The organism is Flavobacterium sp. LC2016-13, from assembly GCF_009707955.1.
Taxonomy (GTDB): domain Bacteria; phylum Bacteroidota; class Bacteroidia; order Flavobacteriales; family Flavobacteriaceae; genus Flavobacterium.
On record NZ_WMDQ01000002.1, the window covers coordinates 519,042 to 634,384 of the forward strand.

General features: G+C 31.6%; 119 protein-coding genes and 1 tRNA gene (2 of these 120 cut by a window edge). 78 read left to right on the plus strand and 42 right to left on the minus strand.

Translation table 11 applies throughout. The annotated features are described in order from the left end of the window. Nucleotides 1–293 carry the 3' portion of a hypothetical protein gene (locus tag GKZ86_RS06100; RefSeq protein WP_154782213.1) on the plus strand. It extends 211 nt beyond the left edge of the window, so the window shows 293 of its 504 coding nt (coding positions 212–504); its start codon lies beyond the left edge, outside the window; the stop codon is at nt 291–293. A gap of 225 nt (nt 294–518) precedes the next feature. Beyond that, nucleotides 519–1,514 (plus strand): GTP pyrophosphokinase family protein, encoded by a 996-nt coding sequence (locus tag GKZ86_RS06105; protein ID WP_154782214.1) that lies wholly within the window; start codon nt 519–521, stop codon nt 1,512–1,514. A 367-nt stretch (nt 1,515–1,881) separates the two neighbouring features. Here the strand turns inward: GKZ86_RS06105 and GKZ86_RS06110 are convergent, their stop codons facing one another. Further along, nucleotides 1,882–3,303, minus strand: coding sequence for a toll/interleukin-1 receptor domain-containing protein (locus tag GKZ86_RS06110; RefSeq protein WP_154782215.1), 1,422 nt, complete (start codon nt 3,301–3,303; stop codon nt 1,882–1,884). 409 nt (nt 3,304–3,712) lie between these two features. Between GKZ86_RS06110 and GKZ86_RS06115 the strand changes: the two genes are divergently transcribed. Next, nucleotides 3,713–4,960: an ATP/GTP-binding protein gene (locus GKZ86_RS06115; protein ID WP_154782216.1), complete on the plus strand. Its 1,248-nt coding sequence runs from the start codon at nt 3,713–3,715 to the stop codon at nt 4,958–4,960. A 3-nt stretch (nt 4,961–4,963) separates the two neighbouring features. Beyond that, complete coding sequence (locus GKZ86_RS06120; protein WP_154782217.1) at nt 4,964–6,064, plus strand: RloB family protein; 1,101 nt, start codon at nt 4,964–4,966, stop codon at nt 6,062–6,064. A gap of 134 nt (nt 6,065–6,198) precedes the next feature. On the opposite strand, the gene GKZ86_RS06125 is transcribed toward GKZ86_RS06120, so the two are convergent. After that, entirely contained in the window at nt 6,199–6,606 is a 408-nt protein-coding gene (locus GKZ86_RS06125) for a helix-turn-helix transcriptional regulator (protein ID WP_154782218.1), read from the minus strand. A 301-nt stretch (nt 6,607–6,907) separates the two neighbouring features. Between GKZ86_RS06125 and GKZ86_RS06130 the strand changes: the two genes are divergently transcribed. Then, nucleotides 6,908–7,654 (plus strand): ThiF family adenylyltransferase, encoded by a 747-nt coding sequence (locus GKZ86_RS06130; protein WP_154782219.1) that lies wholly within the window; start codon nt 6,908–6,910, stop codon nt 7,652–7,654. Nucleotides 7,655–7,698: 44 nt separating this feature from the next. Here GKZ86_RS06130 and GKZ86_RS06135 read toward each other — a convergent pair whose 3' ends face one another. Continuing rightward, the gene (locus tag GKZ86_RS06135; RefSeq protein ID WP_154782220.1) at nt 7,699–8,463 is read right to left on the minus strand and encodes a response regulator transcription factor; all 765 of its coding nucleotides are present in this window, start codon (nt 8,461–8,463) and stop codon (nt 7,699–7,701) included. Between the two features lie 353 nt (nt 8,464–8,816). Between GKZ86_RS06135 and GKZ86_RS06140 the strand changes: the two genes are divergently transcribed. The 10 genes from GKZ86_RS06140 (at nt 8,817) to GKZ86_RS06185 (ending at nt 16,583) form a co-directional block, all read left to right on the plus strand. Beyond that, nucleotides 8,817–9,491 (plus strand): hypothetical protein, encoded by a 675-nt coding sequence (locus GKZ86_RS06140; protein ID WP_154782221.1) that lies wholly within the window; start codon nt 8,817–8,819, stop codon nt 9,489–9,491. Between the two features lie 103 nt (nt 9,492–9,594). After that, entirely contained in the window at nt 9,595–9,855 is a 261-nt protein-coding gene (locus GKZ86_RS06145; protein ID WP_154782222.1) for a hypothetical protein, read from the plus strand. 103 nt (nt 9,856–9,958) lie between these two features. Then, nucleotides 9,959–11,101 (plus strand): hypothetical protein, encoded by a 1,143-nt coding sequence (locus GKZ86_RS06150; RefSeq protein WP_154782223.1) that lies wholly within the window; start codon nt 9,959–9,961, stop codon nt 11,099–11,101. Between the two features lie 135 nt (nt 11,102–11,236). Further along, a complete protein-coding gene (locus GKZ86_RS06155; RefSeq protein ID WP_154782224.1) occupies nt 11,237–11,797 on the plus strand; it encodes a hypothetical protein in 561 nt (186 codons plus the stop codon). Nucleotides 11,798–11,915: 118 nt separating this feature from the next. Beyond that, on the plus strand, nt 11,916–12,704 hold the full coding sequence (locus GKZ86_RS06160) for an SDR family oxidoreductase (protein ID WP_154782225.1): 789 nt from the start codon (nt 11,916–11,918) through the stop codon (nt 12,702–12,704). A 228-nt stretch (nt 12,705–12,932) separates the two neighbouring features. Next, a complete protein-coding gene (locus GKZ86_RS06165) occupies nt 12,933–13,739 on the plus strand; it encodes a phytanoyl-CoA dioxygenase family protein (RefSeq protein WP_154782226.1) in 807 nt (268 codons plus the stop codon). Nucleotides 13,740–13,890: 151 nt separating this feature from the next. Continuing rightward, the gene (locus GKZ86_RS06170) at nt 13,891–14,580 is read left to right on the plus strand and encodes a CDP-alcohol phosphatidyltransferase family protein (protein ID WP_228526542.1); all 690 of its coding nucleotides are present in this window, start codon (nt 13,891–13,893) and stop codon (nt 14,578–14,580) included. Between the two features lies 1 nt (nt 14,581). Then, nucleotides 14,582–15,013 (plus strand): GtrA family protein, encoded by a 432-nt coding sequence (locus tag GKZ86_RS06175; protein ID WP_154782227.1) that lies wholly within the window; start codon nt 14,582–14,584, stop codon nt 15,011–15,013. A gap of 231 nt (nt 15,014–15,244) precedes the next feature. Next, nucleotides 15,245–15,820 (plus strand): DUF4833 domain-containing protein, encoded by a 576-nt coding sequence (locus tag GKZ86_RS06180; protein WP_154782228.1) that lies wholly within the window; start codon nt 15,245–15,247, stop codon nt 15,818–15,820. 208 nt (nt 15,821–16,028) lie between these two features. After that, the gene (locus GKZ86_RS06185) at nt 16,029–16,583 is read left to right on the plus strand and encodes a transposase (RefSeq protein WP_194632455.1); all 555 of its coding nucleotides are present in this window, start codon (nt 16,029–16,031) and stop codon (nt 16,581–16,583) included. Nucleotides 16,584–16,680: 97 nt separating this feature from the next. On the opposite strand, the gene GKZ86_RS06190 is transcribed toward GKZ86_RS06185, so the two are convergent. After that, nucleotides 16,681–17,322: a GNAT family N-acetyltransferase gene (locus tag GKZ86_RS06190; protein WP_154782229.1), complete on the minus strand. Its 642-nt coding sequence runs from the start codon at nt 17,320–17,322 to the stop codon at nt 16,681–16,683. 210 nt (nt 17,323–17,532) lie between these two features. On the opposite strand from GKZ86_RS06190, the gene GKZ86_RS06195 reads away from it, so the two are divergent. After that, nucleotides 17,533–17,916, plus strand: a complete 384-nt coding sequence (locus GKZ86_RS06195) for a response regulator (RefSeq protein WP_194632456.1) — start codon at nt 17,533–17,535, stop codon at nt 17,914–17,916. Nucleotides 17,917–18,084: 168 nt separating this feature from the next. Here GKZ86_RS06195 and GKZ86_RS06200 read toward each other — a convergent pair whose 3' ends face one another. Beyond that, entirely contained in the window at nt 18,085–18,489 is a 405-nt protein-coding gene (locus tag GKZ86_RS06200) for a helix-turn-helix transcriptional regulator (protein WP_154782231.1), read from the minus strand. Between the two features lie 336 nt (nt 18,490–18,825). Between GKZ86_RS06200 and GKZ86_RS06205 the strand changes: the two genes are divergently transcribed. From GKZ86_RS06205 to GKZ86_RS06220, 4 genes are all read left to right on the plus strand, one after another. Beyond that, entirely contained in the window at nt 18,826–19,278 is a 453-nt protein-coding gene (locus GKZ86_RS06205) for a hypothetical protein (protein ID WP_154782232.1), read from the plus strand. 58 nt (nt 19,279–19,336) lie between these two features. Then, nucleotides 19,337–19,906, plus strand: coding sequence for a Crp/Fnr family transcriptional regulator (locus tag GKZ86_RS06210; RefSeq protein ID WP_194632457.1), 570 nt, complete (start codon nt 19,337–19,339; stop codon nt 19,904–19,906). 78 nt (nt 19,907–19,984) lie between these two features. Beyond that, nucleotides 19,985–20,863 carry an NAD(P)H-binding protein gene (locus GKZ86_RS06215; protein WP_154782233.1) on the plus strand — a complete coding sequence of 293 codons (879 nt, stop codon included), beginning with the start codon at nt 19,985–19,987 and terminating at the stop codon, nt 20,861–20,863. Nucleotides 20,864–21,286: 423 nt separating this feature from the next. Beyond that, nucleotides 21,287–22,801, plus strand: a complete 1,515-nt coding sequence (locus GKZ86_RS06220) for a DUF1254 domain-containing protein (RefSeq protein ID WP_194632458.1) — start codon at nt 21,287–21,289, stop codon at nt 22,799–22,801. A 405-nt stretch (nt 22,802–23,206) separates the two neighbouring features. Here GKZ86_RS06220 and GKZ86_RS06225 read toward each other — a convergent pair whose 3' ends face one another. Beyond that, a complete protein-coding gene (locus tag GKZ86_RS06225; RefSeq protein WP_154782235.1) occupies nt 23,207–23,836 on the minus strand; it encodes a nitroreductase family protein in 630 nt (209 codons plus the stop codon). A 267-nt stretch (nt 23,837–24,103) separates the two neighbouring features. On the opposite strand from GKZ86_RS06225, the gene GKZ86_RS06230 reads away from it, so the two are divergent. The 4 genes from GKZ86_RS06230 (at nt 24,104) to GKZ86_RS06245 (ending at nt 27,952) form a co-directional block, all read left to right on the plus strand. Further along, a complete protein-coding gene (locus tag GKZ86_RS06230) occupies nt 24,104–25,156 on the plus strand; it encodes a DUF1852 domain-containing protein (RefSeq protein WP_154782236.1) in 1,053 nt (350 codons plus the stop codon). Nucleotides 25,157–25,186: 30 nt separating this feature from the next. Next, nucleotides 25,187–26,218: a methionine synthase gene (locus GKZ86_RS06235; RefSeq protein ID WP_154782237.1), complete on the plus strand. Its 1,032-nt coding sequence runs from the start codon at nt 25,187–25,189 to the stop codon at nt 26,216–26,218. Between the two features lie 58 nt (nt 26,219–26,276). Beyond that, nucleotides 26,277–27,269: a bile acid:sodium symporter family protein gene (locus tag GKZ86_RS06240; protein ID WP_154782238.1), complete on the plus strand. Its 993-nt coding sequence runs from the start codon at nt 26,277–26,279 to the stop codon at nt 27,267–27,269. 230 nt (nt 27,270–27,499) lie between these two features. Continuing rightward, complete coding sequence (locus GKZ86_RS06245) at nt 27,500–27,952, plus strand: Lrp/AsnC family transcriptional regulator (RefSeq protein ID WP_095929232.1); 453 nt, start codon at nt 27,500–27,502, stop codon at nt 27,950–27,952. Nucleotides 27,953–28,493: 541 nt separating this feature from the next. Here GKZ86_RS06245 and GKZ86_RS06250 read toward each other — a convergent pair. The 5 genes from GKZ86_RS06250 to GKZ86_RS06270 all read right to left on the minus strand — a co-directional run bounded on the left by GKZ86_RS06250 (nt 28,494) and on the right by GKZ86_RS06270 (nt 32,210). Beyond that, the gene (locus tag GKZ86_RS06250; RefSeq protein ID WP_154782239.1) at nt 28,494–28,985 is read right to left on the minus strand and encodes a hypothetical protein; all 492 of its coding nucleotides are present in this window, start codon (nt 28,983–28,985) and stop codon (nt 28,494–28,496) included. A 66-nt stretch (nt 28,986–29,051) separates the two neighbouring features. Further along, complete coding sequence (locus GKZ86_RS06255) at nt 29,052–29,945, minus strand: NmrA family NAD(P)-binding protein (RefSeq protein WP_194632459.1); 894 nt, start codon at nt 29,943–29,945, stop codon at nt 29,052–29,054. Nucleotides 29,946–29,972: 27 nt separating this feature from the next. Then, nucleotides 29,973–30,917, minus strand: a complete 945-nt coding sequence (locus GKZ86_RS06260) for an NAD(P)-dependent alcohol dehydrogenase (protein ID WP_154782241.1) — start codon at nt 30,915–30,917, stop codon at nt 29,973–29,975. Nucleotides 30,918–31,098: 181 nt separating this feature from the next. Continuing rightward, nucleotides 31,099–31,821 (minus strand): AraC family transcriptional regulator, encoded by a 723-nt coding sequence (locus tag GKZ86_RS06265; RefSeq protein ID WP_154782242.1) that lies wholly within the window; start codon nt 31,819–31,821, stop codon nt 31,099–31,101. A gap of 26 nt (nt 31,822–31,847) precedes the next feature. Continuing rightward, nucleotides 31,848–32,210 (minus strand): helix-turn-helix domain-containing protein, encoded by a 363-nt coding sequence (locus tag GKZ86_RS06270; RefSeq protein ID WP_154782243.1) that lies wholly within the window; start codon nt 32,208–32,210, stop codon nt 31,848–31,850. A gap of 104 nt (nt 32,211–32,314) precedes the next feature. Here GKZ86_RS06270 and GKZ86_RS06275 point away from each other — a divergent pair, with 104 nt between their 5' ends. Beyond that, nucleotides 32,315–32,659, plus strand: coding sequence for an EthD domain-containing protein (locus GKZ86_RS06275; protein ID WP_154782244.1), 345 nt, complete (start codon nt 32,315–32,317; stop codon nt 32,657–32,659). Between the two features lie 594 nt (nt 32,660–33,253). Here GKZ86_RS06275 and GKZ86_RS06280 read toward each other — a convergent pair. The 3 genes from GKZ86_RS06280 to GKZ86_RS06290 all read right to left on the minus strand — a co-directional run bounded on the left by GKZ86_RS06280 (nt 33,254) and on the right by GKZ86_RS06290 (nt 35,561). Further along, nucleotides 33,254–34,765, minus strand: a complete 1,512-nt coding sequence (locus tag GKZ86_RS06280; RefSeq protein WP_154782245.1) for a hypothetical protein — start codon at nt 34,763–34,765, stop codon at nt 33,254–33,256. A 359-nt stretch (nt 34,766–35,124) separates the two neighbouring features. Continuing rightward, nucleotides 35,125–35,289, minus strand: coding sequence for a hypothetical protein (locus GKZ86_RS06285; protein ID WP_154782246.1), 165 nt, complete (start codon nt 35,287–35,289; stop codon nt 35,125–35,127). 198 nt (nt 35,290–35,487) lie between these two features. Then, nucleotides 35,488–35,561 (minus strand) — tRNA-Arg (locus tag GKZ86_RS06290). Nucleotides 35,562–35,673: 112 nt separating this feature from the next. On the opposite strand from GKZ86_RS06290, the gene GKZ86_RS06295 reads away from it, so the two are divergent. Further along, nucleotides 35,674–36,186 carry an adenine phosphoribosyltransferase gene (locus GKZ86_RS06295; RefSeq protein WP_154782247.1) on the plus strand — a complete coding sequence of 171 codons (513 nt, stop codon included), beginning with the start codon at nt 35,674–35,676 and terminating at the stop codon, nt 36,184–36,186. Between the two features lie 30 nt (nt 36,187–36,216). Next, entirely contained in the window at nt 36,217–36,993 is a 777-nt protein-coding gene (locus GKZ86_RS06300; RefSeq protein WP_154782248.1) for a hypothetical protein, read from the plus strand. A 27-nt stretch (nt 36,994–37,020) separates the two neighbouring features. Here the strand turns inward: GKZ86_RS06300 and GKZ86_RS06305 are convergent, their stop codons facing one another. From GKZ86_RS06305 to GKZ86_RS06330, 6 genes are all read right to left on the minus strand, one after another. Further along, nucleotides 37,021–37,665: a response regulator transcription factor gene (locus tag GKZ86_RS06305; RefSeq protein ID WP_154782249.1), complete on the minus strand. Its 645-nt coding sequence runs from the start codon at nt 37,663–37,665 to the stop codon at nt 37,021–37,023. Then, the gene (locus GKZ86_RS06310; RefSeq protein WP_154782250.1) at nt 37,655–38,440 is read right to left on the minus strand and encodes a sensor histidine kinase; all 786 of its coding nucleotides are present in this window, start codon (nt 38,438–38,440) and stop codon (nt 37,655–37,657) included. Before GKZ86_RS06310 ends, GKZ86_RS06305 begins: the two co-directional genes overlap by 11 nt. Nucleotides 38,441–39,066: 626 nt before the next feature. Continuing rightward, complete coding sequence (locus GKZ86_RS06315; RefSeq protein ID WP_154782251.1) at nt 39,067–39,510, minus strand: hypothetical protein; 444 nt, start codon at nt 39,508–39,510, stop codon at nt 39,067–39,069. A 505-nt stretch (nt 39,511–40,015) separates the two neighbouring features. Then, nucleotides 40,016–42,436, minus strand: coding sequence for a phenylalanine--tRNA ligase subunit beta (gene pheT, locus GKZ86_RS06320; RefSeq protein ID WP_154782252.1), 2,421 nt, complete (start codon nt 42,434–42,436; stop codon nt 40,016–40,018). Nucleotides 42,437–42,869: 433 nt separating this feature from the next. Further along, complete coding sequence (locus GKZ86_RS06325; RefSeq protein WP_154782253.1) at nt 42,870–44,126, minus strand: mechanosensitive ion channel family protein; 1,257 nt, start codon at nt 44,124–44,126, stop codon at nt 42,870–42,872. Next, nucleotides 44,119–44,406 carry a DUF3817 domain-containing protein gene (locus GKZ86_RS06330; RefSeq protein WP_154782254.1) on the minus strand — a complete coding sequence of 96 codons (288 nt, stop codon included), beginning with the start codon at nt 44,404–44,406 and terminating at the stop codon, nt 44,119–44,121. Before GKZ86_RS06330 ends, GKZ86_RS06325 begins: the two co-directional genes overlap by 8 nt. A 104-nt stretch (nt 44,407–44,510) precedes the next feature. Between GKZ86_RS06330 and GKZ86_RS06335 the strand changes: the two genes are divergently transcribed. From GKZ86_RS06335 to GKZ86_RS06355, 5 genes are all read left to right on the plus strand, one after another. Further along, on the plus strand, nt 44,511–45,041 hold the full coding sequence (locus GKZ86_RS06335) for a DUF6155 family protein (RefSeq protein ID WP_154782255.1): 531 nt from the start codon (nt 44,511–44,513) through the stop codon (nt 45,039–45,041). 111 nt (nt 45,042–45,152) lie between these two features. Beyond that, a complete protein-coding gene (locus GKZ86_RS06340; protein WP_154782256.1) occupies nt 45,153–46,694 on the plus strand; it encodes a DEAD/DEAH box helicase in 1,542 nt (513 codons plus the stop codon). Nucleotides 46,695–46,895: 201 nt separating this feature from the next. Then, nucleotides 46,896–48,230: a DEAD/DEAH box helicase gene (locus GKZ86_RS06345; protein WP_154782257.1), complete on the plus strand. Its 1,335-nt coding sequence runs from the start codon at nt 46,896–46,898 to the stop codon at nt 48,228–48,230. Between the two features lie 82 nt (nt 48,231–48,312). Continuing rightward, nucleotides 48,313–48,837, plus strand: coding sequence for a GNAT family N-acetyltransferase (locus GKZ86_RS06350; RefSeq protein WP_154782258.1), 525 nt, complete (start codon nt 48,313–48,315; stop codon nt 48,835–48,837). Nucleotides 48,838–48,952: 115 nt separating this feature from the next. Then, nucleotides 48,953–50,221, plus strand: a complete 1,269-nt coding sequence (locus GKZ86_RS06355) for an NAD(P)/FAD-dependent oxidoreductase (protein ID WP_154782259.1) — start codon at nt 48,953–48,955, stop codon at nt 50,219–50,221. A gap of 108 nt (nt 50,222–50,329) precedes the next feature. Here GKZ86_RS06355 and GKZ86_RS06360 read toward each other — a convergent pair whose 3' ends face one another. After that, nucleotides 50,330–51,559 carry a multidrug effflux MFS transporter gene (locus tag GKZ86_RS06360; protein ID WP_154782260.1) on the minus strand — a complete coding sequence of 410 codons (1,230 nt, stop codon included), beginning with the start codon at nt 51,557–51,559 and terminating at the stop codon, nt 50,330–50,332. Between the two features lie 145 nt (nt 51,560–51,704). On the opposite strand from GKZ86_RS06360, the gene GKZ86_RS06365 reads away from it, so the two are divergent. From GKZ86_RS06365 to GKZ86_RS06380, 4 genes are all read left to right on the plus strand, one after another. After that, nucleotides 51,705–52,124: a hypothetical protein gene (locus GKZ86_RS06365; protein WP_154782261.1), complete on the plus strand. Its 420-nt coding sequence runs from the start codon at nt 51,705–51,707 to the stop codon at nt 52,122–52,124. Between the two features lie 87 nt (nt 52,125–52,211). Further along, nucleotides 52,212–52,595: a hypothetical protein gene (locus tag GKZ86_RS06370; protein ID WP_154782262.1), complete on the plus strand. Its 384-nt coding sequence runs from the start codon at nt 52,212–52,214 to the stop codon at nt 52,593–52,595. Between the two features lie 320 nt (nt 52,596–52,915). Next, on the plus strand, nt 52,916–54,832 hold the full coding sequence (locus tag GKZ86_RS06375; protein ID WP_154782263.1) for a DUF294 nucleotidyltransferase-like domain-containing protein: 1,917 nt from the start codon (nt 52,916–52,918) through the stop codon (nt 54,830–54,832). A 1-nt stretch (nt 54,833) separates the two neighbouring features. After that, the gene (locus GKZ86_RS06380; RefSeq protein WP_154782264.1) at nt 54,834–55,430 is read left to right on the plus strand and encodes a PolC-type DNA polymerase III; all 597 of its coding nucleotides are present in this window, start codon (nt 54,834–54,836) and stop codon (nt 55,428–55,430) included. A gap of 102 nt (nt 55,431–55,532) precedes the next feature. On the opposite strand, the gene acs is transcribed toward GKZ86_RS06380, so the two are convergent. The 7 genes from acs to GKZ86_RS06415 form a co-directional block, all read right to left on the minus strand. Beyond that, entirely contained in the window at nt 55,533–57,440 is a 1,908-nt protein-coding gene (gene acs / locus GKZ86_RS06385) for an acetate--CoA ligase (RefSeq protein ID WP_154782265.1), read from the minus strand. A 495-nt stretch (nt 57,441–57,935) separates the two neighbouring features. Next, nucleotides 57,936–59,405 carry a ketol-acid reductoisomerase gene (gene ilvC / locus GKZ86_RS06390; protein ID WP_154782266.1) on the minus strand — a complete coding sequence of 490 codons (1,470 nt, stop codon included), beginning with the start codon at nt 59,403–59,405 and terminating at the stop codon, nt 57,936–57,938. 81 nt (nt 59,406–59,486) lie between these two features. Further along, nucleotides 59,487–60,008 (minus strand): acetolactate synthase small subunit, encoded by a 522-nt coding sequence (ilvN, locus tag GKZ86_RS06395; protein ID WP_154782267.1) that lies wholly within the window; start codon nt 60,006–60,008, stop codon nt 59,487–59,489. Between the two features lie 81 nt (nt 60,009–60,089). Further along, nucleotides 60,090–61,778, minus strand: a complete 1,689-nt coding sequence (gene ilvB, locus GKZ86_RS06400; RefSeq protein ID WP_154782268.1) for a biosynthetic-type acetolactate synthase large subunit — start codon at nt 61,776–61,778, stop codon at nt 60,090–60,092. 85 nt (nt 61,779–61,863) lie between these two features. Next, complete coding sequence (ilvD, locus tag GKZ86_RS06405; RefSeq protein WP_154782269.1) at nt 61,864–63,537, minus strand: dihydroxy-acid dehydratase; 1,674 nt, start codon at nt 63,535–63,537, stop codon at nt 61,864–61,866. Between the two features lie 267 nt (nt 63,538–63,804). Continuing rightward, nucleotides 63,805–64,923 carry a 3-isopropylmalate dehydrogenase gene (gene leuB, locus GKZ86_RS06410; RefSeq protein ID WP_154782270.1) on the minus strand — a complete coding sequence of 373 codons (1,119 nt, stop codon included), beginning with the start codon at nt 64,921–64,923 and terminating at the stop codon, nt 63,805–63,807. A gap of 81 nt (nt 64,924–65,004) precedes the next feature. Then, nucleotides 65,005–66,180, minus strand: a complete 1,176-nt coding sequence (locus tag GKZ86_RS06415) for a 2-isopropylmalate synthase (protein ID WP_154782271.1) — start codon at nt 66,178–66,180, stop codon at nt 65,005–65,007. 155 nt (nt 66,181–66,335) lie between these two features. Between GKZ86_RS06415 and GKZ86_RS06420 the strand changes: the two genes are divergently transcribed. Next, complete coding sequence (locus tag GKZ86_RS06420; protein ID WP_154782272.1) at nt 66,336–67,880, plus strand: hypothetical protein; 1,545 nt, start codon at nt 66,336–66,338, stop codon at nt 67,878–67,880. 191 nt (nt 67,881–68,071) lie between these two features. Here GKZ86_RS06420 and GKZ86_RS06425 read toward each other — a convergent pair whose 3' ends face one another. From GKZ86_RS06425 to GKZ86_RS06435, 3 genes are all read right to left on the minus strand, one after another. Beyond that, entirely contained in the window at nt 68,072–68,263 is a 192-nt protein-coding gene (locus tag GKZ86_RS06425) for a hypothetical protein (protein ID WP_154782273.1), read from the minus strand. 358 nt (nt 68,264–68,621) lie between these two features. Next, nucleotides 68,622–70,277, minus strand: coding sequence for a M1 family metallopeptidase (locus GKZ86_RS06430; RefSeq protein WP_154782274.1), 1,656 nt, complete (start codon nt 70,275–70,277; stop codon nt 68,622–68,624). 160 nt (nt 70,278–70,437) lie between these two features. Further along, the gene (locus tag GKZ86_RS06435; RefSeq protein WP_154782449.1) at nt 70,438–72,093 is read right to left on the minus strand and encodes a M1 family metallopeptidase; all 1,656 of its coding nucleotides are present in this window, start codon (nt 72,091–72,093) and stop codon (nt 70,438–70,440) included. Between the two features lie 114 nt (nt 72,094–72,207). On the opposite strand from GKZ86_RS06435, the gene GKZ86_RS06440 reads away from it, so the two are divergent. Next, nucleotides 72,208–72,906 carry a carbohydrate-binding family 9-like protein gene (locus GKZ86_RS06440; protein WP_154782275.1) on the plus strand — a complete coding sequence of 233 codons (699 nt, stop codon included), beginning with the start codon at nt 72,208–72,210 and terminating at the stop codon, nt 72,904–72,906. Nucleotides 72,907–72,926: 20 nt separating this feature from the next. Here GKZ86_RS06440 and GKZ86_RS06445 read toward each other — a convergent pair whose 3' ends face one another. Continuing rightward, the gene (locus tag GKZ86_RS06445) at nt 72,927–73,358 is read right to left on the minus strand and encodes a hypothetical protein (RefSeq protein ID WP_154782276.1); all 432 of its coding nucleotides are present in this window, start codon (nt 73,356–73,358) and stop codon (nt 72,927–72,929) included. A 127-nt stretch (nt 73,359–73,485) separates the two neighbouring features. On the opposite strand from GKZ86_RS06445, the gene GKZ86_RS06450 reads away from it, so the two are divergent. From GKZ86_RS06450 to GKZ86_RS06465, 4 genes are all read left to right on the plus strand, one after another. Continuing rightward, the gene (locus GKZ86_RS06450; protein ID WP_154782277.1) at nt 73,486–73,893 is read left to right on the plus strand and encodes a glyoxalase; all 408 of its coding nucleotides are present in this window, start codon (nt 73,486–73,488) and stop codon (nt 73,891–73,893) included. A 54-nt stretch (nt 73,894–73,947) separates the two neighbouring features. Beyond that, on the plus strand, nt 73,948–74,511 hold the full coding sequence (locus GKZ86_RS06455; RefSeq protein ID WP_228526543.1) for an RDD family protein: 564 nt from the start codon (nt 73,948–73,950) through the stop codon (nt 74,509–74,511). Further along, entirely contained in the window at nt 74,511–75,086 is a 576-nt protein-coding gene (locus GKZ86_RS06460) for a Crp/Fnr family transcriptional regulator (RefSeq protein WP_154782279.1), read from the plus strand. Before GKZ86_RS06455 ends, GKZ86_RS06460 begins: the two co-directional genes overlap by 1 nt. Before the next feature lie 77 nt (nt 75,087–75,163). Then, complete coding sequence (locus GKZ86_RS06465) at nt 75,164–76,135, plus strand: zinc-binding alcohol dehydrogenase family protein (RefSeq protein ID WP_154782280.1); 972 nt, start codon at nt 75,164–75,166, stop codon at nt 76,133–76,135. A gap of 43 nt (nt 76,136–76,178) precedes the next feature. Here GKZ86_RS06465 and GKZ86_RS06470 read toward each other — a convergent pair whose 3' ends face one another. The 5 genes from GKZ86_RS06470 to GKZ86_RS06490 all read right to left on the minus strand — a co-directional run bounded on the left by GKZ86_RS06470 (nt 76,179) and on the right by GKZ86_RS06490 (nt 82,027). Beyond that, entirely contained in the window at nt 76,179–76,970 is a 792-nt protein-coding gene (locus GKZ86_RS06470) for an AraC family transcriptional regulator (RefSeq protein WP_154782281.1), read from the minus strand. A 17-nt stretch (nt 76,971–76,987) separates the two neighbouring features. Then, nucleotides 76,988–78,118, minus strand: a complete 1,131-nt coding sequence (locus tag GKZ86_RS06475; RefSeq protein WP_154782282.1) for an MBL fold metallo-hydrolase — start codon at nt 78,116–78,118, stop codon at nt 76,988–76,990. Between the two features lie 6 nt (nt 78,119–78,124). Further along, nucleotides 78,125–78,772 carry an NAD-dependent epimerase/dehydratase family protein gene (locus GKZ86_RS06480; protein WP_154782283.1) on the minus strand — a complete coding sequence of 216 codons (648 nt, stop codon included), beginning with the start codon at nt 78,770–78,772 and terminating at the stop codon, nt 78,125–78,127. An 11-nt stretch (nt 78,773–78,783) separates the two neighbouring features. Further along, nucleotides 78,784–79,827, minus strand: coding sequence for an aldehyde reductase (locus GKZ86_RS06485; RefSeq protein WP_154782284.1), 1,044 nt, complete (start codon nt 79,825–79,827; stop codon nt 78,784–78,786). A gap of 223 nt (nt 79,828–80,050) precedes the next feature. After that, nucleotides 80,051–82,027, minus strand: coding sequence for a thiamine pyrophosphate-dependent enzyme (locus tag GKZ86_RS06490; protein WP_154782285.1), 1,977 nt, complete (start codon nt 82,025–82,027; stop codon nt 80,051–80,053). A 370-nt stretch (nt 82,028–82,397) separates the two neighbouring features. Here GKZ86_RS06490 and GKZ86_RS06495 point away from each other — a divergent pair, with 370 nt between their 5' ends. The 9 genes from GKZ86_RS06495 to GKZ86_RS06535 all read left to right on the plus strand — a co-directional run bounded on the left by GKZ86_RS06495 (nt 82,398) and on the right by GKZ86_RS06535 (nt 88,716). Next, a complete protein-coding gene (locus tag GKZ86_RS06495; RefSeq protein ID WP_154782286.1) occupies nt 82,398–83,348 on the plus strand; it encodes an isopenicillin N synthase family oxygenase in 951 nt (316 codons plus the stop codon). A 114-nt stretch (nt 83,349–83,462) separates the two neighbouring features. Continuing rightward, nucleotides 83,463–83,795, plus strand: coding sequence for a translation initiation factor (locus GKZ86_RS06500; protein WP_154782287.1), 333 nt, complete (start codon nt 83,463–83,465; stop codon nt 83,793–83,795). 122 nt (nt 83,796–83,917) lie between these two features. Then, nucleotides 83,918–84,790, plus strand: coding sequence for a nucleoside phosphorylase (locus GKZ86_RS06505; RefSeq protein WP_154782288.1), 873 nt, complete (start codon nt 83,918–83,920; stop codon nt 84,788–84,790). Beyond that, nucleotides 84,790–85,230, plus strand: a complete 441-nt coding sequence (locus GKZ86_RS06510) for a DinB family protein (RefSeq protein ID WP_154782289.1) — start codon at nt 84,790–84,792, stop codon at nt 85,228–85,230. Before GKZ86_RS06505 ends, GKZ86_RS06510 begins: the two co-directional genes overlap by 1 nt. 3 nt (nt 85,231–85,233) lie before the next feature. Continuing rightward, nucleotides 85,234–85,626, plus strand: coding sequence for a VOC family protein (locus GKZ86_RS06515; protein WP_154782290.1), 393 nt, complete (start codon nt 85,234–85,236; stop codon nt 85,624–85,626). Beyond that, nucleotides 85,626–86,099, plus strand: coding sequence for a DUF4265 domain-containing protein (locus GKZ86_RS06520; protein ID WP_154782291.1), 474 nt, complete (start codon nt 85,626–85,628; stop codon nt 86,097–86,099). The genes GKZ86_RS06515 and GKZ86_RS06520 overlap by 1 nt, the downstream gene beginning before the upstream one ends. A gap of 271 nt (nt 86,100–86,370) precedes the next feature. Next, nucleotides 86,371–87,222 (plus strand): substrate-binding domain-containing protein, encoded by an 852-nt coding sequence (locus GKZ86_RS06525; protein WP_154782292.1) that lies wholly within the window; start codon nt 86,371–86,373, stop codon nt 87,220–87,222. 19 nt (nt 87,223–87,241) lie between these two features. Next, on the plus strand, nt 87,242–88,174 hold the full coding sequence (locus GKZ86_RS06530) for a transglutaminase (protein WP_154782293.1): 933 nt from the start codon (nt 87,242–87,244) through the stop codon (nt 88,172–88,174). A gap of 176 nt (nt 88,175–88,350) precedes the next feature. Then, nucleotides 88,351–88,716 (plus strand): hypothetical protein, encoded by a 366-nt coding sequence (locus GKZ86_RS06535; protein ID WP_154782294.1) that lies wholly within the window; start codon nt 88,351–88,353, stop codon nt 88,714–88,716. 109 nt (nt 88,717–88,825) lie between these two features. Here the strand turns inward: GKZ86_RS06535 and GKZ86_RS06540 are convergent, their stop codons facing one another. Beyond that, nucleotides 88,826–89,530: a LytTR family DNA-binding domain-containing protein gene (locus tag GKZ86_RS06540; RefSeq protein WP_154782295.1), complete on the minus strand. Its 705-nt coding sequence runs from the start codon at nt 89,528–89,530 to the stop codon at nt 88,826–88,828. Nucleotides 89,531–89,533: 3 nt separating this feature from the next. Then, nucleotides 89,534–90,622 carry a sensor histidine kinase gene (locus tag GKZ86_RS06545; RefSeq protein WP_154782296.1) on the minus strand — a complete coding sequence of 363 codons (1,089 nt, stop codon included), beginning with the start codon at nt 90,620–90,622 and terminating at the stop codon, nt 89,534–89,536. Nucleotides 90,623–90,831: 209 nt separating this feature from the next. Between GKZ86_RS06545 and GKZ86_RS06550 the strand changes: the two genes are divergently transcribed. The 12 genes from GKZ86_RS06550 (at nt 90,832) to GKZ86_RS06605 (ending at nt 101,190) form a co-directional block, all read left to right on the plus strand. Next, complete coding sequence (locus GKZ86_RS06550) at nt 90,832–93,177, plus strand: TonB-dependent receptor domain-containing protein (RefSeq protein ID WP_154782297.1); 2,346 nt, start codon at nt 90,832–90,834, stop codon at nt 93,175–93,177. Nucleotides 93,178–93,338: 161 nt separating this feature from the next. Then, nucleotides 93,339–93,767, plus strand: a complete 429-nt coding sequence (locus tag GKZ86_RS06555; protein WP_154782298.1) for a GNAT family N-acetyltransferase — start codon at nt 93,339–93,341, stop codon at nt 93,765–93,767. An 84-nt stretch (nt 93,768–93,851) separates the two neighbouring features. Then, a complete protein-coding gene (locus tag GKZ86_RS06560; protein ID WP_154782299.1) occupies nt 93,852–94,265 on the plus strand; it encodes a DUF1761 domain-containing protein in 414 nt (137 codons plus the stop codon). An 11-nt stretch (nt 94,266–94,276) separates the two neighbouring features. Continuing rightward, entirely contained in the window at nt 94,277–94,858 is a 582-nt protein-coding gene (locus GKZ86_RS06565; RefSeq protein ID WP_154782300.1) for a YdeI family protein, read from the plus strand. A gap of 97 nt (nt 94,859–94,955) precedes the next feature. Continuing rightward, the gene (locus GKZ86_RS06570) at nt 94,956–96,107 is read left to right on the plus strand and encodes a Gfo/Idh/MocA family protein (protein WP_154782301.1); all 1,152 of its coding nucleotides are present in this window, start codon (nt 94,956–94,958) and stop codon (nt 96,105–96,107) included. Between the two features lie 133 nt (nt 96,108–96,240). Beyond that, the gene (locus GKZ86_RS06575) at nt 96,241–98,019 is read left to right on the plus strand and encodes a S41 family peptidase (RefSeq protein ID WP_154782302.1); all 1,779 of its coding nucleotides are present in this window, start codon (nt 96,241–96,243) and stop codon (nt 98,017–98,019) included. A 102-nt stretch (nt 98,020–98,121) separates the two neighbouring features. Further along, a complete protein-coding gene (locus tag GKZ86_RS06580; protein WP_154782303.1) occupies nt 98,122–98,445 on the plus strand; it encodes a helix-turn-helix transcriptional regulator in 324 nt (107 codons plus the stop codon). A 6-nt stretch (nt 98,446–98,451) separates the two neighbouring features. Then, a complete protein-coding gene (locus tag GKZ86_RS06585) occupies nt 98,452–98,919 on the plus strand; it encodes an SRPBCC domain-containing protein (RefSeq protein ID WP_154782304.1) in 468 nt (155 codons plus the stop codon). A gap of 6 nt (nt 98,920–98,925) precedes the next feature. Next, nucleotides 98,926–99,303 (plus strand): DoxX family protein, encoded by a 378-nt coding sequence (locus GKZ86_RS06590; RefSeq protein WP_154782305.1) that lies wholly within the window; start codon nt 98,926–98,928, stop codon nt 99,301–99,303. 16 nt (nt 99,304–99,319) lie between these two features. After that, nucleotides 99,320–99,898: a YdeI family protein gene (locus GKZ86_RS06595; RefSeq protein WP_154782306.1), complete on the plus strand. Its 579-nt coding sequence runs from the start codon at nt 99,320–99,322 to the stop codon at nt 99,896–99,898. A gap of 32 nt (nt 99,899–99,930) precedes the next feature. After that, nucleotides 99,931–100,596: a DNA alkylation repair protein gene (locus GKZ86_RS06600; protein WP_154782307.1), complete on the plus strand. Its 666-nt coding sequence runs from the start codon at nt 99,931–99,933 to the stop codon at nt 100,594–100,596. Nucleotides 100,597–100,623: 27 nt separating this feature from the next. After that, entirely contained in the window at nt 100,624–101,190 is a 567-nt protein-coding gene (locus GKZ86_RS06605) for a DUF4256 domain-containing protein (RefSeq protein ID WP_154782308.1), read from the plus strand. A 43-nt stretch (nt 101,191–101,233) separates the two neighbouring features. Here GKZ86_RS06605 and GKZ86_RS06610 read toward each other — a convergent pair whose 3' ends face one another. Next, nucleotides 101,234–101,668 (minus strand): PepSY-like domain-containing protein, encoded by a 435-nt coding sequence (locus tag GKZ86_RS06610; RefSeq protein WP_154782309.1) that lies wholly within the window; start codon nt 101,666–101,668, stop codon nt 101,234–101,236. A gap of 160 nt (nt 101,669–101,828) precedes the next feature. Here GKZ86_RS06610 and GKZ86_RS06615 point away from each other — a divergent pair, with 160 nt between their 5' ends. The 12 genes from GKZ86_RS06615 to GKZ86_RS06670 all read left to right on the plus strand — a co-directional run bounded on the left by GKZ86_RS06615 (nt 101,829) and on the right by GKZ86_RS06670 (nt 111,138). After that, nucleotides 101,829–102,305 (plus strand): GNAT family N-acetyltransferase, encoded by a 477-nt coding sequence (locus tag GKZ86_RS06615; protein ID WP_154782310.1) that lies wholly within the window; start codon nt 101,829–101,831, stop codon nt 102,303–102,305. 31 nt (nt 102,306–102,336) lie between these two features. Further along, nucleotides 102,337–103,716, plus strand: a complete 1,380-nt coding sequence (locus GKZ86_RS06620) for a hypothetical protein (protein WP_154782311.1) — start codon at nt 102,337–102,339, stop codon at nt 103,714–103,716. A gap of 41 nt (nt 103,717–103,757) precedes the next feature. Next, nucleotides 103,758–104,276: a hypothetical protein gene (locus GKZ86_RS06625; protein ID WP_154782312.1), complete on the plus strand. Its 519-nt coding sequence runs from the start codon at nt 103,758–103,760 to the stop codon at nt 104,274–104,276. Between the two features lie 78 nt (nt 104,277–104,354). Then, nucleotides 104,355–104,921 (plus strand): Crp/Fnr family transcriptional regulator, encoded by a 567-nt coding sequence (locus GKZ86_RS06630; RefSeq protein ID WP_154782313.1) that lies wholly within the window; start codon nt 104,355–104,357, stop codon nt 104,919–104,921. 79 nt (nt 104,922–105,000) lie between these two features. Further along, nucleotides 105,001–105,738 (plus strand): SDR family NAD(P)-dependent oxidoreductase, encoded by a 738-nt coding sequence (locus GKZ86_RS06635; protein WP_154782314.1) that lies wholly within the window; start codon nt 105,001–105,003, stop codon nt 105,736–105,738. A 182-nt stretch (nt 105,739–105,920) separates the two neighbouring features. After that, on the plus strand, nt 105,921–106,280 hold the full coding sequence (locus tag GKZ86_RS06640; protein ID WP_154782315.1) for a VOC family protein: 360 nt from the start codon (nt 105,921–105,923) through the stop codon (nt 106,278–106,280). Between the two features lie 15 nt (nt 106,281–106,295). After that, a complete protein-coding gene (locus GKZ86_RS06645) occupies nt 106,296–107,237 on the plus strand; it encodes a GyrI-like domain-containing protein (protein WP_154782316.1) in 942 nt (313 codons plus the stop codon). Between the two features lie 276 nt (nt 107,238–107,513). After that, nucleotides 107,514–107,954, plus strand: coding sequence for a MarR family winged helix-turn-helix transcriptional regulator (locus tag GKZ86_RS06650; protein ID WP_154782317.1), 441 nt, complete (start codon nt 107,514–107,516; stop codon nt 107,952–107,954). 2 nt (nt 107,955–107,956) lie between these two features. Further along, a complete protein-coding gene (locus GKZ86_RS06655; RefSeq protein WP_154782318.1) occupies nt 107,957–109,288 on the plus strand; it encodes a S41 family peptidase in 1,332 nt (443 codons plus the stop codon). Nucleotides 109,289–109,319: 31 nt separating this feature from the next. After that, nucleotides 109,320–109,745, plus strand: coding sequence for a VOC family protein (locus tag GKZ86_RS06660; RefSeq protein ID WP_154782319.1), 426 nt, complete (start codon nt 109,320–109,322; stop codon nt 109,743–109,745). A 24-nt stretch (nt 109,746–109,769) separates the two neighbouring features. Next, nucleotides 109,770–110,222 (plus strand): GNAT family N-acetyltransferase, encoded by a 453-nt coding sequence (locus GKZ86_RS06665; RefSeq protein WP_154782320.1) that lies wholly within the window; start codon nt 109,770–109,772, stop codon nt 110,220–110,222. Between the two features lie 43 nt (nt 110,223–110,265). Beyond that, a complete protein-coding gene (locus GKZ86_RS06670) occupies nt 110,266–111,138 on the plus strand; it encodes an SAM-dependent methyltransferase (RefSeq protein ID WP_154782321.1) in 873 nt (290 codons plus the stop codon). Nucleotides 111,139–111,193: 55 nt separating this feature from the next. On the opposite strand, the gene GKZ86_RS06675 is transcribed toward GKZ86_RS06670, so the two are convergent. Further along, nucleotides 111,194–111,592 (minus strand): VOC family protein, encoded by a 399-nt coding sequence (locus GKZ86_RS06675; protein WP_154782322.1) that lies wholly within the window; start codon nt 111,590–111,592, stop codon nt 111,194–111,196. Nucleotides 111,593–111,725: 133 nt separating this feature from the next. On the opposite strand from GKZ86_RS06675, the gene GKZ86_RS06680 reads away from it, so the two are divergent. Then, nucleotides 111,726–112,175 (plus strand): hypothetical protein, encoded by a 450-nt coding sequence (locus GKZ86_RS06680; protein ID WP_154782323.1) that lies wholly within the window; start codon nt 111,726–111,728, stop codon nt 112,173–112,175. 55 nt (nt 112,176–112,230) lie between these two features. Next, nucleotides 112,231–113,340 carry a serine hydrolase gene (locus tag GKZ86_RS06685; RefSeq protein ID WP_154782324.1) on the plus strand — a complete coding sequence of 370 codons (1,110 nt, stop codon included), beginning with the start codon at nt 112,231–112,233 and terminating at the stop codon, nt 113,338–113,340. A 50-nt stretch (nt 113,341–113,390) separates the two neighbouring features. On the opposite strand, the gene GKZ86_RS06690 is transcribed toward GKZ86_RS06685, so the two are convergent. Continuing rightward, nucleotides 113,391–114,590, minus strand: coding sequence for a PQQ-binding-like beta-propeller repeat protein (locus GKZ86_RS06690; RefSeq protein WP_154782325.1), 1,200 nt, complete (start codon nt 114,588–114,590; stop codon nt 113,391–113,393). A gap of 291 nt (nt 114,591–114,881) precedes the next feature. On the opposite strand from GKZ86_RS06690, the gene GKZ86_RS06695 reads away from it, so the two are divergent. Further along, a protein-coding gene (locus GKZ86_RS06695; RefSeq protein WP_154782326.1) for a GNAT family N-acetyltransferase crosses the window boundary here: on the plus strand, nt 114,882–115,343 show its 5' portion. 60 nt of this gene lie beyond the right edge of the window; only the first 462 of its 522 coding nucleotides appear in the window; its start codon is at nt 114,882–114,884; the stop codon falls past the right edge of the window.

Below are 115,343 nucleotides of genomic sequence, written 5' to 3' on the forward strand. Positions count from 1 at the left end.
TTTATAAGTCACCAAAACATAAAAGTTTATGTGAATTAGTTGATTGGACATTTTACCGAAAAAATGCTTTTGTTTTTGGTCAAGAATCAAACTGTAAAGAACCGCCGTCAAGAAAGGTTACTCAACATCCAAAAGATTATTTTAAAATTGCAATTTATAATGTTGAAAAAGAAACTATGATTGATATTTTGAGATATGACAAAATGATTGTAGAATCATTTAAAATCCTAAATATTTTAGAAAGCCAAGAGTTAATAGAAATCAAACTATCTAGAAGATTTAATGCAAATTAGCTTACCCTTAATTCTCCGAAGTGTTCAACTGAAAAGCTGCTCAAATATATGATTCTATATTCTTATTTTTCTTATAATAAAATACTCTAGATTAAAAATCCTGAATTTAAAATAAAAAAACTATTTTAGTCATTTGTATTTAAAAACAAATTCCGCTAGTTCTTTAATTTACATTTTTAAACGAAAACCAACTTCAAAAATCAGAAAAAATTATCAATATATTCTATGGCAAAATTAGACCTTAACAGTTTGGAAATTGAATATAAATCATTAAAACCTAAATTTGATAGATTAAAAGATTCAATTATAATACAGGTTGAAGAACTATTGGAATTAGAGAATATACCTTTAGGTTTTCCAATTCAAAATAGAACCAAATCCTGGGATTCAATTGTAAATAAGGTTGAAAGTAAAAGATTTAATATAAAAAGTTCAATTACGGAGTTGCAAGACATTGTCGGGCTGAGAATAATTTTACTTTTTAATAAAGACGTAGAAAATGTATGTAAACTAATCGAAGATAATCTAACCAAAATAAAAAGATACAATACTTCAGAAAAATTATTAGATAATCAATTTGGTTATGCTTCAGAACATTTTGTTGTTAAAATTCCAGAAACTTGGATTAACGTACCTACATTTAAAGATTTAGGAGGGTTTGTAGCAGAAATTCAAGTAAGAACATTATCACAACATACTTGGGCAGAAGCACCTAAACAACTCCAATATAAGCAAGAAGAAAATATTCCTAGAGAGTTATTTCGATCAATTGGAAGGGTTTCCGCATTACTTGAAACCGTCGATTTAGAATTGGATAGATTATTAGATCAGCGTGAAAAATATAAAAATCTTTTATCTTTTAACTTATCAACTGCGATAAATCAAACCTTAAATGTTGATATCTTAGAATCAATACTTAATGAAAAACTTCCGCCAGACAATAAAGCTTATTTCGAAAATTATTCAGAATTAATTGAAGATTTACGAGTATTTAATATTAATACAAGCGAGGAGTTGGAAAAACTCATAAATGATTATCTAATGATTGCGTTAGAATCAGATGAAGAGTTTGTAAATAGTGATTCATATAATGATGAAGATAGGGAAGATATGGAAAGAGCTACGAGAGGAGTTTTTCTTTCCCATGTAGGCTTGATAAGGGAAATGCTAGATAAAAGAGATCCTGAAAAATGGTCAGAGCTTAATATGTCAAGAAGATAAAGAATTTAGCATTAAAAGATTATATATAAAAATGGTTTATAAATTACTCAATATATTCTCAACTGAAAGATAGACTACTAATAATTAGTTTCTTAGTTATCAGTTCAGCTGAAAAACTGCGCAAATGTCTCTGACTTTGCGTAGTTTTTTTACACTTATAAATTATTAAAGTTTATAAAAGTCTCCCGACTTTTTATAGTTATTCTTAATATTGTTTTGATTTCTTTTTTGAAAATTACAGCTAAGAAATTTAGTTTTAAAGCCAGAGACTTTATGACTTATACGTTTTAAATTACATATTTTGCAAATTGGCGCAAAGTCAGAGACATTTGCGCAACGCTTGTGAGATATACTTTGCGGAGCAGGGTTAGTTAACCGTGCCTATTTCCTCGATGTTTATACGGTCAAAAATTGGAATTATTTTATCAAATGTCTTACTATGTCGAAGTGGCTGTGAATCTGTTGTTTTTTTTAATTCTATAAGTTTTAGTTTTAATTCTTCCTCGTTTTCTACACCGAACAACATTTTAACTTTGTTAAAATGCTTCCTTGATAAAAATTTATCAAAGAAGGGAAAACTTTTCCATCGATCTTTATAATGATAAGTAATTGGAAACCATTCCCCCATACAAATAACAGCAATGTAATGACAAATTAAATCTGCATCAATTAAATTTTCTTTGGTATATTTTTCAGGAATTCTCTTAATCATTAAGTCTGCCATTGGACTAACGAAATTACCAGAATAGGTTTCATTATAATATTGTTCAATTGACATTATATAATTGTAGAATACCTCAATACCTAATGCTTGAAGTTTACTTTCATAGCGATTTTCTACAAAATAAGTAGATTTCATTATACCATCAATAAAGTCATATCTTTCATTTTTTAATCCAACAGCAATTAAGTAAAGGAATAGTTCATGTATTATAAACTTAAAATTATCCGAAGAATATCTGTGATTTGATTCTTCGTGGTGTAAATATAGAGGCAATTTTTCTAAAAAACTTATTATAATATCAAGATCAAAATCAAGATCAGTTTTTAATAACTTATTGATGAATTCTATAAAATCATTTCGCAAAGGTGTGTATGAGTTAATGTTATCTAATATTTCTTTTCCGAAAACTAGAAATTCATTACTTGTTGGTTCTAACCTGTAGTTTTGTAGATCACTATAAAATTCATCTAGAAAGTCTTTAATTATTCCATTTAATCGCTTTGGATCTTTGTCTATTTGCACTGAAAAAGTTCGTATAATGGATGAAGTTCTTATTGTAGTTTCAATATTTTCAAACAAGTAGCTTGGTGCTTTGCCCAACTTAGGTCTTGTATAAGAAGGTCTTTTAAAAATGTTCCTCAATAGTTGCTCGTAATTGCTTTCGTAATGATCAAGCGATGAAAGGTCAATATAAACAGTTCCTTTTAAAAAAACGGGTACATGTTCGCTATTGTTCGAATCTCTTTCAGCAATTATGGGTATAAATTTTTCCTGTGAAGTGTTGTTATAAATTTGAGGACTAATAATTTGCGTCTCTGTACCAACTCCGCCCGATCTTCCATTTGCTCTTTCTGCATATTTTTTGTCAAGTATCAATAGCACTTTCTCAATTTCTGGAGATCCAACCATGGATTCCATAAATTTATATTTGTCGTTTCCTGGTTTTAAATCCCATTTATCTAAAACTACCTCTATACCATCAGAAACTAGACGTTCTGCTAGATTGAGAACCCATTGTTCGTGATCGGAACTTGACCAACTGTATGAAATGAAAATTTTCGGCATTTGTTAATTAAGTTTTTATTTGTTAATTTTTATGAAAATTTAAAATTAATAAATTTATCAACGCTTCAATAACTTTAATTATGTTTGTTAAAATAAAATTTCATGCTACAAAAATCCCGATCGCTCGGATATGCGTAACGATAGCGCGGAAATTCTTTCCGTTCTCTTTCCTAATATTAATAAAAACTGGATTTTCTTTTTTAAATCTTTTAAGATATATTTTGCAGGTACGGATTACAAATCCGGCGATCGGGTAATAAATTAAGTGCAGATAATAATAATCAGTCAAATTGAATATATGTCTAGGGTAATTTTTGTTGTAAATAAACTTAAAACACTATTTAAACTTTGAAAAAAAAATACAAATAATATTCCCTAAATTTACGCCAAAATAAAAAAGTTTGCAGTTATGATACTTCAATTGAAAGTTAAAAACTACCGATCATATAAAGAAGAAACAGTTTTCTCTATGGAAGCAAATGATTCTTCTTCTAAGTTATTTAATGTATGGGAAATAGAAAATGAAAAAGAAAGCTTTAAGTTACTTAAGACAGCAATAATATACGGTGCTAATGCTTCGGGTAAGTCAAACATTATTAGGGTATTATTTGAATTAACATATTTAATTTTAAATAAACCTGTAATTGACCAAAAAATTAGGATATATGAGCCGTTTTTATTTGATAAAAATTCTAGTAATAAGCCAACAGAAATCGAATTAAGGTTCAAAGGTCCTAATAATTTAAAATATGAATATAGAGTAATTATTTATAATAATATAATATTAGAGGAAGATCTATATTTCTTTCCTGAGGGAGAAAAAATAAATCTTTTTTCTAGGAAACCATTTGATCCAGAAACTCATTTTCAAAAAGGAACATTAGGAGATTTATACAATAATAAGGAATATAATCTTTTTGAAAACCAATTGTTGTTATCAAAATTCGGTGATGATGAACCACATGAATTGTTGACCCAAGTATTTTTGTATTTTAGAACCTATAGTGTTATAAATGCAACCAATAAAATGCATAGACAACTTACAGAAACAGAATTGATTGACTATCTGTATAATAATGAAATTATTAAAGAAAAATTATCAAAGTTAATTAAAGGAGCGGATACAAAAGTCAATAATATTTTAATTGTAAAAGATCAGGAAAGAAACTTAGGAAATTCAAGAAAGGTTAATTACTCGGTTTTTGGAAATCATGATGTTTATGATAATGATAGAATTATAGAAGAATATAATTTACCTATAAAAGAAGAATCTGTAGGTACTCAATCTTTATATTTTATTGGTGCCGAAGTTCTTAAAGTTTTAGATAAGGGAGGTGTAATAATTGTTGATGAATTAGATACTAGTTTACATCCTTATTTAACGAAAATGATTGTTATGTTATTTCAATCAAATACGACTAATCCAAAAAATGCTCAATTGATCTTTACTACTCATGATGTCTCCCTTTTGGATAAAGATTTAATTCGTCAGGACCAAATTTGGATAGCAGAAAAAAATGAGAAAGGTAGTACTGATTTATATTCATTACAGGACTTTGAAGAGCTAAAAGAAGATGTACCGTTAGAAAGATGGTATTTAGCGGGAAAATTTGGTGGTTTACCTCAAATAAAGTCAATTGAATCCTTATTTGAATAAATTATGTCACAACATTTTAGAAAAACGATACTAATTATTTGTGAAGGGGCTAGGACAGAACCCGACTATTTTAAAGAATTCAGAGATATTATTATTAGTAAAGATGCAGACATCTATATAAAATTAGATCCAATTCCTAAAGATGACAAAGAAAAGGCGGAAATAGAAAAAAAAACAAAGCTTAGAGAAGGTGGAAGAACTCGGGTTCTAAAACATACAGCTATTCAATTTCCAGATTTAATGGTCGAAGATAGATACTTGTCACAACCAACTTATTATGTCAGAAAGGCTCAATTGGGACTAGTAGATTCAGTATATGATGAAGTATGGGCAGTATATGATAAAGATGGACATGCTTCACATCAAGAAGCAGTTGAATTAGCGCAAAATAGAATTAATAATAAAAATGTAAATATAGCATTTAACAGCATATCATTTGAATATTGGATTTTATTACATTTTGAAAGTAATCCAACTGTTTTTCAAAAATCAATGTGTCGTACAAATCTTCCTGATGATAAAAAAGAATATCATTTTTGTGGACAAAATACTCATGCTTTAGATTGTCAAGGTAGAAATTGTGTCTGTGGGAGAATAGTTGATCAGGGTTACTTATTGTACGAAATGCCTAAAAAAGAATTTCTCTTTTCGCAATATTTTCCGAATGTAAATCAAGCAATTGAAAGAGCTGTGAAATTAAAAAACAGTTACAGAGGAAATCATTTACCAGTCTATAATTTAAACCCATACACAACAACTCATAGAATAGTTTTTAAATTATTACAATTACCTGATGTTGATTATACTTGGTTTGAATTTGAGGAAATTCAAAGAGTTGGTAGTTTTTCATTTTCATTTCAAATTCAAAACTCTATTTTGGAAATTGAAGTAATAAATAGTGCAAATGAAAGACAATTTTTAAATATTGAAGATATATGTTTTATTAATAGTAGTGGTAATATTCAAGCATTTGGTCAGCGAAGCTTAATTGATGATAATTTTTCATTTCAGATAGATTTAAATAGCATACAAGGTTTTAATGCAACTTTTATTGCTATTAAAAAAATTGAAAATCAATATTTGATTACAGAATTACCTTATTAGCGTATTTTGATTTTTTTCTCATATTTGAAAAAATCCCCCATTCACCTAAGAGTTTTTATGCAAAAATGTGCGGATGTTTCGTGACTTCGCACTGATAATCTCGATCAGATAAAAAAAATAATTCTCATAAACAATTATTTATTAATCAATTTCTCAAGCCTAACCATCATTTCATCTTTCTCTTTCAACATTCTTTCATAAAGAGCAATTTTTTCTTCATGAAGTGAAATCAATTTTTCAATTGGATGAATATTAATTGTTCCGTAATTAAAAGAATTACTGAAAGCGTGTTCTCCAAAAGTATTAGAAATAATATTCACTGCTTGTTCCTCATCAAAATTCTGAAAAGCTTCCACAGGAATTTTTAATGCATGTGAGATTTGATCCAATATATCATTTTCAATTACATCTTTTTGCTCCAGCATAGAAATTTTCTTTTGGTTCCAGTCATTTCCCAGATCAAAAGCTAATGCTTCTTGTTTTATGCCAAGCATTTCTCTGAAGCGTTTTACGTTTCTTCCCTGATGTATTTTCTGTTCCATAATGAATATCAATTTTACTGAAGGCTCAAAGATAAAGCCATTTGGCTTAAAAATCCTGAGTTTCAAAGATAAAAAAATATCCCATAAAACATCAATTTTGTCAGATATTATATCCGCATTCCGAATAAATTATCCTTTTGAAAAAATAGAATTTCGCTTGCGAATTTTAAAAAATTTCTGTTTTGATATTGTTATAATTAATTCAATTTATCAACCGGAATAAAATCAATTTTCAAATATCATATTATTACTTTTGTGCTATCTTTCAAAGATAAATTATAATTATTTGTAAAATTTAGACATGAATCAACGACATATAAGAAACAGACTTTATATTAGTCCTGAAGAACAAGAATTAATAAAAAATACTCCCGTATTATTAGGCGGCGCGGGTATAGGCAGTGTTATTGCCGAATGTTTATTAAGACTGGGTTTCGAAACCATGACCATAATAGATGGCGATGTTGTTGAATTATCAAATTTAAACAGACAAAATTATACCGAAAAAGATATTTCAAAACCTAAGGTAGAAGCTCTTAAAGAAAGATTACTTGCGATTAATAGTGAAGCGAAAATTACAATTCATAATTGTTTTTTAACACCCGAAAATGCCGAAGATTATATAAAAGATCATAAAATTGCCATAAACGCTTTAGATTTTACTTCAGACGTTCCGCTTTTGTTTGACTCTATTTGCCAGAAAAAAAAGATACCGGTTTTGCATCCGTATAATTTAGGATGGGGAGCATTGGTATTGGTCATTTCAGATGATGAAGGATTGGATGTTTTAAGAAAACCGGACCAAAAATTTAGCGAAATTAATGTCGTCGATTATGTTTTAGAATATATGAGATATTGGGAAAATCCGCAGGACTGGCTCGAAAAAATTCTGGGTGAATATATAAATGAAAACAAAAATATTTCGCCTCCGCAACTTTCTATTGCTTCCTGGTTAGTGGCCGGACTATGCAGTAATATTGCGTTTGATATTTGCACCAATAAGCGTATAAAAGTATTTCCGGAGTTTTATTTAACGACAATCAGATAAAAAAAACATGAAATCTAAAATGGTAATCTAAACAGATTACTTTTTTAGATTAATTTATTGCTGGTTACAAAAGCAATTGCTTCTGAAATATTCGTTACTTCTAATTTTTCAAAAAGTTTTCTTCTGTGAAATTTTACCGTATCGGGCGAAATAAATAGCGCTTTGGCAATTTCATTTATAGTAAAACCCCTGGTAGAAAATTGTAAAATTTCTTTGTCTCTTTTAGATAAAGTAATTTTTTTAGAATCTTCCCAATGATTCAGTTCAAGATTATACTTTAGAACTGTGTTTTCTCCGTTTCTGTGTATTTTGATATTACCCGCCTTACGTTCAGATGATAATGAAATAATGCATATTGCTTTCCATATTTTTCCACTTGAGGTCAAAAAAACAGGAGTAAGTTTTTGATTGATTAAAATTAATTTTCCTTCCTGATTTCTTAAATGAAAATCATAAGATATGGTATAAAGAGTGCGATCTTCTAAGGCTGTTTTTTCATAAAAATCAAATCCAACCATATTAATTTTTAATAATAATTCTAAATCGGCTTCAGGAACATGTTTAAAATAAAATGAATAGCCCATTTCAAGGACTTCTTCTGCCGTGTTGCCGCATAAAAATAATGGGTTGTCAGAAACAAACTCAAATCCTTGTACTAAATAATCTATAACATAAAGACTTGTGTATGTTGCTCTTGCAAATGCCTTAATAGGTTCTAAATAATCAAATATTTTAGACCTTTCTTCATCTGTCATACCATAAATGGTATTTCTGGAATCAAAAAAGGAGTTTAAATCCTGTTCTTTCATTTGGATAATTTTGATCAAATTTAATTTTTTTTCTTGTTATGTGTGACAATAATCACACAGATCTTTGAAAAAAAATATTTTATTATAACTTATTGATTATTAGTTTTTAGACGCTTTGTGGGTTACATTAACTATAGCGTTTTCTTTTAAAATAAATAAAGTCAATATTTACTAAAAGCTGGTTGGTCAATTCTTCTTTATCACATCATTTTATCTCTTCATAATTATATTTTAAAGACAATATTATGCTGCAATATAATTTTTTGCAGATGGCTTAATACTACTATTTAGTGTAGTAATAGTGCAGTTTTCTACAATTAGTTTTGATGGTAACCAAAAGCAAATGGACTCTCATGACTATTAACCAGAATTACCTTCAAAGATTAGAATTAGATCAATTAACAGAATTAGCAAAGTTTGTAGTAGAAGAAAACTTTAATCATCATTGCGAGAATGTAAGTACCGAAAAAATTGACACAGATACAGAAGAAGTTTATAATGAAGAATTGAATTATTTTAAAGATTCGGAAATTTTTGTTGCCAAAGATTTCTCAGGAAATATTCAAGGATCGATCAGAGTAATTAAATGGGATTATGAGACGAAGCTTCCGCTTCAGAAAATTTTTGATATTAATCCTTTAAATGTTTTAAATCTTTCAGAAAATTTATCCTCTGTTTGGCACATTGGACGATTTGCGACGAAAAGAAACATAAAAGATAAAACACTATTTAGAAGACTAATGGTGTGTGCAATTGCTCCTTTATGCGAGCAAAAAAAAGGAATTGCTTTTGCAGAGTGTGATAGCAAACTGTTAAGAATTATGAATTTGCTTGGTATACAAGCCGAAGTTATAGGAAATTCTATTAATTATCTGGGTTCTGAAACGATACCGATAGCAATGAGTTATGATGGTTTGAAAAAGTTTTATGCTGATAATAAATTTTTGATAACATCTGATAATATTGATAAAATGCCTAATAAAACATTTCAAAATAAGGAGTTTAAATACTCTGTACTAACAGCTTAAAATATTATGATGTATGATAATTAATGAATTCTCTGCAAATACGGTATAGATTAATAATCTTTGATAAGTGCGAAGTAAAAGTTGAATTTTAAGAATAAATAAAATGATTTTAACAGAAGAACAAAAAAAAGGCCAGGATGTGTTTTTTAAGATAATTACAGAAGCCTGGGAAAACGATGATTTTAAGGAATCATTAATTACTAATCCCGAAGAAACATTAGAAAAATTTTTTGGGAGAAGTTTGCCAAACGTAAAAAAAATTAAAGTAACAGATCAGTCTGATCCGGAATATTTATACATCAATATTCCGATACAGCTAAAGCATACTGATCAGGAATTAAACGAAAAAAAAAAAGCAAATTAAACAGGGCAAATTCATGTAACTCTGTTATTACAGACTATGAAAGTTTGTATAATTCTTTGCGAAACATATATAAATAGGGCCAACGTCAAATTTCGTAATAATAATGAATAATACACTTACACTCGAACGAATTGATCAAGTTGTATCAATTGATTTATCTTATGAACTTAAAGCTTATTTGTTTAACAAATTCTCGTTAAATGATGACTATGAGGTATCTAGTATTGTCGAAGATGAGGGAATTCAATTTTGGAAAGAAACGTTATTTAATTTTTCCGGCAGAAAAGACATTTTTGGTCTATTAAAAGAATGTTACTCACCATTGAATTTTTTGATTGAAAAAGAAAGTGATAAAATAGAACGCTATATCGATGTTGTTTTAAAAGGAAAAACGAATGATATAAAATTAAAGCATTATCAAAAATTAGAAGATTCAAAAAATATCAGATTTGAAGTTCATGAAAGCATCGCAGGCAAAATCCCGGTTTTAATCATACCTCACAAAGAAGATTTTGCAAAAATAGTACAATGTTTAGTTTATAAAAATAATCCGGTAACCATTCCTTCATCAATGGGAGCCGTATTATTGAATGGTCTTAACAATTCGAAACGATTAAATACGATCAAAAAAAACTGGTTGCAAAATAATCCATCAGGAGATTGGAACACAGAATTTTTAGATAATGTAATGCCCAATAAATCTTTATATAAAGATAAAATGATCATTTTAAGCACAAAACCTTACAGCAATGTAAGGGCAAGCCAATTAGGATTAACAGAGGATTTATGGAATTCATATTCAGTTTCTATTCGAAAAGAACATGAATTTACGCATTTGTATACGCTTAAAAAATACGGACAAGCCACCGATAATTTGCACGATGATTTAATAGCCGATTACATTGGTATTATTAAAACTACATGGAATTATAATAAAATGTGGATGTTAACCTTTATGGGTTTAGAAAATTATCCTCATTACAGAGAAGGTGGCAGATTAGAAAATTATCTAAAAGATGGTAAATTATCTTCGGATGATTTTAGACAATTGATTAAAATTGTAAAAAATGCAATCGAAAACATCGCTATTTTTGATAAATACATCGGAAAACTTAGATCGACCAGAGATCAAATGTGCAGAATTGATGCACTTTGCGAAATAGGATTAATCGATTTGGCATCTGCAAATGGTGCCGATTTATTGATTGAGATTTATTATGAAAATTTTCATCGCGAATTATTTTAAATCTATTCTTTTTAAGATTTAAAAAAAAACGTTTTCCGAAGAGTTCTCTTGGAAATCGGTATTATATCCGCATTTTGAATAGATTATCCTTTTGAAAGAACGCAATTTCGCTGGAGAATTTTAAATCTTCGTAGTATGAAAAAGAATAAAATATCCTTCGACACTGGCTTTTGGGCAAGCTTTGTGACAGGAAATCCATTTAAGGCAATTAATGCCTTTTTTGACTTTGCACATCTTGATTACTATAAACAGAGTTTAACTGAAGCGGTAATTTATAGTTATAAAAGAAAAGTCTGTAAACAAGACAATCCTTCTGATGTTTTTATTTTGTATACTGCTTTCAGCTCTTTTCTTAAAGTTTGTTATTGTCTGAAATATAAAAGCAAAAAATGGAAAGTGAAAGCGTCTTTGCGCTGTGAAACGGTTTTTCATCTTTCTTCGCTAACGAAAGAAGAATACGATAATCCTTTTATTGTATTTCAAAAAGCATTTGATGAAAAAAAGCTTGAAGAATTTGAATTATTTCTATGCCAAATCCTGGAGCTTTCATTGTCTCCCCATGCCGGAGATCCTGAATCTGACCTCACGACGCCTTATATTCATTTAACCAAAATGCTCGATGCAGTAGAACTAATGCGAGAAAGGGGCGTTGAGAAAATCAATAAAACGAATCAGATTGATTTTGTAACACAATAAAATATCCCGAGTGCAATAAATTCTATAGGATAGGGAAGGGCAGAAGGCAACCATTATGAAAGTTGCACACCCAACGGTTTACAATTAATCTTTATATTTGATCATTAAATTAATAATAATGAGCCAAAAACCAAAACCGTATGCCTTAATAACTGGCGCCAGCAAAGGCATTGGAAAATCTATTGCTTATGAATTGGCTAAACAGGGTTATTCGCTATTGCTTGTTGCAAGAAATGAAGAAGAATTAAAAGCACTATCTGATGATCTTCAAAGTAAATACGGCATCAATACTGCTATTTTATCGATTGATCTTTCGATAAATGCTGCATCGCAAAAAGTAATCAATTGGATAAAAATGAATAACTATCCGGTTGGGGTTCTGGTTAACAATGCTGGTTATGGTGTTTGGGGCAACTTTAGTGAATCTTCTCTAACCGATCAGCTTGGCATGATGCAGCTTAACATGAATGTAGTTGTAGAACTTTCGCATTTATTAGTACCCATACTTTCACAAGAAAAACAAGCCTACATTTTAAATATATCGAGTACTGCTGCATATCAAGCTGTACCTACGCTGGCTGTTTATTCGGCTACAAAGGCTTTTGTTTTATCGTTTACCCGTGCTTTGCGTTTCGAACTTGCCCAAACTTCAATTTCAGTAACTTGTTTTAGTCCGGGTCCGGTAGATACTGGTTTTGCTGCAAGAGCTGGTTTAGACGCTTTTAGCAAAATGGCTGAAAAGTTTAATATGCAGCCTGATGAAGTTGCCAAAATTGCAGTAAAAGCCATGTTCAACAAAAAATCAGAGGTTATTCCGGGTTTTACAAATATCATTTCGGTTTATGCCAACCGTATATTACCAAAGGCATTTATAGAAAAAACGGCAGCTGGGATTTATAAAATTTAATTTTTTCAAAAAAAATAAAAAAATATTCTTTGCAAAAGAAAAATTTATATTATGTTTGTATTAAATTCTACTAATTCTATAGAGTATGTTAAATAAAAGAAAAAATATGGTTAATTTATCTGAAAACCGAATGCACGCCAATACACTAATGTGTTGTTGCTGTTGTTGTTATTCTGTTTTAGATAAAATTACAAACTATATTATTTCATTTATTAAATCTATATTATCATGGTATCTTCTTATAAAACCTTTACCCTTACTGAGCAATTAACTAATGAGCAAATAAACTTTTTTAACGAACATGGCTTCATCCATTTCAAAAAATTTATAAATCCGGAAACGGTTTCATCAATTATTGATGCCTCGAAACAAGTGGAGCAAAATTGGATTGAAAACGATCTTCAAAAAGTAAACGGTGTTCCAATAAAATATGGAAAAGATTTAGATGGCGCTGCTATTGTACAACGTTTTGCTTTTATCAATCAACATCATCAAACCTTAAGCGGTCTTTTACTTGATCCTAGATTTAATGGTTTATTGCCATTGGCAGGCGATGGCGCAAGATTAGGAACTGAGGAAAAAGATGGAATGGTTTTCAATCATTATATCAATGGGCCAGAAAGTAAGTTTACTAAAATGGGCTGGCATACAGATGGTTTGAGAGATATTTTTTATGGTGCAAAATTAAACCCAATGCTAAATGTAGGTATTCACTTAAGCACTTTAAAACCTGAAAACGGCGGGCTTAAAATCATTCCGGGTACTCACAAGCAAAGTATTTATCAAATGCTTTTCCGTAAAAAGTATTTTTTGGATAATAAACCCGATTCACAGGAAGTTTCTATCACTCCGGAAGCTGGAGATTTAACTATTCACGATGGTCGTTTATGGCACAGAGTTGCAGAATCATCTATTCGTGGCGAAGAGAGTAGAAGAAGGGTTATTTATATTCCAATTATAGCAGGAAAATATGCTCCTAAAAATGAAAACAGTCCAACGGTTTTCTATCAACGTTTTGCGGGCATTGTAAAATAATTATGCTGATTATTATCGCATTTAGTTATCTGGTTAGATCAGGTAAACTAAAGAGTACCACAGATTTTTTTAAAAATACCCAAAGAAAAATAAAACTAAAAATTGCAAAACTAGAATTGGCTATAGTATCAGGCTTACAAATATTGGGCTAATGATGGGAAAAGAAACACAGGTTGAAGATTATAGTTCAATTGTAGAAAGAACATTTTCAGACCGTAAGCGAACTAATATTTTAAAAAGAGCAGAAGAGTTAACGATTGTATTTTTGCTTTCAAAAGTGCCTAAATTTATTTCGCCAAATGTACTCACTTTAATTGGTGTACTTGGTTCTGGATTGGTTTTTTTAGCTTTTGTTTTAGGTACATATTTAACAAATTGGTATTTGCTTTTGGGTATTATCGGTTTGGCTATAAATTGGTTAGGCGATTCTTTAGATGGAAGATTGGCTTATTATAGAAATATTCCGCGTCGTTGGTATGGTTTTGCACTCGATATTATTGCCGACTGGATTGGTATTGTACTTATAGGCTTTGGCTACTACATTTATGCTAAAAATGGCACACAAATAGTAGCCTTTGCTTTTGTCGCATTGTATGGCTGGTCTATTATCATTAGCCAGTTACGCTACAAAATTACAAATGAATACAGTATAGATTCAGGCTTTGTTGGTCCAACAGAACTGCGATTTATTATTGCATTAATTTTAATTATAGAAGTTTTGTTTCATGGATCAATTGCATATTTGGCTGGTTTAATCACTATTGTTTTATTTATAATCAATACCATTGATAGCTTCAAACTTTTGGAGTTGGGTGATTTAAGAGATAAAAACCAAGATTAATATGTTCAGGAAAAAATCTATTTTGACTTTTCTACAAGCACAAGTTGCGGCATTTTTAGGCGGCATTACTGATTATGGCTTAATGATCCTATTAACAGAAGTATTTAAGTTGCATTTTACCTTTTCTATTCTAATCTCCGGAACCGTTGGAGCAGTTATCAATTTCAGCATCAATAGATTTTGGGTCTTTAAAAATCAATCCGGTTATAGCAGTCCCATCAATAAACAGCTTTTTAAATTTGCGTTGGTCGTATTGGGAAGCATTTCCTTAAAATCATTTGGTACGCTTATTTTGCAAAAAGTATTTCAAATCGATTATAAAATCGGAAGATTAATCACAGATAGTTTTGTTTCTTATGGATTTAATTATCCGCTGATTAAATATTGGGTTTTTAAGACTAGCAAAAAACAAAATGTAACCGAATCAAATTAATCCGTTAGGTGAAATTACTTCGTCTGTTCGCTTCACTCGGGTCAAAAAAACAATAAACACATAGAAACATAGGTTTTAGATGTGTAAAAAGAATATAAAAAAAGAAACTAGTTTCTTTACACATAGCTATGTTTGTTTTAAACAAGTGAAACGCCTTTTTTAAGCATCACTTATCTATGTTTCTATGTGTTAAAATAATTATGCCCAACGGGTTATATAAATATGTTGTTTATGAACAAACTATCATTTAAAAATTTTACAAAATCACTAATCGTTATAACGATCTTAGTACATATAATTTCTGGAAAGGTGTCGGCACAATCCAAAAATCCATCACCATTACATTTTCCAACGCCCAAAAACATCGATAATATGGTATTTTACATTCAGCGGGATCCAAATATAAACACTGCTATTTATGCTGTAAATTATCAGGAAAACGGAAAAATAAACATAAGCAATCCAATAAAAGCGTATTGGATTCGATATGCTGAGAAAGGAGAAAAAAAAGATTTTAGTTATATACAACGCAAATTTGCATACGGAATAGAAAGTAAAACGGTAAATAATGAGGAGTTTGAGCTTCAATTTGTATCATATAAAAATTTATCCTTAACCTTGAAGAAGATTGATTCAGATCAAAAATATCATGTTTTTGTAAGTGTAAATCAGAAAAAAATTCAGGTAGAAAAAATATTCGTTCGTATTGAAGGAGGTTCTTTTTGGTTACCAAATGTAAAGTATGTCGAAGTTACCGGAATTGATGCTTCCTCAAATAAAACTATTACGGAAAGAATGTTGTTATAATAAAAATTAGAAAGTTCCAGGTGTGTCGATTCTTTTCTAAATATTAAAATAAAAGTTATTCGTAATTTTACAATTTTCCATTTGACACAATGATTTCCGCAACGATAGCGCAGATTTGCAATCTGTGGCCGCAAAGTAATTTCTTCAAAACATAAATAAAAAGATTAAAATTTTCCGTTATACTTTTTATTTTTGTAAGAAAAAAGACGTGTCAATAAAGTACAAAGCAACAACAACTGAGGAAGCATATTTTATAACTATAACTGCTGTAGGATGGATAGATATATTTACAAGACTAAATCAGAAAAATATTTTAATAAATGCTTTAAAATATTGTCAGGAAAACAAAGGTTTGGAAATTTATGCTTACTGTATTATGAGCAGTCATATTCATTTGATTTGCAAAGGAACGAATGGTTTTGTATTATCTGATATTATTAGAGATTTTAAAAAATTTACATCAAAAAAAATAATACAGACTATAATAAATGAACCTGAAAGTAGAAGAGAATGGATCCTTGAATATTTTCAAAAATCATGTGAGCATTTAAAAAAGGATCAGAATTATAAAGTTTGGCAAAATGGTTACCATGCAGAACATATTTATAGCAATAAGTTTATTAAGCAAAAAATAGATTACATCCATAATAATCCTGTAAAAGATAAAACTGTTAATTCGGCTGAAGATTATTATTTTAGTTCGGCAAGGAATTATTCCAACTTAGAAAATGATTTAGATGTTGTTTTGTTATACTTATTTTAAAATACTCAACTGTTGTCTTTACTTAGCTTTGCGGGCACAGATTACAAATCTGCGCTAACGGGCGGGATAGCTATAAATCAATTTTTAACTTCCAAGATTAAAGAGGAATAACAATGGAAGTATAAAGGCTATAAATTTTCCACCCTAGTGATTCATACAAAGATTTTCCTTCTTCTGTGGCAACTAAAAAGTTTTTGGAAATGCCTTTTGATAATGCAATTTTTTCAAGTTCTTTCATTAAAACTGTTGCAAGACCTTTTCTTTTATGATTATCATCAGTCAAAATTCTGTCATATACCGCCAAGTCGTCAACAAGAATGAGGCGCCCTGTGGATGCTACTTCGCCTTTTTGAGTAACTACCTTAATCAGAGAAGTTGAATTATAATGCGTTATTTCTAATTTATAATCGTTGTGTAAACCTATATTAGGAATAGCCATCGGATGAAAACAAGACATCATATAACCTTGAGGTTGAACTATCCATTTCTCTGATATATGATGTTTTAATTCGCTTGGGTGAGAACAAACTTTTAAAAAGACCCAAGGTTCATCTATATCTTTTGTAAGCTGAATAAAATCGTTATTAAGTTCAGTAAAAACATAGCGAGTTTTTTGTTTTTCAAGCCCCACATCAACCTTTAAGCCAGATCTAAATTTAACAGGCAATGGCAATTCTCTTGATATACTCCAAGCTTTAAGCCAGTTTTCAATGATATGTGAAGAAATAGATTTTTCCATGGTTAAATATTATATACAAATATAAAAAAACACAGGCCTGCATTTATATTTTTAAAAAGCAGGTGGCAAGTTATTACAAAGTTTTTCAGCGTTATTACAAATTAGCATTGCAACTATTTGATATAGTTTTATTTTGTTATAAAATTGCTCTCAGTTTAAAGACAAAAACTGTCTTATTGTAGAACTTTTTTCCTTAAAATGTATTGCACTATGAAATACAAAAATATATTATTAGTCAATGATGATATTGATGATGCAGAGACTTTTGTATCAGTCTTGAATGCAATTAATAATAAAATTATATCTACAGTTGAAGACAGTGCACTTGAAGCTCTAAAAAAGCTGCAGGATTCAAAATTATTACCAGATATTATTTTCCTGGATTATAATATGGCATATCTTGATGGAACTGGATTTCTTAAATTACTTCGCGATATAAAAGGTTTAAAAAAAATTCCAGTTATACTTTATTCCCGAAATTCAGAAGTTATGCTGCAGGATGCCATAGGGAAATTCAAAAGAGTAAAGTTTTTGAAGAAGCGTACGAACTTTAGAAAGCTTTTTGAATCACTTCAAAAGATAATTATGGTTTAAAAGTCTTTAAATAAAAGATTAGTTACTTGAAATTATAACTCCGCTCTCCGAAGTGTTCTTATGAAAAGCTGTTCGAATGTCTCCTGACTTCGCACTCATAATACTTTCTAAAACAAAAAAGAGACTTTTAAAGTCTCTTTTTTATTGAATAATATATCTTATAAATAATTACTTATTGATTAATTTTTCAAGCCTCACCATCATTTCTTCTTTCTCTTTCAACATACGCTCGTATAAAGCAATTTTTTCTTCGTGCAATTTAATGAATTGATCAATTTGATTTATTGTAGAATTGTAAAATACAGATGCAGGTTGCTGGCAATTATCAAATGTATTAGAAATAATATTTATGGCTTGTTCTTCATCAAAATTCTGAAAAGCTTCAACAGGAATTTTCAATACAGCTGAAATTTGTTTAAGCACGTTGTCTTCAATTACATCTTTCTGCTCGAGCATAGAAATTTTCTTTTGGTTCCAGTCTTCTCCCAGATCATAAGCTAATGCTTCCTGCTTTATGTTAAGCATTTCTCTGAAACGTTTTATGTTTCTTCCCTGATGTATTTTCTGTTCCATAATGAATATCAATTTTTCTAAAGGCTCAAAGATAAAGCCATTTGGATAAAAAATCCTGAGTTTCAAAGATAAAAAAATATCCCGTAAAAGATTCTTTTTGTCAGATATTGTACCAATTCTATTTCTACTTTACCCCAATCTTTTCTGATATAATGCCGATATAATAATAAATGCCTTAAGTTTTCGTGGCAAAAAAGATATTCGTTCCAAAAAATAAAAGTTATGTTTGTGAGACAAAGCTAGCCAGATTTGGGTGCATAGGTCTTTGTGTCAGATCTATCCACAAATTATGTGTCATTTTGCATCAACAAGGAGAATCCAACAACTTATATTAAAATGATAAAAAATTGGTTTAAAAACTTTTTTAAGACAAATAAAGTTGATTCTAATATCATAAAACAAGCCATTTTTGATTATCGAATTCAGGGAAAAAAATTAATGGTTGAACTTGGAAAAAAATTTGAGCTTGATATAAATAATTTGGAAGAATATGAAAAATTAATATCAAGAAGTAATGAAAATATTCCAAGAAAAGGAAAGCTATCTGAACGTTGGAATTATTATTTTCACGGTGGCGAATGTGCTTTTTATAATAAAAAACACAACCAAAAAGTTGAAGTTGTTTTAAGTAATCCGCCAGAGTTTGGTCATATAAATGCTTGGTTTCTTTTTTCTTTTATGCAATCAACTGAAATATATAAAAACGAAATAAAAAATATAAACTGGCAAGAGTTACGAACAGTGATTAACGAATTGTATAAAAGTGGCCAAATTAAAGAAATTGAATAAAAAAAATCTTTAGTAGAACGTTACCTGCCATTTTAACGAAACCCTAAAAAAAATTAAAGTGTATATACAATTAGAAAAATATTTTAAATCAAGAACTGAAATTGATGATAAGACACTTTCTTATATTTTCTCATATTTCAAATTTAAAAAGACCAAACGAAACGAATTTCTGTTGAAAGAAGGCGAAATTTGCAAACATTACTATTTTGTAAATAAAGGTTGTATACGTCTTTTTAACGTTAATAAGGAAGGTGAAGAAGGAACAAGATATTTTCATTTTGAAGATGCTTTCGGAACTGCGTTACCAAGTTTAATTAATCAAAAACCTTCATTTGAATTTATGCAGACTATTGAATCTTCGGAATTAATGGTTATAAACCGCGACGACTACTTTCATTTGGTTGAAACAGTTCCGCAGTTTGCTTTTGTTTATAGACAAATTTTAGAATTAGCTTTTATTAAATCCCAAGAACGTATTTATTGTTTTCAAGGTTTAGAAGCTATAGAAAAAGTTCGTTGGGTTTTGACAAATCAAAGCAAATGGTTGACAAGATTATCAAACAAAATGGTTGCATCTTATTTAGGGCTTACACCTCAAACATTAAGCAGATTAAAATCAAAGATCTAAAAATGTGAACATAGGACAATGTTCGCAGAAAATGCTTATATCATCTTTGCACTTCATTAAACAATAAAAAGTTCAATTATGATTTTAGTAACAACGCCAACAGGCAACACAGGTTCAATGATTTTGCAACAATTAGTTGAGCAAGGACAACAGGTTAGAATTTTTGTTAGAGACCCTGAAAAAATACCAGCCGACATTTTAGAAAAAGTAGAAGTTGCCACAGGCTCTTTACTTAATGAATATGAATTTACAAAAGCATTACAAGGTTGCGACACGCTTTATTTTTGTGTTCCTCAAACCAACACACAAGAAGATGTAAACGCTTATTATGAAGGCTTTGCAAAAGTGGCTTCAAACGCAATTAAAAATGCAGGTACAAAAAGAGTCGTTTATTTATCAAGCGGTGGCAAAGAAAGTAATTTGCAAGCAGGTATTATAACAGCACTCCACATAGGAGAAGACATAATTAACCAATCAGGTGCATCAGTAAGAGCATTGCGTTGCCCGGTATTTTTTGAAAGCCTTTTATATCAAATTGCATCACTAAAAAAAATGGGAATGTTCTTTTTGCCCATTGACGGAAATTATAAAATCCCACAAGTTGCAGTAAAAGACATTGCAACAAAAGCAGTAGAATTTCTAATTGATAAAACTTGGACAGGCGTTGAAGGATTTGCTGTTCACGGTCCAGCAAACATAAGCTATAACGACATTGCACTACAAATGAGTGAATTAACAGGAAAGCATATTCGTTTTGAACAAGTTTCAAAGAAGGACTATGTAAAATCACTTTTAGACCATCATTCAACCACAGAAGCATTTGCAAACTCTTTGACAGATATGTTGACTGTAATTGGTAACGGCTTGTATGACACAGAACCGAGAACAGAAGCAACTACAACACCAACAACGATTAAAGAGTGGATGAGTGAAAATTTAGTTTCTAAAATGAATTAAACCCAAACAATGACACAGAAAGCAGTAAAATTGTATTGCTAACTTGGCTTTGTGTTTATCCAATTTTAAATATTTGTGTCTTGTACTGAAAAAAGTTTACATATTTAAAATAATATACTAAACAGTAAGGGAAAAGGCATAAAAAAAAATCCCATTTCGTTAGAAATGGGATTTTAATTTTGTAACCTCGACGGGACAAATTTCTATAAATTTTATGGAAGATTTGAAGAGATTAGCCTATTTTATCTCTTGATTAAAAAAAATAAATTGGTTTCAAATTATAATATGCAACATCGCATTATGGATTTTTGAGCAGTTATATTGTAAATTAGTTGTACGTGATTAGTAAATAGCAAAAAGCTTGTTTTTAAATAATTTAAGTAACTTTTTTTTACAAAATTTTTAATGCAAAAAAATCAATCAATGAAAAATGAAACCATAATCCTGAAGAAAATTTTTAGAATAATTGTTTTTACTTTTGCTGTTTCTATTGGATTATCAGCTTGTAAAAAGAATGATAATGAACCAAGTCAAATAAAGCCAGAAAATGCTGAACAGACTGACGGAAAAAGTTTATTAGAACAGGTAGCTTCTAAGAAAGATCCGGTAATTGAAATTCCCGGAACAAATGAAGTTCAGGATCAAGGAGATTATTTAGCAGCAAAAACTGCAGGAATACTGGCTTATCAATGGGGTTATGCACTTCTTAGAATGGAAGAAAGCATGCGATCTTATATTGATGTTCCAAAACCTAATTCTTCAACTAGTTATCGTGCTCCGTTAAATCAAATAGGGTGGGCAAGAGCCTTACCTACTGATGTAGATGCAGATATGCCGACAGCCAATAATGATACTTTTTATTTAAGTGCCGTTGTAGACCTTCAGCAGCCAATGGTTTTAAAAACTCCAGACACAAAAGACCGTTATTATGTTGTAGATGTGTTTGATATGTACCAAAATCTAATTAATTATATTGGCAGAAGAGAAACAGGAACTAAACCGGGCATATTTTTGATCGTTCCTCCAAACTGGAAAGGAACTTTACCAAAAGGCATTTCTAAAGTTATCTCACCAACCACTCAAAAAGTTTGGTTATGGGGGCGTTTAAATATAAAACAAGGTGATGACATTAATCAATTGCATGCATTGCAGGATCAGTTTAAACTAATTTCTCTATCCGAATATAATGGAGGTGCACCGTCAAAGTTAGCATCAAGTTTACCTCCGCTTCCGCAAGTAGCTGACAAAGACAGTTTAGGATTTTATAAAAAACTGGCTTTTGTAATGGCAAATAATCCAATTCCTGAAGTAGATAAATCTTTAGTCGGCCAGTTTGAAAAAATTGGATTAACTCCAGGAAAATTTGATGATTCAAAATTAAATAAAATGCAGCGAAAAGGTTTATATGATGCAACACTTGAGGCACCTTTGACTATCATAGCATCTGTAAAATCGGCAGCTTCAGTAGTAAATGGCTGGCAATGGGTAACTAAACTAGATAATTTTGGATATGATTATGCGTTGCGTTCAATGATTGCAGGACCTTATTTAGGCGGACAGGGCGAAAAAGAAGCATTATATCCTATTCGATACACAGATAGTGAAAATAATGCACTAGAAGGTAAAAATACATACAAGATATCTTTTGATAAAGAACCTCCTGTTAATGCTTTCTGGTCGCTTACGATGTATGATGCAAATAATAAATTGCTTGTTAAGAACGAATTAAACAGATTTAAAATAAGTAACGATACAAAAGGATTTGTGAAAAAAGCGGACGGTACATTTGAAATTACAATTTCTAATGCAAAACCTGCCAACACTAACAACTGGCTTCCAGCACCAAAAGGCGGTTTTTATTTGATATTAAGGCTTTACCAACCTAGTGATGAGATTTTAAGTGGTAAATACAAGATACCGCAAGTAATTAAACAATAGAAAGATTGAAATTTAATTGTAATTATAATAATTATTCGTGAATATAATTATAAGGAAAAGGATAACCTTTCATTAAATACCCAGCCCAGCTGTTCGAAGTCTCCTGACTTCGGAAACGTTTGTTATTTCTACGTTGTAAATCTATTTGCTATTTATTAAAAATCTCTTCAAAGAAGTATAAGTTTAAAGAAAAACTCAAAAAAAAATCCCATTTTTAACGAAATGGGATTTTTTTGTGACCTCGACTGGACAAATTTCTATAAATTTTATGGAAGTTTTGAAGAGATTGGCGTATTTTCAAGTTAACTTACAAGATAATTATTTTAAATTTTTATTAGTAAACGGTTTGTATGTCCTGTCAAGGTTAAATGTTAAAAATGTTAAAACAGATGCATTCTTATAACATTAATAAACTTTAGTTATCATTTCATTTATAGGTAAACGAACTTTTTTCGTAGCTGCCATATAGTCTTTTTCCGAATCCCGATATCCTAAAGCGAGGATAACTGTAGAATGTAGCCCTTTATCTTTCAAACCCAAAACCTCATCGATAATAGAAGCATTAAATCCTTCAATGGGAGTGGCATCCACTTTCAATTCTGCCGCAGCAATAAGTGCAGTTCCTAGTGCAATATAAGCCTGTTTGGCCGCCCAAAAGGCTTTTTGTTCTGCGTTAATAGTGCTAAAATAGGAATGCAGTCCATTTCTAAATCCTGATAAGGCACCAGCATCAAGACCTCTTTGCTTTTCTGTCATTGCCATGTAATCGTCAATGTAAGTCGAAGACATGTCAGTGAATGCGGCAAAAACCAACAAATGAGAGCAAGAGCTAATCTGTCCATTATACGAATCAGCACCTAATTTTTTTTGAATTTCTGGGTTGCTTACAACAAAAACACGGTAAGATTGCAGACCACAAGAAGATGCTGAAAGATTTATAGCCTCTAAGATCTGATCGATCTTTTCTTCTGTTACTTTAATATTATTGTAAGCTTTTGTGGCGTAGCGCCATTTTAAATTTTCTATCAAATTCATTACTATGTCAATCTTAAATTTTGGCAAATATAAATGATATTGTTTTCTTTTTCGAGTTTTGGAAGTACTCTGGGAAACTCCAAATCAATCGTCTTAGTCCACTAAAGAATAATTATCTGTTTTCCTTTATTATTATATTCGTTTAAAGATTAATAATCTTTAAAAACATTAATATAAAGAATAATTATCTGATTTTAAGTTAAAATAAAAATATTAAATCTTTTATTTTCAAATTTGCAGGGTAAAAAAACTAAATAGTATCATCAGATGAGAGCGAACATACAAGAAGATAGGGGAATAAACGAAAAGCAGGATATTGAAAACATTCAGAATACAATCCAGAATGATTTTGTATTCACACTAAAGAGCACTTGTTTAGATGAAAACTATCACCCTTCAAATGAAACGCGTTTGACAACCAATTTTGCAAACTTGGCTAGAGGAGCTAATCGCCAGCAAAACTTACGTAATGCCTTAAATATGATTAACAATCGATTCAATGCATTGGCTCATCTGGATAATCCAAAAGCTGATCGTTATCTTGTAGAGCTTGAAATCATCACAGTAACGATGCGTATTGATGATAAGAATGGTATTAACAATCTGCCGTTGATTGAAGTTTTAAAAACGAATATTTTTGACCACAAGACTAACCAGCGTATCGAAGGTATTGCCGGAAATAATTTTTCTTCTTATGTTCGTGATTATGATTTTAGTATTTTATTGATCAAGCACAATAAAAATAAATCTGGTTTTTGTATTCCTGAAAATTTTGGTGATTTGCATGGAAAACTTTATAAGTGTTTTGTGAGTTCAGCCACTTATAAAGAGCACTTTAAAATGTCACCGATCATTTGTCTAAGTGTATCGAGCAACAAAACTTATACTCGCACTGAGTATCAGCATCCGGTTCTGGGTTTTGAGTATCTGCAGGATCAGTATTCTATTACTGATGAATATTTCTCTAAAATGGGCTTAAAGGTTCGTTTTTTCATGCCTCAGAATAGTGTGGCACCGATGGCTTTTTATCATTCCGGAGATCTGCTTGCGGATTATACTGATCTTGGACTAATCAGCTCAATCAGCACGATGGAGACTTTCCAGAAGATTTATCGCCCTGAAATTTACAATGCAAACTCAGTGGCTGGGAAAATCTATCAACCTAGTCTTAAACACGAAGATTATTCACTGACTCGCGTGGATTATGATCGTGAAGAGCGCAGCCAATTGGCTGTTGAACAGGGTAAATATGCAGAAGAGCATTTCATTAAGCCTTACAAAAGTCTCCTGGAACAATGGTCTGCTAATTTTACCCTTTAATTGATTACAACGCATTAAAATTATACTATTATGAAGAAATTATTATTACCTACCTCTATTGTTGGAAGTTTACCCAAACCTGCCTGGCTTGCACCACCCGAAAAACTTTGGTCACCATGGAAATTAGATGGCGATCAGCTAATTGAAGGGAAACAAGATGCTTTACGCATTTCTCTACAGGAACAACAATTGGCAGATCTGGATATCATTTGTGACGGCGAGCAGACACGTCAGCATTTTGTAACGACTTTTATCGAACATTTAAGCGGTGTAGATTTTGAAAATCGTAAAACAGTAAAAATCCGTAACCGTTATGACGCGAGTGTTCCAGTGGTTGTAGGTGAGGTTGCACGTCAAAAAGCAGTTTTTGTTGAAGATGCTAAATTTTTACGTAAACAGACTAATAAGCCTATAAAATGGGCATTGCCAGGCCCGTTGACAATGGTAGATACTTTGTACGACGACCATTATAAAAGCCGGGAAAAATTGGCGTGGGAATTTGCGAAAGCACTTAATGAAGAAGCAAGAGAACTTCAGGACGCAGGGGTAGATATTATCCAGTTTGATGAACCTGCATTTAATGTGTTCTTTGATGAAGTAAACGATTGGGGAATGGCAGCATTAGAAAGAGCCATTGAAGGTTTACACTGTCAAACGGCGGTTCATATTTGCTATGGTTATGGAATACAGGCAAATACTGATTGGAAAAAGACATTAGGTTCAGAGTGGCGACAATACGAAGAAATTTTTCCGAAAATTCAAAAATCTAAAATTGATGTGGTGTCTTTAGAATGTCACAACTCCAATGTGCCTTTAAATTTAATGGAACTTGTTCGCGGTAAAAAAGTAATGGTTGGTGCCATTGATGTGGCTACCAACACTATCGAAACACCAGAAGAAGTAGCTGCTACCCTGCGTAAAGCTCTTGAGTTTGTAGATGCCGAAAATCTTTACCCTTCTACAAATTGCGGTATGGCCCCGTTATCTCGAAACGTAGCTAGAGGCAAGTTAAATGCTTTAAGCGCAGGAGCAGAAATTATACGCAAAGAACTTGGGATTTAGTCTCAATATATTAATAATGGAGTCCGTGCCTTCACGGAGGAATAATATTTAAAACACATTGAAGAAATTATTAGAAGTATTAAAAAAAGCAGGTTTCGACGGTTTCCTGTTAATGATAGCCACCATGATTCTGATGGCTTATGTTTTGCCAAAACCAGGCATGGTCAAAGAACCTGTTTCGCTGGAGGAAATTGCCAATGCTGGTGTTTCCTTGATTTTCTTGTTTTATGGCATGCGACTGAGTGCTGAGAAACTAAAAGCCGGACTTTCCAACTGGAAAATGCACATTGTCGTCCAGTTGACAACCTTTTTATTTTTTCCGCTCATTGTTTTGGCATTTCGCCCGTTGTTTGTCAATAACGGCTTCGAGCTGCTTTGGCTGGGTGTATTTTTTCTGGCAGCTTTACCGTCTACAGTATCCTCTTCGGTGGTCATGGTTTCCATCGCTAAAGGAAATATTCCTGCAGCCATTTTCAATGCGAGTATTTCCAGTTTGATCGGAGTAGTGGTTACGCCGCTCTGGGTTGGGCTGTTTATAGCTTCTGCAACAGGCGATTTTGATGTCACTCAAATCGTCATAAAGTTGATTCTTCAAGTCTTGCTGCCTGTCATCATTGGCATAAGCCTCAATTCCCGTTTCGGCGACATTGCCGAAAAATACAAGAAACAGCTCAAATATTTCGATCAGGCAGTTATTCTAACGATTATTTACACATCGTTTTGCAAGTCATTTTCCGAACATCTTTTTGAAGGCTTCACCGCCCTTGAACTTGCTCGACTCGCTGCAGGGATGATGGCGTTGTTTTTTACCGTATTCTTTTGTGTCGGACTACTCAGCCGCCTTCTTGGTTTTTCAGATGAAGACCGTATTACTGTCTTATTTTGCGGGTCTAAAAAGTCATTGGTGCACGGCACTGTCATGTCAAAAGTCCTCTTTCAGCACAGTACCATCACCGGCATCGTATTGCTTCCCCTCATGCTTTACCATGCCTTGCAATTGATTGCCGCCAGTATCATCGCTCAGGGTATGGCTCGACGAAAAGAAGTATAATTTTTATTTATGGCGTGACCCTTTATCTTCTTTCGATAAAGGGGTCCCCAAGGATAACGCTCCCTCCTATAAAATAATGCCTTTTAGATTTTTATACTGTGAAGATAAACGCTGCAGTATGTTATATTTTAAAATTGTATGAAATAAGATTTTTGTATTGTTTTTGGTTATATTTGAAGAATTTTATTCTGTTTTAGAAATAAATTAAACCTGTTTAAAGTAAAAATTCTATGGAACAAATAGACGATATAGATCTTCAGTTATTAAATATACTGCATGATAATTCTAAATACACTGTAAAAGAGCTTGCTAAGATGGTGAATCTTTCGGCATCGCCTGTTTTTGAGCGGATTAAAAGATTAGAGAACAGCGGTTACATTAAGAAATATATAGCCTTGTTGGATGCAGAAAAGCTAAACAGAGGGTTTATTGTTTTCTGTAATATCAAACTTAAACAGCACGATCGTAATATCGGGAATCAGTTTGTTAGTGATATTATGAAAATAGAAGAAGTTGTGGAATGTTACAATATCTCTGGTGATTACGATTTTTTAATGAAAGTATCTGCCAAAGACATGAAGCATTATCAGGATTTTGTGTTTAATAAATTAGGATCAGTTGAAAGTATAGGGAGTACCCAAAGTACCTTTGTTATGTCGGAGATAAAAAATTTGTACGGATAGTTCCACGATGGTTTATTTATTTGAAATTCGCCTTAGCTTTTGTGACAGAAAATGTATTAAGTCCATTTTGGAATTATTTTATATTTAACATCGAAAAACTGCAATAAACCAAAAGAGAAAAAAATCTATATCCTTAACGGGACTTCGAATCATCGTTAAGCATCGATTAAATCTTTAATGAAGCGACTTTTAGATTGTTTATTTTAAACAGTCTAAGGATTTCTTGTAAAAAAAATCGAACCATGAAATGTTAGATTGTAAAGGCTTGAAAAATCTACATATTAGTGCATAAAAAAAGAGACAACTATTATATAGTTGTCTCTTTTTGTGATCGACTGGACAAATTTCTATAAATTTTATGGAAAATTTGAAGAGATTGGCTTACTAAATGTAGGATCTGTCTTTCATTGGCGTTATGAATTTGGTTTGGCTGTACTGTTGAGGATTGAAGGAAAATGTATCGTCAAAAAACAAATCGTTAATCTCTTTTTATTAAAACCGCCATAACTTTTTGTGGCAGAAAAGGTATAATAGCCAAAAGTTATTCAGTTTTTAATTTTACGCGCCTATGTACGGAAATCTCAGTGTCATTTTGATTAGTGTTGAATCCAATTTGAGAGTTTGGAGCGTATTGATGAATTATATTTATTAAGTTTTCAAACAATATAAAATTATCTGGCAAGGTACGGATGCCAGCACCAATCAATACTAAATCGTATTCCTTTTTACTTAATTTATCCTTTACAGTTTTTTCTGCAGTCATACCCAAATCTACTAAACACCACTCTGCATTATACCCTGCAGTGATAAGTTTTTGTTTTTGTGTTTCCAGAGCTGTACTTAATTCCTGCTCTGTTAGGTTAGTAATTTTTGTAAAATCTAATTTTTTTGGGTCAATACCCACGAGGAGCACTTCTTTTGATTTAGAATTCCTAAAGATCTCGCTGACCTTTTGTGGTTTTGATATTGAGCAGGATGTTAGTATTAAACTGCCAATCGCTGCAAATCCCAGGGACTTTAATATAATATTCATTTGTTTTTTTTTAATTTTTTTTTAAAATGTGTTGTTACTAATAGTTTCATATATTTTTTCAGCGATTTAATACTTGTAAGCGGCTGCATAAACTTCGACTGCAAACTCTTCAGCTGTTGTTGGGGTAGTGGAGTATTCATTTCTTCTCTGGTAATTGAAGATTCCTTCTTTTATACCAATTGCCATTCCTAACAAATTGGCCACAAAATCTTCACTAAATCCATTGCCTAAAAAGATTTGTTTAGCCTGCTCAAAAGGAATTTGAACATATTGTAAATCTGGGTTTCCAACAGCTTTGCCAATAATTTGAGTAAACTCCCTCATCGTATAGTTTCGTGGTCCCATAACTGCATGAACGCTTTTACCTTGAAAATCAAGATCTGCTAAATGTCCTGCTGCAATTTTTGCTACATCTTTTGTGGCCACCATCGGGATTGAATAATCTCCATCCGCGGCAGTTCCATTTATTCCTTTGCTTTTTACCAGAGCAATTGTTCTTAAGAAGTTTTCCATGAAATAAGCAGATCTAATATGTATAATATTTACATCAGTTAATTGATTTAATCGGACTTCCTGTTCTCCTGTTCCTCCCATCATTCCGTTTCCTTCATGCATATGAGAACCCAGACTACTCATGTTTACAATATGTTTTATCCCAGACTTTTTAATAGCTTTAATGAAATTTCCTGTTACCTGCCTTTGATAGTTTCTTGTGTTTTCGGCCATGACATTATCCGGCAGAATAAGAAAAGCACTATCTGCGTCTTTAAAAGCATCAGTTAAAATCTCAACATCATTTACATCACCGGAAATGATTTCTGCACCCATCTTGCGGAATTTTTCCAATCTCTCAATATTACGAGCAATAACAGTTACATGATGACCGGCCCTTAAAAGATTTTCTGAAATTTTGCTTCCAACAGTCCCTGTTGCTCCAAGTATTACTATTCTTCGTTTCATTTTTTTCATTTTTAGTTATTAATATCTTTATTGTATTTCTACTACAATTTTTCCTGTATATCCACCTTTTTCTGCATATTGATACGCCTCTTTATATTGTTCGAAAGGAAATACTTTGTTCACCTCGATATCCAAGTCTTTGCTGACTGCATTTAGTAGAACATTAGTGTAAGCTGTATTAGGATTTGAAAGAACAACGATATGCTTTTTACCAGTAAACAGGTTTTTGAAAAGTGAGGTAGGAATTTCAATTGGCTGTGGAGTCGGGTTAAGAAAAATGGATTTAGGTTTCATAATCTGTTTAGCATTTTTGTAACCCATCTTGCCTGATAAGTCGATGACGATGTCATAGGCAGTTTTCTGTAAAAGAACATTCTCCTTTGTATAGTCTATGACCTTATCGGCACCCCATTTTTTAGTATACGCTATTCCTTTTGTACTTGTGACTGCTGTAATTTTTGCATTGTACTGCTTTAATAATTGAAGTAAGAACATTCCGAAACCGCCTGTAGCACCATTAACTAAAATCATTGTTTGAGAATTAATCTTTCCCATTTTCTCAATAGCGGTGACTGCGGCTGTTCCGGCCACAGGAATAGAAGCCGCTTGTGTAAAACTGATTTTCTCAGGTTTTTTCCAGACAAGTGAAGACGGCACTGCGATATACTCTGACGAAGCACCTTCTTTCATCATATTTTTTACGACTCCAAAAACTTCATCTCCAATTTTGAAACCGTTTACAGAAGATCCAATATCGTCTATTATACCCGCAAAGTCAGTTCCCGTATTTTTTGGGAATTTTGATCCTGACATTAATTTCATTTCACCTTTTCTAATTTTCCAATCCATTGGATTGATGGAAAATGCTTTTACTCGCACCAGTACCTGGTTTGATTGTAATGCAGGTTTTACTTGTTCTAAAGTCTGAAGAACATCTGTGTTTCCAAATTTGTTGTAGGCTATTGTTTTCATATATTAAATTTTTAATTGTTTAAATTTGATATGGCAAAGTTGCAGATAAGCTGCCACGGAAACTTGTATCAAATCACTATTGTTATCTCGAGGGAGTAAGAATTAAAATCAGCGAAATAAAAAAGGGTATCAGCTTTAATGCTGATACCCTTCGATAATTAGGTTTATAATATCGGTATACTTAGTATATCTGTATTAAATCACTGCTGAATTTTAAGGCTTTAGGAGGCATCCCAAACATTTCATACATATACTTGTTTAATTGGGGAAGATCATAGAAACCTGTGTCGTATGCAATGTCTGTGAGACTTTTTTCTTTATCAGTCAGGGTAAGATAGACTGCTTGACGCATCCTTGTCCATAATAAGTATTTTGACAAGCTGCTGCCGGTTTGCTGCTTAAAAAGTGAAGCCAGACGAGATGGAGAAAGAAAAACAATATCCGCAAAGGTCTGCGGTGTTATATCTGACCTAAAGTAATTATCTTTAATATATTCAAGTATTTTACTAACCCTTTGATCATAATCTGTTACTGTTTGTTTTGAAAGCAGAGAATCAAGAACTGCATTAATGTTAAGAGTGTTTTTTGACGTATCAAAGAAAGAATTTATTTCCTGCGGAAAATCAAAAATTATAGATTCTTCATCTCTTTTAAAGCTTCCCGATAACTGTAAACCAATGGAGGAATAGGGCTCTATGTTTAAAATATTTAATGTTCCTTTTTCTGCAACACAGAAATGCCTGACATGAGGCTTAATGAGAAAGCCGTGAATATGCTCATAAAGCTTACCATCGATAGTTGAATTAAATGGGTTGTCATTTGATAAAACGATTTGGTATGCAGAATGGTGATGTATTTCGACAGTTAAATTGCGCGCCTGCAGGCCCAAAACAAATTGATTCATATCTTTATTTTTTTTGCTTTGACTAATTAATGATTCGGTAACACTTTTCCGCTTAGGGCTGACTCCAAAACTTCTCTATTGTTTTCACCCCATATCTCCAAGGTCATTATCAAAGGTAGCAGACTATTTCCAAGAGCTGTTAACTGATATTCAACTTTGGGAATTTTAGTTTCGTAAGAACATTTAGTTATGAATCCATCTTGCACCAACTCATCCAATTGCTTAGTCATCACCCGTCTGTCTGCCGCTATTTTCTTCTGCAAAACCCCAGGTCTTATTATACCCTCAGATATATAATAGATTAGCATTAATTTCCACTTTCCACTCAAAAGTTCTTTAAATAGATGTAGTCCGCATTCTGTTCTAACAGGAATTTTTTTTTGGTACATAAAATTGGTTGAAAAATTATAAAATACTACCGCACAAATTTGTGCGTAATTGATTTGAAGTAACTAATATAATAGTTTTGTGTCAAATTATAAATAAAGAAATAATGATCAAATTTACGTTTTTGGTACAAAAGCTACCAAACATGAGTCGTGAAGAATTTATTGATTATCACAAAAATCAACACGCTCCTTTATTCTGTTCGATCCCTGAGACAGAACTTTATGTTAGAAAGTATGTAGTTAACCATCCTATGGCAGCTGAAGGTTTTCCTGAACCTTTATACGATGCTGTGGTAGAAATCTCGTTTGATTCGTTTGAGGATTTCAACAGCTTCTTCAATTCAGAAAATTATTTAACAAAGGTTCATCCAGATGAACCCAACTTTTTTGATACGGTAAACTATATTGCATTGGCAACAAATGAAACAATCATTAAAGCTGGTGCATAATTAATTCTAGCTCGTGAATACTTGCATAAATATACTAAAAGCTTAAATATTAAATAGTATACTAAAACAGTAAAGAAAAGAATATAAAAAAAATCCCATTTCGTTAGAAATGGGATTTTTTGTGACCTCGACGATACAAATTACAAATCATTTTATGCAAGATTTAAAGAAATTAGTTTATTTTTCGCTCGATTTGTAAGATAATTATTTTTGTATTTTATTCAAATGCTGTTTGTATGTATTGCAGAGGTTAAATCTTGAAAAATGTTAAAGAATGTGATTTCACTAATTTGTTATTGGATCAATTTCAAGTATTAAATCCGAATATTAACTCAATGTTTAAATGAAGATTTAATTCAGTTATTTACAAAATTAAATATTAGTTTTGAGATTATTCAGGTCAAAATTTGATGATTATGTTTGCTAATTTGGATGAAAATAAAAAATATGTGTCTACTTGTTTATTATTCTTCCACTGAAGCTAAAAATTGATTTATTTCCTAATCTTCGCAGGCGGAGATCCGGCAAAAGTATTTAAAATATAAAGTGGCCGGAATTTCTTCAGACCACTCTTACCCAAATGGGAGCTTTTTTTTAGTCTTTAAAAAATAAAATTTTATAACTTTCTTTGTTATCTGTTTCTACTAACCAAATACCCTCATCACAAATTATACTTTCATAATATAATTTTTTACCATCTTTAGATACACTTTTTACATAACTCATTACATTAGGATTTACAATCATAGCTACAAAAGTCATCTGTGAGAAAACTTTATTTTTAAATTCACCGCTAACGTAGCTATTATTTATAAAAGCTTTATTTTTTAAATTACTTGTATTATTATTATACTCAATAAAATTAATTTTTGAAATAGATCCAGTCAATTTATCAACCTTTGTAGAATATGAAAATTCAGTAAAATCATTAACAGAAACTGAAAAAATTAAATCTTTTTTATACTCCAATAAATTAATCTGTAGTCTAGAACTTGTATGTGTTTTTTCAAAAAAATCTTTACTAACAATAGCATTAATAGATTCCCATAATTTAGTACCATTTTTATCAAACTTAAAAACATAAAAACCTTTTGGAGTAGTTACTCCACCTATTATTTTAGTTGCTTTTTCACTAAAAGCTCCATAAACAAAAATATCACCTGTCTTTTTATCTTCATAATAATTATTCACAGATAATGTTCCTAAACCTTTTGCAGCTGCTGTGAAAGGATTACCTGGCTTTTCGTAAGCTGACACAAAACCCTTTGGTCCTCCAGAATTATCTGATGTAATGAAAAATTTATTATTAAGTTTTAATGTCAGAGGTATTTCATTTATTTTTTTGCCTACAAAATCATAAGTTGTTTTGTATAATATTGTAGTTTGAAAATCTGCAGAAACAGATTTTGTAATGATATCAAAATTTTCATTACCGTTTAATTTACAAATAAAAGATGTTTTATAATCTTGTTCTGCAAATGCATCACCCTTTAATAGAGATAAATTTGGTTTTTCTAACTTAAATCTTTTCCTTGCATTGCTAGTAATCTCAATGCTTTCTAAATAAATATCATCTTTTTCAAAATTAATTGTACCTTTTTGTTTTTGATTTGTAAAACCAAAATCATGAGAATCATTGAAAGAAGCATCAAAAAACATTTCTGACGATCTATCTTCAACAGCGCATAATACGCTATTATAATCATATCGCCCAAAATAATTGGTATTTAGATCTTCGAGCGTATCATAATTAACAGGGAAAACATTCTTATCCTGAAAATATTTATAATTAGCCTTCTTAATTTTTGTAGCATCGTTTGCTTTATAAGTATTCTCTGTGACTGAAAATGTAGGACTCATTAATTTTTCATTTTCAAAAAGAACAGATTTTTTTCCATTGACATCAAAGCTTAAAGCATTTGTAGTTATATAAGAATATGACATTGAAATTGGCGAACCTTTATAAACTACAATTTTTTTAGAATTTGGTAGGTATTGAAAAGTAATTGGTTCATTTCTATCTTCATATTTTTCTTCAACAATTACCGCTTGCGCAGATATATAAATTGTAGAAAACATAGCAATACTTAAAAGTATTTTTTTCATAAATTTTGTTTTTTATTTTAATTTACCTCAAAAATAAAATAAAAATTAACAAAAAAAATCTTCAAAATAAAATAATTATTTATCACCATAAAATTCGTAATTTACTACATCATATAAACATAAATCAATGTTATCATGGTACATTTTTTATTATTGTATTAGTATTCGCGTTCTTTATTCTGATGTCTTCCTTTTTTAGAGTAAAACAACAATCGTCTGTAAAGAAATAAATCAAGTTTTAAAGTCCTTTGAGTAACAATTAATAATAACAGATATGTAGAGGAAGATTTAAATAATAATGAAATCCTTCACCAATTTCTAAAATGTTGATATAGCTACAATGATAAATAATTATCTTCTTATTCGTTTAAAAACTTCTTGACTACTCCGTTTGGCATGAATTTTAGAAAGCTTAAAATTTCTGCAGCTTCTTGCAATGTAACATCCATTCCTTCATCGCTGAGCATTTTCTGTGCCTTGCGGGGTCTAATTTTTCGTTTAACCTTTTCTTCTTCAAATTCCATAAACTAAAATTATTGTTAATATAAAGACAAGGAATTTCTGCAAGTATAATTTTTACAGGCTTTTGAAGCGGTTTGAATCAAGTAGGGTTAACTTGACAGGACAATCAAATCATTGTTTTTTAGACGTATTAACTGGTTAAATATGAAGAAAAAAGCAAAAAAAAAGCTAAAACTTTCGTTTTAACTTTTTTTTAAAAGTGACCTCGACTGGATTCAAACCAGTAACCTCTTGAGCCGTAATCAAGTGCGCTATTCAGTTGCGCCACGAGGCCATTTTGCTACATTCAGCTAATTTTCGTAGCTTTGTTGAATGCTGTTTGCGGGTGCAAATATAGATATAAATGTGAGATATACAAGCATAAAATAACAGAAAAATAAAAAAAAATGAACATTAAAAATTATATACGTGATATTCAGGACTTTCCTAAAGAAGGAATTTTGTTTAAAGATATCACACCACTGCTAAATGACCCAATTGCAAGAGAAGAATGCCTGAAAATTTTGCTTGATTCTTTACAAGGACAAAAAATTGATAAGGTTATTGGAGCCGAAAGTCGCGGTTTTTTCTTCGGAATGTTATTGGCAGATCGATTAAATGCCGGATTTGTTCCTGTACGTAAACCAAAAAAACTTCCATTTACAATTATTTCGGCTTCTTATGAATTAGAATATGGTACAGATTCGTTAGAAATACATACTGACGCCATTAAAAAAGGAGATAAAGTTTTAATTCACGATGATGTTTTAGCAACCGGAGGAACCGCAAAGGCACTTGAGGAATTGGTAAATGAACTTGGTGGCGAAATTGTTCAGTTTAATTTTTTAATGGAACTTTCTTTTATAAATGGAAGAGATAAAATAAAGAACAACCCTATATTTGCTGCGATAACCTATTAATTAAACTCCAATTTAAACCCAAATCTACAAATGAAACAATTTTATTGTTTGGCGCTCTTTGTATTACTACTGTCTTGTAAAGAAAACAAAGAAACAACCGCTGAAAATCTAGACAAAACTGTTCAAAAAGACAGTACAAATGTAAAAGCAGCAACCAATATTGCTTCAAATGAAAATTTAGTTAGCGATCTTAGGCCAGACGAAAAATTAAAAACCCTGGAAATCTATGCTGATCAGGTTGAGTTTGTAAATTTTGATGGCAATGGTGATTATGCTTTATTCACCGTTCAGAAAAATAAAAAATTAGTTTCATTTTACACGAATCTCGAAGATGCAGGCATATTTAAAAGAGGTGATATACTTGATGTAAAATGGAAAATGGATACGATTTACGAAGCCGGAGAAGGAGAGAAGCAGGACTTTGGAGAATGGCTTATTACGGCTAAAAAAGTAAAAGACGGACCAGTAAGTTTATTTCGAAAAAAATATAAGAATCCGATAAAATATTATTCTGATAAAGAAAACACGTATACAGCCGATTTTCAGGATTATTTATCAACTGAAGTAGAATATTATTTGGCGAATTCTAAAAACGAAGCGGTGAAAGCTGCAATAAAAAATCCGGAGACAAATTTTACGTATGCAATTGAAGAAAAAGATAAAGGAGGAAAATCGTATTTTGTTTTAGCAATCTCAACTGATGTTCAACATAATTCGAGCATTCTTGAATCATTATATTTAGATAATGAAACCAGAAATTTATATGAATATGATTTACCAAATGATAAATTAATCAAATTTGAATAAAAAAGAAACACAAAATTGTCTTAGAATTTAAACTAAGACAATTTTGTGTTTTATAGCATAAAGTACCAATCCAATTCTGGTTTTTATTTCGAGTTTATCAAATAAAGATTCGCGATAACCATCTATCGTTTTGGGGCTTAAACACATTTCTGAAGCAATTTCCTTGTATGTTTTTTCAGTGCAGGCATGTTTTATAAAAACGATTTCTTTTTCTTTTAAATTGATTTTTTTAGAATCGTCATTGGCTTTTTTAACCAACATTCCAGACACTAATTCAGTAAAATAAAAACCTTTTTCAATTACAGATTCAATAGCATCTCTAAATATTTCCGGCGAAGTATCTTTCAATAAATAACCTTTGGCGCCGCTGGTAATCATTTTTATGATCACTTCTTCATCATCATTTACAGATAACGCAATAACTTTGAGTTCCGGCATATTTTCTTTAATCCATTTCATGGTGCTAATGCCATCCAAAACAGGCATATTAACATCTAATAAAATTAAATCAACTTCGGTATCAATATTTTCTTGTAAGTACGAAATAAATACTTTGCCATTCTCGAAGCGATTAATGACTTCAAAATCTTTAAAACTATTGATCAAAAGCTCCAGCGATTGCGAGAACAGCGAGTGATCATCTACAATAATAATTTTGTTTTTAGGTTTCATCAGGTTTGGTTAAAGGGTATTCTAAGGTTACAGTTGTTCCGGATGCATCTGATTGCATAATTAATGTAGCTCCAATTAATTTAGCTCTTAATTTCATATTGTTTAATCCGAGGCCTGAATTTATCTTCTGCGGATCATAACCAATTCCAAAATCTTTAAATTTTAAACAAAAAAGTTTTTTGGTTGTTTTAATATTCACTTCAAACATATCACTATGCGAATGTTTAAGGCTATTGTGTAAAGTTTCCTGAAAAATGCGATAAATAAACAAATCGTGTTCCTGATTAATTTCAGGCATTTCTCCGGAAAGGGTATACTTATATTCGATTTTTTTAAGCTTTTTTATGCGCTCTAAATCTTGTTTTATGGCTTGTATAAAATTGCTTTGCAGTAAGTTGTCTTTATTTACAATTCGGGATAAAATTCTGATTTCATCAAGAGATTTAGCTAAAATTTCTTTTAAATCAATTAATTCATTTCCCTGAACGGCTTTTCCGCTATTAATGTACATGTTGAGCTGCATAATTCCAACAGATACAATTTGCCCAATATTGTCATGCAGTTCCTTGCTGATTTCAGAAAGCGTCTGATCTTTAATTTCAATTCTGGTTTTAATCAATTCGGATTGAAAGTAAAGTTCGGCTTCCATTTTTTCTACAAGATAATTATTTTTTTTCTTCAAAAAATAAAAGAATATCACGAGTACAGTTACCAGTAAAGTCAAGAAAACAATACCTAACGAAATGACTAATAATTGTATTTCTTTTCGCTCCATATAAATCCAATAATAAAGCAACTGTGCATTAAAAAATTTAAAAGAAACAATACCAGGCTTAATACTGATTCATCTTGTTTGATTAAAAACCATTTTAGGGCAAGCATAAAAGGCAAAAAAGGAACGTGAAATAATAATATGCCTAATATGTACCAGAAAAAAACAGATTTTTTAAAATTCAATATTTTGTCTGAATTGAAAATCTCGACCAAATATAAGCAAGATAATATCATAACCGCAAGTACACCTACGGCAAAACTGTAAATGAATGATTTATTAATGTTTTCTTTGAAATAAATAACATTTAGAAAAAAAGAAAATACAAACAAAACTAAAAAGAGAATGGCTGATATTTTGTTACTCTGTTTGATTAAAACACTCCTGATTATTAATATATAAGCCGAAAAACTAACGAGCATATAGCAGTTATAAACATAATAGTTTAATAAACCGGTCCAGTACGTAAAGTAATAGCCAATAATTTCAGTCAGTATCGAAAACCAAATTAAAATAACTAAAAATTTAGCTTTTTTACCAGGAAGTTTGTGTGACGAAATCAAACCAATAATTCCTGATAATAAAGCTAAATAGATAATATAAGATCTTAAAAATTCAAACATAATTTTTTAATAGATTAAACTTGGTGGTCTGCCAATATTTCCATAATTCATAGGATCAAGACTTTGTATATCGACAGTTTCTTCTTCTTGCTCTTCAACCAAAGCAAAACTTTGAACTTTAGGCGTTTTTGATTTTACTTTTTTTCCGGTTGGAACCAAAAATAAAGTGGTTAATCCTGCTTTTTCTCCGTGTTTTTCATCATCCGGATAAACTCCAAAATAAAAACGAATACCATCAACAGCATATCCATCTTCAGCTCCTTTTGTTTTTGCGTAATGAATGTATTTTTCTAATTCTTCTATAGAATACCAAATGGCATTTGCATCTTCTTTTTCAACAGACTTTGCTTTTAGATTATTAGTCTGTTTTTTATTGTTGTAATTCAGATTTAGCTGTTTAGCAAATTCTTTTGTAATTAACTGATTTGGTTTTGCGGGAGGGTTTTTCATGATTGTAGTTTGATTATGGTTAAAAGTTTAGTTAACAAATATTTTTTTAAATATTTTGGGCAAAATTATTTTAAAGCTTTGATTGATACAAGGGTGAAATCACCCTTTTTTTTAGGGTAAATTTATTTGAAAAAATGGGTTAAAATACTATTTTATACTATTTTATAAAAAATCATTTTTGCATTGTTCATTTTATAAATTTAAACGAATAAATAAATATGAAAAACCTTTGTAATGTTTGATCGAATGAATTTTCAAGAAAAAAATGAACATCAAGTCAATGTTTTATCTAACAAACGCAAAGTTCGCGAAGGCTTGCGTAAAGAAAGTAAATTTTTACAAACTTAAAGTCGCCAAAATTTAAAAAATCTTACGAAACCCTTCGCGAACTTTCCGGCACAATTAGATTCAAAATAGGGGAGTCTGAAACTTAAAAACTATAAAAAAACAAAACCCGACAGATTCTAAAAATCTGTCGGGTTTGATGTTTTATAAAAATAAGGTTTTATCTTAAACTTGCTCCAAGTTCAGTCTCAAAAGTTTGTTGCAATTTCGACATGATTTTATCAATTTGAGCATCTGTAAGCGTTTTTGAATTATCCTGAATCGTAAAACTTAACGCATAAGATTTTTTGCCTTTCGGAAGTTTTTCACCTTCGTAAACATCAAATAAATTAACGTCTTTCAACAGCACTTTCTCTGTTTGTTTGGCCAGGTTATAAATACTTTCGTAAGATGTATTATGATCAATCAATAAAGCTAAATCTCTACGAACTTCCGGATATTTAGGAATTTCAGAATATTTGATTTTCCCTGTAATAATTTTTAAAACCAAATCCCAGTTGAAATCAGCAAAATAAACATCTTGTTTAATACCGAAATGTTTCAATATTGGTTTTTTAACAACTCCCATTTCAACTAATGTATCGTTGTTATAACAAATTGAAGTTCCTTCAGAAAAAATATCGGATTGCACAGGCGCATTCGAAATCTTTTCAATTCCTAAACGATTTAAAATTGCCGTAACATATCCTTTTAATAAAAAGAAATCAGTTGATTTTTGAGAATTTGTCCAGCTTTCTTTATTTCTGTTTCCGGAAATAGATAAAGTCAAATGTTTATGTTCTTCATAACCATTTAAATATTTATGGTACGATTTTCCAAATTCAAACAATTTCAAATCTGAATTTCTTCGGTTGATATTATAAGAAATCGCTTCTAGTGCAGAAAACAACAAAGACTGACGCATTGTCGATAAATCACTGCTTAAAGGATTTAACATCGTAACATTATGTTCTTCTTTTAAAACAGCCGATAGTTTTGTATAAGCAGCTGTTGTTAGAGAATTTGCCATCATTTCATGAAAACCTTGCGAGTTCAATTGTGATGCAATTACATTTTGCACTTTATAATCTTCTGTTCTTGGCGAATTAGAAACGGTTGCATTAAATTTTTGAGAAAAATCGATGTTATTATAACCGTAAACTCTCAGGATTTCTTCGATTACATCAATTTCACGTTGTACATCAACACGATATGCCGGAATTGTTAATCCTAAACCAGAATCAGAAACACTATTTACTTTAATGTCTAAAGAAACTAAGATTTTCTTGATGGTATCTTTTGGAATTTCCTGACCAATAATTTTCGAAACATGATCGAAATTCAATAAAACAGAAAAATCTTCGACTTTTTTAGGATATACTTCTACAACATCAGAAGTGATTTTTCCTCCGGCAACTTCCTGAATTAAAAGAGCTGCACGTTTTAAAGCATATTCTGTTATTGTTGGGTCAATTCCTCTTTCAAATCTAAAAGAAGCATCAGTATTTAAATTATGTCTTTTAGCTGTTTTACGAACGCTAACAGCGTCAAAATAAGCACTTTCTAAGAATATAGTTGTTGTTCCGTCAGTAACACCTGATTTTTTTCCACCAAAAACTCCTGCAATACAAAGCGGTCCTTTTTCGTCGCAAATCATCAAATCTTCAGCATGCAATGTTCTTTCAACATCATCTAAAGTGGTGAATTTTGTTCCTTCCGGAAGTGTTTTTACAATTATTTTTCCATTAATTTTTGATGCATCAAAAGCGTGTAAAGGCTGACCTAATTCATGTAAAACATAATTAGTAACGTCAACAATATTATTTTTTGGAGTTAATCCGATTGCTTTCAAACGATCTTGTAACCAGCTTGGAGATTCTGCAACAGAAATACCTGAAATCGTTAAACCACAATATCTTGGCGCTAAATGAGAATCTTCAACACTTACATCAATTTTTAATGTACGCATCTCAACTCTAAAATTACTTACCGATGGTGTAATCAATTCTATATTTACACCACGTTGCAACATTCCCGCTCTTAAATCGCGCGCCGTACCAAAATGGCTCATAGCATCAGCACGATTAGGCGTTAAACCTATTTCGAAAACTTCATCGCTTGTTATTTGAAACACTTCAGAAACAGGTGTTCCCGGAACTAATTCTTCATCAAGAATCATGATTCCGTCGTGGCTCGTACCTAATCCTAATTCATCTTCCGCACAAATCATTCCGTGACTATCCTGTCCGCGAATTTTTCCTTTTTTAATGGTAAATTCAGCACCGTCTTTATCATATAAAATAGTTCCGATAGTAGCTACCGGTACTTTTTGTCCTGCCGCAACATTTGCAGCCCCGCAAACAATTTGTATAGGAGCGTCTCCACCAATATTTACGGTTGTAACTTTTAATCTGTCAGCATCAGGATGTTTTTCGCAAGTAAGTACGTGTCCTACAACAACTCCTGCTAAACCGCCTTTTACCGATTCGTATTTCTCGACAACTTCAACTTCCAGACCTAAATCTGTTAGTAATTCTGAAGTTTCTTCCGAAGTCCAGTCCGTTTTAATGAATTGTTTTAACCAGTTGTAAGATATTTTCATGTTAACTTTTTTGTTCTTGAATAAGATTACAAATATAAGGATTGCGTGTGGTAGTAAGAAAGAAATTATTTGGTTTTTTTTGATAAGGAACAAAGGTGCAAAGGTACATAGAGACAAAGGTTCAGAAGAACAAAGGTTTAGTAGGTTGTATTGCTTAAAATATTTGATTTTTCTATCTGTGCGATGTAGTAAACCCGACAGTCCCGAAGCCTCGGGATAAAACCTGTCGGGTTTGTTGTTGTAGACAAAGTTTGTGTCATTTCGACCGGAGGGAGAAATCACATCCAGAGAGCAACGAACCGGAATTTCGTTATATGATTTCTCCCTCCGGTCGAAATGACACAAAATGCGTCTTTAAAATAACGCTTTAAGTTCCCCAAAAAAAAACCTCAGAACCTCAGAACCTTTGCAACTTTGAACCTCAGAAAAAGAACTAATCTAAACGCCCAATCTGCGAAGGCAATTCAAATATTTCAAGATCAAAGTAAATAACCGAAGCCATAACATGATCAAAAATATCAGACATTATATATTCGTAATTTGCCCAGCGTTTGTCGCTCGAAAAAGCATAAATTTCTAACGGAACTCCATGTGCGGTCGATTGTAACTGACGGCACATAATGTGCATGTCTTTGTTTAAGCCAGGATGCGTTACTAAATATTGCATAATATATTTTCTAAACAAACCTAAATTAGTCATGTTTCGGCCATTTAGCGCAAGACTTTTATCGACACCGTGCACATTATTGTATTTTTCAATTTCAGCTTGTCTTGTTTCGATATAAGAACTTATAAGCTGAACTTTTTTCATTTGGTTCAAATCTTCATTATGAAGAAAACGAATGCTGCTGCTTTTTATTAAAATATGCCTTTTAATACGTCTTCCGTCAGATTTCTGCATACCGCGCCAGTTCTGAAAAGAGTCTGAACTCAAAGCATACGTTGGAATCGTCGTTATGGTATTATCAAAATTTCGCACTTTTACCGTCGTTAAATTAATTTCGATAACATCTCCATCTGCACCAAATTTTTCCATCGTAATCCAGTCGCCAATACGAACCATGTCGTTTATCGCAACCTGAACACTCGAAACAAATCCTAAAATAGTATCTCTGAAAATCAAGATAATAATAGCAGAAAGAGTTCCTAAAATGGTTAAAAGTTCTCCTTTTTTAATTCCGAATAAAGTAGAAATTATAAGAGCAACTCCAAAAATCCATAATACAATCATAATAACCTGAACGAAACTGTCGATAGGTTTGTCGCTGTATTCCGGTTTTTGTTTTAAGTAATCACGAATCGAATTAAAAATTGTTCTAACGATCCATAAAGTGATTAATACAATATAAATCCCAACGATTTTTCCAAAAAGAGATTCCCAATATTCGTATTTATCCAAAATAATGGGAACGGCTTTATAAATAAAAAAAAACGGAATTAAATACGCCGTGTATTTTGTTGTTTTATTGTGAATTAAATAATCGTCAAATTTCGTTTTGGTACGCTGTGCAAAAATGGCCGTCAGCGTAACTAAAACAAATTTGGCAACATAATATATAGCAAAAGCCAGCGCCACCATAATGGCGATATTAAAGACAAGGCTTATATAAGACGCAAAGTTGCGGCTCATGCCCCAATGCCTAAAAAGAGGATATAAGAAATTGAATATTTTATCCAAAAGGCTATGCATTATTTTCTAAATATTTTTTCTCAATATAGAAAGTTCCGAATGGAATAAGCGAAGCAATTAATATAATTCCGAAAGTTTTTAAATCCCAGTTTTGAGATTTTCTCAGTAAAATTGCCAATACAATATAACCTATAAATAAAACGCCATGTGTCATTCCTAAAGGGCGCAATAAAGTATGATAAAGTTCAGGATTGTTGGTTTTAATAATCAACATATTAGCAAATAATACCAAATATGAAATTCCTTCTAAAATGGCAGTAACCTTAAAAATCTTGAGCATATAGCTGTTCTTTTGAGTTTATATAAGCAAAATTAAGTATTAGGATTGGTTTTTGAGTTATGTATCAGGAAAGTAATTTACTTTTGTAGTCTTAAACTTTGATAATGAGCAAACGCGATTTAAAAAAATATTTAGCCGAATTAAATAAAGAACAACTCGAAGAGCAGCTTATTGAGTTGTATGAGAAATTTAGTCCCGTAAAAGTGTATTATGATTTCGTTTTTAATCCAAAAGAAGACAAACTTTTACAGGAATCGAAGGTTAAAATTTCACAGGAATATTTCCCTGTCAAAAAGCCAAATGCAAAATGGCGTCCAAAAGCAAAAATGCGTCGTTCTGTAGCTCAAAAAATCATAAAACATTTTATCATGCTGGGTGTTGATTCTTTTATTATTGCAGATTTAATGCTTTATAACATCGAAATAGCACAAACATTCTCATCGAATAATTTTATTAAGCAGGAATTGTTTTACAAAAGTATTCTGAATTCTTTTGAGCAAGCAGTAAATTTTGTCATTTCGAACGGAATTTTGAATGAATTTAAATCAAGAATAGTAGAAATTCAACAGCAAACTATTCAACAAAAATGGAAAAACAAGTACGATTTTGAAGTTATTTTAGATAAAATCGACTAAAAAAAGCACTTCTCATAAAAAATCTTATTTAAAAAAAAGATTTATTTTACGTTAAAATAGGACGAATAACTGTTTTTTAGGTGTATTTTTGCAAAAATCCAAAAATTAACAATGTCTCAAAACACTTTAGAAATAGAAAGAGAAGAGAAAAAAGAACTTTATGCATATCAAAAAGGCGATATCGATGCCATTTTTGAACGTTTAGACAATGCTCCTCCGCAACATCATTTATTATATCAATTGCCTACAGGTGGAGGAAAAACAGTAATTTTTTCTGAAATCGTTCGCCGTTATTTAGCTAATAATGATAAAAAAGTGGTGGTTTTAACGCATCGTATAGAACTTTGTAAACAAACCTCAAAAATGCTAAAAGGGTTTGGTGTTTCTAACAAAATTATCAATAGTAAAGTAAAGGAATTGCCGGATCAGAATGATTATTCTTGTTTTGTGGCAATGGTTGAAACTTTAAAAAACCGTATCAATGATGAAAAATTACATCTTGATAATATCGGTTTGGTTATTATTGATGAGGCACATTACAATTCATTTAGAAAATTATTAAACTCATTCAAAAATGCTTTTATTCTTGGAGTAACAGCAACGCCTTTGAGTTCGAATATAAAATTACCAATGCACCAGAGTTATGATGAACTTATTGTGGGAGACACTATTAGTTCGTTGATTGACAAAGGTTTCCTTGCACGTGCAACTACTTATAGTTATGATGTTGGATTAACATCATTAAAAGTAGGTATCAACGGAGATTATACCGTAAAATCATCTGATGATTTGTATACGAATACCGTTATGCAGGAAAAACTTTTGCATGCCTATACTGAGCGTTCTTTAGGTAAAAAAACCTTGATTTTTAATAACGGTATTCACACTTCATTATATGTATATGAAACTTTTAGAGAAGCAGGTTACGACATCAGACACCTTGATAATACAAGCAGTTCAGAAGAACGTAAAGATATTTTGGCATGGTTTAAGAAAACTCCGGATGCGATTTTAACTTCTGTTGGAATCTTAACAACAGGTTTTGATGAACCAACGGTAGAGACTATTATATTAAACAGAGCGACAAAATCGCTGACATTATATTACCAAATGATTGGTCGTGGATCTCGTAAATTACCTGGTAAAGACGAGTTTACGGTTATCGATTTAGGAAACAATGCAGCACGTTTTGGTTTATGGAGCGAGCCAGTAAACTGGCAGCATATCTTTAAATCTCCTGAATTTTATTTGGAGAATCTTCGTGATGATACTGAAATCGAATTGTATTTTAAATACAGTATGCCTCCGGAATTACGTGCAAAATTTAGTAAAACTCCTGATGTTACTTTTGATGTTGATGAAGAGCATAAATTAATCATCAAACAAAATTTACGTTCTAAAGTAGTATTAGACAAATCGTTAGAACAACATGCAGGTATGTGTGTTGATAATACTGAAACATTGCAGGAAGCAAAATCTTTAGGTAAAGAACTTGAGGACGATATCGAATGCAGAATTAAGCGTTATGCAAAATGTTTGAGCCAATGCAGTAAAAACTACCGAGAATGGCTGGTTGATGATTATAAATTGAAATTGGTTTTATTGATCGGTAAAAAATACCGTGAAAAAATCATGAACGAACCTGACGAATAGAGAAATTTTGTTTCAGGTTTAAGGTTTCAAGTTTTTTTTGGAATCTAAACAAAATTATATTCTTATAAAGGAGAAATAGCATTTTAGAGTAATTTATTCTATTGCGATTTCTCCTTTGCAAATTACTAGAAACTCATTTTTAAGTTCTCAAAGCAACCTGAAAATTGAAACAAATAAAAACAAAATAAACAAAAATAAAAGATGTCTAAACAATTCTCAGCATTAGGAATTTCAGCACCAATTTTAAAAGCTTTAAGCGAATTGAACATTGTTGAACCAACAGAAATTCAACAAAAAACAATTCCTTTACTTTTATCTGAAACTCATGATGTTGTTGGTTTAGCCAAAACGGGAACGGGAAAAACAGCCGCTTTCGGATTGCCTTTGTTACAATTAATAGATGTAGCATCTCCAATTGTTCAGGCAGTAATTTTGGTACCAACGAGAGAACTTGGACAACAAATATTTAGAAATTTAGAAGATTTCGGAAAACATATTCCGAATATATCTATAGCTTCAACTTGTGGTGGAATCCCAATAAAGCCACAAATTGAGCGTTTATCGCAACCAACTCATATTGTTGTAGCAACACCGGGACGTTTAATCGATTTGATTCAGCGTAAAGCAATTGATTTAAAACAAACACAATATTTAGTTTTGGATGAAGCCGATGAAATGGTTTCGATCCTAAAAGAAAGTCTTGACGAAATCGTTGCCGAACTTCCTAAAAAACACAGAACTTTATTGTTTTCGGCTACTTTACCCGGAACAATTAAACAATTGATTCAGAATTACTTAAATAAAAATGTAGTTCAGGTTAGTGCCAGCATGGAAACTGTTGGTAACCAGGGAATTGATCACGAATATATTGTTGTTGACCCAATTGAAAAATTAGATGTTTTAATGCATTTTTTGAATTCAAAAGATGGAGAACGTGGTATTATTTTCTGTAAAACAAAAGCTGCAGTCAATAAACTGGCTAAAAACCTGGCTATAAATCGTTTCTCTTCGGGAGCACTTCACGGAAGTTTATCTCAGGGAATTCGTGACAGAATCATGGAGCAATTTCGCGAGGGACATATTAATATTTTGGTAGCTACAGATTTAGCAGCAAGAGGAATTGACGTTAAGGAAATCTCTTATGTTGTAAATTATCATTTGCCTGACACGTACGAAAACTACGTTCACCGAAGCGGAAGAACGGCTAGGGCAGGAGCTAAAGGGCTTTCACTAACGGTTTTACAGCAAGAAGAATTAGTGGAGATTCCGGAATTTGAAAAAGAATTGGGATTGAAATTTACTGAATTCAAAAAACCTTCGGCAGTAAGTTTAGAAGAAAATAATACGCTTTTATGGGCGAAACAAATCTTCAAAACAAAGCCAAATCACGATATTTCAACTGATTTGAAAACAAAGGTAAAAACGGTTTTTCATCATCTTACCAAAGATGAATTAATTGAAAAATTATTAGCCAATTATGTTTTGCAAAACAAGGTTGAAATAACTGAAAAGCCTGTTAAAAAATTCAAAAAGTAATATTTTAGAATGCTGTTTTTCCTGATTTGTGTTGTATTTTTATAAGTTATTTTAAACTTTCAAAATACAACATACATTATCTATGGAAACTATTGAAATTCGAAAAATAGCTTTAAACGAGATTGATCAATTGCAAAAAATTGGCCGACAAACTTTTTATGATACTTTTTCAGAATCAAATTCTGAGGAAAATATGAAAAGCTATTTGGATGAGAAATTCTCTAATGAAAAACTGACTGCAGAACTTACCAATAAAGACTCTGAATTTTATTTCGCTATTCTGCAAAATGAAATAATTGGTTACTTAAAAATCAATTTTGGAGATTCACAAACAGAATTAAAAGACAATAAAGCGCTTGAAATTGAGCGTATCTACGTTTTAAAAGAATTTCACGGAAAGCATGTTGGGCAATTACTTTACGAAAAAGCAATTGAGATCGCCAAAAGCAAAAATTCTCAATATGTTTGGTTAGGAGTTTGGGAAGAAAACTACAGAGCTGCTCGTTTTTATAAAAAAAATGGTTTTGTCGAATTTGACAAACATATTTTTAAACTGGGAAATGACGAGCAAACGGATCTTATGATGAAACTTAAACTGACAAATTAATTTTAAAAATAAAACTTAAAAAGGGGTTTTGTATGTGGAATTATAATGTTAAATTTATAAAGCTGCGAGAAGCAGAATAGTTTTACTCATAAAACCTATTTAATAAATAATATATATGAAAATAGTCATTATTGGAGGTGGTTTTGCAGGTATAAATCTTGCAAAAGAACTTGTCAACCAGCCAGAAATACAAGTAACACTTGTAGACAAAAACAATTATAATTTTTTTCCACCACTAATATATCAGGTTGCTACCGCTTTTTTAGAGCCTTCCAGTATCAGTTATCCTTTCAGAAAATTTTTTGCAGGTAAAAAGAACCTTCAGTTTCGTTTGGGCGAATTACTATCTGTAGTTCCTGCAGAGAATAAAATAATCCTTAACAACGGCGAATTAAATTACGATTATTTGGTTTTTGCCACCGGCGCAGAAACAAGTTATTTTGGTATGGAAAACGTAATGAAAAACGCCATTCCGATGAAAACCTTAAATGATGCCATCGAAATGCGTAATGCGTTACTTAAAAACCTTGAAAAAGCCGCCATTACTAAAGATATTCGTAAACGTCGTAAATTATTAACTATTGTTGTTGCCGGTGGAGGCCCAACAGGAGTAGAAGTTTCAGGAATGTTTGCTGAAATGCGAAAAAATATTTTATTGAGAGAATATCCGGAACTGGAAACATCTGCGAGTAATGTTTATTTAGTTGATGGAGGAGATGCGCTACTTTCACCAATGAGTGAAGCTTCTCAAAAAGACACGCTTGAGGCGCTTACAAAATTAGGTGTTGTAGTCAAACTACATACACGAGTTACTGATTATGTTGATGATACTGTATTTTTTGAAAATGGAGAAACAATCAAAACCAAAAACTTAATTTGGGCGGCGGGAGTTTCAGCTAAAATTTTTGAAGGAATTCCAAAAGAAAGCTACGGTCGCGGTCGACGTATGGCAACAGATCAGCATAATAAAGTAAATGGTCTTGAAAATATTTATGCCATTGGAGATACAGCAATTTTAGCCGGAGATAAAAATTTCCCTGACGGACATCCGCAAGTGGCTCAGGTTGCTATTCAGCAAGGATTAAATTTAGCCAAAAACTTTAAAGCAATCGTAAAGAATAAACCTCTTAAAGCATTCGCTTACAATGATAAAGGTTCTATGGCAATTATAGGAAAAAACAAAGCTGTTGTAGATTTACCAAGTCCAAAATGGCATTTCAAAGGATTTTTTGCCTGGGTAATCTGGTTGTTTATTCACTTGATTTCATTAATAACTTATAGAAACAGATTAAATACTTTTTGGAATTGGATGGTGGCTTATTTCGCAAGAGATCAATCTCTTAGAATGATTATCAGACCGGATAAAAAACAGGAAATAAATTAAATTTAAAAAATAAGAATAAAAAAAAATCCAGAACTTAGATTCTGGATTTTTTTTTGACTCATTTTGTATCATTTCGAAGAAGAAGAAGAAATGACACAATTATAATAATTAATGCCCAACAATTACATCATCATCCGCAGACACTTCAACTTTTTCTTTGATAAAACGTTTCCCTATATTTAAAACTATAAAAGCAATAATAGTAGTTACAGTCATGATAAGAACCATTGGCGCTACAGAATCTTTTACAAAAACGCCGACAGCAAATGATGCTAAAGCTCCCAAGCCTAATTGAATAGCACCCATTAAAGCAGAAGCAATTCCTGCATTTCTGGCAAATGGAGCCATTGTAAGTCCCGCAGTATTTGGATTTGAGATTCCTAAACAGCCTAAAAACAAAAATAACATTGCAATTGTTGTATATAATCCTAATAGGTTATTTACAGAAAGTATCAGGAAAACAATACTTATGACAGATTGTAAAATCAATGCAGCAAAAATCATTTGTTCGCTCGAAAATCTTTTCAATAAAACAGAATTTAATTGGCTTGAACCAATAAAACTCACAGACATAAAGGCAAAAATCCAACCGTAGATTTTGGCATCAACGTGATAAATATCCATAAATATTATAGGAGAGGCCGCTACGTATGTAAATAATCCCGAAAAAGCTATAGAACCGGTAAACGCATAAGTATAAAATTGTGGTTCTTTCAACACTTTTATAAAGCCTGAGATAATTGGCTTTGGTTTTAATGAAACTGAAGTATCAGGTTTGTAACTATTTGGTAAACCGAATTGTGCGGCAATTAAAATAGCGATTCCCATACACATCAATATAAAAAATACCATATGCCAGCCAAAATCTTCTGTAACATAACCACCAATAGTTGGCGCTAACATTGGCGAAAGCCCAAGAACAAGCATTAATAATGAAAATACTTTTGGAATATCTTTTACAGGAAACAAATCGCGAACCATTGCTACCGAAGCTACGGTCGCAGCACAGCTACCAATTGCCTGAATAAAACGCAAGAATATAAAAGTATCAATATCAGCTACATAAACGCATCCTAAAGAAGCCAATATGTAAACCAGTAAACCAATGAATAATGGTTTTTTACGTCCGAAACGGTCTAACAATGGACCGTAAAGTAATTGTCCGGCAGAAATTCCAATAAAATAACTTGATAAACTCATCGAAACTTTAGCCACAGTGGTATGCAAATCATTTGCAATGCCTGAAAAACCAGGTAAATACATGTCGATTGAAAAAGGACCAAGTGCTGTTAAAGAACCTAAAATAAGAATGAGTTGAATATATTTTTTTGTTGTCATTTTCTTAAAACTTTGCTTTTTATTTCGTGCAAAGATAAATATTTAGTACCTTGATATATATAATAATCGCATTTATGCAAAAAATGGATATTATGTAAGTTTTAAAAATTGTTTTGAAACTATAACTATAAAAAAATTACAAATTATGAAAAAATTCACCTTACTATTAGCTCTTATTTTTACAACAATGTCATTCGCTCAATCCATAACAACAAAAATTGAGGAAGCAAGTCCGGAACAATATGCATTACTTCAAAAAGTAAATCAGTATTATCCGGATATTACATTAAACAAATCTGTAACGAATTTTTATGCTGATGGGAAAATTATTGACACGAGACAAGAATTCAATTTAACAACTTCAAAATTTTCCAGCTATAAAATTGGAATTGATCCGGATAATAAAAAATTATTATTTGAGTACGTTTCTGATGAAACCGGAAAAGTATATGGTGATGTTCAAATTTTTAGAGGAAATGCGTTAAGAACAACTTTCACAGAAAAAAACAATGAGATTAATGTTTCTTTAAACGGAAAATCTGTTTACCTTAAAAAAATCAAATAAATTAATTTTTTAATTATTAAAAGCATTCGTTACGACGGATGCTTTTTTATTTATATTTGAAAATCAATTTTAAAAGTTTTCATCACAATGAGAAAAATCATTCTGTTTATTTTATTTATTTCTTTTTCGGCGTATTCTCAAGCAAATCGATTTACCGGAACCTGGAGCAATGAAAATTGCAAGGATTGCAGCAAAAAATATATTTTGAAAATTACTATGGCACAATCTAACAATAAAATTTACGGAACTGCCGAAGTTATAAGTGACAACGCTGAACTTAATAGCGGTATTATGGAAGTTACCGGGAATGTATATGTGCTTGGTGAAAAAGCCCAAATTACAATGAAATCTCCAAAAGGATCATCTGCAGGCGCGACGCTTTATGTAAATGAAGATGTGATTCAGTTTAACAAGAGTGGCGGTTCTGATTTAGTTCCAAAAGAAGTTATTTTAAAGAAATTATACGAATAAAAGCTATTATTAGCTTTATACAATTTGAACTATAATTTATATTATGTAAAATAGAATATTTTAAAATTTTCTCTATATTAGCCAATTACAGCAATTTTGTTTTCTGCAAAAAACTCAATCTATCCAATTTTATAATGTTCCCTTCCGAAAACCATTTTCATTTATCCCGATTAAAAGCAAAAAAAATCGATTAAAACTTTTTAAACTCACGAAAATTAATATCTAATCAATAATAAATATATTCTATTACAGATGCTGTCATTGTAAGAGTTTATTTTATTATTTTTACATTCGATACTTTAAAAAAATTATCAAGATATATGAATACAATTGCTGAGCATATTGCAGATTTTTTAAAAGAATACCCGCCATTTAACAAATTAACTTTTCAGGAATTAACTGATATTGCAACCAATATTCGTGTTATTAATTTAGAAAAACATGCAGTATTGTTTCAAAACAATGATTCTCTGCATGATAGTTTTTATGTTGTGGCTTCTGGTGTTATAAATCTAACCACTATTGCAGACGCTGAAGAAACGCTAATCAATAAATGTCATGAAGGAGATATTTTTGGTTTACGTCCGTTTTTTGCCAAAAATAACTATATGATGACGTCTAAAGCGCGTGAGGAAAGTATTGTTTATGCTATCCCAATTGCTGTATTTAGACCTTTTGTTGCCAATAATTCAGATGTTTTAAACTTTTTACTTGAAAGTTTTGCAATAAATTCAAGACATACTAAAGACAATTTAAGTTCTAACGGAAAATTGATTTCTGATACTTCATTTTATGTAGATCAACAGTCAGAAATGCAATATATCCAGTCGCTTACCTATAATAATTCTCCATTAAAAACAGAACCAAACCGTATTGTTAAGGATGTTGCTATTTTAATGACAGAATCAATGGTTGATAATATTGTAGTTTGCGAAAAAAACCATCCAATTGGTATTGTTACAGACGCTGATTTATCTTCAAAAATTGCTACAGGCCGCTATCCTATTACTGAAACCATTGACAAAATCATGTCATCGCCGGTTGTTACGGTATTAGAAAATGTTTCTTTGGCCGAAGCACAATTATTGATGCTAAAACATAATGTAACGCATTTATGTGTTACTAAAGACGGTACAAGTAAATCTGCTGTTAAAGGAATTATTTCTGAACATGATTTAATTGTAGCTCAGGCCAGTAACCCTGGTGTTTTAATTAAAGAAATCAAGCGTTCTCAACTTCCAAAAGACTTAAAACAAATACGAGATCGTTTATCTGATTTGATTCAGAATTCGCTTCAAAAAAATATCCCACTTTCGCATGTTAGTAATATAGCGAGTGAAATTAACCTGGCTATAATCAAACGTTCTGTTGAGTTGTCTATTTTAGATTTAGGCTCTCCTCCTGCACGATTTGCATGGTTAAGTATTGGTAGTCAAGGGCGTAAAGAACAACTTTTGCTTACAGATCAGGATAGTATTTTGATATTTGAAGATGTTACGCCAGAAAAATATAGAGACGTAAAAGATTACTTTTTAAGATTAGCAAAAAGAACTACAGCCATATTAGAAAAAGTAGGTTACGAATTATGTCCAAACGGGCACATGGGAAGCAATATGTTATGGTGTAAGTCATTGAGTGACTGGACAAAACAATATAACAGTTGGATGAATACTCCAGGTGAAAACAGTAATGATTTAAGTAGTATTTTCTTTGATTATGAGATTGTTTTTGGTGAACCAAAAATTGAAGAAGCGATAGAAAATGTTATTTTTAAGAATGCGGTGAATAATACTTTATTCTTTGATTTTTTAGGAAACGATGCTTTAAAGAGAAATTCTCCCCTGAGTTTTTTCAAAAAATTCATTGTTGAAGAAGAAGGCCCGAATAAAGGAAAATTTGATATTAAAACACGCGCTTTGATGCCTCTTATTGATGGTGCACGTTTATTAATTTTAAATTCAAATATAAAAGGGATACAAAATACCAATTTAAGATTCAAGCAGTTAGCGATAACTGACTCTAAAAATGCAGAAATATATTTAAGTTGTGCTGAAGCATTTTTAACCCTATCAAAATTCAGAACAGTTGAAGGGTTAAAAAACGATGATTCCGGGCAATATATTAACATAAAAGAAATGTCTAAAACGGATAGAGAGAAATTAAAGAATGCCTTAACCCCAATGAAAGATCTTGAGGAATTAATTAAAAGCAAATTTCAACTTACGCAATTCTCATAATATGTTAGACTGGATTAAAAATATAAACAAAGAACATCCTGATTTTTGGAAGGATTACGTAACCAAATTTGAAACAAAACCCAATAGATTTGTCGTTTTGTCTACCGAAACTTCTGGTTTGAATCCCGATAAAGATGTTATTTTATCTTTGGGCGCATTTTCTATTGTAGATGATAGTGTGATAATTAAGGATAGTTTTGAATCTGTTTTGCTGCAAACTAAATTTTTGCAGGATAATAATATTTCTAACGAATTTATCATTGAGAGTAAAATGATAAAAATGGAGGAAGCGGAAGCAATAGAAAAATTTATAAATTTTATTGGTAATGCCATTTTGGTTGGTCATCATATTAATTTTGACATCGAAATGCTGAATAGCGCTTTAGAACGCCTTGATTGCGGAAGATTAAAAAACGAAGCTTTGGATGTTGATATGATGTACAGAAAGTTAATGGATATCAATGACAAACAATTTTCATTGGATGATTTGTGTGAGATTTTTAAAATCCCGAAAAGTGACAGAAACTCTTCTTCTGAAGATGCATATAAAATTTCTCTTTTGTTTTTAAAATTAAAATCGAGATTGGGAATTAAATAATCCAATGTCATTCTGACAATATTGAGAAAAAAATTATCTATTATAATAAAAAATGCCTCTTAAATTTAAGAGGCATTTTTATTTCTATTTATGTCAGAGTTATTAAACTCTTTCTTTCATAATTTCTTCAACAATTTCAGGATTTAATAAAGTTGATGTATCACCAAAATTAGAATAATCACCTTCGGCAATTTTACGTAAAATTCTACGCATAATTTTTCCTGAACGTGTTTTTGGTAAACCTGACACAAACTGAATTTTGTCTAATTTAGCAATTGGTCCAATATGGTCAGCAATATACTGATTGATTTCTTTTGTCAAGTTTTCTTTATTTCTAACTTCTCCAGTTTCTTTCAAGATTACATAACCGTACAAAGCGTTTCCTTTAATATCATGCGGGAATCCAACAATTGCAGATTCTGCAACTGCAGGATGCTCATTAATAGCATCTTCAATAGGAGCAGTTCCTAAGTTATGTCCAGAAACAATAACAACATCATCTACTCTACCCGTAATTCTGTAATATCCTACTTCGTCTCTTAAAGCTCCGTCTCCTGTAAAATATTTTCCAGGAAAAGATGAGAAATACGTGTCTTTATAACGTTGGTGATCTCCCCAGATTGTTCTGGCGATTCCCGGCCACGGAAATTTAATACATAAACTTCCTACTACTTGGTTTCCTTCAATTTCATTACGTTTTTCATCCATCAAAACAGGTTGAATTCCTGGTAATGGTAAAGTCGCGTATGTTGGTTTTGTTGGTGTTACAAAAGCGATTGGCGAAATCATGATTCCACCAGTTTCAGTTTGCCACCAAGTATCAACCACCGGACATCTTTTATCTCCAACGTGGTCATTAAACCAGTGCCAGGCTTCTTCGTTGATTGGTTCTCCAACAGATCCGATAACTTTAAGTGATTTTAGAGGATATTTTTGAATATAATCTAAACTTTCTTTTGCTAATGAACGAATTGCAGTTGGTGCTGTATAAAATTGTGTGATTTTATGTTTTTCGATAATATCCCAAAAACGACTAAAATCAGGATAAGACGGTACTCCTTCAAAAATTACGGTTGTTCCTCCATTTAATAATGGTCCGTATAATATATAAGAGTGACCTGTAATCCAGCCAATATCTGCAGTACACCAGAAAATATCATTTTCTTCGTGGCTGAAAACATTTTTAAAAGTATAGGCTGTATAAACCATATATCCGGCTGTAGTATGCACCATTCCTTTTGGTTTTCCTGTAGATCCTGAGGTATATAAGATAAATAAAGGATCTTCAGCATCCATAATTTCAGCAACGCTATTGTCTATTGCTTCATCTAATAAAGGCTGCAACCAAATATCGCGGCCTTCTTTCATATTAACTGCTGTATTAGTTCTTTTAACAACTAAAACTTTAGTAACAGAAGGACAAGTTTTTAATGCTTCATCAACAATTCCTTTAAGATCGATTGTTTTGTTTCCTCTGTAACCACCATCAGAAGTGATTACCATTTTACATTCGCAATCGTTAATCCTTGCAGCTACAGCTGAGTCTGAAAATCCTGCAAAAATAACAGAGTGAATTGCTCCAATTCTAGCACACGCCAATACGGCAACTGCCAATTCAGGAATCATTGGTAAATAAATACAAACGCGATCTCCTTTACGAACTCCTTGCTCACGCAAAACGTTCGACATTCTTGAAACTCTTTCGTATAATTCGTTATACGTTATATGTAAAGCACTTTCAGAAGGATCATTCGGTTCAAAAATAATAGCCGTTTTTTCTCCTCTTTTGCTTAAATGTCTGTCGATACAATTTTTGGTAATGTTTACTTTAGCTTCAGTGAACCATTTTACTTCGGCTTCAGCCATATTAAAATCTACTACTTTATCCCATTGTTGATACCAGGTAAAATTTTCTTCGGCTATTTTTCCCCAAAATTTCCTTGGCTCTCTTATTGACTTATTGTAATGTTTAAAATATTGTTCTAAATTTTCAATTTTATAATAACTCATAGGTAGTCTATTTTTTTTATAAATGTATTAAATCTGTGCGTATTCTTAAAATTATTTAATTCATAAATTTTATCAAAAAAAAACACATTTTAAAAAAAATATCATTTTTTAATGAATATAGTGAAAAAAAATGTGTTTTGAAGAAAAAATGCTTATCGCAAAAAAGGCACGATAAATAAATACCATGCCTTTTTATTTTAACAATTTCAATAACAATTAATATTGTAATTCTGTATTACAACGCCTTCTCTATTTTGAAAATAGCAGCAGCTTTATTAATTAATATAGAAACTTCTACAAGTATATTTATAACCAAAATATACCCCATTATTTGGGATTACCTCACTTAACTTTCTTTGTGTAAGAAGTTAAGTGAATGCAATATGCATCTATATCCATATTATTTTAATAAGTGCTTACTAATTCAAAATATTATATAAGGAGAGATACAGTGCAAATCCCACCACAGTCGAATGTGTGGTAATTCCCAATTTATTATCCGATTTTTTTCATCGCTGTCATTGACTCTCTCAACCATGCTCCTACTTCTTCGATAGGGTGTTGACGAATTTCTTTGTTTACTGCAATTAAAACTGCATTATCTACTCCGTTAGAAGTTGAGAATGGTTTTCCTATTATGTTTGTTTCCACTTTTTTCATGAATTCAGTCAATAACGGTTTACAAGCATGGTCAAATAAATAACAACCATATTCTGCTGTATCAGAAATTACACGGTTCATTTCGAACAATTTTTTTCTTGCAATTGTATTTGCAATTAAAGGCAATTCGTGTAATGATTCGTAATATGCTGATTCTTCAATGATTCCAGCTTCTGTCATTGTTTCAAAAGCTAATTCTACACCAGCTTTAACCATAGCAATCATTAAAACTCCATTGTCAAAATATTCTTGTTCCGGAATTGCAGCTTCTTGTGGTGCTGTTTTTTCGAAGTTAGTTTCTCCGGTTGCAGCTCTCCATTTCAATAAGTTAACATCATCGTTAGCCCAGTCAATCATCATAGTTCTTGAGAATTCTCCAGAAATAATATCATCTTGGTGTTTTTGGAATAACGGACGCATAATGTCTTTTAATTCGTCTGCTAATTCATAAGCTTCAATTTTTGCAGGATTCGATAAACGGTCCATCATGTTGGTGATACCTCCGTGTTTCAAAGCCTCAGTGATAGTTTCCCATCCGTATTGAATTAATTTTGAAGCATAAGCTTTATCAATTCCTTTTTCAACCATTTTATCAAAACATAAAATAGATCCTGTTTGCAATAATCCGCAAAGAATTGTTTGCTCACCCATTAAATCTGATTTTACTTCAGCTACAAATGATGATTTTAAAACTCCTGCTTTATGACCTCCAGTTGCTACAGCGTAAGCTTTTGCCTGATCTAAACCAAAACTGTTTGGATCATTTTCCGGGTGAACTGCAATTAAAGTTGGTACACCAAATCCTCTTTTGTATTCTTCACGAACCTCAGAACCAGGACATTTAGGAGCACACATAATTACTGTGATATCTTTACGAATCTGCATTCCTTCTTCAACGATATTAAAACCGTGAGAATAGGCTAATGTTGATCCTTGTTTCATTAAAGGCATAATAGCCGTAACTACCGCTGTATGTTGTTTATCCGGAGTTAAGTTACAAACTAAATCAGCTGTTGGAATTAACTCTTCATAAGTACCTACTTTAAAACCATTTTCAGTTGCATTTTTATATGAAGCTCTCTTTTCTGCAATTGCATCTGCACGCAATGCATAAGAAATGTCTAAACCTGAATCTCTCATGTTTAAACCTTGATTCAAACCTTGTGCACCACATCCAACAATAACAACTTTTTTTCCTGCTAATGCTGAAATTCCGTCTGCAAATTCTGACTGCTCCATAAATTCGCAAACTCCTAGTTGCTCTAATTGTAATCTAAGTGGTAATGTGTTGAAATAATTTGCCATTTTGTTTTGAAATATTTAATGAAATGAAATTTTAATAATTGATTTATAAATGATTGCGATCTGGAAATCGCAGTTTTATTGTTATTTGAATGTTTCTAATAGTGTCGAAATTTCCATTTTTTCTTTAGAAACTGATATCCTTCCAGAACGTACAAACTGCATGATGCCGTAAGGTTTGAACTTTTCGTATAATTCTTCAATTTCTGAACGTCTTCCTGATTTAGAAATCACAAAGAAATCTCTGGAAACGGTAACAATCGTTGATTGACTTTCTTTAATGATATTCTGAATTTGTTTTTCGTCAAACAACAAACTTGAAGCAATTTTAAACAATGCATTTTCAAGATAAATTGTTTCTTCATCTGTGTGATAAAATGCTTTTATAACCTCAATTTGTTTCTCGATTTGTCCAACAATATTCTGAACCCATTTCTCTGTTGTATTTACTACAATAATAAATCTTGAAACATTCTCTATTTCTGATTCTGAAACGTTTAGACTTAATATATTAATGTGACGCTTTAAGAATATTCCAGATATTCTATTTAGCAATCCAACATTATTTTCTGAATATACCGATATGGTAAATGTTTTATCTTCCATTTGTTTTTTAGTTTTTTTTGTTTCATGTTTCAAGTTCTGTTGAGAACGTGAAACTTGAAACATGAAACATGAAACTTTTTTCTAACTTAATCTAATTTCTGAAACACATGCTCCTGTTGGAATCATTGGGAAAACGTTGTTTTCTTTTTCGACCATAACTTCCAGGAAATAAGAATCTTTTGAAGCCAGCATTTCTGCAACGGCGGCATCAAGATCTTCTCTTTGTGAAACTTTTTTAGATTTAATGTGATAACCTTCTGCAATTGCGACAAAATTTGGATTTATCATTTTTGTTGAAGCATATCTGTTATCAAAGAATAGTTCCTGCCATTGACGTACCATTCCTAAAAATTCGTTGTTTAAAACCACAATTTTTACGGGAACTTTTGTTTGAAAAATGGTTCCTAATTCCTGAATCGTCATCTGGAATCCGCCATCTCCAATAATCGCTACAACTTCGCGTTCCGGTTTACCCATTTTCGCTCCAATTGCAGCAGGTAAAGCAAATCCCATAGTTCCTAAACCTCCGGAAGTAATGTTACTTTTGGTTGAATTAAATTTAGCATAACGACAAGCAAACATTTGGTGCTGACCAACATCTGAAACAATAATGGCATCGCCTTTTGAATGTTTGTTGATCATTTCTAAAGTTTCTCCCATCGAAATTCCTTTTCCATTTGTTGGGTTTAATTCTTCGTTTATAACCGTTTCAACTTCAATTTTATGTAATTCCTTAAATTCATTATGCCATAAATCATGTGATTTCGCATCAATTAAAGGTAATAACGCATTTAAAGCTTCTTTTACATCTCCTAAAACGGCAACTTCTGTTTTTACGTTTTTATCAACTTCTGCAGGATCAATTTCAAAGTGAATTACTTTTGCCTGTTTTGCATATGTACTTAATTTTCCTGTAACGCGGTCATCAAAACGCATTCCCAAAGCAATTAAAACATCGCATTCGTTTGTTAGTAAATTTGGACCGTAATTTCCGTGCATTCCAAGCATACCAACGTTTAACGGATGATCTGTTGGTAAAGCCGAAAGTCCTAAAATTGTCCATGCAGCCGGAATTCCTGATTTTTCAATAAATGCTTTTAGTTGTTCTTCGGCCTGACCAAGAATAATTCCCTGTCCAAAAACGATGAAAGGCTTTTTAGCACTATTGATTAATGCTGCAGCTTCAGCAACTTTATCTAATTTTAATTTCGGAACCGGAACGTAACTTCTGATTGCGGTACATTTTTCATAACTAAAATCGAACTCATCAAACTGAGCATTTTTAGTAATATCAATTAATACAGGTCCCGGACGTCCTGAACGTGCAATGTAAAACGCTTTTGCAATGATTTCCGGAATTTCAGAAGCTTCTGTAATTTGGTAATTCCATTTTGTTACCGGAGTCGAAATTCCGATAATATCTGTTTCCTGAAATGCATCAGAACCTAGCAAATGTTTTCCTACCTGACCTGTAATGCAAACCATTGGTGTAGAATCGATTTGTGCATCTGCAATTCCTGTAACTAAATTTGTTGCTCCCGGTCCGGATGTAGCAATTGCTACACCTACTTTTCCTGTAGCTCTTGCATATCCTTGAGCTGCATGCGTTGCACCTTGTTCGTGACGTACTAAAACGTGGTGTAATTGCTCCTGAAATTTATATAATTCGTCGTAAACCGGCATTATGGCTCCTCCCGGATATCCGTAAACCAAGTCTACACCTTCTTCTAATAAACATCTTATAACGGCTTCTGCCCCTGATATTTTCATAGTATATTTTGTTTTCAAAAATCAATAACAATGTCAATTTTATCTGATACTGTTATTGTTTTTTAATATTTTATTATTTGAATAATTAATTATCGGTAACGCAACCTGTAGAAGCGCTTGAAACCGATCTGGCATATTTAAGTAAAACCCCTTTTGTAACTTTTAACGGTGGTTGTACCCAAGCCGCTTTTCTAGCTGCAAATTCTTCGTCGGAAATTTTCAGGTCGATTGTATTTTTTACAGCATCAATAGCGATTAAATCACCATCTTTAACTAAAGCAATACCACCACCATCATAAGCCTCTGGTGTAATGTGTCCTACGACAAAGCCATGTGAACCTCCAGAGAACCTGCCGTCTGTAATAAGAGCACACGTACTTCCTAATCCGGCACCAATAATAGCCGATGTTGGTTTTAGCATCTCAGGCATCCCCGGACCACCTTTTGGTCCACAATACCTGATGACGACTACATTGCCCGGTTTTATTTTTCCGGCCTCAAGACCTGGAATTACTTCAAATTCACCTTCAAAAACAACAGCAGGTCCTTCAAAATATTCTCCTTCTTTTCCGCTGATTTTTGCTACAGCACCTTCAGAAGCAAGATTTCCGTATAAAACCTGAATATTTCCTGTTGGTTTTAACGCTTTTTGAATTTCATGAATTACTTCTTGTCCATCTTGTAAATCCGGAGTTGAAGCTAAATTTTCAGCTACTGTTTTTCCAGTTACAGTCAAACAATCTCCATGAATCAATCCAACTTTCAATAAATATTTCATTACTGAAGGAATACCTCCAACTTCATGAATATCTTCCATCATATATTTTCCACTTGGTTTCATGTCAGCTAATACAGGTGTTCTGTCGTTAATAGCCTGAAAATCATCCAAAGTAATTTTAATATCAACAGCATGAGCCATTGCAATTAAGTGCATAACCGCATTCGTAGAACCTCCCAAAACAGCTACAATAGTAATAGCGTTTTCGAAAGCTTTGCGAGTCATAATATCTCTTGGCTTAATATCTTTTTCTAATAAAATTTTAATTGCTTCTCCTGCAGCCAGACATTCGTCTCTTTTTTCCTGACTCAAAGCAGGATTCGATGAACTGTATGGCAAACTCATTCCTAATGCTTCAATTGCAGAAGACATTGTATTTGCAGTATACATTCCACCGCAGGCACCAGCGCCAGGGCAAGAATTTTGAATTATACCTTTAAAATCTTCCGGGGTAATTTCGTTTCTCACTTTTTTTCCTAAGGCTTCAAAGGCAGAAACAATGTTAAGCGATTCACCTTTCCATTTTCCAGAGTGAATTGAACCTCCATAAACCATCATCGCAGGGCGGTTTAATCTTCCCATTGCGATTAACGCTCCAGGCATATTTTTGTCACAACCCGGAATTGCAATTACACCGTCGTACCATTGTGCTCCCACAACTGTTTCGATAGAATCGGCAATTACATCGCGGGAAACTAATGAAAAACGCATTCCTTCAGTTCCGTTTGAAATTCCGTCACTGACACCAATGGTATTAAAAATAAGTCCGACCAGATTTGCATCCCAAACACCTTTTTTAACATCTTTTGCTAAATCATTCAAGTGCATGTTACATGTGTTACCATCGTAACCCATACTTACAATACCAACTTGTGCTTTTTTCAAATCTTCTTCAGTTAAACCAATACCGTACAACATGGCTTGCGCTGCAGGTTGTGTTGGATCTTGAGTGATGGTTTTGCTGTACTTATTTAATTCCATTATTGTATTATTTTTTTAATTTTTATTCCAAAAAAAAACCTTCCAGTATTTGGAAGGTTTGTAATATAGTTTTTCAATTATATTTATACCATTCCCGATGCAGATGTGCTAAACACATTGACAACAACGACAGAAGTAATAATAATTGAGATTTGCATTTTTATTTTTTTAGTGTTACAAAAGTATGAAAACTTTAAGAACTAAAAAAATAAAATCTCAACATTTACAATACTTCTTGTTATTTATTTCAAAATTTTAATAAAAAACTTAAACAATCGTCGATTGACCAATATGTACATTATCATTATTAAAATAAAGCAAGTCATCTTTGCTGAAAATAAAATTTGAAACAAACTCCCCTACTTCATTTGTACCGAATTTTGAATCTGGTTTTAAGTCAACCGTAACAACTTTATATTCAATTGCTTTTTCTACCGCTTTATAGATAACATTAGCTTCTTTAGTTAATCCAAAATGTTCTAACAAAAGTGCTGCTGCTAAAATTGAAGCAATTGGATTGGCAATGTTTTTTCCTTTTGCCTGTGGATATGATCCATGAATTGGCTCAAACAAAGCATTTTTTTCTCCTAAAGATACCGATGGCAACAAACCAATTGAACCTGTAATTACACTGGCTTCATCAGATAAAATATCTCCGAACAAGTTCTCAGTTAAAATCACATCAAATTGTTTTGGATTTAGTATTAACTGCATTGCTGCATTGTCAACAAATAAGAAATCAAGCTTAACATCAGGATAATTCTCGCCAATTTTCTGAACTACTTTTCTCCACAATCTTGAAGTTTCCAAAACATTTGCTTTGTCAACCATTGTTAGCTTTTTGCGTCGTTTTTGCGCCGATTTAAAAGCTAAATGTGTGATTCTGGTAATTTCTTCTTCTGAATACTCACATAAATCAGAAGCGTGTGTACCTTCTTCATTGAGTGTTTTAGCTCCAAAATAAGCACCGCCTGTTAATTCTCTAAAAATTGTAAAATCAGCTCCTTCAATAATTTCTCTTTTTAAAGGAGAAGCGTCAATTAAGGCTTTGTAAGGTTTAATAGGACGAATATTGGCAAACAAACCAAGTTCTTTACGAAGTTTTAACAAACCTTGCTCAGGGCGAACTTTAGCATTTGGGTTATTATCGTATTTTGGATCACCAATAGCACCAAGTAAAACTGCATCTGTATTTAAACAAAGATTTAAAGTTTGTTCCGGGAGTGGGTTTCCGGTTTTGTCAATGGCAATCGCACCCATGAGCGCCTCTTCAAAAACAAATTCATGATTGTACACTTCGCCAATAGCGTATAATGCTTTTTTGGCTTGTAAAATTACTTCCGGTCCAATTCCGTCTCCTGGTAAAACTGCTATTTTCAAATTCATAATGCCTCGTTCTTTATGTATTTAAATCTTTTTTCTCTTTGTTCTTTCCTCTATTCTCTATCTTCTATTTTCTCTTTTCAACTAGCTTCTGATTAAATCACCTTCAATTTTAGAAGCTTCAATAATCTGATGAATATCTGCGTCGATAACTTCTTTTTTGATATCTGCAAACTTCAAAAACTCAACATATACAATATCCAATTGTACTTTAGTAAGCTCGTAACCTACTTTTTTAGCACGGTAAGCCAAAGCAGCTCTTCCGCTTCTTGCTGTTAGAATAATTGAAGATTCATTTACACCCACATCAAGCGGATCCATGATTTCATAAGTTGCTCTGTTTTTGATCACTCCATCCTGGTGAATTCCTGAACTGTGTGCAAAAGCATTTGCTCCAACGATTGCTTTGTTTGGTTGCACAATCATTCCCATGCTTTCAGAAACCAAACGACTCATTTCGTTCAATTCTCTTGTATTAATGTTTGTATCTAAATTTAAGTATGGATGTTGTTTGAAAATCATAACTACTTCTTCAAGTGCTGTATTTCCGGCTCTTTCTCCAATACCATTAATAGTACATTCTATTTGTCTCGCTCCGTTTATAGCTCCTGCGATTGAGTTTGCAGTTGCCATTCCTAAATCATTATGACAGTGACATGAAAGGATTACGTTTTCGATTCCTTTTACGTTTTCTTTTAAATATTTGATTTTTGCTCCGTATTCTTCCGGTAAACAATATCCTGTTGTATCAGGGATATTTAAAACGGTTGCTCCGGATTTAATCACTTCTTCACAAACTTTTGCAAGGAAAGCGTTATCAGTTCTACCGGCGTCTTCTGCATAAAACTCAACATCTTCTACATAAGATTTTGCGTGAGATACAGCAAATTTTGCTCTGGCAATAATATCTTCTCTTGTGGTATTTAATTTATGGAGTATGTGAGATTCAGATGTTCCGATTCCTGTGTGGATTCTAGGTCTTTTTGCATGTTTTAAGGCAGCAGCAGCAACATCAATGTCGTTTTTTACAGCTCTTGTTAGTCCGCAGACGGTTGCATTTTCTACTATTTTACAAATCTCAGAGACCGATAAAAAATCGCCCGGACTTGACACAGGAAAACCTGCTTCGATGATATCAACTCCCATTTTGTCTAGTCGTTCTGCGATAACTAATTTTTGTTTAGTATCTAACTTACATCCTGGAACTTGTTCACCATCGCGCAAAGTGGTGTCAAAAATTTGAACTTTCTCTCTATTCATATTCATTTATTTAATGTAATTTCACATCTTGATAACAAATATATATTGTACTTTATCAGTATGAAATTCATTTTAATGAAATTATACTGCTTATAACACAATTTATAACGTATTAAACAACTAAAAACCAATAAGTTACACTATTATATTTTACAATGGCTAACCATCAAAAAGATTTCTTATTTGTATTAATAAAATCGCTTTCCAAATCTGAAAAAAGACAGTTTAAGATTTTTGCAAGCCGATTAGAAACGAGTTCAAATACTAAATTCATCGAATTATTTAATATTTTAGATAAATCTGAAACTTATGATGAAAAGCTGATTTTGAAGAACGGAATTATTAAAAAAGTTCAGCTATCTAACTTAAAATCATATCTGTACAAACAAATTTTAGTAAGCATTCGATTGAATATTCCGAGTCAGAATATTCGATATCAATTGCGTGAACAAATAGATTTTGCTGTTATTTTATATAATAAAGGATTGTATAAACAGAGTTTGAAAATTCTGGATAAAACAAAAATCATTGCGCTCGAAAATGATGAAAAATATATGGCGTATGAAATTGTAGAATTCGAAAAACTGATCGAATCACAATACATTACCCGAAGTATTCAGGGTCGTGCCGATGAATTGGTAATTCAGGCCAAAGAATTAAATTATCGAAATACAATTTCAAGCAAATTATCAAATTTATCGCTTCAGTTATACGGAATCATGCTTAAAACGGGTTATGTAAAAAGCGATGAGGAATATAAATATATAGATGATTATTTTAATAAGCATATCTCAAAATTAGACGAAAGCAAATTTGGATTTCGCGAAAAATACTGGTTTTATAATGCCAACTTATGGCGTAGTTTCCTGGTTCAGGACTTTTTAGCTAGTTATAAATATGCTTATAAATGGGTTACGTTATTTTATGATAATCCAAATATGATTTATCAGAATCCGGTATTTTTTCTAAAAGGGAATCATTACTTTTTAGAGTCTTTATATATGTTGAAATATAAATCGAATTTCAAGAAGTATTTATCGCTTTTGGAAGAAACGATTCATGATGATAAATTTCCTGTAAATGATAACATTGCATCGCTATCATTTCTATATATCTATAATAATAAACTGAATCTTCATATTCTGGAAGGAACGTTTGCCGAAAGCGAATATTTGATTCCTGAAATTTTAGATAAAATAAAACTACACAGTGAACATCTCGATGAACACCACGAAATGTTGTTTTATTATAAGATTGCATCGATTTATTTTGGAAATGAAAAGTATAATGAATGCATTCATTACTTAGATAAAATCATCAATAATAAAAACTTAACGATGCGTGAAGATTTAATGTGCTTTGCCAGACTTTTATCTTTAATTGCACATTATGAGTTAGGAAAAGATTATTATTTAGAAAATCATCTTAAAAGCACGTATAAGTTTCTGTTGAAAATGAATGATTTACATGAAGTTCAAAAAGAAATTATTAAGTTTTTAAGAAATCTGAATAGTTTTTATCCTGCTGATATTAAGAAAGAATTCAAAAAAATGCATGCCCGTTTTGTGGAGCTTGAAAAAAACACTTACGAAAAAAGAGCTTTTCTTTATTTAGACATTATTTCATGGCTTGAAAGTAAAATCGAAAACCGTAAGATTGCAGATATTATTAAGGAAAAAGCAAAATTGAATAGCCGATAAATTATTAATTTTCAATATAAAAGCCTGAAAAACAAAAATTTTTCAGGCTTTTTTTGTCATTTCGAGGAACGAGAAATCACACTAGAAACTCGACAAAGATTGACACTTTAATAACAGAATTACAAATGTGATTTCTCCTTCGTCGAAATGACACAACTTTGAAAATATACTATTTTCAAGAATCTTAGTTATTATCTGCAATAACAACAAACTGAAGTTCCTGGCTGACAAACATCTCCTCTGCCCGGCGTGTTAGAAATAACGCCTCCTGCTTCGCCACATAATATCCCGCATATATCAAGTTTAGGAACGCCTCCAAAAATTGACTTTTGAGCATTTTTACTTAGAATTTCAATGTTTTTTAGGTTTTTTAAATTTTTCATAATAGTTTGATTTGATTTGTTTTCCTACTCTTTAAGCTTTTCGGATTACGCTTTTAATCTATTGATTATAAAGTGTTAATCAACAGATTATTGTAAACTAAAAGTAAAAAATAAAATAATAATATTCGTACTTTTTTAGGGTTATTATTTAGGCTCTTTTGCATCTTTTGTGTCATTTCGACCGGAGGGAGAAATCACATCCAGAGAGCAACGAACTGTATATCTATTGCAGCGTTCTTAACGTTATGTGATTTCTCCCTCCGGTCGAAATGACACAACTTTGTCTACAACAAAAAAAATCCCAAACTCCATAAATTGGAATTTGGGATTTAAAAATTAGAATTTTATTTAATTTTTTTTACTCTACAATATTAGAACTCGTTACATAGAAGTTTTTATCAACTTCAATTTTTCGGTCTTCATTCGTTGTTTTCTCGGATTGCCATTCTGTTGTTGGTTTCAACCAGGTTTCAACGCCGTTAATTTTTACTTTTACCGGCATATCAAACTTCGCAACACAATTTGTCCAGTGATATCCTAAAGTTCCGTTTTTAAAGATGTATTCAAAAACAGGAATTTGTGTTGTTGTCAAATATTGGGCAAAAACTCTATTGAAGTTAATTCCTGACTGTGTGTTTATATAATCCTGAATTTGCTTAGAAGTTACAGTCTGATGGTAAAAAGTTTTGTTTAAACCTCTTAAAATCGATTTCCATTTAGCGTCATCATTTACAATTTGACGAATCGTATGCAACATATTTGCTCCTTTCGGATACATATCTCCAGATCCTTCATTATTAACATCATAATGCCCGATAATTGGAGCATCATTGTGAATGTTTTTTCTGCATCCAATTACATATTCTGCTCCGGCTTCTGTGCCGTAATAATATTCAACAAAAAGACTTTCAGAATAGTTTGTGAAACTTTCGTGAATCCACATATCTGCAATATCTTTATAGGTAATATTATTGGCAAACCATTCGTGTCCGGATTCGTGAATAATAATGAAATCAAATTTTAATCCCCAACCGGTTCCGCTTAAATCACGTCCTAAATAACCGTTTTTAAAACCATTTCCGTAAGTAACACTACTTTGGTGTTCCATTCCTAAATAAGGCGCTTCAACCAGTTTGTAGCTGTCTTCATAAAAAGGATAAGGTCCAAACCAGTTTTCAAAAGCTTTCAACATTTTTGGAGCATCTTTAAATTGTTCTTTTGCAATTGCCAGATTATCTCTTAAAACGTAGTAATTACAATCTAAATCGCCTTTTTCTCCTTTATATTTTTCAGAGAAATTAACGTAATCTCCAATATTTATGTTCACACCATAATTGTTAATTGGATTCGAAACATACCAATTAAACGTTTTTGTTCCGTCTTTTTCCTTCTTAACGCTTTGTAATCTTCCGTTAGAAACATCTGTTAAATCTCCCGGAACATTTACGCTAATCAGCATATTTTCTACTTCATCATACATGTGGTCTTTGTTTGGCCACCAAACACTCGCGCCCAATCCCTGACAAGAAGAAGCGATAAAATCTTTTCCGTTTTTATCTTTTTTCCATGTAATTCCACCGTCCCATGGCGGTTTGATTGCTTCTTTAGGTTTTCCTCCAAAAGAAATTACAATTTCTTTAGTTTCTCCAACTTTTTGTTTCGCGGTCAATTGAATAAAAAAGGCATTTCCGTCTCTTTCAAATTTCAATTCTTTTCCATCCTGCGTTACTTTATAAATTTGCATAGGTTGCTGCAAATCAATCTGCATTTTGTTATACTCTGTTAAAACAGTATATTTAACAGTATTAGATCCTGTAATCGTTTTTTCAGACGGATTTACTTTTACATCAAGATGATAGTATTTTAAATCCCACCAGGCTCTTTCTTTTGTAATGCTTCCGCGCAAAGTATCCTGATGTGTAAAAACCGTTTCAGACTTATTTAGAAGTCCTTGGGCATTGGTAGTAAAACAAACCAAAAAGGCAATAAAAAAGCCTCCAAAGTAATTTTTCATAATTGTAGAAATTTGAAATAATAGGGTATTTAATAGAACTTAGTCTTCACAAATGTAAACATTCGAATTAAATTTTTTAAAATTTTGTGATTTCTCTATAAAAAAACAAACCCAACAAATAGTATCATTTATTGGGCTTATTTTTCATTTGTAAGAAAATCTAATTAGTAATATTAAATTCTGTCACATAAAAGTTTTTATCAATGTCTAAAGTTGGTTTATCTCCTTTTGCATCTTCCGCTTTCCAGTCTGTTGTTGGTTTTAGCCAGGTTTCTACTCCATTTAAAGTTACTTTTAATGGCAAATCAAATTTTTCTACAGCGTTTATCCAATGATAAATTAACTTTTGATTTTTAAAGAAATATTCAAAAGTAGGAACCTGCGTTGTTCTTAAATACTGATCAAAAACCGGACTCAAATCTATTCCCGATTCTTTACTTATAAAATCTTCAATTTGTTTTGTAGTAACAGTTTGATGATAAAAAGTACTGTTTAAACCTCTTAATATCGATTTCCATTTTGCATCATCGTTTATAACCTGACGAATTGTATGAATCATGTTTGCTCCTTTTGGATACATATCTCCTGATCCTTCGGTGTTTACATCATAATAACCAATAATAGGTTTCTTGTTCGTAATCATTTTCCGAATACCTCTAACATATTCATTAGCAGCATCTTTTCCGTAATAATATTCAATAAAAAGAACTTCAGAATAGGTTGTAAAACTCTCATGAATCCACATATCAGCAATATCTTTATAGGTAATATTATTAGCAAACCATTCGTGTCCGGATTCGTGAATAATAATATAATCGAATTTTAATCCCCAGCCTGTTCCGCTTATATCAGTTCCGCTATGTCCATTTTTATAACCATTTCCGTAAGTAACACTACTTTGGTGTTCCATTCCTAAATAAGGTGCTTCAACCAGTTTGTAGCTGTCTTCGTAAAACGGATAAGGTCCAAACCAATTTTCAAGAGCTTTTAGCATTTTTGGCGCATCTTGAAACTGTTTTTTGGCAATTTCCAAATTATCCCTTAAAACATAATAATTACAATCTAAATCGCCTTTTTCCCCTTTATATTTTTCGGAGAAATTAACGTAATCTCCAATATTAATATTGACACCGTAATTATTAATTGGGTTCGAAACATACCAATTAAAAGTCTTTGTACCGTCTTTTTGTTTTTTAACGCTTTGTAATCTTCCGTTAGAAACATCCGTTAAATCTCCTGGAACATTTACGCTAATCAACATATTTTCTACTTCATCATACATATGATCCTTGCAAGGCCACCAAACGCTGGCGCCTAATCCCTGACAAGTTGAAGCTATAAAATCTTTTCCGTTTTTATCCTTTTGCCAAGTAAGTCCGCCATCCCACGGCGGTCTAACGGCTTCTTTCGGTTTTCCTCCATAAGAAATTACAATTTCTTTTGTTTCACCAATTTTTTGATTTTCAGTTAAATGAATGAAAAATGCGTTTCCATTACGGTCAAACTTCAATTCCTTACCGTTTTGCGTTACTTTATAAATTTGCATAGGTTCCTGCAAATCAATCTGCATTATATTGTTTTCAGTCAAAACAGTATAACGAACCGTATTAAATCCTGTAATGGTTCTTTCAGTTGGATTTACTTTTATATCAAGATGATAATATTTTAAATCCCACCAGGCTCTTTCTTTCGTAATACTTCCTCGTAAAGTATCCTGATGCGTAAAAACTGTTCCTGTCTTTTTAAGAAGTCCTTGAGCATTAGCAGTAAAGCCAATTAGAAAAGCTATTATAACACTTCCAACATATTTTTTCATCATTTATAAATTAAGTTTTGAATTAGTTATACTATTAGTATAAATTTTTAATTTATGTTACAAATTTGTATCCCTATACAATTGTTTTTTATTTTAGCTAAAATTTCCCGTTTTATGAAATGTAGCTCGCTTTTATACCTCTTAATATTTCTCTATTCAATAAATAATTATTCCCAGACATTTCCTGTTCATAAAACAAACGATAAAATAATTATTGACGGAGATTTAACCGATTGGAAAACACCTTTTTTAGGTCCGTTTGTAATTCATAATTCCGGAGAAAAAGCAACTCAAAATACAATGGTTTCACTTTCGTGGAATGATGAAAACCTCTATATCGCCTATATTTCAAATGATTCCAAGATTATTGGCGAATCAAAAATGAAAGATTCTGAAATATATAAAACAGACGATTTAGTTGAAATTTTTATAGATCCTGACGGCGATGGACAAAATTATGCAGAAATTGGAGTAAATGCTTTTTCAACAAATTATGATATGCTGATTAAATGTGTTTCTCCCGATTGTGGTGGTTGGAAAACCTCGACTAGTTTTAATATTTCAGGATTAGAAACCGTAAGCAAAATAACTCCCGAAGGTTTTTGTACCGAAATAAAAATTCCATTTTCAAGTCTTACTACTATTGAAAACGGCAATTTTGCAACACCCAAAACCGGAACAAAATGGAAGGCAAATGTTTTTAGAATCGATTACGGTAATATTACAGAATATCTTGCATTACAGCCTTATAAAAGTTTGAAATATGGGTTTCATCAACCACGGGAATTTGCCGTTTTTGAATTTGTGGAATAATTTTTAATCGTAAACTGAAACTAATTTTCAATTTCTTCAAAAACAACTTGCGAACTCTTATAATCTATAGGAATTTGTGGAACAAAGCATGGCAGATTCATAAAAGTACCAATAACTCCTGTGCCTAAAAACAGTTTATTTTCTTTTTTTAGTAAAGCTAACGGAATTCTTTTCCATTCTCCGCCATACGTTATAAAATGAAAATCACCTCGTAATGTATCACCTGTTATATTTCCTCTTACATCGCCGGAATCTTTTCCAATTCTGTAATGAGATATTTCATAACGTCCGTAAAAGCGCTTATCACTTATATTAATAGCTAAAACGGCTGTGTCTTTATTATTTATAGCGCGATATAAAACTTGTTTGTAGCCCTTTTTTTCGTCTTTAGAATTACAGGAAACTATTGTAGTTAAAATTAATAGCAGAAATAGAAAAGATTTTACATTCATAATAAAGTTTTTTTAAACCATATAAGTAATATAAGTTCATTTAAAATAAAACTTAGAATTTCTTATATCACTTATATGGTTAAACTAATTTTTGTATTATATTTTTTTCTAAATTTAAAGAAAAAACATGGCAGATAGAGATATTTTTTTAAAAGAATTCAGAGGCGATACTTTAGGAACCGTTAGTGCTCAGTCTTCTGCAGATGAGCTGTTCCAAAATCAGACGATTAGGCCTATTTTAAAACTTCAAAATGATTTATTTATAGCCGTTTTCATTAACTATGTAAATAAAAACAAAGCCGATTTTTATTCGTATACCGTCGAAAAGAAAATTCAAACCATCGAAAATTCCATTCAGAAAGATATTAAGTTCCGTAATTCTTTAAAAGGAATTGTGATGGCGCTTTTTACTATTCAGGAATATGATACTTATATTCAAAACTCCTCCAGTTTAAACAAAAGAATGATGAATTTATTAATTGATCGTTTGAAAAGCCAGATTCAGTTGTTTGAAGTTGAACCGAATTTGGAATAGTTTTTTATTTTACATGTCAATTCTATAAATATGGATAACAGTTTTACTAAAGTTATGTCTAATAAGACTGACGAAGAATTAATTACAATCGTGACAGTAAATCGCAATAAATATCAAGAATTGGCTATTGAAGCTGCAGAAAAAGAAATTGATATACGAAAAATTGATGAATTTAAATTCCAGGCAATATCTGTAAAACTTGAAAATGAAAAGAAAATAACTCAGAAGATTGAGAATAATTCTGTTGGTTCTCGAATTCGTTTTCTGAATTTTGTTATTGATTTTATAATTGTATTTATTCTTTTCTTATTCATTGTTCCTGTAATTGAAACGTTTCTGCCTTTAATAAGCAGACTTGAACGTTCAATTTACAGAATTGGTTCGCTGATAATTTTCATGTCACTTTATTATATTCCTTTTGAGTATAAATATCAAAAAACTGTTGGAAAAATTGTAACTAGAACTAAGGTTGTAACTTTAGAAAACAATAAACCAGAACTTATAGATGTTATTAGCAGAACATTTTGCCGATTAATTCCTTTTGACAGATTCTCATTCTTATATTCCAGAAATGGTTTTCATGATGTAATTTCTAGAACTAAAGTAATAAAAGGATAATGTTCAATCAATTCAGAAATAAATTCCCTTTAACTGATGAAAAATGGATTGAATACACCAACTATTTCAATCGAATTGAAGTTCCTGCCAAAACGATTCTTTTAGAAGAAGGAGAAATTTCAAAAAAGTTATTTATTATTGAAAAAGGCTGTATCAGAGTTTGGTTTAATAATAATGGAAAAGATCTTACAACACAATTCTTTTTTGAAAATCAAAGTGTGGCTTCGATTGAAAGTTTTATGAAAAAATCGCCAAGTCCGGTTGTTGTTGAAACCATTGAAGCTTCTGTTTTATGGTGGATTCACAAAAATGATTTGGATAAAATTCTGGAAGAAATCAAGGAAATTCCGGAGTTGAGAGAGCGATTAATCAATATGCTTTTTCAGCGTACATTCGATTATATGAAATATTTTGTTTCTTTTATAAAAGACTCTCCTACTCAGCGTTATCTTAATTTAGTTGAAGAAAGACCTCAAATCATTCAGCGCGTTCCGCAACATTATATTGCTTCTTATCTTGGCGTAAGTACCGTTCATTTAAGCCGTATAAAAAGTAAATTGCTTCAGAAAAAATAATCAATTGTATTTGATAACAAATGTTATCGTTTGCCCGTAAACTGCTGTATAATTTTGCTTCATAAAATTTAATAATTATGAAAGCAGCAGTAATTTATACAAAAGGCGAAATGCCAAAGTATGCAGAATTTCCGGAACCAATTATAGAAAATGAGAATGAAGTTTTAATTTCGGTTAAAGCAGTTGCCATTACAAATTTGGATAAAGGAAAAGCCAGCGGGAAACATTATTCATCTGAAAATGAAAACCAAAACGGATTTGTTGTTGGCAGCGATTGTATTGGCTTATTAGAAAACGGAACAAGGGTTTATGCTCGCGGAATCAGCGGAACAATTGCCGAAAAAGCAGTTGTTGAGAAAAACAGAATGGTTCAATTGCCCGACGGAATTAGTAACGCAACGGCCGCAGCAATGCCAAATGCAGTGGCGGGCTCTGCAATGGCTCTGAGATTTAGATCCGGAATAAAACCAGGAGAAACGGTTTTAATAAACGGTGCAACTGGTTTTACAGGTCAAATAGCGATTCAGATTGCGAAACATTATGGCGCGAAGAGAATCATTGTTACCGGAAGAAATGAAAATACACTTCAGGAGCTTTTAAAATTAGGTGCAGATGAAATCATTTCGCTTAAACAAGATGATGAAACTATTGTAAAACAAATTCAGGCAATTCATAAGGAAACTCCAATCGATATTGTTTTAGATTATTTGTGGGGACATTCTGCAGAGCTTATTTTTTCTGTTTTAAAAGGAAATGGAAATTTTACTCCTAAAACGCGATATGTCTCAATTGGTGCTATGTCTGGTGATATCATTCAATTGTCAGCAAGTATCTTAAGAAGCGTTGATTTGCAGTTATCAGGTTCTGGTTTAGGAAGCTGGACTAAAGACGAAGTGAAATTATTGTTTTCAGAAATACTTCCCGAAATGTTTCTTTTAGCCGCTCAAAATAAATTGAAGGTTAATATCGAAGAATTTCCTTTATCTGATATTGAAAAAATATGGAATACTGAAGTTTCAGACGGTAAACGATTAGTTGTTACAATCTAAAAAAGAAAAAGGTTTGACGAAATAGTTTTTCGTCAAACCTTTATTATTTGTTTTCAATTAGTTTTTTAGGCGCGTATCCAAATAATTTCTTGAAGGCAAACGAAAAATGAGATAAATCTTCAAAACCTAAATCCAGATAAATATCGGATGGTTTTTTGTCTTTTTTCTCAATTAAAAAATAAGCTTCTTCTAATCGTTTTTTTACCAGCCAATGACTTGGCGTACTATTAAAAATTTTGCCAAAATCTCTTTTAAATGCTGATAAACTTCGGCCAGTTAAATAGGCAAAACGTTCTACAGTAACATTAAATCTGAAGTTTTTAAGCATAAATTCTTCTAAATTAATTTTTTCAGGAATACTAAAATCAAAGAAAATATCTGCTAATTCAGGTTTCATTTTTAAAAGAATCATCATCAATTCTTCGCGTTTTATGTCAGCAAAAGTTTCATCTATGACTCCGGTTTGGTTATAATACGGCGATAAAGATTGTATGAAATTCGGAATTAATTCGTTCTTTTCGAGCGCTATAAAAGGTTCCGTTGGTCGGATATTTGAACTTAAAATTCTGAATTTATCTTTTATCTTTTTTAGAAATTTCTCATCAAAAATGATTACAACTTTTTCAAATTCATCATTTTCCTTTTGCTTATTGTAACGCGCTAAATAATTTTTACGAATAAGACAATAATCACCCGAATTTAAAGTGTAGTTTTTACTGCCGTCATATCCAATTACGGTTCCTTTTGCGAGATACAGAAAAAAATGCTCGGCAATAAACTGTTCAGGCGAAATTTCAGGCCCAATATAACATGATTTTATTTCAGTTATTTTCATTAGTTGCGATAATAAAATTAGTTAACACCTTCCCACCAGTGTTTAAATTGCTGTTTATTATTACTTAAATCTACTTGTTCTCCAATCATTGGCGTAACTAAACGGTAGGATTTGTTTTTTGATAATTCTGTGATTTTTTTCAAAGGTTCATCCCAGGCATGTTTTCCCAACGTAAACTTTGAATGATGCACTGGAATCATATTTTTTGCGCCCAAATCTAAAGTAGCCTGCATTACTTCTTCCGGTAAATTATGTACAGATTGCCAGGCTTTATCATATTGTCCGCATTCCATAACAGCCCAGTCGATTGGTCCAAATTTTTTACCTATTTCTTTAAATCTATTATCATAACCACCGTCTCCGCTAATATAAATTTTAAGATTCGGGGTTTTTATCAAATACGACATCCATAAACTCTGACCGCGTGTAAATCCTCTTCCGGATTCGTGATGAGAGCTTTCAGTAAAAATAGTAAAGTTATTGTCGATTTCTATTTTTTCATTCCAGTCCTTTTCTATGATTTGTTTCGCATTATACCCCCAATGTTCAAAGTGTGCTCCCACTCCAAGTCCGCAAACAACATGTTTTACTTTATCTTTTAAAGCTAAAATCGTTTCGTAATCGAGATGGTCATAATGATCGTGCGAAATGAATAAATAATCAATTACCGGCATATCTTCGGCAGTATAAATATCGCTTCCTTTATAAGCACGAACTCCCCAAGGCAATGGTGAAGCTTTTCCGCTAAAAACAGGATCGATTAATATTCTTTTACCATCAACCTGAATAAAAACAGAAGAATGTCCAAACCAAACCATCGCGTTCGAATTTAAAGGAATATTTTTCAAATCCGTTTTTATGGAAGGCAATGAATCTGAAGGTTCTCTTCGCGGATAATCTTTAAAAACTGTTTTATACAATTCTCCCCAAAGCGAATATCCTTTTGCAAGCGTTGGCGTTTCTACGATATTATGAAATCTTCCATCTTTATAATGAACCGATTTTTCAATTCGGGAAAGCCTTTCTCCCGAAGGAGTTTCGCCAAACTGAGGTTGTTTTAAATAGACAAAAGTTGCAATTGCCAAAATAACAACAAGCAGAAGAAGACTAATCATGATTCTTTTTACTATTTTAAAAAATTTCTTCATTAACTGTTATTTTGCTGCAATTTTAATATCCTCAATTTCAAGTATATTTTTAGGATATCCTTTGTTTACATTGTTTATCATTGCCTGTCCAACTTCCTTAAGTGTTAATGATAATCTTTTTGGCAATAGAATAAGGAATAAGAAAATTATAGGCTTAAAAAAGGTTTTTACATTCTTTTGTTCCTTGAATGGTTTCATGAATCCCGGTCTGTAATTGTAAACGCCTTTAAAAGGTAATTTTATTAAATCATTTTCGGTTTTTCCTTTCACTCTCGCCCACATTATTTTTCCTTTTTCAGAACTATCGGTATGAGTTCCTGATACATAAGTAAAAACCATATCAGGATTTAAAGAAGCTAATTTACCCGCAAAATATATTGTTGTATCATAGGTTACTTGAGTGAATTTTTCTTCATTCATTCCTACAGAACTAATGCCGGCACAATAAAAGCAGGCGTCATAACCTGTAAGTTCACTAGTAAAAGATTCCAGATTCATAAAATCAGGAACAATTAATTCTGCCAATTTTGGATGTTTTAATGGAGATGATTTTCTATTAACCATTAAAACTTTTTCTACAGCGCTGTTTTCTAAGCATTCTAACAAAACACCTTCTCCCACCATTCCTGTTGCGCCTGTAATAATTACTTTCATATCTTTTTGTTTTAAATTTTTAGTGTTCCAAATTGAAACAGACTTTCTGCAGATGCCAATAATGCTTCCTCGCTAGTTCTTGGTTTCCAGTCTAAAATTGTTTTTGCTTTTTGATTGCTTGAGTTTTTAATTTTATTTAACTGAGGCACAATATTTTTGACTTTATCATTAAATAAAGCAATAATTATCACCGCCCAATTGGGTAAAATTCTAGTGGATACTTTAATCGCTCTATTTCCTAATTTGCTTTTTAAAAGATAAGCAATTTGCGGCAACGAAATTATTTCGCCTGCAAAAGCCAAAAAGCGCTGACCATTTGCTGCCGGATTTGTCATGGCGCGCAAATGTAAATCTGCAACATCACGAACGTCTACAATTCCGAAAGAAATCTTGGGAATAAATTTCATTGAACCGTCAAGCATTTGTTTTAAAACCTCAAAACCACTTGATATATCAGGCCCTAATGACGGACCAAAAATTCCCATCGGATTAATTACCGTAAGTTCTAATCCGTTTCCTTCTGCAGCAATAAAATCCCAGGCTGCTTTTTCGGCTAAAGTTTTTGATTTTAAATAAGCCGATAGCGTTTTATCAGTTGGGTCTGTCCAACATTCTTCGGTGATTAAAGTAGTAGGATCAGTGTGGCTATAACCAACAGCTGCAAAAGAAGAAGTTAAAACGACTCTTTTTACGCCCGCTTTTTTTGCAGCTTTCAAAACGCGAATTGTTCCTTCTACAGCAGGTAAAATAACTTCGTTTTCATCTTTTGGAATGGCTAATGAAATTGGGGTTGCAACATGAAGTATATAATCACAACCTTTAGCAGCTTCATCCCAATTATCATCTTTGGAAAGATTGGTTTCTATAAAAGATAAATTTTCAAAAGAAGTTATCCCGCCTGTTTTTAGCATGTTTATTACTTCGTCTTGTCTGTTCATCGAACGAAGTGTGGTTTTTACAATGTAGCCTTGTTCAAGCAATTGTAAAATACAATGTATACCAACAAAGCCGGAACCGCCTGTAACCAAAACTGTTTTTGCATGATTTAAATTCATATCCATAATTTTATGGTACAAATTTCATTATAAAAACAGTTCGTAACTTTGTTATAAAGTCCAAAATTACTTTGTTGTATGGTTCAGATTTAAACGAATAAAAAAACGGACCTAAAAATTAAAAATCTTTAAGTCCGTATTTTCTAATTGCTACGCGATTTATTTTAAGTCAAACGCCTTTTAGCATTATCAAAACTATATTTCTTATGTGTTTAAAATCAAATTAATAAGCTAGTAATTCTTTTAAAACCTGCTCAAAACGATTTTTTGGTAAAAACTGATCTTCCAGCGCTTTTGTAAACGGAATTGGAGAATCTAAACTGGCTACTCTTTTTACCGGAGCATCAAGATATTCAAAACATTCTTCCATAATTAAAGCCGAAATATCACTTGCAATACCGCCAAACAAAGTATCTTCCTGATAAATAATAACTTTCCCTGTTTTTTTAACCGAAGCAAAAATCGTTTCCGTATCTAAAGGCTGTAAAGTTCTTAAATCTATTAAGTCTGCTTCTATTTCCGGATTTTCAGCTAAAGTTTCCAAAGCCCAATGAACCGGAGCTCCAAAAGAAATAATCGTAACTGCATTTCCTTCTTTTATTAAAGCAGCTTTTCCTAACGGAATCGTATAATAATCTGTTGGTACATCTTGATAAACACTTCTGTACAATTGTTTGTGTTCAAAAAACAATACAGGATTCGGATCGTTGATTGAGGTATTTAATAATCCTTTGGCATCATAAGGAAATGCCGGGTAAACTACTTTTAAACCTGGCGTTTTGGTAAACCACGCTTCATTTGTTTGTGAATGAAAAGGTCCAGCCTGAGTTCCGCCTCCGCAAGGCATTCGAACCACAACATCCGCTTTCTCTCCCCAACGATAATGTGATTTGGCTAATAAATTTACAATCGGATTAAATCCTGTAGAAACAAAATCAGCAAATTGCATTTCGACAATGGCTTTGTAACCATTAATCGATAATCCCATTGCGGTTGAAACCACTGCACTTTCGCAAATTGGTGTATTACGAACACGATCTTTTCCAAAAACTTCTACAAAACCTTCTGTAATTTTAAAAGCGCCTCCATATTCTGCAATATCCTGTCCCATAATAACAAGATTCCTGTGAAGTTGCATAGATTGCTCTAAACTAGTTTTAATGGCATCTATAAAACGGATATTTTTAATATCTGCCGAAGGAATAATTTGCTCATATTGAAAAGGTTTGTATACGTCGTCTAATTCTCCACTATAAGTAGGAACAATTTCTTGCTCATCATTGGCAATAGCCAAATTTTCGTCTATTTCCTGTTTGATTTCGGCTCTTAAAATAGCATCATCTTCTTCTGAAAGGATTCCCTGATCGAGCAAAAACATTCTGTAATTATCAACAGGATCTTTTGTAGCCCAGGTTTTCATTGTATCTTCCGGTACATATTTAATACCACTTGCCTCTTCATGGCCACGCATCCTGAATGTTTTAAATTCTAATAAAACAGGACGTGGATCTTCCTGCATGTGGGCTTTTAACTGTTTTATTTTATGATAGACTTCAAGAATATTATTTCCATCAATAATATAACTGTCAATGCCGTATCCAACCCCTTTATCAGCAAGGTTTTCGCATAAATATTGTTCGTTTGTTGGCGTGGAAAGTCCGTAGCCATTATTTTCAATAACAAACATTACAGGCAATTTCCAAACTGCAGCAATATTAAGCGCTTCATGAAAATCTCCTTCACTTGTAGCGCCTTCTCCGGTAAAAACAGCTGTTACTTTTTTATTTTTTTGAAGTTTATCAGCTAAAGCAATTCCGTCTGCGATTCCCAATTGTGGTCCCAGATGCGAAATCATTCCAACAATATTATATTCCTGGGTTCCAAAATGAAAACTACGATCCCTGCCTTTTGTAAAACCATTTGCTTTTCCCTGCCATTGCGAAAAAAGGCGGTGCAAAGGAATATTTCTTGTTGTAAAAACACCAAGATTTCTATGCATTGGCAATACATATTCAGATTCTTCTAAAGCGGCAGTAATACCAACAGCAATCGCTTCCTGTCCTATTCCCGAAAACCATTTTGAAACTTTACCCTGCCGAATAAGAATAAGCATCTTTTCTTCGATCAAACGAGGTTTTAAGATTTTCTTATAAAGGTCTAGTAATTCATTATTGGTTAGGTCTTGTCTGTAAAAGATCATTTTAGTTTTGATTTATTGTTTTCAAATATATAAAAATATAACAATTTTAACATTATTTGTTAAATAATTTTAAATCGTTATTGTTAGTTATAATAAAAATAAAAAAATAATCTTACCTTTTTTATTTTAATAAAACCGAGGTCAAAGATAGCAGTATATTTTTATCTGAAATTAAAATTTATACTAATTTATTTACAAAATAATAGGTGTAAATTTCACAATAATTAAAAATTACGCTCCATAAATTAGCTTAAAAAGTGCATTAAAAAGTAAATTTTATGGTAAAATTTAAAATTCAAAACTAAAATATTATCTACCTTTGTTATTATAAGGATTTAAAATTCTTCTTTTAAAACAAAAAATGTAAAGTATGCAAAACATTCCTAGTGTAGACTTACGTGATTTCCTTTCGGGCGACCCGGAACGTAAACAAAAATTTGTAAATGAAATCGGCAGTGCATTTGAAAACATTGGCTTCGTAGCCCTAAAAGGTCATTTTCTTGATGATCAGTTGGTAGACGAACTTTATAGCGAAATTCGAAAATTTTTCGCTTTGCCAGTAGAAACTAAGCATAATTATGAAATTCCCGGAATTGGCGGTCAAAGAGGTTATGTTTCTTTTGGAAAAGAACATGCTAAAGGACGTAAAGAGGGAGATTTAAAAGAGTTTTGGCATTTTGGGCAGTATGTTGACAAAGATTCAAAATACGCTTCAGAATACCCTGAAAATGTTGAAGTAAAAGAGTTGCCACATTTTAATGCTGTTGGTAAAGAAGCGTATCAAATGCTTGAAAAAACAGGTGTTTATGTGTTAAGAGCTTTGGCTTTGCATTTAGGTTTAGATGAGTTTTATTTTGATGAATATGCAAAAGACGGAAACTCAATTTTAAGACCAATTCATTATCCGCCAATTACTTCTGAGCCAGAAAATGCCATTCGTGCAGCGGCTCACGGAGATATTAACCTTATCACGCTTTTGATGGGCGCGCAAGGTAAAGGATTACAAGTTCAAAATCATGATGGAGAATGGATTGATGCTATTGCCGCAGATGATGAATTAGTGATTAATGTGGGCGATATGTTGTCAAGACATACCAATAACAAACTAAAATCGACAATTCATCAGGTTGTAAATCCTCCAAGAGAATTATGGGGAACTTCTCGTTATTCAGTTCCGTTTTTTATGCATCCTGTAAGCGATATGCGCCTGGATTGTTTAGAAAATTGTATTGATGCTGAAAACCCTAAGAAATTTGAAGATATTACTGCGGGCGATTATTTATACGAACGTTTGGTAGATTTAGGTTTAATAAAAAAATAAGAACTTAAATAAATTCTAAATTTAAAATTCCAAATTCCAAACTTACATTGGAATTTGGAATTTAATTTTTAAAAGCCTTAACGGTTAGGATTTATGTTTTAGAATAAAAAAAATATGGACTTACAAGATCAATTAAAAAATTTGTTTCCGGATCATGTCGAATCAAATGAGCCTGAAGAAGTTCAGGAACAGGAACATGTACTTTATGTTCAAAAAGAGCCGATGATTTGCAAATTCGAAAAACGAAAAGGAAAAGCGACAACTATAATCGAAGGTTACGAAGGAAGCGATGAAGATTTTAAAATTCTTGCTAAAGAAATTAAAACCAAATTAAGCGTTGGCGGAACTTTTAAAGACGATTCAATCATCATTCAGGGTGATTATCGCGATAAAATTATGGCTATTTTAAAAGAAAAAGGATTTAAAACAAAAAGAGTCGGCGGATAAAAAAGTTTCCTGTTTAAGGTTTCATGTTTCAAGTTGTTTGCAGACCTTAAAAAGAAGCGCCACAAGCTTCTACAAAAACCTTAGAACCTTAGCACCTCAGAACCTTAGTACCTTAAAAAAAAATGATACAAAACTCAGAATTAATACTTAACCCAGACGGAAGTGTTTATCACTTAAATCTTCTTCCTGAACATATTGCCAACGATATAATTTTTGTTGGAGACCAAAACAGAGTAGAAAAAATCACTCAGTTTTTTGATTCAATTGAATTTTCTACTCAAAAGAGAGAATTTAAAACCCAAACCGGAATTTATAAAGGAAAACGTATTTCAGTTATGTCAACCGGAATTGGACCTGATAATATTGATATTGTTTTAAATGAATTGGATGCGTTGGTAAATATTGATTTAAAAACCCGTTTGCCAAAAGAAAACCTTACTTCCTTGAATATCATCAGAATTGGAACTTCGGGTTCTTTGCAGGCTGATATTCCCGTGGATAGTTTTGTAATGTCTAAATTTGGTTTAGGATTAGACAATATGCTTCGTTCCTATTTAATTGATGAAGTTTCGCAAGATGCTCTTGAAGATGCTTTTATCGTGCACACGAATTGGGATATTCGAAAAGGAAGACCTTACGCAATTCCGTGTTCAGAGAAATTAGAAAAAATTATTGAATCTGATAAAATATTTAAAGGAATTACAGCAACTGCAGGAGGATTTTACGGTCCGCAAGGGCGTGTTTTACGTTTGAATATTCAGGATCAGGAATTAAACAATAAAATGGATAATTTTAATTTTAATGGCGAAAGAATTACTAACTTAGAAATGGAAACGGCCGCTATTTACGGACTTTCTGCGCTTTTAGGACATAATGCGTTGTCATTGAATGCTATTATTGCCAATCGTGCTTCGGGAACTTTTAGTGAAGATCCGTATAAAGCGGTTGATGAATTGATTACTTATACATTGAATAAACTTTCAAGCACTAAATAATGCAAAACGCAATTTTTAAATTTGAGAAATTACTAAATGACAATGTCAATTATTTTTCAACGTTAAAAAATGAAGTTTTAGAAGCTAAAGTTCCGGGAAAATGGTCAAAAAAAGAAATCCTGGGACATTTAATAGATTCAGCGATTCATAATTTGGTTCGTTTTACAGAAATAAATTATGTAGAAAAGCCTTATCAACACAGGCCATACAACCAAATAGATTTAGTAAATTTGAATGAATATCAAAAGATGGATATTACTGAATTGACAACGTTGTGGTTTTCAATAAATAAACAAATTGTCAGAATCATGAAATCTGTTGATAAAGAAGCTTTAGATTATAAAATTCTTTTGAGTGATCAGTCTGTAATGGATTTAAGATTTCTGATGATTGATTATGTAGAACATTTAGAACATCATATCAATCAAATAAAATCCTGAATTATGTTTTTAAGAGTGGCAAGACATACCAATAATTTAGAGAAAATAGAAAATTTCTATGTCGATATTTTAGGTTTTGAACGTTTGGGAGGTTTTCAAAATCATAACAATTATGATGGCGTTTTTATTGGAAAATCAGGTTTAGACTGGCATTTTGAATTTACGCAATCTGAGGCAAAAGCAAATCATACGTTTGATGAAGATGATGTTATTGTGCTTTATCCCAAAACAATTTTAGATTATAATGAATTAATAAATAAACTTTTACGAAACAACATTTCAACTATAACTGCAATTAATCCTTTTTGGAATGAAAACGGGAAAATGTTCCAGGATCCTGACGGTTATCGAATTGTTGTATCACCATTAAAAGCAGTAATAAGCGAGATTGAATAATGGCAGAAACACACAAAAAAATCCTATTTAGATATTATAGTGATTTATTAGAAGATACGGTTGTAGAAACGATGTGGGGAGAAATTATCGACTTAGAAAAAGGATATTTCAAACTAGATAATATTCCATTTTTTGGGCCTTTAATCGCAACAGACGATATTTTCTTTGCAGAATATGACGAAACAGAACAAACTCTGGTTTATAGAAAAACAATAGAAAGTTTCGGAAATTCAATTCTTCAGGTTGTAATTTTAGAAAAAGGCTTTGACAAAGAAATAATCAGAGAAAAACTGAAAGAAATTAACTGTCTCTCAGAAGGATTAAATGATACTTTATTTGCTGTTGAAGTCGTAAGAGAGATCGATTATTCGATTGTAAAAAGTATTTTGCTTGAATATGAATCAATTTCTGTAATCGAATTTGCAGAACCTTGCCTTTCAGAAAAACACAGAGCTGATTTATTAAAAAATTAAGCCCATGAGTAAATGCATAAAAAATATAATTAAACACATAGAAATATAGATTTTATGTTTTTGAAAAAAGTAAATCAAAAAGAAACTCGTTTCTCACACATAGTCCCGAAGCATCGGGATGAATTAATGCAAGTGAAACGCCTTTATTGAGTCCAATAATTCTATGTTTCTATGTGTTAAAATAATTATACCCAACAGATTAAAAAATTAAAAATATAAACAACAAACAAACTTATATTACGCATACCAAACAAACTTAAACTTAAACCTAATGAAAACTGTAAAAATTGTTGGTGTTCCCGAACACTTCAATTTGCCATGGCGTATATCGATCGAAAATGGCGAATTTGAAGCTGAAAACATTGATTTACAATGGAAAAATATTCCGGAAGGAACAGGAAAAATGTGTCAGATGCTTCGTGACGGAGAAGCTGATATTGCTGTTATTCTGACGGAAGGAATTGTAAAAGATATTATTGCGGGAAATCCAAGTAAAATTGTTCAGATTTATGTGCAATCTCCTTTAATCTGGGGAATTCATGTGGCTGCAAAATCTGATTTTCAAACTATAAAAGATCTCCAAAACAAAAAAGTTGCTATTTCAAGACGAGGTTCCGGATCTGAACTAATGGCTTATGTAAATGCCAATGAGCAAGGCTGGAAAACTGATGATTTAGAATTTGAAATCGTAAACACAATCGACGGTGCTGTTGAAGCATTAACCAACGGAACTGCGGATTATTTTATGTGGGAGCATTTTATGACCAAACCTCTTGTAGATCAGGGAATTTTTAGAAGAGTTGGCGACTGTCCTACTCCGTGGCCATCGTTTGTAATTACGGTTCGTGACGAATTTTTGAAAAAGAATCCAAAAACAATCGAAAAAATCCTGGAAGTAATCAATAAAACAACACACGATTTTGCCCAGATTCCGGATATTGATAAAACATTAGCAGAGCTTTTTAATCAGAAACTTGAAGATATTCAGGAATGGCTGAAATTAACGCAATGGTCACAAAAACATTTAAACGAAAAAGCATTCGATAAAATTCAAAATCAATTATTTGATCTCGGAATTATTGATAAAAAAAGTACTTTTGTAGAAACGGTAAAAGCACTGTAAATTCTGCTTTTTGATTCTTATGATAAAAATTCCTAAAATTGACTTTCCGCAATTAAAATCCAGATTACAGGTGAAATCACCCTGGGACAGGATTATTATTTCGCTGTTAAGTCTTTTGATAACAATTCCGGTATTTATCATTCTGCATCAAAATTTAATAGACTTAGAATGGCCTTTTAATTTAGATCGTGTATTTATTTTCATCTTTGTTTTTACGGCCATTTTTTTCCTTTTAATGTATTTGCGAACTATTATTATTGTTTGTATTGCGGTTTACTTATTGGTTTTGGTTTACGGATCTGTTATTGGAAATTATGGTTTCAATGAGATTTCTGAAGATTACAATTCGATGATTTATACCATGTCAGACAATCCGTATCCTCAGGATATTATTGTGGCAAAATTGCTTCCGTTTCCAAATAAATCATTAATTCTTAGTGCTATAGAATATCAGAATCCAAAAGTTCGGAATTTTGCTATTATGGCCACAACAAAGCATTTTAAAGGCATAAAAGGCTATTCTGATTATAGAACTACAATACAATGTTTTGCTGTTTTTAAAGAAATCAACAGCCGTTGGAATTATGTCAATGATCCGAAAGAAGGCGATTATATTGCTACTGCCAGTGAATCGTTAGAATATTTTTCCGGCGATTGCGACGATCATTCTATTTTAATGGCCGCTGCAATTCGATCTATCGGAGGAACTCCACGACTTATTCATACCAAAGGTCATATTTATCCGGAAATACTAATTGGTTCTTTAATCGACTTAGAAAAGGTTAATTATTTGATTAAGAATGTGCTTTTTGTAAAAGAAAGTTACAAACAAAAACTGCATTATCATATTGATGAACGCGGTCAGGTTTGGCTAAATCTAGATTATACGGCCAAATATCCCGGCGGCCCGTTTATGTATGAGGAGATTTTGGGAGCTTTAACGCTTAACTAAGGTTCTGAGGTGCTAAGTTGCTAAGGATCTGAGGTTTCATTTTTAACCCTGAATAGTGCTGTTTTATTGGACTGTTGCTTTAATTTATAACTTTTTTCTTCTATATATTTGATTTTTAGATTTTTAATTAAAAATAATTTTGTAAATTTCTGTGGTCTAACCTTAATCAAAAAACCATGAAAAAATCTAAATTATTTATCTTTGGAATTGCATTTTTGTTTGTATTAATTGTTTCATGCCAAAAACGAGGAAAATTGGTAAATTCCTGGAAGGTTACCGCCGTCGAAGCAAAAATTCCACTTTCAGATTCTGCAAAAAATGTAATTTTAACCAACGGAACACTAACGTTTACAAAAGACGGACATGTAACTGGATATTTGCAGAGCGAAATAAATAATGGAACATACGCCTTAACAAAAGGAGGAAAAAGTTTAGTAATTAAAGATGAAACCGGAACGCCATATCCTTGCGAAAGTACGATAACAGAAGATGAGCTTGTACTTGATAGTAAAGAAATGAAATTAACACTCAAAAAAATATAATCACGACTAAATCAAAAGTCTCATTTTGTATCGAAATGACACAATCCATAAAAAAGCTTTGTCAGAGTTTTAAACTTTGACAAAGCTTTTTTTTTTGACATTAACTTTTCTATGAATGCTTCAACATCTTAAAAACGTACTCTTTATAACTGGCGCCAATAGGAATTTCGATTTTTCCAATTTCGACATCATAAGCCGTAAATGCGGTAATGTTTTTTAAGTTGATAATAAACGAGCGATGAATTCTAAGAAAACTTTTATCCTGCAATTCTATTTCAATATCACTTATTTTATATTTGGCCGTAAGTTTAACGTCATCTTTTTGATGTACAACAATATAATCTTTTACGCTTTCTATATATAAAACGGAATCAATATTTATTTTATTAAATTTCGGGCCATTTTTAATATAGATAAAATCTTCCTGCGCAGGCGTAATAACCTTATTGTTTACTGGCCCGCTTATTCTTAAATAACGATCAGTTGCTTTAAAAAAACGATCGAAAGTAATGGGTTTTAAGAGATAATCTACAATTTCGAGTTCATAACTTTCTAAAGCATATTCACGATAAGCAGTTGTAAAAATAACGGCTGGCGGATTTTTTAAGGTTTTTAAAAAATCAATTCCCGTAATCTGAGGCATTTTAATATCCAAAAATAAAAGGTCTACTGCAGTTGTTCTAAGTACTTCAGCAGCTTTTAAAGCATTTGGGCAAGTGCCAACAACTTCTAAATAGTCTAATTTACTAATATGATTTTGCAATAAACTTATCGCTAAAGGCTCGTCGTCGACTAATAAACACTTTATTTTCATGGGTTAGGCTAAGTTATATTCAGTTGCAAGATTAATTTTTAAATGCGCCGTAAAATCTTTTTCAGTTTTAATAACATTAAAAGTATAATTTTCAGGATAAATTTTGTCAAGTTGCTGAATGATATTATTCAATCCAATTTTTCCACTTTCAGCTTCAATATCAATTTCATTAATGGTATTCCTAATTACAAATTCAAAAGAATTATTCAGCAATTTTAGATCGATTTCAATAATTGGCGAACTGCCTGTATCCTCTCCTGCCCCATGTTTAAAAGCATTTTCAACCAAAGAAAGTAAAATCAAAGGCGCAATAGATCCGTTATGATCTACAGAATGGTTAAAAATCACACTCAGGCGATCGTCATAGCGTAATTTTTCAAGAGAAATATAATTGTTAAGCAACGTTATCTCTTGTGAAATTGGCACATAAGTACTGCTGCATCGGTACAAAATACAATCTAATATTTCAGATAAAACCGCAATCGATTTTGATGTAATTGGAGAATTTATAATAGAAAGCGAATAAATATTATTAAGCGTATTAAACAGAAAATGAGGATTTAACTGCGCTTTTAAAATTTTCAATTCCGTTTCGGCTTTTTGTTTTTGAAGTAATAATGCCTTTTTCTGAATCAGATATTGGTCTTTTATCATTTTTATAAAAACGAAAAACATAGATAACGAAAAAATATGCAAAAAATAAGACCCAAACAAAGTTGGTAAATCAGTCAGGATTTCGCTAATAGGTTCCTGATTAAAAGGCGGTGTACGTACAAAAGGCTCTAAACAATAAATCATTGCTATTCTGGCAATTATTGAAATAAAATAAGAGGCAATAATAAATTCTACCCAAACCCACATGTGTTTTTGAGGCGCCATTAAACGGGGTAAAATTCTATACGACAAAAAATAAGCGCCTGCAATCGAAAATACCTCATAATATACCGTATACAATATATCAATCCGTAATTCTTCTGGATTAGAGGAAGTATTTTTACTAAAGAACATAATAAAAATAGACGTCCAAAAAATGGCGTGCGCGCTCAGTCTGTGAGCCGTAGAGAAGTTTAAGAGTTTTTCGAATGGTGTCATATACAGCCAAAGTTAGTATTTATTTGTAAATACAAAAAGGTTGTCGACAAACAGGGAAAAAACAACTATCAATAAATAAAAAATGAGCCTAAACAAGGTTTATAAGCAATATTTGATTGTTTATAGTAGAAAAATGTACTTATGACATGTGTGTAAATTTTGAATGGATTTAAACTGGAGTTTTGATGAAAATTTAAAACCAATCAAAAATGAAACAGTTTATAGTATTAATGATTTTGCTTTCAGGATTTGCAGCCACAGCACAATCAACAGAATTTACAATCAAAGGAAAAATAACAGATTCTAAAACCAAACAGCCATTACCATTTGCGTCGGTTTCAGTATCAAATTCTCAACTAAAAAAAGAAGTTTCATCAGATGCTGACGGAAATTATACGTTGAAAACCATCTCTGGAAATTATCAACTAACAGTTGAGTTTATGTCTTATAAAACCTTTATAATTAATAATCTAAAATTAGAAAGTAATTTAGTAAAAGACATTTCTCTTGAAGAAAATATAAATGAACTGAATGAAGTAAATGTAATTGCAGAAAAATCGGCAGTTGAATTAAAAATTGACAAAAAAGTGTTTAATGTTGGAAAAGATATTCTTTCGCGCGGCGGATCTGCGAATGATATCCTAAACAATGTTCCATCTGTAAATGTTGATGTTGCAGGCGTTATCAGTCTTAGGGGAAATAACAGCGTAACGGTTTTAATAAACGGAAAACCTTCGATGTTGACTGCAAATAACGGATTATCACAAATTTCTGCAGCCAATATTGAAAGAGTTGAAGTAATTACCAATCCTTCTGCAGCTTATGAAGCGCAAGGCGGCGCAGGAATCATTAATATTATTTTGAAAAAGAACAGTATGCAAGGTTTTAACGGTTCGCTTCAGGCGGGTATTGGAAATCCTGCCAATCATAATCTAAATGCTAATGTGAGTTATAAAACCGAGAAAATAAATCTTTTTTCGAATATTAGTTATCGTTATTTTGATATTTATGCTTCGGAAAAACAATTTCAAATTAATACCAATAATGGTGTAACTACATTCCTGAATCAATCCGATGAAACGAAAAGAAATAATAACACTTACAGTATTTATGTTGGTGGCGATTATTACATAAACGATAAAAATACGCTTACAGGAAGCTATTATTTCAATAGAAACCACAACAATTACAAGACAAACTTTAACTACAATTATGCAAATGCAGCAAAAGTAACGGACAGCATTATTTCAAGATCTGAAAACTACAAAGAACCACAAAACTACAATGCTTTAGAATTGAATTATGTAAAAACATTCGATAAAAAAGATAAAAAATGGACAACAAGTCTGCAATATGATTTTTGGAATGATGATGAAAATCAATACATTGATCAGCAAAAAATATATCCGCTTGAAGATGAAATTTCTAATTTGTATTCGAGAGATATAGAAAGCAGCAATGATATTTTTATAAAATCAGATTTTGTAAATCCAATTACGGCAAATTCTAAAATAGAAATGGGTATTAGAAGTGATTTAAGAGCCTTAAGAAGCGATTATTACACAATTCTTGACAAAGTAAGACAAGAACAGTTTACCAATAAATTAAAATATGATGAAAACCTGTACAGCGCTTATTTTCAGTTTGCCGGAAAAATTAAAAAATTCAATTATCAATTAGGTTTACGATCTGAGTTATCAGATATAAAAATTGCTGATGCTAAAAATACCTTCAATAATTCAAAAAATTATATCAACTTGTTTCCAACATTGCATTTTGTTTATAATTTAACGGAGAAAACAGATTTACAATTAAGCTACAGTAAACGTATCAACCGACCAAGATTCTGGCAATTGAACCCATTTTCAGGACTTTCGGATTTGAGAAATCTTACTGTTGGAAATCCGGATTTAGATCCAATGTTTACCAATTCTTTTGAGTTTACTGTTTTGGCAAAACCGGGAAAATTCAGCATCAATCCTTCGGTTTATTATCAGCATACGACCAATTATTTTCAATATATAATTCAGCGCACCAATGAAAATTATTTTGTAAGCACTCCGGTAAATCTTGATACAGAAGATCGTTACGGTGCAGAAGTTTCTGCAACTTATAACCCAACACAATGGCTGCGATTGTCTCTCGATTTTAATTATTATAAATTCAAACAAGAAGGAACTTATGAAAATGTGGTTTATAATTCTGAAAATCAGACATGGCTTTCGAATTTTCGTTCAGTGCTTAAATTTCCTAAAATTGTTTCGGCAGAATTTAGTTTTAGATATCGCGGAAAAAGTCAGGGAGTTCAAACACTTAGAGAAGCGCAATACAATTCGAATTTAGGCTTAAGCCGGGATTTTTTAGGAGATAAAATGTCTGTAACGCTAAATGTAAACAACCTGTTTAATTCTCAAATCACGAAAGAAAAAACAATCACAGATTCGTATTATTTAGAATCTGAATTTAAATCACAAGGGCGATATATAAACCTGAATGTTATTTATCGTTTTAATCGCAAAAAAAGCGACGCTGACCGAATGCCCGACGGAAACTAAAAAGAAGTTAATCTTTATTTTATCTGCTTGATCTGCTAAATCTGCGTGAGAAATTTGCTCGCAGATTTAACAGATCAAGCAGATTATTATTTTTTTAACCTATGTTTCGATGTTTTGAAATAATCCAATTTGTTATCTTTAAAATAAATATCAAAATTAAGATGCTTCAAATATTTGAAAAAAGAAAAGATCATATTCCGGATTTGCAAAGGATTTATCTGGAAGTTCGCCGGAAAACATTTCATTGGTTAGAAGATGTTAAAGAATATAATTTAACTGATTTTGAACGTGATACACAAGGCGAATTCATTCTGGTTGCTGTTTATAATGATGAAGTTGCCGGATTTATTTCATTATGGATGTCTGGTAATTTTATTCATCACTTATATATAGATGAAAAATATCAAGGCAAAAATATCGGAACAAAACTTTTAGATGAAGCGATCAAAGTCATGAATTCTCCGATTACATTAAAGTGTTTAGCAAAAAATACCAACGCAATACAATTCTATGAAAGTAAAGGTTTTACTGAAAAAGAAAAAGCTTTTTCGAATCACGGACAATACATTTTATATGAATTAACGAAATAAAATTAAGACCCGTTTTTACTGCTGACATACTGTTGTCATACGGCACATTTAGCTTTGCGGTATAAACTTTTAAAAATTAATTTTATGATTAATCAATTACCAAATTTAAACTGGATTAGTGTTTTGCTTGCCTTTGTGGCTTATTTTTTACTTGGCGCTTTGTGGTTTACACTATTCTTTAGCAAATCGTATAAAAAATCGCTGGGTCGTGAAAATGAAATTTTAGAAAACAAGCTCATATTTATCGTTGGTCCCGCTTTATGCTCGTTGGTAATTACAATTGCGAGTGCCGTTTTAGTTTACGCCTTAAATATTTCCTCTTTAAAAGATGGATTTGAGTTTTCCGCATTTATTGGTATCGGTTTTTTAGTGGCAAATACCGTAAACATTGCGATTAATCCAAATATTCCAAAACCAATTTTCTACGGAATCATAAGTGGAAGTTACCATTTAGTGGGAATTTTGATTGTAAACACGATCATAATTGCTATGAAATAAAACATAAAACAATGGAACAAAATGAAATAGAAACTTTTTGTCCGACAAGCCAAGCGGATTGGAGAGAATGGTTGCATGAAAATCATAACTCAAAACAATCTGTTTGGCTTGTTTGTTATAAAAAGAAGGCCAATATTCCCACCATCACCTGGAGCGATGCTGTTGATGAAGCGCTTTGTTTTGGCTGGATAGACAGCGTTCGAAAAACGATCGATAACGACAGGTTTATACAGTTTTTTGGCAAACGAAAACCAAAAAGCGTTTGGTCTAAAATTAACAAAGAAAAAGTACAACGATTAATCGATGACGGATTAATGATGCCTGCAGGTCTTGAATGCATTAAAAAAGCAAAAGAAAACGGTTCCTGGATAATTTTAGATGCTGCCGAAGAATTATTTGTACCGGAGGATCTTGCTAAAGGATTTGAAGCAAAACCGGGTTCTGAAGCGTATTTTTTGAGTTTGAGTAAATCTGCTAAAAAGAGCATTTTACAATGGCTTGTTCTTGCTAAACGTCCTGAAACCAGACAAAACCGAATTAATGAAATAGCAGAACTTGCTGCCCAACAACTAAAACCAAAACAGTTTAGATAATTTACATTTGTAAAATTATTACAATCAAAGTTCATGTAACATTTTTAAAAGATTGCTTACTAATAAATTAGGTGTTTAATTTAAAAAGTAAAATCTTATGCAAAAAATTTCAAGACGTTCGTTTGTAAATAAATTTGGTATTGGTGTTGGTGCTTCGGTTGTTATGACAACGCTTCCATCCTTTTTAGTTCCTTCAGAGAATCAGGAATCTTATAAAGGGAAAAAGATAAATATTGCGCTTTGCGGACTCGGAAATTATGCTGAGATGCTGGCTTACGGAATTGAAAAATCTGAATATTGTACACTTACGGGAATTGTAACCGGAACTCCATCAAAAGCTGAAAAATGGAAAGCGCAATATAATATCCCGAACGAAAACATCTATAACTATCAAAATTTTGATGAAATTATAAACAACAAGAACATAGATTTGGTTTATGTTGTTGTGCCAAACGGCCTGCATAAAGAGTTTGTTATTCGTGCAGCAAAAGCCGGTAAACATGTTATAACCGAAAAACCAATGGCCGTTTCTGTAAAAGATTGCGAAGAAATGATAAAAACCTGCAATGATGCAAATGTGCAATTGGCAATTGGTTATCGTTTGCATTATGAACCTTATCATTTAGAATTGAAACGATTAGGACAAAATAAAGTTTTCGGGCAAGTTCGTTTTATCGAAGCTTCATTGGGATATAAAACCTACGATACAACAAGTAAAGTTAAAGTTGATAAAAAAGACCGCAGCGAATGGCGATTGACCAAAGCATTATCCGGCGGCGGCCCATTGATGGATCTGGGAATTTATTGCATTCAAAGTGCGCGTTATGTTTTGGGAGAAGAACCAATTGCAGTAACGGCTCAATTTGGAACTGTAAATGACAAAGACAGATTTTCTGAAACAGAAGAAAGTATCAGCTGGCAAATGGAATTTCCAAGTGGTGCAGTTGCGAATTGCAATACTTCCTGTGGTTTTTATATAGACAGATTTTATGCCACGGCAGATGAAGGTTTCTTTCAATTAAGTCCTGCGTTGAGTTACGGACCGTTTGAAGGGAAAACTTCAGAAAAAGAATTAAAGTTTCCTGTAATAAATCAACAGAAAACACAATTGGATGAAATTTGTAAAGTATTAGTAGAAAATAAAAAACTACCCAATCATATCACAGGCGAAGAAGGATTAAAAGATATCAGGATAATTAATGCGATTTACAAAGCGGCAGAAACCGGAAAGAAAGTTCAGGTAAAATAAGATTATTTATTTTATTTCGTTTAATTAAGATATTTCAAATTAGTGAAACAAAAATTAAAATAATCAGTCTATACTATCATACAATAGATTTTTAAAAACACTTTTACGTTTATTTTAAATTAATTTTAATAGGATGAGAAAAAATATTTTAATAGGTTTTATGTTCGTTATCGTTTCAGTTTCAGCGCAACAAAAAACAATTCCTTTAAAATTAAATCATCAGCTGGATGGTTTAATTTTAAAGAGAAACGAAGAGCAAAACTTCAGTTTGAATTTCAAAAAAGATACTTATTACGCTATTGTAGCCACGCAGCAAGGCATCGATTTAATTGTTTCACTAAAAGATAAAACCGGAAAAGTAATTCAGGAAGTCGATTCTCCAAATGGAATGTTTGGCCCTGAAAAAATTGTATTTTCTCCTGAAAATTCAGATGCGTTTTCGATCACTGTAAAACCACTTAATGAAGATTCAAATTCACAAGAAGGGAAATATTCAATAGTATTTGAGGAAATTCCAAAAAACTTAAAGAAATTAAACACTGCCGAACTTCTACAGGATTTTGATATTCTTAAAAATGCTTATTACGAAACCAGAATCGGACTTTGGTACAATTCAAGAACACAATTTGACAGTATTTGTAATGTTCAAAAAAGCAAAATAAAAAACAATATGAATGCTTTGGAATTTTATAGAATTCTTGCGCCAATTGTTGCTTTTACGAAAGAAGGTCATTGCAATATTAAACCTTCAGACGAAACAAACGTTTACTTAAAACAAAATGGTACTTACCTGCCCTTTTGTGTAAAAATACTCGACAAAAAAGTATATCTCATTAATGATTTAGAAAACCATAAAACCAAAGGTTTGCAAATTGCTAAAATAAACGGAGAAAATATTGATACCATTTTAAATTACTTTTTGAGTATCGAACCCGCTGACGGTTTTAACGTTACAAGTAAATATCGATGGATAGAAAAAGCTTTTTCAAGATATTATGCACGTTATTATGCACTAAAAAAAGAAGTTTCATTAGAATTAATTGATCCAAAAAGCAATCAAAAAGTCGTATATGAAACTCCAACCTATAATTATAAAGACTTTAATAAGTTGTATAGCAAGATTGTAGAGACAATTCCGAATTATAGTTATAAAGAAGCTGCTACTTTTGCAATTGATGCCGCTACGAGTACAGCGACATTAACAGTCAATACCTTTAATCTTGGAAATTTTAAAGATAAAAGAAAAGGATTTCAGGATTTTTTGGCTAAAAATTTCAATAGTATTGCTGAACAAAAAATCAAACATTTAATTCTTGATGTTCGTAAAAATGAAGGCGGCGAACAAGGAATGGAAGATCATCTTCTGTCTTATTTGATAAATCAGGAATACAAAAAATACAACTATGTAGAGATTCCCGGATTTACTTATTCGTTTATAGAATATACTGATTATAAGGATCAAAAAGATGTTTTAGTTAAAGAATTGAATGAAGATTTTTATCAGTCTAATGATGGAAGATTTATAAATCGTGATGGACATTATATTGGAGAAAAACCCAATGCAAATAATTTTAAAGGCGATGTTTATATTTTAATTAGCGGACTAACATTTTCTGGCGGTTCTGAATTTGCTGCATTGGCAAAAAACAATACAAATGCCAAATTTATTGGTGAAGAAACCGGCGGCGGATATTATGGAAATTCCAGCGGAAGCTTCTTGAAATTCACACTTCCAAACTCAAAAATTACTGGCAGAATTCCGTTATGTAAGTTTGTTGTTGAAGATAAAAACTACGGAATTCCTTTCGGGCACGGCGTATTGCCGGATTATACTATTGAGCCAACAATCGATCAATACTTAAATGGCGAAGATCCTGAAATGGATTTTGCAAAGAAATTGATTCAGAAGTAACGATCATAAAATCAATCAATTTTAAAATTTATCAAAAAATAATCCTATAAAATTTTGCGCAGTTAAATAACTGCATTATATTTGCAGTCAAATAACTGCACAATGGAAATTCGTAGAGATGTTTTTCAGGCTATAGCCGACCCTACCCGCAGGGCAATTTTAAGTTTGGTAGCGGTACAGGCCATGACTCCGGGCACTATTGCCGAAAATTTTGATTCGTCGAGACAAACAATTTCAAAACACATTCAAATACTGAATGAATGCGATTTACTGCATCAAACACAAAACGGAAGAGAAATTTACTATCAGCTAAATCCTCAAAGAATAAAAGAAATAGCCGATTTTATTGAGCCTTTCCGCAAAATGTGGGATGATCGATTTAATACTTTAGAATCGATAATGAAAAACTACCAACCTAAAAAATAACCAATTATGGAATTAAAAACACAAATAAAAGCCGAAGATAACAAGCAGGAAATTATAATAACAAGAGTATTTGATTTGCCGCTGGAATTGCTTTTTAAAGCTTACACAGAAGCTGAAATTGTAGAACAATGGATGGGAACGAAAGTACTGAAACTGGAAAACAAAAAACACGGCGGTTATCAATTTGAAACTTCTGATGCAAACGGAAATGTTGTTTTTAAAGCCAATGGAACTATTCATGATTTTAATTTGAATGAAAATATAACAAGAACATTTGAAATGGAAAATTCTCCTTTTGCTGTTCAGCTCGAGTTTTTAGAATTTGAAAAAATTACAGACAATACGAGCAAACTTGTTATACAAATCGTTTATAAAAGTGTTGATTTAAGAGATCAAATGTTAAAATTACCTTTTGCACAAGGTTTAAATATGGCGCACAACAGATTACAAGATGTTTTAAACAAACTAAAATAATAAATCATGACAAAAAGAAATAAAATTATTTACTGGATTGCCACATTATGGCTGGCTTTAGGAATGTTATCGACTGGAATTGTACAAATAATAAAAATGAAGGAAGAAGTTGATATGATGGCACATTTGGGCTATCCTGTTTATTTTTTAACGCTAATTGGAGTTTGGAAAATCCTGGGTGTTATCGCAATTCTGATTCCAAAAACGCCGTTATTAAAAGAATGGACTTATGCAGGTTTCTTTTTTGCAATGTCGGGCGCAGTATTTTCTCATTTGGCTTGTGGCGATGGCGCTAAAGAATTTTTTGGACCAACATTATTACTTGTTTTAATTGTAATTTCCTGGTATTTTAGACCTGCTGAAAGAAAAATTGTTTTGGTTTAATTTTAAAAATTGCGCAATGAACCCTAAAGTTGATTTTTATTTTGACAAAGAAAAAAAATGGCAGAAAGAACAGGAACAATTACGAAAAATTGCTCTCGATTGCGGTCTTACGGAAGAATTAAAATGGGGAACTCCCTGTTATGTCTTTCAAAAAAGCAATGTTGTTTTAATTCATTCGTTTAAAGAATATTGTGCCTTTTTATTTTTTAAAGGTGCTTTGTTAAATGACACTAACAATATTCTTATTCAGCAAAGTAAAAATGTACAGGCAGCGCGCCAAATTAGATTTACTAATCTTCAGGAAATAATCGATTTAGAATCTATTTTGAAAACATATATTTATGAAGCTGTAGAAATTGAGAAAGCAGGATTAAAAGTTGTACTCAAGAAAACAACAGAGTTTCCGGTTTCAGAAGAATTTCAGCAAAAATTAGATAAAATTCCAGATTTAAAAAATGCATTTGAGGCCTTAACTCCGGGAAGACAAAGAGCTTATCTTTTGCATTTTTCTCAGCCAAAGCAATCTAAAACAAGAGAGTCAAGAGTTGAAAAATACATTCCGATGATATTAGATGGAAAAGGGTTAAATGATTAATATATTTGATGTTAGATTAAATCATCTCAGGCATGAATTCAAAAGAAATACTTAGCCAGCTTGAAAAACTTGGCGATGAAAAAATGAGAATACACAATGCTAAATACGGCGCTGGTGATAACCAGTTCGGTGTAAAAATGGGTGATATTCGTGCCTTGGCAAAGAAAATAAAAACCAATCATGAATTAGCTTTAGAACTTTGGAAAACCGAAAATGTTGATGCCCGATTTTTGGCCGTTTTACTACTTGATCCAAAAAAAATAACTAAAGAAGAACTGACTAAATTGGTAGAATCTGAAAAATTCCCGCACGTTGCAGACTGGCTTTATTCAAATGTTATAAAAGTAAATCCGGATAAAGAGTTATTACGAAACGAATGGATGAAATCATCCAATACGATGGTGGTTCGTGCCGCGTGGAGCCTTACAAGCGGATGCGTTGCAAGAAACCCGGAAGTACTTGATATCCCCGTTTTACTTGATACAATTGAAACCGAAATGCCAAAAGCTGCACCGGAAATTCAATGGACAATGAATTCGGCATTAGCCAATATCGGAATTCATTTTCCTGAATATCGCGAACGTGCTATTGCTATTGGAGAAAAATTGGGAATTTACAGAGATTATCCAACTTCAAAAGGATGTACTTCGCCCTTTGCTCCTATTTGGATCAACGAAATAGTTCGCAGACAGGGTTAATAAAAAGTCACAATAAAATCAAAAGAGATGAAAAGCATTAAAAAAGAAATATCAAAAGAACAATCTCAAGAATTATTTAAGGTTTTAAAATCGCGTTTCGAGAAAAATATGAACCGTCATAAAGGCTTAGATTGGAATACAATACAAGCAAAACTCGAGGCTAATCCTGAAAAATTATGGTCGCTTGATGAAATGGAAAGAACCGAAGGCGAACCTGACGTTGTTGGTTTTGATGAAAAAACCAAAGAATATATTTTTTATGATTGTGCCGCAGAAAGCCCAAAAGGGCGAAGAAGTTTTTGTTATGATCACGAAGCGCTTGAAAAAAGAAAAGAAAATAAACCAAACGACAGCGCGATAAATAGGGCAAATGAAATGGGAATTTCAATTTTGAATGAAGAAGAATATCGCGAATTGCAAAAACTTGGAAATTTCGACACAAAAACATCAAGCTGGATTATAACGCCTTCTGAAATCAGGAAACTTGGCGGCGCCATTTTTGCAGATTTTCGTTATAATACTGTTTTTGTGTATCATAACGGCGCAGAATCGTATTATGCTGCGAGAGGATTTCGCGGTTCGTTAAGAGTTTAAAAACAAAAAAGGCTTCATGATTTATGAAGCCTTTTTTGTTTATTTAATCTTTATCACCTTTTATAAATTTTCCTTCTTTGGTAAATTCCAGGTCAATTTTGTTCGTTAAATCTACGTCCAGATCTTTGTGACCGTAATCGATATGCGTTATTTTTTCATTTGGATAATGCTTCGCTACATAATCTTTAATTACTTGCGGAATAAAATCTGTCGGTATTGGTTTGTTTTCTCCATCAACTTCTCTGTATGATCCGTCTTTCCAGAATTCTACTTCTGTTCCATCTTTTAATATGACTTCATAGCCTTTTTCGCCATGTTCAGCGTCTTTTTTAACAACATCAACAGTTGTATGACTAAAATACTTGGTTATAAAATCCTGAGATGTTTTTGGCAACTCTGTAAATTGAATTTTTTTCTGTGCGTTTGCCGTTATTACAAAACTTAGTAATAATGTGGCAAGTATTATTTTCTTTTTCATGGTTTGTATATTTAGTTATTATTATAACTAATTTAATACAAAAAAGCTTGAATGCCAATCTGTTTAAGAAACCTTTAGTTTTTTTAAATTCTGCTTTATTGGGATAATTAGATTTAAAAACACTATTTTCGATCGTAATAAAAATGAATAATTTCATAGAATGATCCCACAAAAAGCAAAACCTAACGATCACGAAATTTTGACAATAATAACTAAAAAGTCAAAAGCTTATTGGGGTTATTCTGCAGAACAAATTGAAGTTTGGTCAGATTCATTAACGGTTACAAAAAATGATATTGAAACTAAATCAGTTTATAAATTAAACATTGACAATCAAATTGTTGCTTATTATTCTTTTTTTGATGAAGATGAAGAAACTGTAAAACTTGACAATCTTTTTGTTTTGCCGGAATATATCGGAAAAGGAATTGGAGTTTTTTTAATGAATGATTTTCTTCATCGATTAAAAGAAACAAACTTCAAAAAAATAAGACTTCATTCAGAACCAAATGCCGAAATGTTTTATGCTAAATTTGGTTTTATAAAAGTGGGACAACTAGAATCTTCTATCAAAAATAGATATTTGCCTATTTTAGAATTAGAAATTAATAGCAATAAAGAAATCAGGGAATTTTAGGATTCTGACATCAACAAAAACAAATATCTTAATGGATACAGCACTTTGGGAAGAAGTTTTAAATTTTGATTTAGACAATCCGAATGATCAATACGGATTTTCGACAAGATTGGCGTTTGAAAATAGTTGGACATCATTTTTTACTAAAATGGTCATTCTCGAATACAAAAAATTCATGTATTTGGCAGCGACTTCAAATGAAATGGTTTCGCCTTCAGAATCTGTAGATATTGTTTGGCATCAACATTTAATATTTACCAATTCATATTCGGATCTCTGTACGTTATTAGGCAAAAGAATAGAACATATTCCGTCTACGCATAACAGGGCTGACTTTGAGAAATTTCATAAAGCTAAAGAAAGAACCAAAGAACTTTATGAACTAAATTTCGGAAATCAACCGGATGAAATTTGGAATTATAGTAATGAATTAGATTCTTTACACCTGATTAAAAGCACAAATAAAATTTCAACTTTAAAGAAGATCTTTTTAGTTTTCCTTTTCCTTTTAATTTTTCCTATTTATTTCACAATCAAACCTATATTGGTAGAAATTGGTAATCCGGACTTTTTACTTGAATATTTCATATTATTTGGCGCTGCAATTGGTTTATTAGAATTGTACGTCCGATTTAGTTTTAATTCATTTTATAATAAAATAAAGTCAAATTTAATTTTATCAAACCTAAGTCCGTTTGAGTTGGTTTTTATGGAACAAAATAAAATGGAGTTTGTAGTTCATGGCGTTGTCAATAATCTTATCAGCAATAAAAAAATTAAAGTTGTTAGTGATAATAAATTAGAAATAATCGATGGCAATTACACTGAAAATCAATACGAAAATTGTGTTCTTGAAATGATGAAATCCTATCATGCTCCAATGCTTTATTTTCAATTATACAACACCTTAAAAAGAATACCGGCATATAATCAAATACAAAAATCTATAAATCGAATTAAGGAAACCATAACCAATTCAAAACATTTTACATTTGTTATAATAATTGTAATGAGCGTTTTAGGATTATTGTTGAGTATAGGTTTCAGCAGGCTTATTTCAGGAATTTCCAGAGATAAACCAGTGACTTTTTTAGTATTTAGCATGCTATTTTTAGTTGTCGTCTCTGATTATTACCTGAATCGAACCATAAAACACTTATTTGAAAAAACAATTCCTCAATCTTTTAAAGAAGAAAACACAGCAAGTGAAAATGATTGGGAATTGAATTATTTTTTATTAGGAAATATGGTTTTGGTTAATTCTTTTATGCCGTTATTAACGATCAATAATACAAGTAATTTTGGAAGTTCCAATAGTAGTTCAGGCAGTTGCAGCTCTGGCGGAAGTTCATGCGGGAGTTCCTGCGGAAGCTCTTGTGGTAGTTCGTGCGGCGGTTGTGGCGGAGATTAGAACGTAAAATTATCATTTTTGAAAACGTATAAAACATTTACATGAAAAAATTATTTGCAATTATTTTATTTTCAGCACTTCCCTATTTTTCATTTGCTCAAAAATTAAAGGAATTTTATAACGTTCGAAATGCAGAATTTGGTTATTCGTATGTATTGCCCGTTACTATGAGTAAAGAAATAATAGGTACAACAAAAGATTATCAAATATCAATTAATAATTCTGAAGACCTCACATATCGCATAGAGCTATTTAGTGAAAATTATTTTTACAGAAAAGACAAAGCTGCTGAACTTGAAAAATATTATGAAAGAATCATTTCAGGAAAACATCCTGAATTATTGGATTCAAAAATAGTTAGGAAAGAATTCAATTTAGATAAAAATTATTTTATTCTTGTTGGAAATAAAGGTGCAAATTTTTTTATTTGGAAAACCTATGTGTCTGAAGTTCCTGTTAGCGGCGAACTTGTATGTAACACGATGATTTTTCGTTCTTCAAAATCTAAAAACAAAGCTATTGGAAATAAATTAATTAGTGAGTTTGGAGGAATAAAATAAGTATTTTTCCAGATTATTTTTAATTCACTTTTTGCCAAATGACAAATTCTAAAAAAATAACTTTACTTATCTTGCGGTATGAAAGAATTTATAGAATATATACTGCAATTTGGCCATTTAAACCAACAGCAAATAGATTTAATTTCTAAGAAAGCAACTGTAATAGAAATTAAAAAAGACGATTATTTTTCTGAAGCAGGAAAAATAGCGCAACAAGTTGGTTTTGTTTTAGATGGCATTGTCCGTGTTTGTTATTATAACAACAAAGGCGAAGAAATAACCAAATATTTTATTGACGAAAATAATCTTGTAGTCGATTTAGAGAGTTTTGATAACGAAATTCCCTCCACAGCTTATGTACAAGCTATTACAGACTGCAAAATTCTAGTTTTTTCTAAAAAAAGCTGGAAAGAACTTTTTAGCATTATTGTAGGTTGGGAAGCGATTGTATACAAATTGGTTTCGCACGCATTGCGCCAAAAAGTAGAAAGACGAAGCCCGTTGATTACAGAAGATGCTAAAGAACGTTATTTGAAGTTTTTAGAAATATATCCTAATATCGTAAATCGTGTTCCGCTTTCTTTTGTGGCTTCGTATTTAGGAATTACACAATCTTCGTTAAGCCGAATCAGAAAAAATATCTAGTATTTTGCTTTTTGCCAAATGGCAAATGTTTTTATTTTTAAACGAATGACCTTTGCTTCAATAATTTAAAACAATAAAAATGAAATCAGTATTAATTACAGGAGCAAATAGAAGCATTGGATTAGAAACTGCGAAACAGCTTTCGAAAAAAGGATTATTTGTTTATTTAGGAACGCGTGATCTTGAAAAAGGAAATGCAGTTGTAAAAGAACTAAACGAAAACGGATTTGAAAACATCAAAGCCATTCAGATTGATGTTACGAATGTAGAATCAATTTTAGCAGCAAAAAGCGTTGTAGAAAGTGAACAGGGAAAATTGGATATTTTGATTAACAACGCCGGAATAAGCGGAGAATATCCTCAAAAATCCTCAGAAGCAGCAATTACGGCTATTCAAAATGTATTCGACACGAATTTTTTTGGTGTAATTAGCGTTACGCAGGCTTTTTTAGAATTGCTTAAAAAATCAGACAGCCCAAGAATTAGTAATATAACTTCTGGATTAGGATCTTTAACGCTTCACAGTGATCCTAGCTGGAAATATTATGATTTTAAAGCTACGAGTTATGTTACTTCAAAAGCGGCTTTAAATGCCTTTACGATCACTTTAGCGCATGAGCTAAAAGATTTACCATTCAAAGTAAATGCCATCGATCCGGGTTACACCGCAACAGATTTTAATCACCACAGCGGACCAGGAAGTGTTGAAAGTGCAGCTAGTTTTATCATTAAGCATACGTATACGGATGAAAATGCTCCAACAGGAAAATTCTACAGCAATGATATTGAAGATGAAACTGAAGTTAGTCCTTGGTAGGTGTTTCGTATATAATTTAATGCAATTTAAAGGCTAAATCAAAAGTTGATTTATATCTTTGAATTCAATACTTTTTTAGAAGTTTGGTTTGCCTATGTAAACCAAACTTTTAAATTTATAAGCAATTTGAAAATATTTGGTTTGTTTAATTATAAAAAAATATTGTAAAAAAGGAATGCATTATGGATATACGTTTATTGGTATTGCGAACAGGCAACACAAAACAACTTGCCGACTTTTATAGCTTGTTAGGATTAAGTTTTGATTATCATAAACATGGAGATACTCCATTTCATTACTCAACTACGATCGGGCAAACCGTATTAGAAATATATCCATTGACAAAAAGCCAGAAGGAACCCGATAAAAATTTACGTTTAGGCTTTGGAATTGATAATTTTGAAGAAACTATTGAGAAATTAAAAAATTTAAAAATTATATTTTCAGTCGAACCAATACAAACTGAATTTGGACTTATGGCTATTATTTCGGATCCTGACGAAAGAAAAATTGAACTTTATAAGAATAATTCCAAAGAATAATATAGAATTGCCAACATGACAAAGGAAGAGTCTATTAAAGAATATTACTTTAGAATTAATAAAAGTATAGATTACATTAAAGAAAACCTTCATGAGGAACTTTCTCTTGAAAAACTGGCATCTTTGTCTAATTTTTCGAAATTTCATTTCCACCGAATTTTTAAGCTTGTTACGGGAATTACAGTAAATGAATTTATTAAAAAAGCAAAAATAGAAAGAGCACTCTTTTTCTTAATGAATAATCCTTCTAAAACTATAAATGAAATTTCTATCGATTGTGGCTTTTTAAGCATGTCATCTTTTTCGAGAAGTTTCCGCGAATTACAAAAAACAACTCCAAGCGCGTGGAGAGAATCCCATAAAAAAAGCAATATTGGTACAATGAATAGCAATATTGGAAAAATGCAATCAGAAATCGAAAATTACCTTGCACTCAAATTAAACAACTTAAAAAACAGTAAAATGAGTGAAGCAATTAAACTTGATTTTAAAATTGAAAAAATCGAAGAATTTAATGTGATTTATGTTCGAAATCTGAATATTCACAACCATGAAAGCGAAACATTTGGTAAAATGTTCGATCAGCTTTTTAGCTGGGCTGCTCCCAGAAATCTGATCAATTTTCCTGAAACAAAAGCATTAACAGTTTACAGAAGCAATGCCAATTTGGAAGGAATGCTTCAGGCAGATGTTTGTTTGTCTGTTTCGGATAAAATGGTTGGTGAAGGATTAATTGGAAATACGATCATAAGTGGTGGTTTATATGCTATTTTTCATAAAGAAGCGCCTATAACAGAATGTTTTAAAACATGGAATTATATTTATGATGTTTGGTTTGAAGAAAATGGATATCAGCCAGACAACAGAAATTTCTTTTTAAGCCATTTAAATGACCCGAAAACACATCCGGAAAACTTTCATATTATTGATATTTATATTCCAATAAAACTTCTTTAACGATTCGTTCGCAAATCTCTAAATTTCCATTTAATGAAATTATCATTTTTGATCTTATTTTCCTTTACAGGAAAAGGTATCATTTTTAATCTTAAAGTGCGATATTCATAGAATATCAATTTTATAAAAAATCCTGAAGTGCCAAAATACGTCAGGATTTTTTTTGTTTATAATTCTAAAGCATTATCAATAAGTAAGTTTCATGATAAATAAAATTTCATTTGTAGATTTTATTTATATATTTGATATATCAAATACTTTTTAAAACTAATTATTATGGTGCATAAAAATCCAACGGGAACGGTTCTCTATACTATTGAACAAACCATAAAAGAATACCGGAAAATTTGCCAAAAAAATATTGAAAAAATAGTCAGCGATATTACTGTCGATCAATGTTTGGTGCTTATCATTTTAAATGAAAATGCTAAAATTGCTCAAATCGAAATTGCTAAACTAATTTTTAAAGACAACGCTTCTATTACCAGAATAATTGAATTGATGGTAAAAAAAGATTATTTGATAAGAGAAGTAAATGCAATTGATAAAAGAAAATCTAATCTAATAATTACTCAAAAAGGCATTCAGACCATTGAGTTGCTTAAACCAGTGATCGCACAGAATAGAAAAACGGCATTAAACGATTTGTCTCTTGATGAAATTGAATTTCTGGATAAAATCCTTCATAAAATAATTTCAAATTGTAAAACTCTATAGATATGAAACACGCTATTACTTTTCTGATACTACTATTTTCGGTTTGCATTTACGCTCAAAATGAAACTTTAAAAAAAGAAATTTCTTTAAATGAAGCTGACAAAAAACAAATACTGGATTCTTTAGTAAAACAACTTGAGGAATTCTATATAAAACCAAATGCTGTTGGCGATATAAAGAAAAAACTGAATGAAAATTATAAAAAAGGAATTTATAAAAACATTTCAGCACAAAATGAATTTGCTTCTAAACTTTCGGCAGATCTTCTTGAAATTAGTAAGGATTTGCATTTTAGAATAATGTATGATCCGCAATGGAATGAGGATCATTTAAAAATTTTAGATAAAGAAAACGAAAAGAAAATTAAAGCAGAAGAATTATCAGAAGCTAAAAAGAAGAATTTCGGGTTTGAACAAGTCAAAATTTTAGAAGGAAATATTGGTTATCTTCAATTTAATTATTTTGAAGATCCAGCAATTGCAAGCGAAACAGCAACATCTGTTATGCAATTTTTAAGTAATACGGATGCATTAATTATTGATTTACGTAAAAATAATGGCGGCGCAATGGAAATGGGACAATTCATTACTAGCTATTTTTTTGCAAATAAAGAATTGCCGCTTTATAAATATTATTATTACGAAAAAGGCAGAAAAAAAATGGACAGAGAAATGTGGTTATTGCCTTCTGTGCCGGGCAAAAGACTAGATGATATTGATATTTATATTCTAACAAGCGGAGCAACTTTTTCTGCAGCAGAATGGATGAGTTATTCTCTTCAAAATTTAAAACGTGTTACTATTATTGGAGAAAAAACGGCTGGTGGCGCCCACCCTATCGATCGCAAAATATTGCCTCATGGTTTTTCTGTAAACATACCTTTTGGAGAAGTAAAAGATCCTGTTACAAACCTCGATTTTGAAGGAAAAGGCATTCTTCCGGATGTTTTGTGCAAAAGTGAAGAAGCCATAAATACTTCTCATTTGTTGGCTTTAGAAAAATTATCTCAAAAAAATAAAGATTCAGTAAATACAAGTTATAATTGGCTTGTTCCTATTATTAAAAACAGACAAAAACCAGCAGTTATTGACAGCTCGATTTTAAAATCTTATCAAGGTAAATACGGCAAATCTGAATTGGTATTTGAGAATACTATTTTATATTATAAGTGGAATAATGCAGTTAGTTTTTTGCTTATACCTTTAGAAAAAGATCTGTTTTTGGTGGATGGAATTGATAACTTCAGAATTAAAATCGTCTTTGAGGATAATGTTGTCACAGCAATAAAAAGAGTATATGAAGATGGTCTGGAAAGAATTTATAAAAAAGATTAAATTTGTATCTAGATAACTAAAAACTAACCAAATGGGAGATTTAAAAAACCAGGCAGAAAACACTTCTTCATCTGCCGATAATACGCCAAAAGTAACAGGAATTGGCGGTATTTTCTTTTTTACAGATAATCCGAAAGAAACGAGAGATTGGTACGCGAAAAATTTAGGATTTGAGACCAATGATTGGGGCTCAACTTTTGAATCCAGAAACCTGACTAAACCTGAAGAAATAGAATCTACGCAATGGAGTCCTTTCAAAAAAGGAGATGAATACTTCTCGCCTTCCAAAAAAGATTTTATGATTAATTACAGAGTTCAGAATATTGAAGGACTTGTAAACAAACTAAAAGAAAACGGAGTAACGATTCTTGATGATATTGCCACGTACGATTACGGAAAATTTGTGCATATTATGGATGCAGATGGCAATAAAATAGAACTTTGGGAACCAGCTTAATACGTCATAAACAAATATAGAAATATGGAATTAGTTGAATTAAGTTTTGATGACTATTTTATTACCACAGATCGCAATAAAATGGACATTGTGGCTATTCATGATTTTTTATCAAAATATTCAGGCTGGAGCGACAATATTCCGTTTGAAAGAGTAAAAACTTCTATTGAGAATTCTTTAAATTTTGGAGTTTTTCATAACGATAAACAAATTGGATTTGCGAGGGTAATTTCAGATTTTTCGACAATTGCATATTTGGGTGATATTTATGTTTTAGAAGAATATCGTGGAAAAGGGATTTCGAAAAAACTCATGGATACTGTGATACAACATCCAAATCTGCAAGGATTAAGAAGATGGATTTTACTAACTTCTACTGCTGATTGGTTATATGAAAAATATGGTTTTAATAAGTTGCCTAAGCCGGAAATTTATATGGAGTTATTTAATCCTAACATTTATAAGTCTTTAGAATAAAAAAAAGAATTAAATTTGAATGTAGTATTAGTAATATAAAGATATGAAAAAAGATAAAACAAGTCGTACAGCGCAATATATGGCTCTTTTTAGAGCATTAGAAACAGAACGTGATTCAACCGATCAATTATTTTCAGATTCTTATGCAATCCATTTTCTTGAAGCTAAATTGAGATTTGCTGCACGTATGTCCAAATATTCAATTATTAGAAAATATATTAGTAAAAAAATTCAAAAGAAAATTCCGGGAGCATTTTCTTCAGGAATTGCCAGAACAAAATACATTGATGATTTATTAAAACAATCCATTTCTAATGGAGTAAAACAAGTAATAATTTTAGGTGCCGGTTTTGATACAAGGGCATTAAGGCTTGATTTTTTGAAATCTGTTCCGGTAATAGAAATTGATCATCCGAACACATCAAATTTTAAAACTGTAACCTATCAAAAAAGTATTGGCAGTCTTCCTGAAAACATTGCTTTTTATCAAATAGATTTTAATAAACAAAGTCTTGACGAATTAGCAATTGAGCACAATTTTGATTTTAGTAAGCCTACAACCATTATTTGGGAAGGCGTAACGAATTATTTAACTGAAACTGCCATAAAAAGAACATTTAGCTTTATTTCAAATTTTCCAAAAGACAGCTACGTTATTTTTACTTATGTTCACAAAAAAATACTCGAAAATCCGGGTTCATTTTTAGGGGGCAAAAAACTATTGAAAGATCTTGATAAACTTGAAGAAAAATGGACTTTTGGTTTTCTGCCGGAAGAATTACCGGATTATTTAAAACAGTTTAATATGAGTCTTATAGAAGATAAAGGCGCTCTGGAATACCGTGAAATCTATCTACCAAACCGACCTGAAAAAGGATATGAGTTTTACAGAGTTGCTATGGCAATAAAACAATAAGTAAGAATATAAGAAGCAAGATGCAAGATAAAGCTCGATTATTTCTAATCGAGTTTTACATTCCCGGCCAATATAAAAAGTTGAATTTATGACCATCAGGATCAGCAAAACCAAAAGTATAACCTTGTTGAAAATTTTCCGGATCTGAGAATATTGTTCCACCTATTTTTTTAATTTTTTCAAACCATTGATCAACCTCTTCCCTGCTGTCTGCAGATAAAGAAAAAATAGTTTCGTTTTCAATTTTAGTATTGGCTAATTTGCCTTTTAAAGCCGTTTTTTCAAATCTTTCGGCGGTAAAAAAGTTAATTATAAAATTGTTTTCAGCAAATATGAAACTTACCAATTCGTCGGTTTCTTTTCCGTTTTGTTTGAAACCCAAATCAGAATAAAACTGAATTGTTTTTTGTAAATCATGCGAAACGAGGTTTCCCCATATTAATCTAATTTTCATAACTTTAGTTTTTTAATGTATGATTTAACTAAGTTAAGAATTTTAAATTTATATAATATCTTACAAACACCTTTTACTAACCTAATATTAAGGAGATTAATTATTATATTCGTTGAGAAACAGACTTAAACCTATGCATAATAAAAATATAAAGAGAATTTTATCTACAGCCGGAATATTGCTTTTCTTTCTTCCGTTTTTTCAAATGTGTTCCGATAGCTCTCTTAAAACTAGAAATCTGGTTTTTAAAAGTCAATCAGATTCTAGAAATCAATTAGAAAAAAACAGAGATTTTGAACAAGCTAAAAAAAGTGCAACTTTAACGGGTTATGATTTAGCTTTAAATTTTGAAATTTCGGTGTTGTCTATATTTACAGTAATCATGTTTCTAAATTTTATCATTTGGGTTTTTACATTTCAAAATTTCGAAATAGGAATTCTTACGTTTTTAAATGCCTTATTATCGTTGGTTGCTTTTATCATTTTGGTTTCGATAATTCCCTTTGGACAACTGAGATATGGAATATTTTTATTTCAATTAAATTCTTTACTTCTCTGTTATTTTGTTTTTAAAAAAGAATAAAAAAGCGGCTACGTTAAACAAAACTAATATGTATGACTTTGAAAAACTTACATTTATGAAAATCAAATTTTTTATTTTATTGATACTGATTCTTTCTCGTAATTCTGTTTTAGCTCAGGATAAAAAGACCGAAATTATTAGCTTTCTCAAAAAAGAAATGGGCGAAAAAAAAATCCCGGGTTGTCAGTTGGTTGTCCTTAAAAATAATAAAATCCTATTCTCTGAAGCGCTTGGTATTGCTAATGTACCGTTTTCAATACCTGTAAAAAAGAATACCATTTTTTCTATAAATTCTATCTCCAAAGTTTTTGCCTCAGTTGCTGTGATGCAATTGCAAGAGCAAAATAAACTTAATATTAATGATCCTATTTCGCGTTATATAGATTCTATTCCTGAAAATTGGAAAAAAATAACCATCAAACAATTAATGAGCCATACATCCGGACTTCCTGATATTGAGGATGAAAAAGGTTTGATTGGAGATAAAGGACAAGATTCGGCCTGGGCAAAAGTCAAAAAGTTACCATTGCAAGCCGAAATTGGCGAAAAGTTTAATTATAATGCCACCAACTATTATATTTTGCAACGTATTATTGAAAAATGCAGTGCAACAACCTTTGAAAAATTTGTCCGCAAAAATCAGTTTGATGTAGTAGGAATGAAACAAATATATTATGGAAATTCTTATGATGTAATTGAAAATAAATGCCCGACTTATAGCTATTATAATCAGGACAAAATAACGAATGAATATATCAAAGGCAACAAATTAAAGGAAACATACGAAGAATTCCCGTCAAAAATGATAACCGATGCCGGTGCATTTACAACTGCTGAAGAAATAGCAAAATGGATCATTGGCCTGCAATCGGGTAAACTTCTTAAAAAAAATGAAGATATTAATACGATTTGGGAGCCTGTAAAACTGAACAATGGATCTTATGATGGTTTTGGTGGACTTTTAAATGCGTATGCTTTGGGGTGGCCAGTTATTACCAGACAAAACCACCCTGCAGTTGCACCTCTTGGCGGTGGACGCGCAGCCTTTATTATTTATCCAAAAGATAATCTTACGATCATTTTTTTTACAAATCTAACTGGTGTTTCTCCGGAAGAAATCATTGAAAAAATGGCTCGATTTTATATTCCGGATATTGGGAATTAGAAAAAAGCAGAATCTCAAAAAAAAGCCGTTTCAATTGAAACGGCTTTTTTTTATTGAATTTTCTTTACAAATGCGCTATAAACATTATCACTAATGGAGGTTCGCAGATAAACTTCGTTTTCATCTTTTGTTTTAAACTCAAATTGAATTAAAGCAGCATCAGAATAATAAAATAAAGAATTATCATCACTTGTAAATTCAAGATTTGAAATAGGTTTGGTCGTTAATTTTGCATCAAATGCAATTTCACCATTTGTTAAGTCTAATTGAAAAAGTTTTGCTTTACGGGTATATCCCCAAACATTATCACTTTCTTCAACTATATATTCGACATTATCGCCTTGAAAATCAGTTTTCCAAAGCTGAGTTCCTGTTTTTGAATCCAGAGCGTATACAGAAGAAACTTCTGTGCCTTGTGCCCCAAAATAGACTTTTTTGTCTTTGCAAAATATACGTTCCTTGATATTCGATTGATTTTCAGCTAATTTAAATTGCCATAAAATATCCAGTTTATCAGGGCTTAAGGCAAAAACTATATCTTTTTCATTTGCTATAAATATGTTTTCACCATCTGTTACAGGTTTTCCGTGTATAGGTTCCTCAAATGTTTTTTGGCTAAGAAGTTTTCCTGTATTTGCTTCAAAACTATACAAAGAGTTACCACTTTGGGTAAAAATTTTGTTGTCAAAATAAAGCACCGGAATATCATTATTTGTAGATTCCAGCTTATAATTCCATATTAAACTACCATCTTTTGTATCAAGAGCGTAAATATTACCATTTTGAGTCGTTATAAACAGTTTTCCATCATTTATAACTGGTACTTGATCTTTTAATACAATTTGATCTGTAACATTACCAATTCTTGATTTCCAAAAAGCAGTACCGGTTTGGTTATCAATGGCAAAGATTTCACCGTTAATAAACGGAACGTAAATAACGCCATCATTTAGTGTTATTTTATTGGCGCACATTTCAGTAAAAGCATCTTTAGCTTTTACAGTCCAGGCAATTTGCTCAGATTCTAAATCAAATGAAAAAAAGGTGCCGTCGTAATCATAAATTAAAATTAATGCTTCGTCTAACGGAACTTTTGCAACAGGTTTTGTGGCTTTATTAGAGACGATATCATTAGTGCTTAAATCTTTATTGTTAGAATAAATATTTTTACCTGGTTTTGAGATCGTTGCCGTTTGCCCAAAGATATTTATAACAGTAAATACAAATAAAAGAGTTATTAGTTTTTTCATTTTAAAATTTGGGGTTTTATGATTTGATTTCTTTTATAGCAATAAATTTGCCAAACAATAATATCTATGTCAAATGTAGTAAAAAAATATTACAGGATTTTAGAAGTTATAACGTCTTTAAGTTCAAAAAAAGTAATAAACAGAAAAGAAAAGCTTTTAAATAATTTCTTATATTCGATTGAAGAATAGTCAACTAATTGTTTAAAGCTAACTAAAAAAAGTTGTATTAATGCCATTTATGGCAAGTATAAGAGAATTAGCTATCAACAGAAAAACTGTTATAAAAGAAAAATGAACAGGAACTTTCAAACTTTTCCAATATTGATTACCGAAAGGTTTACGCTTCGAAAAATTTCAAAAAGTGATTCCGAAGAAATATTGCAATTGCGATCGGACATAGAAATAAATAAATTTCTTGGCAGGAAACCAAGCAAAACATTACAAGATGCTTTAAATTTCATCAACAGTATAATTGAAAATGAAAGTGATGAACTTTTTTATTGGGCAATTACAAAAACTGGTGAGGATAAACTAATTGGTACAATTTGTTTATTTGAGTTTTTAGTCGATTTAAAAAAATGTGAAATCGGATATGAGCTTCTTACTGAATATCAGAATCAGGGAATTATGATTGAAGTTGCAAAGAAGGTTTTAGAATATGCAATTAATGCGCTTAGACTAAAAACGATAGATGCACAAACGCATAAAGATAATCAAAGCTCAACTAAACTTCTTTTAAAATTGAATTTTAAG

Bases quoted from the DNA above. Each gene is read 5' to 3' on its own strand.
- GKZ86_RS06105 (WP_154782214.1), top strand. From the start codon at position 519: ATGGCAAAATTAGACCTTAACAGTTTGGAAATTGAATATAAATCATTA.
- GKZ86_RS06110 (WP_154782215.1), bottom strand. From the start codon at position 3,303: ATGCCGAAAATTTTCATTTCATACAGTTGGTCAAGTTCCGATCACGAA.
- GKZ86_RS06115 (WP_154782216.1), top strand. From the start codon at position 3,713: ATGATACTTCAATTGAAAGTTAAAAACTACCGATCATATAAAGAAGAA.
- GKZ86_RS06120 (WP_154782217.1), top strand. From the start codon at position 4,964: ATGTCACAACATTTTAGAAAAACGATACTAATTATTTGTGAAGGGGCT.
- GKZ86_RS06125 (WP_154782218.1), bottom strand. From the start codon at position 6,606: ATGGAACAGAAAATACATCAGGGAAGAAACGTAAAACGCTTCAGAGAA.
- GKZ86_RS06130 (WP_154782219.1), top strand. From the start codon at position 6,908: ATGAATCAACGACATATAAGAAACAGACTTTATATTAGTCCTGAAGAA.
- GKZ86_RS06135 (WP_154782220.1), bottom strand. From the start codon at position 8,463: ATGAAAGAACAGGATTTAAACTCCTTTTTTGATTCCAGAAATACCATT.
- GKZ86_RS06140 (WP_154782221.1), top strand. From the start codon at position 8,817: ATGACTATTAACCAGAATTACCTTCAAAGATTAGAATTAGATCAATTA.
- GKZ86_RS06145 (WP_154782222.1), top strand. From the start codon at position 9,595: ATGATTTTAACAGAAGAACAAAAAAAAGGCCAGGATGTGTTTTTTAAG.
- GKZ86_RS06150 (WP_154782223.1), top strand. From the start codon at position 9,959: ATGAATAATACACTTACACTCGAACGAATTGATCAAGTTGTATCAATT.
- GKZ86_RS06155 (WP_154782224.1), top strand. From the start codon at position 11,237: ATGAAAAAGAATAAAATATCCTTCGACACTGGCTTTTGGGCAAGCTTT.
- GKZ86_RS06160 (WP_154782225.1), top strand. From the start codon at position 11,916: ATGAGCCAAAAACCAAAACCGTATGCCTTAATAACTGGCGCCAGCAAA.
- GKZ86_RS06165 (WP_154782226.1), top strand. From the start codon at position 12,933: ATGGTATCTTCTTATAAAACCTTTACCCTTACTGAGCAATTAACTAAT.
- GKZ86_RS06170 (WP_228526542.1), top strand. From the start codon at position 13,891: ATGATGGGAAAAGAAACACAGGTTGAAGATTATAGTTCAATTGTAGAA.
- GKZ86_RS06175 (WP_154782227.1), top strand. From the start codon at position 14,582: ATGTTCAGGAAAAAATCTATTTTGACTTTTCTACAAGCACAAGTTGCG.
- GKZ86_RS06180 (WP_154782228.1), top strand. From the start codon at position 15,245: ATGAACAAACTATCATTTAAAAATTTTACAAAATCACTAATCGTTATA.
- GKZ86_RS06190 (WP_154782229.1), bottom strand. From the start codon at position 17,322: ATGGAAAAATCTATTTCTTCACATATCATTGAAAACTGGCTTAAAGCT.
- GKZ86_RS06195 (WP_194632456.1), top strand. From the start codon at position 17,533: ATGAAATACAAAAATATATTATTAGTCAATGATGATATTGATGATGCA.
- GKZ86_RS06200 (WP_154782231.1), bottom strand. From the start codon at position 18,489: ATGGAACAGAAAATACATCAGGGAAGAAACATAAAACGTTTCAGAGAA.
- GKZ86_RS06205 (WP_154782232.1), top strand. From the start codon at position 18,826: ATGATAAAAAATTGGTTTAAAAACTTTTTTAAGACAAATAAAGTTGAT.
- GKZ86_RS06215 (WP_154782233.1), top strand. From the start codon at position 19,985: ATGATTTTAGTAACAACGCCAACAGGCAACACAGGTTCAATGATTTTG.
- GKZ86_RS06220 (WP_194632458.1), top strand. From the start codon at position 21,287: ATGAAAAATGAAACCATAATCCTGAAGAAAATTTTTAGAATAATTGTT.
- GKZ86_RS06225 (WP_154782235.1), bottom strand. From the start codon at position 23,836: ATGAATTTGATAGAAAATTTAAAATGGCGCTACGCCACAAAAGCTTAC.
- GKZ86_RS06230 (WP_154782236.1), top strand. From the start codon at position 24,104: ATGAGAGCGAACATACAAGAAGATAGGGGAATAAACGAAAAGCAGGAT.
- GKZ86_RS06235 (WP_154782237.1), top strand. From the start codon at position 25,187: ATGAAGAAATTATTATTACCTACCTCTATTGTTGGAAGTTTACCCAAA.
- GKZ86_RS06245 (WP_095929232.1), top strand. From the start codon at position 27,500: ATGGAACAAATAGACGATATAGATCTTCAGTTATTAAATATACTGCAT.
- GKZ86_RS06250 (WP_154782239.1), bottom strand. From the start codon at position 28,985: ATGAATATTATATTAAAGTCCCTGGGATTTGCAGCGATTGGCAGTTTA.
- GKZ86_RS06255 (WP_194632459.1), bottom strand. From the start codon at position 29,945: ATGAAACGAAGAATAGTAATACTTGGAGCAACAGGGACTGTTGGAAGC.
- GKZ86_RS06260 (WP_154782241.1), bottom strand. From the start codon at position 30,917: ATGAAAACAATAGCCTACAACAAATTTGGAAACACAGATGTTCTTCAG.
- GKZ86_RS06265 (WP_154782242.1), bottom strand. From the start codon at position 31,821: ATGAATCAATTTGTTTTGGGCCTGCAGGCGCGCAATTTAACTGTCGAA.
- GKZ86_RS06270 (WP_154782243.1), bottom strand. From the start codon at position 32,210: ATGTACCAAAAAAAAATTCCTGTTAGAACAGAATGCGGACTACATCTA.
- GKZ86_RS06275 (WP_154782244.1), top strand. From the start codon at position 32,315: ATGATCAAATTTACGTTTTTGGTACAAAAGCTACCAAACATGAGTCGT.
- GKZ86_RS06280 (WP_154782245.1), bottom strand. From the start codon at position 34,765: ATGAAAAAAATACTTTTAAGTATTGCTATGTTTTCTACAATTTATATA.
- GKZ86_RS06285 (WP_154782246.1), bottom strand. From the start codon at position 35,289: ATGGAATTTGAAGAAGAAAAGGTTAAACGAAAAATTAGACCCCGCAAG.
- GKZ86_RS06295 (WP_154782247.1), top strand. From the start codon at position 35,674: ATGAACATTAAAAATTATATACGTGATATTCAGGACTTTCCTAAAGAA.
- GKZ86_RS06300 (WP_154782248.1), top strand. From the start codon at position 36,217: ATGAAACAATTTTATTGTTTGGCGCTCTTTGTATTACTACTGTCTTGT.
- GKZ86_RS06305 (WP_154782249.1), bottom strand. From the start codon at position 37,665: ATGAAACCTAAAAACAAAATTATTATTGTAGATGATCACTCGCTGTTC.
- GKZ86_RS06310 (WP_154782250.1), bottom strand. From the start codon at position 38,440: ATGGAGCGAAAAGAAATACAATTATTAGTCATTTCGTTAGGTATTGTT.
- GKZ86_RS06315 (WP_154782251.1), bottom strand. From the start codon at position 39,510: ATGAAAAACCCTCCCGCAAAACCAAATCAGTTAATTACAAAAGAATTT.
- pheT (WP_154782252.1), bottom strand. From the start codon at position 42,436: ATGAAAATATCTTACAACTGGTTAAAACAATTCATTAAAACGGACTGG.
- GKZ86_RS06325 (WP_154782253.1), bottom strand. From the start codon at position 44,126: ATGCATAGCCTTTTGGATAAAATATTCAATTTCTTATATCCTCTTTTT.
- GKZ86_RS06330 (WP_154782254.1), bottom strand. From the start codon at position 44,406: ATGCTCAAGATTTTTAAGGTTACTGCCATTTTAGAAGGAATTTCATAT.
- GKZ86_RS06335 (WP_154782255.1), top strand. From the start codon at position 44,511: ATGAGCAAACGCGATTTAAAAAAATATTTAGCCGAATTAAATAAAGAA.
- GKZ86_RS06340 (WP_154782256.1), top strand. From the start codon at position 45,153: ATGTCTCAAAACACTTTAGAAATAGAAAGAGAAGAGAAAAAAGAACTT.
- GKZ86_RS06345 (WP_154782257.1), top strand. From the start codon at position 46,896: ATGTCTAAACAATTCTCAGCATTAGGAATTTCAGCACCAATTTTAAAA.
- GKZ86_RS06350 (WP_154782258.1), top strand. From the start codon at position 48,313: ATGGAAACTATTGAAATTCGAAAAATAGCTTTAAACGAGATTGATCAA.
- GKZ86_RS06355 (WP_154782259.1), top strand. From the start codon at position 48,953: ATGAAAATAGTCATTATTGGAGGTGGTTTTGCAGGTATAAATCTTGCA.
- GKZ86_RS06360 (WP_154782260.1), bottom strand. From the start codon at position 51,559: ATGACAACAAAAAAATATATTCAACTCATTCTTATTTTAGGTTCTTTA.
- GKZ86_RS06365 (WP_154782261.1), top strand. From the start codon at position 51,705: ATGAAAAAATTCACCTTACTATTAGCTCTTATTTTTACAACAATGTCA.
- GKZ86_RS06370 (WP_154782262.1), top strand. From the start codon at position 52,212: ATGAGAAAAATCATTCTGTTTATTTTATTTATTTCTTTTTCGGCGTAT.
- GKZ86_RS06375 (WP_154782263.1), top strand. From the start codon at position 52,916: ATGAATACAATTGCTGAGCATATTGCAGATTTTTTAAAAGAATACCCG.
- GKZ86_RS06380 (WP_154782264.1), top strand. From the start codon at position 54,834: ATGTTAGACTGGATTAAAAATATAAACAAAGAACATCCTGATTTTTGG.
- acs (WP_154782265.1), bottom strand. From the start codon at position 57,440: ATGAGTTATTATAAAATTGAAAATTTAGAACAATATTTTAAACATTAC.
- ilvC (WP_154782266.1), bottom strand. From the start codon at position 59,405: ATGGCAAATTATTTCAACACATTACCACTTAGATTACAATTAGAGCAA.
- ilvN (WP_154782267.1), bottom strand. From the start codon at position 60,008: ATGGAAGATAAAACATTTACCATATCGGTATATTCAGAAAATAATGTT.
- ilvB (WP_154782268.1), bottom strand. From the start codon at position 61,778: ATGAAAATATCAGGGGCAGAAGCCGTTATAAGATGTTTATTAGAAGAA.
- ilvD (WP_154782269.1), bottom strand. From the start codon at position 63,537: ATGGAATTAAATAAGTACAGCAAAACCATCACTCAAGATCCAACACAA.
- leuB (WP_154782270.1), bottom strand. From the start codon at position 64,923: ATGAATTTGAAAATAGCAGTTTTACCAGGAGACGGAATTGGACCGGAA.
- GKZ86_RS06415 (WP_154782271.1), bottom strand. From the start codon at position 66,180: ATGAATAGAGAGAAAGTTCAAATTTTTGACACCACTTTGCGCGATGGT.
- GKZ86_RS06420 (WP_154782272.1), top strand. From the start codon at position 66,336: ATGGCTAACCATCAAAAAGATTTCTTATTTGTATTAATAAAATCGCTT.
- GKZ86_RS06425 (WP_154782273.1), bottom strand. From the start codon at position 68,263: ATGAAAAATTTAAAAAACCTAAAAAACATTGAAATTCTAAGTAAAAAT.
- GKZ86_RS06430 (WP_154782274.1), bottom strand. From the start codon at position 70,277: ATGAAAAATTACTTTGGAGGCTTTTTTATTGCCTTTTTGGTTTGTTTT.
- GKZ86_RS06435 (WP_154782449.1), bottom strand. From the start codon at position 72,093: ATGAAAAAATATGTTGGAAGTGTTATAATAGCTTTTCTAATTGGCTTT.
- GKZ86_RS06440 (WP_154782275.1), top strand. From the start codon at position 72,208: ATGAAATGTAGCTCGCTTTTATACCTCTTAATATTTCTCTATTCAATA.
- GKZ86_RS06445 (WP_154782276.1), bottom strand. From the start codon at position 73,358: ATGAATGTAAAATCTTTTCTATTTCTGCTATTAATTTTAACTACAATA.
- GKZ86_RS06450 (WP_154782277.1), top strand. From the start codon at position 73,486: ATGGCAGATAGAGATATTTTTTTAAAAGAATTCAGAGGCGATACTTTA.
- GKZ86_RS06455 (WP_228526543.1), top strand. From the start codon at position 73,948: ATGTCTAATAAGACTGACGAAGAATTAATTACAATCGTGACAGTAAAT.
- GKZ86_RS06460 (WP_154782279.1), top strand. From the start codon at position 74,511: ATGTTCAATCAATTCAGAAATAAATTCCCTTTAACTGATGAAAAATGG.
- GKZ86_RS06465 (WP_154782280.1), top strand. From the start codon at position 75,164: ATGAAAGCAGCAGTAATTTATACAAAAGGCGAAATGCCAAAGTATGCA.
- GKZ86_RS06470 (WP_154782281.1), bottom strand. From the start codon at position 76,970: ATGAAAATAACTGAAATAAAATCATGTTATATTGGGCCTGAAATTTCG.
- GKZ86_RS06475 (WP_154782282.1), bottom strand. From the start codon at position 78,118: ATGAAGAAATTTTTTAAAATAGTAAAAAGAATCATGATTAGTCTTCTT.
- GKZ86_RS06480 (WP_154782283.1), bottom strand. From the start codon at position 78,772: ATGAAAGTAATTATTACAGGCGCAACAGGAATGGTGGGAGAAGGTGTT.
- GKZ86_RS06485 (WP_154782284.1), bottom strand. From the start codon at position 79,827: ATGAATTTAAATCATGCAAAAACAGTTTTGGTTACAGGCGGTTCCGGC.
- GKZ86_RS06490 (WP_154782285.1), bottom strand. From the start codon at position 82,027: ATGATCTTTTACAGACAAGACCTAACCAATAATGAATTACTAGACCTT.
- GKZ86_RS06495 (WP_154782286.1), top strand. From the start codon at position 82,398: ATGCAAAACATTCCTAGTGTAGACTTACGTGATTTCCTTTCGGGCGAC.
- GKZ86_RS06500 (WP_154782287.1), top strand. From the start codon at position 83,463: ATGGACTTACAAGATCAATTAAAAAATTTGTTTCCGGATCATGTCGAA.
- GKZ86_RS06505 (WP_154782288.1), top strand. From the start codon at position 83,918: ATGATACAAAACTCAGAATTAATACTTAACCCAGACGGAAGTGTTTAT.
- GKZ86_RS06510 (WP_154782289.1), top strand. From the start codon at position 84,790: ATGCAAAACGCAATTTTTAAATTTGAGAAATTACTAAATGACAATGTC.
- GKZ86_RS06515 (WP_154782290.1), top strand. From the start codon at position 85,234: ATGTTTTTAAGAGTGGCAAGACATACCAATAATTTAGAGAAAATAGAA.
- GKZ86_RS06520 (WP_154782291.1), top strand. From the start codon at position 85,626: ATGGCAGAAACACACAAAAAAATCCTATTTAGATATTATAGTGATTTA.
- GKZ86_RS06525 (WP_154782292.1), top strand. From the start codon at position 86,371: ATGAAAACTGTAAAAATTGTTGGTGTTCCCGAACACTTCAATTTGCCA.
- GKZ86_RS06530 (WP_154782293.1), top strand. From the start codon at position 87,242: ATGATAAAAATTCCTAAAATTGACTTTCCGCAATTAAAATCCAGATTA.
- GKZ86_RS06535 (WP_154782294.1), top strand. From the start codon at position 88,351: ATGAAAAAATCTAAATTATTTATCTTTGGAATTGCATTTTTGTTTGTA.
- GKZ86_RS06540 (WP_154782295.1), bottom strand. From the start codon at position 89,530: ATGAAAATAAAGTGTTTATTAGTCGACGACGAGCCTTTAGCGATAAGT.
- GKZ86_RS06545 (WP_154782296.1), bottom strand. From the start codon at position 90,622: ATGACACCATTCGAAAAACTCTTAAACTTCTCTACGGCTCACAGACTG.
- GKZ86_RS06550 (WP_154782297.1), top strand. From the start codon at position 90,832: ATGAAACAGTTTATAGTATTAATGATTTTGCTTTCAGGATTTGCAGCC.
- GKZ86_RS06555 (WP_154782298.1), top strand. From the start codon at position 93,339: ATGCTTCAAATATTTGAAAAAAGAAAAGATCATATTCCGGATTTGCAA.
- GKZ86_RS06560 (WP_154782299.1), top strand. From the start codon at position 93,852: ATGATTAATCAATTACCAAATTTAAACTGGATTAGTGTTTTGCTTGCC.
- GKZ86_RS06565 (WP_154782300.1), top strand. From the start codon at position 94,277: ATGGAACAAAATGAAATAGAAACTTTTTGTCCGACAAGCCAAGCGGAT.
- GKZ86_RS06570 (WP_154782301.1), top strand. From the start codon at position 94,956: ATGCAAAAAATTTCAAGACGTTCGTTTGTAAATAAATTTGGTATTGGT.
- GKZ86_RS06575 (WP_154782302.1), top strand. From the start codon at position 96,241: ATGAGAAAAAATATTTTAATAGGTTTTATGTTCGTTATCGTTTCAGTT.
- GKZ86_RS06580 (WP_154782303.1), top strand. From the start codon at position 98,122: ATGGAAATTCGTAGAGATGTTTTTCAGGCTATAGCCGACCCTACCCGC.
- GKZ86_RS06585 (WP_154782304.1), top strand. From the start codon at position 98,452: ATGGAATTAAAAACACAAATAAAAGCCGAAGATAACAAGCAGGAAATT.
- GKZ86_RS06590 (WP_154782305.1), top strand. From the start codon at position 98,926: ATGACAAAAAGAAATAAAATTATTTACTGGATTGCCACATTATGGCTG.
- GKZ86_RS06595 (WP_154782306.1), top strand. From the start codon at position 99,320: ATGAACCCTAAAGTTGATTTTTATTTTGACAAAGAAAAAAAATGGCAG.
- GKZ86_RS06600 (WP_154782307.1), top strand. From the start codon at position 99,931: ATGAATTCAAAAGAAATACTTAGCCAGCTTGAAAAACTTGGCGATGAA.
- GKZ86_RS06605 (WP_154782308.1), top strand. From the start codon at position 100,624: ATGAAAAGCATTAAAAAAGAAATATCAAAAGAACAATCTCAAGAATTA.
- GKZ86_RS06610 (WP_154782309.1), bottom strand. From the start codon at position 101,668: ATGAAAAAGAAAATAATACTTGCCACATTATTACTAAGTTTTGTAATA.
- GKZ86_RS06615 (WP_154782310.1), top strand. From the start codon at position 101,829: ATGATCCCACAAAAAGCAAAACCTAACGATCACGAAATTTTGACAATA.
- GKZ86_RS06620 (WP_154782311.1), top strand. From the start codon at position 102,337: ATGGATACAGCACTTTGGGAAGAAGTTTTAAATTTTGATTTAGACAAT.
- GKZ86_RS06625 (WP_154782312.1), top strand. From the start codon at position 103,758: ATGAAAAAATTATTTGCAATTATTTTATTTTCAGCACTTCCCTATTTT.
- GKZ86_RS06630 (WP_154782313.1), top strand. From the start codon at position 104,355: ATGAAAGAATTTATAGAATATATACTGCAATTTGGCCATTTAAACCAA.
- GKZ86_RS06635 (WP_154782314.1), top strand. From the start codon at position 105,001: ATGAAATCAGTATTAATTACAGGAGCAAATAGAAGCATTGGATTAGAA.
- GKZ86_RS06640 (WP_154782315.1), top strand. From the start codon at position 105,921: ATGGATATACGTTTATTGGTATTGCGAACAGGCAACACAAAACAACTT.
- GKZ86_RS06645 (WP_154782316.1), top strand. From the start codon at position 106,296: ATGACAAAGGAAGAGTCTATTAAAGAATATTACTTTAGAATTAATAAA.
- GKZ86_RS06650 (WP_154782317.1), top strand. From the start codon at position 107,514: ATGGTGCATAAAAATCCAACGGGAACGGTTCTCTATACTATTGAACAA.
- GKZ86_RS06655 (WP_154782318.1), top strand. From the start codon at position 107,957: ATGAAACACGCTATTACTTTTCTGATACTACTATTTTCGGTTTGCATT.
- GKZ86_RS06660 (WP_154782319.1), top strand. From the start codon at position 109,320: ATGGGAGATTTAAAAAACCAGGCAGAAAACACTTCTTCATCTGCCGAT.
- GKZ86_RS06665 (WP_154782320.1), top strand. From the start codon at position 109,770: ATGGAATTAGTTGAATTAAGTTTTGATGACTATTTTATTACCACAGAT.
- GKZ86_RS06670 (WP_154782321.1), top strand. From the start codon at position 110,266: ATGAAAAAAGATAAAACAAGTCGTACAGCGCAATATATGGCTCTTTTT.
- GKZ86_RS06675 (WP_154782322.1), bottom strand. From the start codon at position 111,592: ATGAAAATTAGATTAATATGGGGAAACCTCGTTTCGCATGATTTACAA.
- GKZ86_RS06680 (WP_154782323.1), top strand. From the start codon at position 111,726: ATGCATAATAAAAATATAAAGAGAATTTTATCTACAGCCGGAATATTG.
- GKZ86_RS06685 (WP_154782324.1), top strand. From the start codon at position 112,231: ATGAAAATCAAATTTTTTATTTTATTGATACTGATTCTTTCTCGTAAT.
- GKZ86_RS06690 (WP_154782325.1), bottom strand. From the start codon at position 114,590: ATGAAAAAACTAATAACTCTTTTATTTGTATTTACTGTTATAAATATC.